This is a genomic window from Novosphingobium barchaimii LL02 (assembly GCF_001046635.1).
Classification (GTDB): domain Bacteria; phylum Pseudomonadota; class Alphaproteobacteria; order Sphingomonadales; family Sphingomonadaceae; genus Novosphingobium; species Novosphingobium barchaimii.
Genome location: NZ_KQ130455.1, coordinates 165,698 through 250,551 on the forward strand (window position 1 = coordinate 165,698; position 84,854 = coordinate 250,551).

Annotated in this window: 88 protein-coding genes, 2 tRNA genes and 2 pseudogenes (1 of these 92 cut by a window edge); 53 read left to right on the forward strand and 39 right to left on the reverse strand. The window is 65.3% G+C overall.

The features are described 5' to 3' along the window. Positions 1-154 carry the 3' end of a hypothetical protein gene (locus V474_RS15170; protein WP_059152314.1) on the forward strand. The gene continues 236 nt to the left of window position 1, outside the view, so 154 of the gene's 390 nt are visible here — the last part of the coding sequence; its start codon lies beyond the left edge, outside the window; its stop codon occupies positions 152-154. A gap of 138 nt (positions 155-292) precedes the next feature. Here V474_RS15170 and V474_RS24980 read toward each other — a convergent pair. Beyond that, positions 293-406 (reverse strand): annotated as a pseudogene (locus V474_RS24980) (Sir2 family NAD-dependent protein deacetylase); the annotation flags it as partial. A 174-nt stretch (positions 407-580) separates the two neighbouring features. On the opposite strand from V474_RS24980, the gene dapB reads away from it, so the two are divergent. The 3 genes from dapB (at position 581) to V474_RS15185 (ending at position 2,424) form a co-directional block, all read left to right on the forward strand. Then, positions 581-1,309: a 4-hydroxy-tetrahydrodipicolinate reductase gene (gene dapB / locus V474_RS15175; RefSeq protein WP_059152315.1), complete on the forward strand. Its 729-nt coding sequence runs from the start codon at positions 581-583 to the stop codon at positions 1,307-1,309. Continuing rightward, entirely contained in the window at positions 1,306-1,965 is a 660-nt protein-coding gene (nth, locus tag V474_RS15180) for an endonuclease III (RefSeq protein ID WP_043972349.1), read from the forward strand. Before dapB ends, nth begins: the two co-directional genes overlap by 4 nt. A 72-nt stretch (positions 1,966-2,037) precedes the next feature. After that, positions 2,038-2,424: a hypothetical protein gene (locus tag V474_RS15185; RefSeq protein ID WP_059152316.1), complete on the forward strand. Its 387-nt coding sequence runs from the start codon at positions 2,038-2,040 to the stop codon at positions 2,422-2,424. Between the two features lie 68 nt (positions 2,425-2,492). Here the strand turns inward: V474_RS15185 and V474_RS15190 are convergent, their stop codons facing one another. After that, positions 2,493-3,812, reverse strand: coding sequence for a dicarboxylate/amino acid:cation symporter (locus V474_RS15190; RefSeq protein WP_059152317.1), 1,320 nt, complete (start codon positions 3,810-3,812; stop codon positions 2,493-2,495). Between the two features lie 119 nt (positions 3,813-3,931). Then, on the reverse strand, positions 3,932-5,080 hold the full coding sequence (dapE, locus tag V474_RS15195) for a succinyl-diaminopimelate desuccinylase (RefSeq protein WP_059152318.1): 1,149 nt from the start codon (positions 5,078-5,080) through the stop codon (positions 3,932-3,934). Positions 5,081-5,137: 57 nt separating this feature from the next. Between dapE and V474_RS15200 the strand changes: the two genes are divergently transcribed. The 3 genes from V474_RS15200 to V474_RS15210 all read left to right on the forward strand — a co-directional run bounded on the left by V474_RS15200 (position 5,138) and on the right by V474_RS15210 (position 8,425). Further along, on the forward strand, positions 5,138-5,602 hold the full coding sequence (locus V474_RS15200; RefSeq protein WP_059152319.1) for a cupin domain-containing protein: 465 nt from the start codon (positions 5,138-5,140) through the stop codon (positions 5,600-5,602). 60 nt (positions 5,603-5,662) lie between these two features. Then, a complete protein-coding gene (msrB, locus tag V474_RS15205; protein ID WP_059152320.1) occupies positions 5,663-6,061 on the forward strand; it encodes a peptide-methionine (R)-S-oxide reductase MsrB in 399 nt (132 codons plus the stop codon). A gap of 129 nt (positions 6,062-6,190) precedes the next feature. Then, positions 6,191-8,425, forward strand: a complete 2,235-nt coding sequence (locus tag V474_RS15210) for a transglycosylase domain-containing protein (RefSeq protein ID WP_059152321.1) — start codon at positions 6,191-6,193, stop codon at positions 8,423-8,425. A gap of 497 nt (positions 8,426-8,922) precedes the next feature. Here the strand turns inward: V474_RS15210 and V474_RS15215 are convergent, their stop codons facing one another. The 3 genes from V474_RS15215 to hflK all read right to left on the reverse strand — a co-directional run bounded on the left by V474_RS15215 (position 8,923) and on the right by hflK (position 12,717). Further along, complete coding sequence (locus V474_RS15215) at positions 8,923-10,464, reverse strand: Do family serine endopeptidase (RefSeq protein WP_201786054.1); 1,542 nt, start codon at positions 10,462-10,464, stop codon at positions 8,923-8,925. Between the two features lie 166 nt (positions 10,465-10,630). Then, entirely contained in the window at positions 10,631-11,470 is an 840-nt protein-coding gene (gene hflC, locus V474_RS15220) for a protease modulator HflC (protein ID WP_059152322.1), read from the reverse strand. Further along, positions 11,470-12,717, reverse strand: a complete 1,248-nt coding sequence (hflK, locus tag V474_RS15225) for a protease modulator HflK (RefSeq protein ID WP_059152323.1) — start codon at positions 12,715-12,717, stop codon at positions 11,470-11,472. The genes hflC and hflK overlap by 1 nt, the downstream gene beginning before the upstream one ends. Positions 12,718-12,928: 211 nt before the next feature. Here hflK and V474_RS15230 point away from each other — a divergent pair, with 211 nt between their 5' ends. The 4 genes from V474_RS15230 (at position 12,929) to V474_RS15245 (ending at position 18,302) form a co-directional block, all read left to right on the forward strand. Then, a complete protein-coding gene (locus V474_RS15230; protein WP_059152324.1) occupies positions 12,929-13,942 on the forward strand; it encodes a P-loop NTPase in 1,014 nt (337 codons plus the stop codon). Next, entirely contained in the window at positions 13,942-16,212 is a 2,271-nt protein-coding gene (locus tag V474_RS15235) for a molybdopterin cofactor-binding domain-containing protein (RefSeq protein ID WP_059152325.1), read from the forward strand. The genes V474_RS15230 and V474_RS15235 overlap by 1 nt, the downstream gene beginning before the upstream one ends. After that, entirely contained in the window at positions 16,212-17,237 is a 1,026-nt protein-coding gene (hemH, locus tag V474_RS15240) for a ferrochelatase (RefSeq protein ID WP_059152326.1), read from the forward strand. Before V474_RS15235 ends, hemH begins: the two co-directional genes overlap by 1 nt. A gap of 87 nt (positions 17,238-17,324) precedes the next feature. Continuing rightward, a complete protein-coding gene (locus V474_RS15245) occupies positions 17,325-18,302 on the forward strand; it encodes a helix-turn-helix domain-containing protein (RefSeq protein ID WP_059152568.1) in 978 nt (325 codons plus the stop codon). A gap of 163 nt (positions 18,303-18,465) precedes the next feature. Here the strand turns inward: V474_RS15245 and V474_RS15250 are convergent. Then, positions 18,466-18,539: transfer RNA gene (locus V474_RS15250), tRNA-Cys, on the reverse strand. A 250-nt stretch (positions 18,540-18,789) separates the two neighbouring features. Between V474_RS15250 and mobA the strand changes: the two genes are divergently transcribed. Next, positions 18,790-19,320 carry a molybdenum cofactor guanylyltransferase gene (gene mobA / locus V474_RS15255; protein WP_059152327.1) on the forward strand — a complete coding sequence of 177 codons (531 nt, stop codon included), beginning with the start codon at positions 18,790-18,792 and terminating at the stop codon, positions 19,318-19,320. A gap of 68 nt (positions 19,321-19,388) precedes the next feature. Here mobA and V474_RS15260 read toward each other — a convergent pair whose 3' ends face one another. Together V474_RS15260 and V474_RS15265 are read right to left on the reverse strand one after the other, a co-directional pair. After that, complete coding sequence (locus V474_RS15260; RefSeq protein WP_236711283.1) at positions 19,389-19,985, reverse strand: winged helix-turn-helix domain-containing protein; 597 nt, start codon at positions 19,983-19,985, stop codon at positions 19,389-19,391. A gap of 290 nt (positions 19,986-20,275) precedes the next feature. Beyond that, entirely contained in the window at positions 20,276-21,475 is a 1,200-nt protein-coding gene (locus V474_RS15265; RefSeq protein ID WP_059152328.1) for an LL-diaminopimelate aminotransferase, read from the reverse strand. 281 nt (positions 21,476-21,756) lie between these two features. On the opposite strand from V474_RS15265, the gene V474_RS15270 reads away from it, so the two are divergent. Beyond that, a complete protein-coding gene (locus tag V474_RS15270; protein WP_059152569.1) occupies positions 21,757-23,595 on the forward strand; it encodes a PHA/PHB synthase family protein in 1,839 nt (612 codons plus the stop codon). Between the two features lie 34 nt (positions 23,596-23,629). Here the strand turns inward: V474_RS15270 and V474_RS25635 are convergent, their stop codons facing one another. Further along, a complete protein-coding gene (locus V474_RS25635; protein ID WP_148649414.1) occupies positions 23,630-23,902 on the reverse strand; it encodes a hypothetical protein in 273 nt (90 codons plus the stop codon). Here V474_RS25635 and V474_RS26835 point away from each other — a divergent pair. The 4 genes from V474_RS26835 to lptG all read left to right on the forward strand — a co-directional run bounded on the left by V474_RS26835 (position 23,891) and on the right by lptG (position 28,082). Continuing rightward, positions 23,891-24,943, forward strand: a complete 1,053-nt coding sequence (locus V474_RS26835; RefSeq protein ID WP_059152329.1) for a phasin family protein — start codon at positions 23,891-23,893, stop codon at positions 24,941-24,943. The genes V474_RS25635 and V474_RS26835 overlap by 12 nt on opposite strands. Positions 24,944-25,065: 122 nt before the next feature. After that, the gene (gene clpS / locus V474_RS15280; RefSeq protein WP_201786043.1) at positions 25,066-25,497 is read left to right on the forward strand and encodes an ATP-dependent Clp protease adapter ClpS; all 432 of its coding nucleotides are present in this window, start codon (positions 25,066-25,068) and stop codon (positions 25,495-25,497) included. Between the two features lie 259 nt (positions 25,498-25,756). After that, entirely contained in the window at positions 25,757-26,983 is a 1,227-nt protein-coding gene (lptF, locus tag V474_RS15285; RefSeq protein WP_059152330.1) for an LPS export ABC transporter permease LptF, read from the forward strand. Position 26,984: 1 nt separating this feature from the next. Then, the gene (gene lptG, locus V474_RS15290) at positions 26,985-28,082 is read left to right on the forward strand and encodes an LPS export ABC transporter permease LptG (protein WP_059152331.1); all 1,098 of its coding nucleotides are present in this window, start codon (positions 26,985-26,987) and stop codon (positions 28,080-28,082) included. A 94-nt stretch (positions 28,083-28,176) separates the two neighbouring features. Here the strand turns inward: lptG and V474_RS15295 are convergent, their stop codons facing one another. Then, complete coding sequence (locus tag V474_RS15295; protein WP_082699810.1) at positions 28,177-29,271, reverse strand: fatty acid desaturase family protein; 1,095 nt, start codon at positions 29,269-29,271, stop codon at positions 28,177-28,179. A gap of 165 nt (positions 29,272-29,436) precedes the next feature. Here V474_RS15295 and V474_RS15300 point away from each other — a divergent pair, with 165 nt between their 5' ends. Further along, complete coding sequence (locus tag V474_RS15300) at positions 29,437-30,597, forward strand: N-acetyltransferase (RefSeq protein WP_236711284.1); 1,161 nt, start codon at positions 29,437-29,439, stop codon at positions 30,595-30,597. A 208-nt stretch (positions 30,598-30,805) separates the two neighbouring features. Here V474_RS15300 and V474_RS15305 read toward each other — a convergent pair whose 3' ends face one another. The 5 genes from V474_RS15305 to V474_RS15325 all read right to left on the reverse strand — a co-directional run bounded on the left by V474_RS15305 (position 30,806) and on the right by V474_RS15325 (position 33,839). After that, positions 30,806-31,231, reverse strand: coding sequence for an NUDIX domain-containing protein (locus tag V474_RS15305; protein WP_236711285.1), 426 nt, complete (start codon positions 31,229-31,231; stop codon positions 30,806-30,808). A 38-nt stretch (positions 31,232-31,269) separates the two neighbouring features. After that, positions 31,270-31,887 (reverse strand): 6-phosphogluconolactonase, encoded by a 618-nt coding sequence (locus tag V474_RS15310; RefSeq protein WP_059152333.1) that lies wholly within the window; start codon positions 31,885-31,887, stop codon positions 31,270-31,272. Positions 31,888-31,941: 54 nt separating this feature from the next. Next, a complete protein-coding gene (locus V474_RS15315; protein WP_043972289.1) occupies positions 31,942-32,400 on the reverse strand; it encodes a Dps family protein in 459 nt (152 codons plus the stop codon). 86 nt (positions 32,401-32,486) lie between these two features. Next, entirely contained in the window at positions 32,487-33,044 is a 558-nt protein-coding gene (locus tag V474_RS15320) for a hypothetical protein (protein ID WP_059152334.1), read from the reverse strand. Positions 33,045-33,086: 42 nt separating this feature from the next. Further along, positions 33,087-33,839, reverse strand: a complete 753-nt coding sequence (locus V474_RS15325; RefSeq protein ID WP_059152335.1) for an HAD-IIB family hydrolase — start codon at positions 33,837-33,839, stop codon at positions 33,087-33,089. A gap of 408 nt (positions 33,840-34,247) precedes the next feature. On the opposite strand from V474_RS15325, the gene otsB reads away from it, so the two are divergent. The 4 genes from otsB to V474_RS15345 all read left to right on the forward strand — a co-directional run bounded on the left by otsB (position 34,248) and on the right by V474_RS15345 (position 38,880). Continuing rightward, positions 34,248-35,063, forward strand: a complete 816-nt coding sequence (gene otsB / locus V474_RS15330; protein ID WP_148649415.1) for a trehalose-phosphatase — start codon at positions 34,248-34,250, stop codon at positions 35,061-35,063. Then, on the forward strand, positions 35,060-36,901 hold the full coding sequence (locus V474_RS15335; protein WP_059152337.1) for a glycoside hydrolase family 15 protein: 1,842 nt from the start codon (positions 35,060-35,062) through the stop codon (positions 36,899-36,901). Before otsB ends, V474_RS15335 begins: the two co-directional genes overlap by 4 nt. 91 nt (positions 36,902-36,992) lie before the next feature. After that, the gene (gene otsA, locus V474_RS15340) at positions 36,993-38,414 is read left to right on the forward strand and encodes an alpha,alpha-trehalose-phosphate synthase (UDP-forming) (RefSeq protein ID WP_059152338.1); all 1,422 of its coding nucleotides are present in this window, start codon (positions 36,993-36,995) and stop codon (positions 38,412-38,414) included. Between the two features lie 211 nt (positions 38,415-38,625). Then, entirely contained in the window at positions 38,626-38,880 is a 255-nt protein-coding gene (locus V474_RS15345) for a hypothetical protein (RefSeq protein ID WP_059152339.1), read from the forward strand. A gap of 38 nt (positions 38,881-38,918) precedes the next feature. Here the strand turns inward: V474_RS15345 and V474_RS15350 are convergent, their stop codons facing one another. Continuing rightward, positions 38,919-39,245 (reverse strand): hypothetical protein, encoded by a 327-nt coding sequence (locus V474_RS15350; RefSeq protein ID WP_059152340.1) that lies wholly within the window; start codon positions 39,243-39,245, stop codon positions 38,919-38,921. Beyond that, positions 39,242-39,928 carry a lipoyl(octanoyl) transferase LipB gene (lipB, locus tag V474_RS15355; protein WP_059152341.1) on the reverse strand — a complete coding sequence of 229 codons (687 nt, stop codon included), beginning with the start codon at positions 39,926-39,928 and terminating at the stop codon, positions 39,242-39,244. The genes V474_RS15350 and lipB overlap by 4 nt, the downstream gene beginning before the upstream one ends. Before the next feature lie 93 nt (positions 39,929-40,021). On the opposite strand from lipB, the gene V474_RS15360 reads away from it, so the two are divergent. Next, positions 40,022-40,864, forward strand: coding sequence for a hypothetical protein (locus V474_RS15360; protein WP_059152342.1), 843 nt, complete (start codon positions 40,022-40,024; stop codon positions 40,862-40,864). A gap of 93 nt (positions 40,865-40,957) precedes the next feature. Here V474_RS15360 and V474_RS15365 read toward each other — a convergent pair whose 3' ends face one another. The 5 genes from V474_RS15365 to V474_RS15385 form a co-directional block, all read right to left on the reverse strand. After that, on the reverse strand, positions 40,958-41,596 hold the full coding sequence (locus V474_RS15365; protein WP_059152343.1) for a class I SAM-dependent methyltransferase: 639 nt from the start codon (positions 41,594-41,596) through the stop codon (positions 40,958-40,960). Between the two features lie 118 nt (positions 41,597-41,714). Next, complete coding sequence (locus V474_RS15370; protein WP_059152344.1) at positions 41,715-42,059, reverse strand: arsenate reductase family protein; 345 nt, start codon at positions 42,057-42,059, stop codon at positions 41,715-41,717. 11 nt (positions 42,060-42,070) lie between these two features. Further along, positions 42,071-42,604 (reverse strand): (2Fe-2S)-binding protein, encoded by a 534-nt coding sequence (locus tag V474_RS15375; protein ID WP_059152345.1) that lies wholly within the window; start codon positions 42,602-42,604, stop codon positions 42,071-42,073. Positions 42,605-42,650: 46 nt separating this feature from the next. Next, on the reverse strand, positions 42,651-44,684 hold the full coding sequence (locus tag V474_RS15380; protein WP_059152346.1) for a TonB-dependent receptor: 2,034 nt from the start codon (positions 44,682-44,684) through the stop codon (positions 42,651-42,653). 118 nt (positions 44,685-44,802) lie between these two features. Continuing rightward, the gene (locus V474_RS15385) at positions 44,803-45,498 is read right to left on the reverse strand and encodes a fumarylacetoacetate hydrolase family protein (RefSeq protein WP_059152347.1); all 696 of its coding nucleotides are present in this window, start codon (positions 45,496-45,498) and stop codon (positions 44,803-44,805) included. Positions 45,499-45,597: 99 nt separating this feature from the next. Here V474_RS15385 and V474_RS15390 point away from each other — a divergent pair, with 99 nt between their 5' ends. Further along, a complete protein-coding gene (locus tag V474_RS15390; protein ID WP_059152348.1) occupies positions 45,598-46,167 on the forward strand; it encodes a YqgE/AlgH family protein in 570 nt (189 codons plus the stop codon). 33 nt (positions 46,168-46,200) lie between these two features. On the opposite strand, the gene V474_RS15395 is transcribed toward V474_RS15390, so the two are convergent. From V474_RS15395 to hemC, 3 genes are read right to left on the reverse strand one after another with little or no spacing between them, the layout of a single operon-like run. After that, entirely contained in the window at positions 46,201-47,106 is a 906-nt protein-coding gene (locus tag V474_RS15395; protein WP_059152349.1) for an MICOS complex subunit MIC60, read from the reverse strand. A 7-nt stretch (positions 47,107-47,113) separates the two neighbouring features. Then, positions 47,114-47,851: a uroporphyrinogen-III synthase gene (locus tag V474_RS15400; RefSeq protein ID WP_059152350.1), complete on the reverse strand. Its 738-nt coding sequence runs from the start codon at positions 47,849-47,851 to the stop codon at positions 47,114-47,116. Next, positions 47,848-48,813 (reverse strand): hydroxymethylbilane synthase, encoded by a 966-nt coding sequence (hemC, locus tag V474_RS15405; protein WP_082699811.1) that lies wholly within the window; start codon positions 48,811-48,813, stop codon positions 47,848-47,850. The genes V474_RS15400 and hemC overlap by 4 nt, the downstream gene beginning before the upstream one ends. Positions 48,814-48,857: 44 nt before the next feature. Between hemC and tsaD the strand changes: the two genes are divergently transcribed. From tsaD to V474_RS15430, 5 genes are all read left to right on the forward strand, one after another. Further along, positions 48,858-49,892: a tRNA (adenosine(37)-N6)-threonylcarbamoyltransferase complex transferase subunit TsaD gene (gene tsaD, locus V474_RS15410; protein ID WP_059152352.1), complete on the forward strand. Its 1,035-nt coding sequence runs from the start codon at positions 48,858-48,860 to the stop codon at positions 49,890-49,892. Then, positions 49,889-50,890 (forward strand): NAD(P)H-dependent glycerol-3-phosphate dehydrogenase, encoded by a 1,002-nt coding sequence (locus tag V474_RS15415; RefSeq protein ID WP_059152353.1) that lies wholly within the window; start codon positions 49,889-49,891, stop codon positions 50,888-50,890. The genes tsaD and V474_RS15415 overlap by 4 nt, the downstream gene beginning before the upstream one ends. After that, a complete protein-coding gene (locus V474_RS15420) occupies positions 50,887-52,407 on the forward strand; it encodes a lipopolysaccharide biosynthesis protein (protein ID WP_201786044.1) in 1,521 nt (506 codons plus the stop codon). Before V474_RS15415 ends, V474_RS15420 begins: the two co-directional genes overlap by 4 nt. A 53-nt stretch (positions 52,408-52,460) precedes the next feature. Continuing rightward, the gene (locus V474_RS15425) at positions 52,461-53,183 is read left to right on the forward strand and encodes an OmpA family protein (RefSeq protein WP_059152354.1); all 723 of its coding nucleotides are present in this window, start codon (positions 52,461-52,463) and stop codon (positions 53,181-53,183) included. Positions 53,184-53,335: 152 nt separating this feature from the next. Next, complete coding sequence (locus V474_RS15430; RefSeq protein ID WP_059152355.1) at positions 53,336-53,947, forward strand: hypothetical protein; 612 nt, start codon at positions 53,336-53,338, stop codon at positions 53,945-53,947. A 10-nt stretch (positions 53,948-53,957) separates the two neighbouring features. On the opposite strand, the gene V474_RS15435 is transcribed toward V474_RS15430, so the two are convergent. Both V474_RS15435 and uvrB read right to left on the reverse strand, forming a co-directional pair. Next, positions 53,958-55,022, reverse strand: a complete 1,065-nt coding sequence (locus V474_RS15435) for a helix-turn-helix transcriptional regulator (RefSeq protein WP_082699813.1) — start codon at positions 55,020-55,022, stop codon at positions 53,958-53,960. A gap of 504 nt (positions 55,023-55,526) precedes the next feature. After that, complete coding sequence (gene uvrB, locus V474_RS15440) at positions 55,527-57,713, reverse strand: excinuclease ABC subunit UvrB (protein WP_059152356.1); 2,187 nt, start codon at positions 57,711-57,713, stop codon at positions 55,527-55,529. Positions 57,714-57,847: 134 nt separating this feature from the next. Between uvrB and V474_RS15445 the strand changes: the two genes are divergently transcribed. Continuing rightward, positions 57,848-58,405: a DUF3617 domain-containing protein gene (locus V474_RS15445; RefSeq protein WP_059152357.1), complete on the forward strand. Its 558-nt coding sequence runs from the start codon at positions 57,848-57,850 to the stop codon at positions 58,403-58,405. Between the two features lie 23 nt (positions 58,406-58,428). Continuing rightward, on the forward strand, positions 58,429-59,193 hold the full coding sequence (locus V474_RS15450; protein ID WP_148649416.1) for an esterase/lipase family protein: 765 nt from the start codon (positions 58,429-58,431) through the stop codon (positions 59,191-59,193). Positions 59,194-59,794: 601 nt separating this feature from the next. On the opposite strand, the gene V474_RS15455 is transcribed toward V474_RS15450, so the two are convergent. The 6 genes from V474_RS15455 to V474_RS15475 form a co-directional block, all read right to left on the reverse strand. Beyond that, complete coding sequence (locus V474_RS15455) at positions 59,795-60,130, reverse strand: immunity 53 family protein (protein WP_059152358.1); 336 nt, start codon at positions 60,128-60,130, stop codon at positions 59,795-59,797. A 207-nt stretch (positions 60,131-60,337) separates the two neighbouring features. Then, positions 60,338-60,694: a DUF6970 domain-containing protein gene (locus tag V474_RS25640; protein ID WP_148649417.1), complete on the reverse strand. Its 357-nt coding sequence runs from the start codon at positions 60,692-60,694 to the stop codon at positions 60,338-60,340. Between the two features lie 183 nt (positions 60,695-60,877). Then, positions 60,878-61,342: a hypothetical protein gene (locus V474_RS25645; protein WP_148649418.1), complete on the reverse strand. Its 465-nt coding sequence runs from the start codon at positions 61,340-61,342 to the stop codon at positions 60,878-60,880. Positions 61,343-61,476: 134 nt separating this feature from the next. Further along, positions 61,477-61,800 carry a hypothetical protein gene (locus V474_RS15465; protein WP_059152360.1) on the reverse strand — a complete coding sequence of 108 codons (324 nt, stop codon included), beginning with the start codon at positions 61,798-61,800 and terminating at the stop codon, positions 61,477-61,479. Between the two features lie 78 nt (positions 61,801-61,878). Further along, positions 61,879-62,202 (reverse strand): hypothetical protein, encoded by a 324-nt coding sequence (locus V474_RS15470; RefSeq protein ID WP_059152361.1) that lies wholly within the window; start codon positions 62,200-62,202, stop codon positions 61,879-61,881. A 60-nt stretch (positions 62,203-62,262) separates the two neighbouring features. Further along, on the reverse strand, positions 62,263-63,771 hold the full coding sequence (locus tag V474_RS15475; RefSeq protein WP_059152362.1) for a YifB family Mg chelatase-like AAA ATPase: 1,509 nt from the start codon (positions 63,769-63,771) through the stop codon (positions 62,263-62,265). 151 nt (positions 63,772-63,922) lie between these two features. Between V474_RS15475 and V474_RS15480 the strand changes: the two genes are divergently transcribed. Beyond that, positions 63,923-64,630, forward strand: coding sequence for an alpha/beta hydrolase (locus tag V474_RS15480; protein WP_059152363.1), 708 nt, complete (start codon positions 63,923-63,925; stop codon positions 64,628-64,630). A 34-nt stretch (positions 64,631-64,664) separates the two neighbouring features. On the opposite strand, the gene V474_RS15485 is transcribed toward V474_RS15480, so the two are convergent. Then, entirely contained in the window at positions 64,665-64,922 is a 258-nt protein-coding gene (locus V474_RS15485) for a hypothetical protein (RefSeq protein WP_059152364.1), read from the reverse strand. Between the two features lie 276 nt (positions 64,923-65,198). Here V474_RS15485 and rpmH point away from each other — a divergent pair, with 276 nt between their 5' ends. The 10 genes from rpmH to V474_RS15530 all read left to right on the forward strand — a co-directional run bounded on the left by rpmH (position 65,199) and on the right by V474_RS15530 (position 73,789). After that, the gene (gene rpmH / locus V474_RS15490) at positions 65,199-65,333 is read left to right on the forward strand and encodes a 50S ribosomal protein L34 (RefSeq protein ID WP_059152365.1); all 135 of its coding nucleotides are present in this window, start codon (positions 65,199-65,201) and stop codon (positions 65,331-65,333) included. A gap of 218 nt (positions 65,334-65,551) precedes the next feature. Further along, entirely contained in the window at positions 65,552-65,938 is a 387-nt protein-coding gene (rnpA, locus tag V474_RS15495) for a ribonuclease P protein component (protein ID WP_059152576.1), read from the forward strand. Positions 65,939-65,954: 16 nt separating this feature from the next. After that, on the forward strand, positions 65,955-66,200 hold the full coding sequence (gene yidD / locus V474_RS24985; protein ID WP_082699814.1) for a membrane protein insertion efficiency factor YidD: 246 nt from the start codon (positions 65,955-65,957) through the stop codon (positions 66,198-66,200). Positions 66,201-66,275: 75 nt separating this feature from the next. Then, positions 66,276-68,057, forward strand: coding sequence for a membrane protein insertase YidC (gene yidC / locus V474_RS15500; RefSeq protein WP_059152366.1), 1,782 nt, complete (start codon positions 66,276-66,278; stop codon positions 68,055-68,057). Then, positions 68,054-68,719 (forward strand): ribosome biogenesis GTP-binding protein YihA/YsxC, encoded by a 666-nt coding sequence (gene yihA / locus V474_RS15505; protein ID WP_236711286.1) that lies wholly within the window; start codon positions 68,054-68,056, stop codon positions 68,717-68,719. The genes yidC and yihA overlap by 4 nt, the downstream gene beginning before the upstream one ends. Positions 68,720-68,933: 214 nt before the next feature. Continuing rightward, positions 68,934-70,085, forward strand: a complete 1,152-nt coding sequence (locus V474_RS15510) for a DUF47 family protein (protein WP_082699837.1) — start codon at positions 68,934-68,936, stop codon at positions 70,083-70,085. 3 nt (positions 70,086-70,088) lie between these two features. Beyond that, positions 70,089-71,090: an inorganic phosphate transporter gene (locus V474_RS15515; protein ID WP_059152367.1), complete on the forward strand. Its 1,002-nt coding sequence runs from the start codon at positions 70,089-70,091 to the stop codon at positions 71,088-71,090. A gap of 260 nt (positions 71,091-71,350) precedes the next feature. Next, positions 71,351-72,016, forward strand: coding sequence for a glutathione S-transferase family protein (locus V474_RS15520; RefSeq protein ID WP_059152368.1), 666 nt, complete (start codon positions 71,351-71,353; stop codon positions 72,014-72,016). Between the two features lie 4 nt (positions 72,017-72,020). After that, a complete protein-coding gene (locus tag V474_RS15525) occupies positions 72,021-72,869 on the forward strand; it encodes a S1/P1 nuclease (RefSeq protein WP_059152369.1) in 849 nt (282 codons plus the stop codon). A gap of 11 nt (positions 72,870-72,880) precedes the next feature. Beyond that, the gene (locus tag V474_RS15530; protein WP_059152370.1) at positions 72,881-73,789 is read left to right on the forward strand and encodes a DMT family transporter; all 909 of its coding nucleotides are present in this window, start codon (positions 72,881-72,883) and stop codon (positions 73,787-73,789) included. Here V474_RS15530 and V474_RS15535 read toward each other — a convergent pair. Both V474_RS15535 and V474_RS15540 read right to left on the reverse strand, forming a co-directional pair. Further along, positions 73,786-74,562 carry an SDR family NAD(P)-dependent oxidoreductase gene (locus tag V474_RS15535; protein ID WP_059152371.1) on the reverse strand — a complete coding sequence of 259 codons (777 nt, stop codon included), beginning with the start codon at positions 74,560-74,562 and terminating at the stop codon, positions 73,786-73,788. The genes V474_RS15530 and V474_RS15535 overlap by 4 nt on opposite strands. 91 nt (positions 74,563-74,653) lie before the next feature. Next, the gene (locus V474_RS15540) at positions 74,654-75,982 is read right to left on the reverse strand and encodes a NupC/NupG family nucleoside CNT transporter (protein ID WP_059152372.1); all 1,329 of its coding nucleotides are present in this window, start codon (positions 75,980-75,982) and stop codon (positions 74,654-74,656) included. Positions 75,983-76,326: 344 nt separating this feature from the next. Between V474_RS15540 and V474_RS15545 the strand changes: the two genes are divergently transcribed. The 8 genes from V474_RS15545 (at position 76,327) to V474_RS15580 (ending at position 81,673) form a co-directional block, all read left to right on the forward strand. Then, positions 76,327-76,977: a queuosine precursor transporter gene (locus V474_RS15545; protein ID WP_201786055.1), complete on the forward strand. Its 651-nt coding sequence runs from the start codon at positions 76,327-76,329 to the stop codon at positions 76,975-76,977. A 79-nt stretch (positions 76,978-77,056) separates the two neighbouring features. After that, complete coding sequence (gene argB, locus V474_RS15550) at positions 77,057-77,956, forward strand: acetylglutamate kinase (protein WP_059152374.1); 900 nt, start codon at positions 77,057-77,059, stop codon at positions 77,954-77,956. A 65-nt stretch (positions 77,957-78,021) separates the two neighbouring features. Next, positions 78,022-78,579: a hypothetical protein gene (locus V474_RS15555; RefSeq protein WP_059152375.1), complete on the forward strand. Its 558-nt coding sequence runs from the start codon at positions 78,022-78,024 to the stop codon at positions 78,577-78,579. Between the two features lie 221 nt (positions 78,580-78,800). Beyond that, positions 78,801-79,094, forward strand: coding sequence for a YggT family protein (locus tag V474_RS15560; protein ID WP_043972205.1), 294 nt, complete (start codon positions 78,801-78,803; stop codon positions 79,092-79,094). Further along, entirely contained in the window at positions 79,094-79,990 is an 897-nt protein-coding gene (gene folD, locus V474_RS15565; RefSeq protein WP_059152376.1) for a bifunctional methylenetetrahydrofolate dehydrogenase/methenyltetrahydrofolate cyclohydrolase FolD, read from the forward strand. The genes V474_RS15560 and folD overlap by 1 nt, the downstream gene beginning before the upstream one ends. Beyond that, the gene (locus V474_RS15570; protein WP_059152377.1) at positions 79,987-80,706 is read left to right on the forward strand and encodes a Cif family virulence factor; all 720 of its coding nucleotides are present in this window, start codon (positions 79,987-79,989) and stop codon (positions 80,704-80,706) included. Before folD ends, V474_RS15570 begins: the two co-directional genes overlap by 4 nt. A 3-nt stretch (positions 80,707-80,709) precedes the next feature. Continuing rightward, positions 80,710-81,336, forward strand: coding sequence for a MarC family protein (locus tag V474_RS15575; RefSeq protein WP_043972201.1), 627 nt, complete (start codon positions 80,710-80,712; stop codon positions 81,334-81,336). 10 nt (positions 81,337-81,346) lie between these two features. Continuing rightward, the gene (locus tag V474_RS15580) at positions 81,347-81,673 is read left to right on the forward strand and encodes a YnfA family protein (RefSeq protein ID WP_059152378.1); all 327 of its coding nucleotides are present in this window, start codon (positions 81,347-81,349) and stop codon (positions 81,671-81,673) included. Positions 81,674-81,973: 300 nt separating this feature from the next. Here the strand turns inward: V474_RS15580 and V474_RS15585 are convergent, their stop codons facing one another. After that, positions 81,974-82,588, reverse strand: a complete 615-nt coding sequence (locus V474_RS15585; RefSeq protein WP_059152379.1) for an LON peptidase substrate-binding domain-containing protein — start codon at positions 82,586-82,588, stop codon at positions 81,974-81,976. A 7-nt stretch (positions 82,589-82,595) separates the two neighbouring features. Beyond that, a complete protein-coding gene (locus V474_RS15590) occupies positions 82,596-83,498 on the reverse strand; it encodes a tetratricopeptide repeat protein (RefSeq protein WP_059152380.1) in 903 nt (300 codons plus the stop codon). A 237-nt stretch (positions 83,499-83,735) separates the two neighbouring features. Between V474_RS15590 and V474_RS15595 the strand changes: the two genes are divergently transcribed. The 3 genes and pseudogenes from V474_RS15595 to V474_RS15600 form a co-directional block, all read left to right on the forward strand. Beyond that, positions 83,736-83,810 (forward strand) — tRNA-Gly (locus V474_RS15595). Positions 83,811-84,235: 425 nt separating this feature from the next. Then, positions 84,236-84,400 carry a hypothetical protein gene (locus V474_RS26230; protein WP_006964003.1) on the forward strand — a complete coding sequence of 55 codons (165 nt, stop codon included), beginning with the start codon at positions 84,236-84,238 and terminating at the stop codon, positions 84,398-84,400. 211 nt (positions 84,401-84,611) lie between these two features. Continuing rightward, a pseudogene (locus V474_RS15600) lies at positions 84,612-84,854 on the forward strand (IS21 family transposase); the annotation flags it as partial.

Here is an 84,854-nt window from a genome sequence, read left to right on the forward strand (position 1 = left end):
TCGCGCCGCCGTAACCGAGCTTCCATCAAAGGGCACGGTTCAACTGATGTTCGTAGTCGATTGTTTGGCATGTTGGGCCGTCATGGTCGCGGTTTGCTATGCAATTTACCGCAAGTTCCCTTGGCAAATGGCCAGTGAGATTGCGAAAAAGTGATGGAGAACACCCGACCTGATAGCCGTGGATAACGTGGTCACGTCCAAAAGCGACCGGCTCGGGAACGGCGGTTTTGCGAAGAATGCCCGCATCGCAGCGCCGTCACGACAATTCCCTTGTGAATACTACTCTTTACCTGTCCTCGACGCGGTGCTGCTCCCACAGTCCGCCTTCGGCGCGGAAGGTGTCGATCCCGCTCTCGGCGGAAATGCCCGCGCCGGTGAGGATAACGATCTTGCGGATATCGGGCATCGGATTTCCTGTTCGTCACCCTGGACCCTTCTTCCCCGGCAGGGACAAAGCTTGTTTCAGGGCCCATTGTGCGCCATTCGCTGCGCAGAGTTTGGGGCACGATGGATGCTGAAACAAGCTTTGTCCCGAGCGGGGACGAGGGGTTCAGCATGATGCCCGCGCGGAGATAGTTGCGTGACACGAATCGGAATCATCGGCAGCCACGGGCGCATGGGCCAGGCGATCGCGGCAGCCATTGCCGATGCGGGCGAAGATCTGGCGGGCGGCGTCGACAAGGGCGGTGACGTTTCAGCCATCACCGGCGACGCCGATATCCTGATCGACTTCTCCAGCCCCGGGGCGCTGGAAGGCAACCTCGATGCGGCGATCGCGGCGGGACTGCCGATCGTCATCGGCACCACGGGACTTGAAGAACGCCACCACTGGCTGATCGATTCCGCCGCCCAGAGCATTCCCGTCCTGCAGACCGGCAACACCTCGCTCGGCGTCACCCTGCTCGCCCACCTCGTGCGCGAGGCCGCATCGCGCCTTGGCGAGGACTGGGATATCGAGATCGTCGAAACACATCACCGGATGAAGGTGGACGCGCCGTCCGGCACCGCGATCCTGCTGGGCGAGGCGGCGGCGCAGGGGCGCGAAGTCACGCTCGCCGACACCGCGGTGCGCGGGCGCGACGGTATCACCGGCAAGCGCGAGGCGGGCACCATCGGCTTCGCGGCGCTGCGCGGCGGCACCGTGGCGGGCGACCACACCGTGCATTTCCTCGCCGATAACGAGCGCCTCTCGCTTTCGCACCTGGCCGAGAACCGGGGCATCTTCGCCAAGGGCGCTGTGCGCGCGGCCCAGTGGCTGATCGGGAAGGCCCCCGGCCGCTACACGATGCCCGAGGTTCTGGGTCTTTGAAGAAGGCCGACGTCTTCGAATTCTTCCGCCGTCTCGCCGAGGCTAATCCCTCGCCCGAGACGGAGCTGGAATATGGCAATACCTACCAGTTGCTGGTGGCGGTGACGCTGTCCGCGCAGTCCACCGACGTCGGCGTCAACAAGGCGACGCGGGCCCTGTTTCGCGAAGTGAAGACGCCCGCGCAGATGGTCGAACTGGGCGAGGAAGGCCTCAAGCAGCACATCAAGACCATCGGTCTGTTCAACACCAAGGCGAAGAACGTCATCGCCCTTTCGCAGATCCTGGTCGACCGGCACGGCGGCGAGGTTCCGGCGGACCGCGACGCCATGGTCGAACTGCCGGGCGTGGGACGCAAGACCGCCAACGTCGTGATGAACTGCGCGTTCGGGGCGGAGACTTTTGCTGTCGATACCCATATCTTCCGCGTCGGCAATCGCACCGGCCTTGCCAAGGGCAAGACGCCGCTGGCGGTCGAACTGCAGCTTGAGAAGAAGGTGCCGCAGCCTTTCCGTGTCGGCGCGCATCACTGGCTGATCCTGCACGGCCGCTACATCTGCAAGGCGCGCACGCCCGAGTGCTGGCGCTGCCCCGAAGTGGACCTCTGCGCCTTCAAGGACAAATCGGTAGAGCGGGGCACGAAAAAGGCTGCGGCCTGACGGCTCCGTCTTGCAGGTGAGGGCACAAGGGCAGACACTTCGCCTCGCCGCCTGCAATGAGAGGATAACGCCATGAACAAGGCACCCGCAGCCCTGCTGCTTCTGACCCTGGCCGCGTGTACCCAGGGTGAGATGGGCGAGACGCCCGCGCCCTCACCCGCCGCCGAAGCCATCGGCGAACCGCGAGACTGTCTGCCGCTGACCCAGTTCTCCAACACCCGCATCCGCGACGATCATACGATCGACTTCATCGGCGGGACGGGGAACAAGGTGTGGCGGGTGACGCTGCCGAACCGGTGCAACGGCCTGAAATCGGCGAATACCTTTACGTATGAGACGTCGCTGTCGCAGCTGTGCCGGCAGGACATCATCTATCCGCTGCAGCAACTTGGCGGCAGCTTTCAGCGCGGCCCCGGCTGCGGCCTGGCGCCGTTCGTGCCGGTGAAACTGGCCAGGTAAAGAGCGGCCTTTGCCACCACCATCCCAGCTGTCATCGGGATGGCGGTGGTGGCCGCCGTGTATCAAGGTCAGCTCTCGTATTGCTCCGGGTCGATGTTCAGGCCCCTGCGCCCCTCGGAAGCTGTGTGGCTGGGGGAGGGGAGCGCATCCGCGTCGGGGTCCAACGGTGGCTGCAGCATCCCCTCGCTGCGGGTGATGACGGCTGTGGCGACGGCGTTGCCGACCACGTTGGTCGCCGAGCGGCCCATGTCGAGGAAGGTGTCCACGCCCAGCAGCAGGGCTATGCCTTCGACCGGCAGGCCGAACTGGGTGAGCGTGGCCGCGATCACCACGAGGCTGGCGCGCGGCACCCCGGCGATGCCCTTGGAACTGACCATCAAGGTCAGCAGCATGAGGATCTGCGAGCCGATCGGCACATGGATACCGTAGGCCTGCGCGATGAACATCGACGCGAAGGTCATGTAGATCATCGAGCCGTCGAGGTTGAAGCTGTAGCCCAGCGGCAGGATGAAGCCGGAAATACGGCGCGGCACGCCAAAGCGGTCGAGCTGTTCGAACAGCTTGGGCAGGCTTGCTTCCGACGAAGCGGTCGAGAAGCTGAGCAGCAGCGGTTCGCGGATATAGCGGAACAGGGTGATGACGCGCCCGCGCAGGAACACCGCCCCCACCAGGAAGAGCAGCACCCACAGCAGCAGCATCGCGAAATAGAACTCGGTCACCAGCACCCCGTAGGTGACGATGATGCCCAGGCCCTGCGCCGCGATCACGCTGGCGAGTGCGCCGAACACCGCGAAGGGCGCGAAGCGCATCACGTAGCCGGTGATCTGCAGCATCAGGTCGGCCAGCGCTTCGGTGACGGTGACGATGATCGCGCCTTTTTCACCGATGGCGGTGAGGCCGACCCCGGTGAATACCGAGAAGACGAGGATCTGGAGGATATTGTTGTTGGCCATCGCATCGATGGCGCTGCTCGGGAAGATCTCGAGGATGAAGTGGTGCAGCGTCAGCTCGCTCGTCTCCAGCGTGCCGAGATCGCCGCTGGGCTCAAGCCCGGCGCCGACCCCCGGCTGGAACAGGTTGACCAGCACCAGTCCCAGCGCCAGCGAGGTCAGGCTGGCTGTGATGAACCAGGCCAGCGCCTTGCCGCCGATCCGGCCCAGCGCCGCGCTGTCGCCCATGCCGGCGATGCCGGTGACGATCGTGGCGAAGACCAGCGGGGCAATGATCATCTTGATCAGTTTGAGAAAGACGTCGGGCAGCAGTTTGAGATATTCGGTCCACTGCGCCAGCCGCGGATCGCCCGCCGGCAAGCCTGCATGGATTGCCCAGCCGACGATCAGGCCGAGCACCATGCCGATGATGATATAAAGCGTCAGGCGCTTGCCCATTAGAACCCTCGCAATGATATTGCGGGGGAGAGTAACAGCGTGACCTCTCCGGTCAACGACGCTCCGCCCGGTTTTTCCCGGTCCGGTAAGGCCCGGACTGCCTTATCGGCGGGCAGCGTTCAGATCCGGGCGAGCGCCGCCCGGGTCACACGGGTATAGATGCGCACCAGCGTTTCGAGATCGGCGATCGCCACGGCCTCGTCCCGCTTGTGCATCGTCGCGTTGCACAGGCCGAATTCGATGACCGGCGACAGGTCTTTCAGGAAACGTGCGTCGGACGTGCCGCCGCTGGTCGAAAGCTCTGGCGTGGTGCCGGTCTCGGCCTCGATCGCTTCTGAAAGCATGGCTGAAAAGGGGCCGGGCTGGGTCAGAAAGGCTTCGCCGGAAATCACCGCGCGGGCGGAGCCGCCGTGGGCCCGCGCGATTTCGGTGACCCGGCTGGCAAGGCCTTCACCAGTGTGCAGGTCGTTGAAGCGGATCGAGATGCGCGCGCTGGCCTTGGCGGGGATGACGTTGGTGGCGGGGTTGCCCACGGTCAGGTCGGTGACCTCAAGGTTGCTGGCCTGAAACCAGTCGGTGCCTTCATCGAGGACGATGGCGTCCAGTTCGGCGAGCATGGCGACCAGCCTGGTGATCGGGTTGTCGGCAAGGTGGGGGTAGGCGACGTGGCCCTGCACGCCTTCGACCTCAAGCCAGATGTTGACCGACCCACGCCGGCCCACCTTCATCATGTCGCCCAGCCGGTTCACCGAAGTAGGCTCACCCACGAGGCAGAGGTCGGGGATTTCCCCCTTTTCGCGCATCAGGTCGATGAGGGCGAGGGTGCCGAAGCGCGCCGGGCCTTCCTCGTCGCCGGTGATGATGAAGCTGATCGTGCCTGCGTCCGCCGGGATCTGCGCCACTGCGGCGACCATCGCCGCGATCGAGCCCTTCATGTCCACCGCGCCGCGCCCGTAAAGCAGTTCTCCGCGCCGTTCGGGCAGGAACGCGCCGCTGGTCCAGCCTTCGCCCGGCGGCACCACGTCGAGGTGGCCGGCGAAGGAGAAATGGCGCGAACCCGCCGGGCCGCGGCGCACCGCGAACAGGTTCTCCACCGGCCCGTCCGGCGCTTCGCCCGCAAGGAAGCGGGTGATCTCGAAGCCGAGCGGGGCAAGCTGGCCCTCAAGGCAGTCAAACACCATGCCGGTGGCGGGGGTGACGCTGGGGCAGGCGATCAGCGCTTCGGCCAGTTCGACGACGCTTGCGGAGAGGGATGCGGTCTGGGACATAGGCCAGCGCCATCGCACAACACCTTATCCATGACCATAGGGAGCACAGCGCGGGATATGCCCAAACTGGACATTGAAACCATCGCGCCGTCGAACCGCACGGGCTACCCCGCGCCTTTCGATGCTGCGGTGGAGGGCCGCTGGTGGCGGCGTCTCGCCCCTGCCGGAGGATTGACCGAGATGGGCGCCAGCCATGTCGTCCTCAAGCCGGGGGCATGGTCCAGCCAGCGCCACTGGCACGACGACGAGGACGAATTGCTGGTCATGCTGACCGGCGAGGCGGTGCTGGTGGAAGACGGCGGCCGCACGGTCCTGCGCGCCGGCGATGTGTGCGCCTGGGCGAAGGGCGTCACCGACGGGCACCACCTCGTCAACGAGAGCGACCAGGACTGCACATTCATCGCGGTGAGCGCGGGCAACCCGGACGGGTCGGGTGGTTATTCCGACATCGACATGCAGTTCGGCGAGGCAGGGTACTGCCACAAGGACGGCACGCCTTATGCCGCCGAGCGCCTGGAGTAGACGCCACCTCTGGAATCACGGCGCATTTCCACCCATATCTGCGGGCAAAGGAGCCCTTGCATGACCGACAAGATCGAACTCACCGAAGCCGAATGGCGTGACCGTCTGACGCCTGAGCAGTACCACGTCCTGCGCCAGGCCGGCACCGAACGGGCCTTCACCGGCAAGTATGACAAGAACAAGCAGGAAGGCCTCTATACCTGCGCAGGGTGCGGGGCGCCGCTGTTCGCCTCGGACGAAAAGTTCAACTCGGGCTGCGGCTGGCCAAGCTACACTGCGCCTGTTGAGGACAGCGCCGTGGAGGAACGCCGCGACCTGTCGCATGGCATGGTACGCACCGAGGTCAATTGCGCGAAGTGCGATGGCCATCTGGGCCACGTGTTTCCCGATGGCCCCGGGCCTACCGGCCTGCGCTACTGCATCAACAGCGCCTCGCTGGATTTCGAGCCCAAGGACTGAGGTGCTCGTTCCTCCACCGCCCGCGCCAAGGGTGGTGGAGGGCACGTGTTCACCTCGGGTTACAAATCCCCGTGCAAGGTGTAGGACCGACCATTACATCTGTCCTAAATCGGGGTTTGTACCTTACCCATGGCCAAGAATTCCGGCCGCAGCCGCGAAACCCGCGGCGCATCCACGCAGCCTGTGAACAAGCCGCTTTGGCGGCGCATCGTGCGCGCAGTCCTTGTCTGGGGCGCCGCGCTGGCGCTGCTCGGCGCGATCTTCCTGGGCACCGCGATCTTCTTCACGATGCGCGAACTGCCCGATTACGGCGCGCTCAAGAGCAGCCAGAACGGCCAGATGATCGTCGTGCGCGCACGCGACGGGCGCGAACTGGTATCGCTCGGGCCAAGCTATGGCCGGTGGCTGACCTACAACGACATTCCGCCGATCATGCGCGACGCGCTGGTTTCGGTGGAGGACCGCCGTTTCCGCCAGCATCCCGGCGTCGACCCGATCGGCCTGGCCCGCGCGGTGTATGTGTCGTTCACCACGGACCACCGCGCCAAGGCGACTTCGACGATCACCCAGCAGCTGGCGCGCAATATCTTCCTCAACAACACCCGTTCGTGGACCCGCAAGGCGCGCGAAATGGTGCTGGCGCTGGCATTGGAGCGCAAGTTCACCAAGGACCAGATCCTCGAGCTATACCTGAACAAGGTCTATTTCGGCGGCGGCGCTTACGGCGTCGACGCGGCCAGCCGCAAGTTCTTCGGCCACCCCGGCACCGAGCTGTCGACCGCCGAGGCCGCGATCATCGCCGGTCTCGTCAAGGCGCCGTCGAACTATTCGCCCACGGCCGATGTCGAGGCGGCGATCGGGCGCGGCAAGGTCGTGCTCAGCCTGATGGCGCGCGCCGGCGTGATTACGCAAAGCGAGGCCGAGAACGTCGATTTCACGAACGTCAGCGTCGCAAAGGAAAAGGGCCAGAATTCGGTCCGCTATTTCACAGACTGGGCGCTGCCCCAGCTCGACATGCTGCTCCCCGAGAACAACGAGCCGATCGAGGTCTGGACCACGCTGGACCCGGCGATGCAGAACGCGGCGACCAGGGCGGTCGATGCCAATGTGCCCAAGGGCGCGCAGGGCGCGCTTGTCAGTCTGGACCGCGACGGTGCGGTGCTGGCGATGGTGGGCGGCACCGACTACGTCAATTCGAACTACAACCGCGCCACCAGCGCGCTGCGCCAGCCCGGCTCGGCGTGGAAGCTGTTCGTCTATCTCGCCGCGCTGGAAGCAGGCTACACCCCTGACGACCACGTGGTCGACGAGCCGGTGACGATCGACGGCTGGAGCCCGCAGAACGCCGGGCGCACATTCGCCGGGCAGATCGATATTCGCACCGCCTTTGCCTATTCCAAGAACACCATTGCCGCGCAGCTGGGCAACGAGGTCGGCTTCGGCACCGTCGCCAGCATGGCCAAGCGCTTTGGCATCACCAGCCAGATCAACACCAAGCCGGCCATGGTGCTGGGCACTTCCGAAGTGCGTGTGATCGACATGACCCGCGCCTTCGCTGCCGTATCGGCCGGCGGCACCTCGGTCGAGCCTTATGGCATCGTCAAGGTGACGACGACTTCAGGCGAACTGCTTTACGAGCACAAGTCGGTACGCGGTTCGGTCCTGGTGCCGCATTACGTGGCCGCCGGCATCACCGATCTTCTGCAGACCACCGTCGCCACCGGCACCGCGCGCGCGGCGCAGATCGGACGGCCGGTGGCGGGCAAGACCGGGACGACCAGTTCGAACAAGGACGGCTGGTTCCTGGGCTTCTCCAGCGGCGTCACCACCGGCGTGTGGATGGGCCGAGACGACGCCAAGCCGGTGCCCGGTCTGTCGGGCGGCCATGCCCCGGCGCGGGCCTTTGCCGACTATATGAAGGTTGCCGTCGCCAAGCGCCCGGTCGAGCAGTTCGATACCCAGCTCAAGCTCCCCGAATGGCAGCTGGAGCCTGACGACGAGCAGATGCAGGGCAACCCGGAGGACTATTACTACACCGACGAGAACGGCAACATGGTGCGCCCCGATGTCGGCGCGGGCATCGACGACCAGCCGCGCTACGAGGACGGTTCGCAAGTTCCCGGGCCGGCCATGGTGCCGGATTACGGTCCGCAAGGCGGCGGCCAAGGCAGTGGACAGGGCGCGCCCCCGCCAGCCGTGGGCGAGGATTTCCTCGACCGTGCGACCGGGCGCGGACGCGACGATCCGGGTATGAGGCAGGGGCAGGGCGCCGGCTACCCGGGGGCGCGGCCCACGCAGGCGCCGCCGCGTGTCGTGCCGATGCCGAGGCCCACGGCCACTCGCACCCCGGGCACGCAGTTCTGAGGTAGCGCGCTTCGAGGTCACCCGTTCTGCGGGCAAGCCTGCGGGGCCGCTGGCGAGCGCGGCGTAAAGCCATAAGGGACGTTCAGCGGACGGGGATGGCCGGCGCTGGGGCCGCCAGCATCAGGCGACATGCTTGCGGGATTGCCTGTGAATCGCGAACGGCCGGAGAGGGGCAAACCTCAAGGTACTCACCGACTCGGCCCTGTGGTGCGTGGGGATGGCGGGTCGGGCTCGCTCCCCTGCCGCCGGTCCTGAGGGCACACCCTCATGTTCATCCACGCATCCGCTTGCAGCTTTTCCGGTCTGCCACCGGGCGCCGACCATGTACGGGAAGCGATCGGCGCCAGCTTCGCGCTTTCCGTCCCGCCGCACGTGCCGATCGTAATCGACGATGCGGCATATAACCTAAATGGTTATATTTGTCAAGTTCGGGCCTGTCACGAAAAAGGCCCGCCGGATCGCTCCGGCGGGCCTTTCTGATTGGCTGCTCGCAGCTGTCAGCGCAGGCGGACAGGCACGAAGGTGGCGGGCTGACCGCGCGGCTGGACGCGCAGCAGGATCGCCGAGCGGCCATCGGCCTTGACGGCGGCAACCGCTGCGTTGAGGTCGGCCTGGTTGGTAACGGGCTTGCCGTTGGCTTCCAGGATGATGAACCCGCGCGCGAAGCCCTTCTGGCCGGCGTCCGAACTGGGGTCGACGGCGACGACGACGACGCCCTTGGTCCCATCGGCCGCGCCAAGCTGGCGGGCGATCTGCGAAGTCAGCGGGGTCACCGACATGCCCAGCGACTTCTCCACCGCGCCCTGTTCCTGCTGGGTCGGCGCGTTGTTGAATGCATCGTCGCCCTGTTCGGAGTTCGCGTCGAAGGACTGCTGCAGTTCCTCCTCGGTCGGGCGCTTGGCGACGGTGGCGTTCAGGGTGACGCGCTTGCCGCTACGGATCACCTCGATCGGAATGCGAGTGCCCGGAGCGACGTTGGAAACCAGGAACGAGAGGTTCTGGTCGCGCGTCACTTCCTTGTTGTTGACCTTCACGACGACGTCGCCGGCCTGCATCCCGGACTTGGCGGCCGCGCCGTCAGGCTCGACCATCTGGATGAATTCGCCCTTGTTGTGCTCAAGGCCGAGCGAATCCGCGAGGTCCTCGTTGATCGGCTGGATGCGCACGCCCAGATAGCCGCGCTCGATCACCTCGCCCTTGATCAGCTTCTGGACCAGCGGGGCGGCGGTCTCTGCCGGAATGGCGAAGCCGATGCCGACGCTGCCGCCGGTGGGCGAGAAGATCGCGTTGTTGATGCCGATGACCTGGCCGGTCATGTCGAACATCGGGCCGCCCGAGTTGCCCCGGTTGATCGAGGCATCGGTCTGCAGGTAGCGATCGTATGCGCCGCCAGCGCCGGTGTTGCGGTAGACGGCCGAAACGATGCCCGCCGTCACCGTGCCGCCCAGGCCGAACGGGTTGCCGATGGCGATAACCCAGTCGCCCACGCGGGCATTGCGGCTATCGCCGAACTTCACGAAGGGGAGGGCCTTCTTGGCGTCGATCTTGAGCACGGCCAGATCCGATGCGGCATCCTTGCCGATCAGCTTGGCGGGGTATTCGGTGCCATCGGGCATGGTGACCGTGATCGATTCGACCTGGCCCTTGCCTTCGGCGGTGATGACGTGATTGTTGGTCACGAGATACCCATCGGCCGAGACGATAAACCCTGAGCCGAGAGACTGCGCTTCGCGCGTCTGCGGCGCGCCGCCGCCGCCCTGGCCGCCGAAGAGGCCCTCGAACGGGGTGCCGGCGAAGGGGTTCGCGCCGGCGCCGCTGGCGACCTGCACCTTCTGGCGGGTGGAGATGTTGACCACGGCCGGCGCAAGCTGGGCCGTCAGGTCTGCGAAGCTGGCCGGGGCGCCTGCGCGCGGGACCATCTTCGACATCTCGCTGGATTCGTTCTGGGCCACCTGCGCGCCTGCGGGGTAGCCGGTGACGAGCGTGGCGGCTGCGCCTCCAAGAAGGAGCGCGCTGGTCAATCCATAAGCGTATCGCACGGGCTTCACGTCCTTTGATTCCTCCGTATGGTCTTTGCTGTCGCACCGACCGGGAAACTCACCACCGATTGAGGCCTAGTGAGCTTAACCGGATTTGAATGATGCGATATCCGCTATTCTGCTGGCTTCGGGCGAGAGCGATCCCCCGTCAAACTGACGGGAGCGCTTACGGCTCCCGGAAATGATTCAGATAGGCGTTGTCAGGCGAAAGCAGGATGGTTTTGCCGCCCTGATCCTTGGCGAAGGACACCGAGTAGCTCTGCATCGCCCGGTAGAAATCGTAGAACGAAGCGTCCTTGCCGAAGGCTGCGGCATAGATCTTCGAGGCCTGGGCATCGGCGTCGGCGCGGATGATCTGGGCGTCGCGCTGGCCGCGCGCGGCGATCGTCTTGGCTTCTTCCTGGCGTCCGGCTTCCATGCGGGTGAAGGCAGCGGCCAGCGCGCCCTCGGGCAAATCGGCGCGCTTGATGCGCACATCGACGATCTGGGCGCCGTATTCGCGTGCTTCGTGGTCGAGGCTCTTGCGGATGTTCTCCATCGCGTCGCCGCGCTCGGCGGTGAGCAGCGACTGGAAGGTACGCCTGCCCAGTTCCTGACGGACGGCGGAGGACAGGATCGGCTCCAGCTGCTGGGTCACGCGCTCGGCAGTGCCGGCGCTTTCGACCATGCGGACAGGATCGACGATGCGGTAGCGGGCATAGGCATCGACGTTGAGCCGCTGCTGGTCGGTGGAAAGCACCTGCTGCTGCTGCATGTCGACCGAAAGCAGCCGCTTGTCGATGCGGATGACCTGTTCGATCAGCGGAATGCGGAAGTGGACGCCGGCATCGGTCTGCCCGAAATCGGCCTTTTCGGAGTAGGCGTTATAGACGTTCACCGGCTTGCCGGTGCGCACCACGACGGCCTGCTGGTCCTCGGGGACGATGATGACGCTGAGCATCAGGCCAACGGCCACGGCGCCGGCGGCGATCCATGCTGCCTTGTAGTCCTGCCAGGGATTGCTCATCACAGGCCTCCCTTGGTGTCGGCGGTCGGTGCGGCTGGCGCCGTTACGGTTCCCGCGGGCGCAGCGGAGGCGTTGTCGGCGGGCGCTGCACGGCGCTTGAATTCGGACAGCGGCAGGTAGGGGGTGACGCCCTTTTCGGCGACCACCGTGTCGTTGTCGCGGATCACGCGTTCCATCGTCTCGTAATACATGCGGCGCTTGGTGACCTCGGGTGCCAGCTTGTACTGTTCGTAGACCTTGTCGAAGGCGGTGGCGTCACCCTCGGCGCGGGCGATGACCTGCTGGGCCCAGGCGCGGGCTTCAGAACGGTCACGCTCGGCTTCCTGCTGAGCGACGTTGACCTGGTCGAAGGCGCCCTTGGTCTTGCTGGGCGGATCGGCCTTCTTGATCTCGACGCCCTGGATGGACACGCCCGAGCGATAGCCGTCGAGGATGCGCTGCATCCGTTCGCGCACGTCCTGCTCCACCTTGGCGCGGCCGGAGCCGGAAAGCGCGTCGGCCAGCGTGATCTGCGCGATCGAGGCGCGCATCGCGGCCTCTGCCACTTCGCGCACGGTTTCCTTGGGGTCGGCCAGGCGGAATGTGTAGTTCTTCAGGTCGTTGATATTCCAGCGAACCAGATAGCTGAGGTCGACCAGGCTCTTGTCGCTGGTCAGCATCAGCTTCTCGTTTTCGTCGTCGGGGATCATGTCCACCGAGAACGAGCGCACGTCTGCCACCGCTACCTGCTCGATCGGCCAGGGCAGGGTCAGGCTGGTGCCGGAATCGATGGTCCGCGAATACTGCCCGAGGCGCGTCACCACGCCCTGCTCCTTGGGGCCGAGGATATGCAGGCTGGAAATGCCGAGTACGACGACGACCGCCGCGCCGATGCCCAGCGGCAACCACGAAGACCCGTCTGGCCGGCGCGGGAAGTTGGGGAAGCCGCCGCCCATTCCGCCGCCGCCGGGGCCGCGCCCCGGTCCGCCGCCGCCGGAGCGGCGCGGATCGCGGTTGCGGAAGATGTCCTCGATCCCGGCCGAGCGCCGGGGCGGCGGCGTGTCGCCGCTGGGGAGCCAGGGATTGCGCGGACCGCGCTTGCCCTCGTCGCCCTTGCCGCCGGGCGCGTCGGCGGAAGGCGCTTCGCCTTCGTCGCCGGACTGTCCATCGTTGCCGAAGCCGCCATTGCCGGAGCCCCCGTTGCCGGAGCCAGCGTCATCGCCTCCATCGCCGCCGCCACCGCCCCATGGGCTGTTGCGGCCGGCCATGGCCGAGACCCCGTCTTGTGCTGCGTCGTCTCCGGGCGCGCTGCCGCGCGTTCCTGCTCCACCGAAAGCTTTCATGAGGCTATCTATAAGAACACCTCGGGCAAATAACAGTGCCTCTCTTGCCCTTTTTCCTCGGGTACGCCACCTGAGCGGCGTGATTTGGGGACAGGCTCCCAGCCGGACGCAAACCGGAAACATCCCGGAGACAAGAGTGAACAGCGGCGAAGGAACAGGCGAGGCAAGCGGCGACGGACTGAAGGCCCTGCTGCCGGGAGACGCCGGCGCACGCCTGCAGTCGCTGCGGCTCATCGGCGGCCGCGCGATCCTGGTGTTTGACGCCGCCGGGCTTGGCTCGCTGGCCCGCGAAAGGCTGGAGGCCGAGGTCAAGGGCGCGCTGTCCGGCGCTGCGGGTGTTTCCGAAGTGCATGTGGCGATGATGGCGGACAAGGCCGAGCCGGTGCCCGCGCCGCGTAAAGGCCCGCGTATCATTGCGGTAGGTTCGGGCAAGGGCGGGGTCGGCAAGTCGACGCTGGCCGCCAACCTTGCGGTTGCGCTGGCGCGTTCGGGCCGCAAGGTCGGCCTTGTCGACGCGGACATTTACGGACCCTCGCAGGCACGTCTGCTCGGCACCGAGGGCACCCGCGCGGTGGCGCATCAGGGCAAGCTGGTGCCGGTGCAGAGTCCGTGCGGCGTGCCGGTGCTGTCGATGGCGCATCTCACCCCGCCGGGGCAGGCCATCGCCTGGCGCGGGCCCAAGATCGCGGGCGCGCTGATCCAGCTGGTCGAGGCGCACTGGGACAATGCGGAACTGCTGGTGATCGACCTGCCGCCCGGCACCGGCGACGTGCAGCTGACCATGCTCCAGCGCTTCAAACCGGACGGCGCCGTGATCGTCTCCACCCCGCAGGACCTTGCGCTCATGGACGCGGCGCGCGCCGCCGAACTGTTCACCAAGGGCGGCGTGCCGGTGATCGGCGTGGTCGAGAACATGGCCGGATACGCCTGTCCCCACTGCGGCGAGGTGAGCGATCCGTTCGGCTCCGGCGGCGCGGAGGACGCAGCCAGGGAGATGAAAGTGCCGTTCCTGGGCCGCATCCCGCTGCACATCGCGATCCGCCGCGAGGCCGATGCGGGCACGCCCACGGCCGCAGGCGAAAGCCCGCAGGCCGAAGCCTTTGCCGCGCTCGCGCAGGCGGTGGGCGAGTGGCTGGACAAGGCCCCCTGATGGCCGTCACCCGGCGCGGCATTCTTGTCGGAGCGCTGGCCGGGGGCGGCCTTGCGCTCGGTTACATGCTGCGTCCGCGCCGCTATCCCCTGCCGCTGGCCCCGGGTGAGGGCGAGTACGCCTTCGACGCCTGGATCAAGATCGGCAGCGACGGCGTCGTTACCGTGGCGGTGCCGCAAGTGGAGATGGGGCAGGGCATCACCACGCTGATCCCGCAAGTGGTTGCTCACGAACTGGGCGCGGACTGGCGGCAGGTCGCCGTGGAGCCCGCGCCGGTCAGCGGGCTCTATGCCAATCTGGCGCTGGCGGCGAAGTGGGCGCCGCTGTGGATGCCGCTGGCCCCGTCTCTGGCCGACCAGCCGGAAGATCTGCTGACCCGCCGCTGGGCGCAGGATCGCCGCTTCAACGTGACCGCCGACGGCACCGAACTGGCCGCCTATGAAGGCCCGGCGCGCGCCGCCGCCGCTTCGGCGCGGGCGATGCTGATGCAGGCCGCCGCCGCCCGCTGGAAAGTTTCCTGGGAGGAATGCGAGGCCGGGGACGGTTTCGTGACCCATGAAGGCAAGCGCCTGCCCTTCGGTTCGCTTGCCGAGGAAGCCGCCGCGTTCTCGCCGCCGTCGCCCCCGCCGCTGCGCGCCGAAGCGATGGCGGAGCGGCCAGGCGAATTTCCCCCCGGCGCCCCGCTGCGCTACCCCCGGCTCGACCTGCCCGCGAAAGTCGACGGTTCCTGGACCTTCGCGGGCGACGTGCGGCTGCCCGGCATGGTCCATGCGGCGATCGCCCACGCACCGATCGGTTTGAATACCTCGATCTCCGGGCTCGATGAAGCAGCCGTCAAGGGCATGCGCGGGTATCGCGGCATCGTGCGCGGCATGACGAACGGCGGAGCCTGGGTCGCTGCCGTCGCCACCGATGGCTGGACCGCGCAGGCCGCCCTGACCCGCATGGCGCCGCGTTTCAAGGTTGCCGCCGGGGCCGATTCCGACTTGGTGGACGCCGCGATGGACGAGGCCCTGCACACCGTCGACGCGGCGACGATCCATACACAGGGCGACCGCGAAAGCCTGCGCGGGGGCCTGCCGCTCCAGCTACGCTACGAAGTCGCCCCGGCCATCCACGCCGCTATCGAGACCGCCGCCGCCGCCGCGCATTTCAGCGAAGGTCGCCTCGAACTGTGGGTAGGCACGCAGGCTCCCGAGGCCGCCCGCGAGGCTGCCGCCCGCGCCATCGGGCTCCAGACCCGCGACGTCGTGCTCTATCCCATGGCGATCGGGGGCAGTTTCGACCGCCGGCTGGAAAACGAACCCGCCGCGCAGGCTGCCGTGATCGCCAAGGCCATCGGCAAGCCGGTACAGCTCACCTGGAGCCGCCGCGAGGAATTCCGCGCCGGGCTCCCTCGCGCGCCGGTCGCCGCGGTCATGGGCGCGCGGGTGGACGCCGAAGGGGCCATCGCCGGCTGGCGTGCCCGCATCGCCGTTCCCGCCACCGCGCGCGAATTCGGCCGCCGCCTGCTGGATGGTGACGCGCCTTTCGACGCTCTCGCAGCGGTAGCGGGCAAGGCAGACGCCATGGCGGTTGAAGGCGCCGTGCCGCCTTACGACATCCCCAACCTCGTGGTGGATCACGTCCCTGCGAAGATCGGCCTGCCCACGGCCCGGATGCGCGGCAATGCCCATGCCTGGACGGCTTTCTTCAACGAGAGCTTCGTCGATGAACTGGCCCACAAGGCCAGCCGGGAACCGTTGTCGTACCGCATGGCCATGCTGGGCAAGGAGACCCGCCTTGCGGAATGTCTCCAGCGCGTCGCAGTGCTGGCACAGTGGGGCGGCGGCGGCGATGCAAGCGGTCAGGGCATTGCCTGCCATGTCATGGGAGAAGGCCGCATCGCCGTTGTCGCCAGCGCCCGGCGCGATGAAAACGGCGTGCGCGTGGACCGTCTGAGCGCGGTCGCCGACATCGGCCGCATCGTCAATTACGATATCGCCCGCCAGCAGATCGAGGGCGGGCTTGTCTTCGGCCTCGGCCTCGCGCTGGGCTGCGCTGTCCGCTATGAGGGCGGCCGCCCCGACAGTGACAGCCTTGGCGCGATGGGGCTGCCCAAGCTGGCGGATTGCCCTGCGATTGAAGTAGAATTCATCGACAGCAAGGCGCAGCCTGCCGATCCCGGCGAACTGGGCGTCGCCGCTGTCGCCCCGGCGGTTGCCAATGCGCTTTATTCGGCGACAGGCCTGCGCCTGCGCCGCCTGCCCTTTTTCGGTGAGGATCTGTGATGCCCCCTGTTTCCGCTCCCGCCGACCACCCGCAGATCGCAACCGGCAAAGTCGGCGTCCTGCTGGTGAATCTGGGTACGCCCGATGCGCCGACCCCGGCTGCCGTGCGCCGTTATCTCGCCGAATTTCTCTCCGACCGGCGCGTGGTGGAAATTCCGGCTATCGCCTGGAAGCCGATCCTGCACGGGATCATCCTGCGCACTCGCCCCGCCAAGTCCGCCCACGCCTATGGCCAGGTCTGGACCGAGCAGGGCTCCCCGCTGGCTGCGATCACCGCTGCGCAGGCGCGCGGGCTTCAGGTTCTGCTGGGAGACGGCGTGAAGGTCGACTGGGCGATGCGTTACGGCAATCCCTCAATCCCCTCGCGCCTGCAGGCGATGAAGGACGCGGGGTACGACCGTGTTCTGGTCGCCCCTCTCTATCCGCAATATTCAGGAGCGACGACGGCGTCGGTGATGGACCGGCTCGGAGAAGCGCTCGGCAAGATGCGGTGGCAGCCGGCGCTGCGCACCCTGCCGCCTTACTACGACGACCCGGCCTATATCGGCGCTCTGGAGGAGGACGTGGCGACGCAGGTTGCCGCTCTCGATTTCGTCCCTGAAGTGCTGCTGCTATCGTTTCACGGGATGCCGCAGCGTACGCTCGAACTGGGCGATCCCTATCACTGCCACTGCCGCAAGACCGCGCGCCTGCTGGCGCAGCGCCTGGCCGTCAGGTTGCCTGGCCTGCGGGTCGAGACCAGCTTCCAGTCGCGCTTCGGCCGCGCCAAATGGCTGGAACCCGCAACCGAGGCAACGCTGGAAAGTCTGGCCAGCTCCGGCACCCGCCGCATCGCCATCACCGCGCCGGGCTTCTCGGCCGATTGTGTGGAAACGCTGGAGGAACTCGCGATCCGCGGCCGCGAAGTGTTCGAGGCGGCGGGGGGAACACGTCTTGCCGTCCTGCCCTGCCTCAATGATGGCACCAACGGCATGGCGATGCTCGAAACGCTTGTACGCCGCGAACTTGCGGGCTGGTGGGCTTGAACTTGCAGGATTTTAACGGCTGCATGCCGTTGACCTGACTTCATTATGTTCCAACAATGTTCCGCTATGGAAACGGAGTTGGAAGCGATGCGCGACATGGATTTCGTCCAGCCGGACTTCGCCTATGGTGCAGCCCCGGACGCGGCGCGTAGCGGGGCGGGCGATGTTCCTGTTCGCCTGTCGATCTATGCCGACCGCGCTCATCTGCGCGCTACCTTGCGGGAGGATGCCAGTGCTGCGGGGCTGACCGTCGCGGCGGCGGGCGCGCTTGCCGACCTTGCCGAAGATGCGGACAGGCCGCTGGGCGATGTCGTATTGGTGGATTGTCCCCAGGTCGATGCCGCGTCGCTTGCGGCGCTCGCACGGCTGGACCTGCGGGCAAGGCAGGGCGGACCGCGCCTGATCGTCTCGACCAGCGTCGATGCGCTTGAAGACGTCTTTGCCTGCATGGACCAGTCGCATCCGGTGCTGCTCGTCGATCCCGACCGCGCCGAACGGGTGATCGCACTGGGGCAGGTGCTGGCAGGCTTTCCTTCCGGCCGGCTGCGCGAACTGTCCGAGGACGACCGGCTCATGCTGCTGCGCCTGACCGAGCAGGTCGGCCAGATCGCCGGCCGCATCGACCGGCTGGACCCTCGCGGAAGCGCTGCTGCGGCGGGCAATGCCATTGCCGGCAGAGCGTCCCCTCCGGGCGCGGCGCCGCACGCCAAAGCGCAGCTTCCCGATGCGAAACTGGTGCGCCGGATCATCCGCCAGCGTCAGCTTCGGGCCCGCTTCTTCGATGGAGACCTGTTCGCCGATCCCGCCTGGGACATGCTGCTCGATCTCACCGCCTCGCGGATCGAGGGTAAGCAGGTGTCGGTCACTTCGCTTTGCATCGCCGCTGCGGTTCCTCCCACGACCGCGCTGCGCTGGATTGGGCAGATGGTCGATGCCGGCCTCTTCGCGCGCGTCAGCGACACTGGCGACCGCCGCCGTGCCTTCATCGCACTCAGCGACAAGGCCGACGCGGCCATGGCCAGCTATTTTGCCGAAATCGTCATGACAGCGGCCGTTCCGGTATAGATGCGATCTGTGGGGGGGTATCGGCTGTTTGCGCGGCTCATGCAGCACTATGTGCAGAGCACCTTAGGCAATTCGATCTTGTCGAATGAATTCCCAGCGAATTAGGGCTGGTACATGTTCAATCCGCAAGATTGAATATGTTTGCAGGCAAGCTGCAAAAAGTTGGAGGCCCGAGCCGGAATCGAACCGGCGTGCGAGGATTTGCAGTCCTCTACGTCACCACTCCGCCATCGGGCCATCCGTGTGGAGGAATGCGCGCCTAGCAACCGATCGAAGGGAGTGCAATGGAATTCGCTCACTTTCGCTGCAAATTGCTGCGGGTTTCCGGTCAAGGGCGTGAACGGGACACGCGGTGCCCGCTGTGGTCGAGGACGCAAGGTGCTGCCGGGCAAGGAACAAGGGCGGTGCCTGATGCTTCCTATATTGAACGGGCGAGGGCTATGCTTGCGGTCCGTTCGTTTGATTTTCGTTACAGAAAGGCGCGCGCATGATCCTTGGAGCTGTTCTGGCCGGCGGGCTGTCCAGCCGTTTCGGCAGCGACAAGGCGCTTGCGGAGCTTAATGGGCATACGCTCATCGCACTGGCAGTCGATGCCTTGTCCGGTTGGTGCGAGCATGTTGTGGTGGTCGGACGCGAGACGGCGCCGGCGCCGACTTTACCGGATTGGCCGCGCGCCGGAATGGGGCCGCTTGGTGGTCTGGCGGCGGCGCTGCACCACGCGCTCGACGAAGGGTATGAGGCGGTGCTGAGCTGCGGTGTCGATGCGGGGCTGCTGCCCGATGATCTTCCGGCGCTGCTCGGGCCCGCGCCTGCTTTCCTCGCGGCGCAGCCGGTGATCGGACTATGGCCGGTATCGGCAGTCCCCACGTTGGAAGCGCTGCTGCAAAGCGACGAGCGCCATTCGATGTATGGTTTTGCGGATCGCATCGGTGCGCGCCGGGTGGAGACGGTGCTGCCGATCCCCAATATCAACACGCCGGGCGATCTTTCGGCCCTGACGAAGCGTGTGGGTCCCTGAGTTCCGGTTGCCGGATGCGTTTACCCGGCGGTGCGACCCGGAGGGCCCATGGGCAGCTTTGGCCCAGGTTAAGCGGTTAGCTGGACGATACTCGCCGCGGACGCACCGCGTGCGGAAAATGCGGTCGCTGAACCGCTGCGCCGTTCGACCGGCGGAACCAGGCAGTAGCCGCCCGCCGGGGCCGTGGTGATGATACCGGACATGCCGACGAAGCCGAGCTTGCGGCGCAGGCGTGACATATGGACGGCGATGCTGTTCGTCTCGGGTACGAACCCCATGCGCCACACGTCATGGATCAGTTCCTGCTTGCTGACCGGCTCGCCCGGGGTATCCGCCAATCGCCAGATCAGTGCGAACTCGCGGGGGTTGAGGTTCAGCGCCTTGCCATTGCCGAACGCCTCACGCGCGAGCAGATCGAGTTCGAGCGGGCCAAGCCGGCGATGGCGCGGCAGCCAGCGGGTCAGCTCCGCGAGACGGCTGGCCCTTGCCTCGAATTCACCAAGTTCGATCGTGTCGGTAACGGCTTCGCCAAAGCCAGCCTGAAACAGTCTGGCGCGTTCATGCGCCGTGGTTGCGCCGAGGACCAGAGTGAAGCGCCGTACTTCATCCGGAAAGGTGAGGACTTGCTGCCAGTCGGCGCTGTCGAGGCGGCCCGCGTGAGCCACCCCGATGCATTCACTGGACGGCCCCCCCGTCTCGTCCAGTGCCCATCCGCAATGCCTCAAATCGAAAAGGTGAGGAATCCGTCCGGAGCCTAGCCATCGAAAACTGTAAGGTGTGTCATCCCGTCTAAGTAGATTTGCCATGAACCCCCCATCTGCTTGCTTTCCAATGCGATAGGGGGGCAAGAATGACGTGAATCAGGGGCTAGGAACAACACGTAGAATCTTACAGGCTTACCTAAGTATTAACCCCAGTTAATGGCTGAAAAGTAGCACTATATTCTGGAGGCACCTTACGATGAAGGCGTGTTCACACCCATCGACGTGAGGTAGCGCTTCACGTTTCGGGCTGCCTGACGCAGGCGTTGCTCGTTTTCGACCATGGCGATTCTCACGAAGCCTTCGCCGTCCTCGCCGTAACCGACACCGGGCGCTACAGCGACTTCGGCATGGATCAGAAGCTGCTTGGAGAACTCCAGGCTGCCCATTTCCTTGAGGGCCGGCGGAAGGGGCGCCCAGGCGAACATCGAGGCCTTGGGCGGCGGAATGTCCCAGCCGGCGCGGCCGAACGCCTCGACCATCACGTCACGGCGCTTCTGGTAGAGCAGGCGGTTACGCTCGACGATGTCCTGCGGGCCGTTGAGGGCGGCGCAGGCGGCGGCCTGGATCGGGGTAAAGGCGCCGTAGTCGAGATAGGACTTCACGCGGGTCAGCGCCGCGATCAGCTTGGGGTTGCCCACCGCGAAGCCGATGCGCCAGCCGGCCATCGAATACGTCTTGCTGAGCGAGGTGAATTCGACCGCCACGTCCTTGGCGCCGGGCACTTCCAGAATCGAGCGGGTCGGATTGCCGTCGTAATAGAGTTCGGAATAGGCGAGGTCGGACAGAATCCAGACCTTGTTCTCCTTGGCCCAGGCGACGAGGCGCTCATAAAAGGCCAGGTCTACGGTTTCGGCCGTGGGGTTCGACGGGTAGTTGACGATCAGGATCGACGGACGCGGCACGGTGAAGGCCATCGCGCGGTCCAGCGAGCGCCAGTAGTTCTCGTCCGGCGTGGTCGGCACCGAGCGGATCGTGGCGCCGGCGATGATGAAGCCGAAGGTGTGGATCGGGTAACTGGGGTTGGGTGCCAGCACCACGTCGCCGGGCGCGGTGATCGCGGTGGCGAGGCTGGCGAGGCCCTCCTTCGAACCCATCGTGACGACGACTTCGCTTTCGGGGTCCAGTTCCACGTTGAAGCGGTTGGCATAGTAGTTCGCCTGGGCGCGGCGCAGGCCGGGGATGCCCTTGGACTGCGAATAGCCGTGCGCGTCGGGTTTTTGTGCCACTTCGCACAGCTTGTCGAGCACGTGCTGCGGCGGCGGCAGGTCGGGATTGCCCATGCCGAGGTCGATGATGTCCTTACCGGCCTGGCGGGCTGCGTGCCTCATCGCGTTCACTTCGGCGATGACGTAGGGCGGCAGTCGCTTGATGCGGTAGAACTCGTCTTCCATGACCTCGGATATCCATATGCGTCGCGGCAGAATGGCCGCGCGGTTCCTGTAGGGGATTTGTCCGTTCGCGCAAATGGGCGATCTTGAAAGATCATTACCCGTTTGTGCGAACGAGAGGGTGAGAACGGGACTCGACAGGAATCGCCCATGCGGCCAAACCATTGGTCAACCACAACTGCGTATCAACTGGAGAGAGAGCGGCCATGGCTACCACGACGGCTTCCGGCACGCCGGGTTCAGGCCCGGCGGCTTCCGGCACCGGAGAACTGCTGGGCGATGTCATGCGCAGCCAGGCACAGGGTCTTTCCACGATCCTGGGCCAGATGATCCCCGCAGAAGGCACGCCAGGCGCCGAGGCTACCGTGCATTGGGCCGAGATTGCCACGCGCATGCACTCGATCTGGACCGAGTTCCAGGTCGAACAGCTCAACAGGGCGTCCGACAAGGCGCCGCACTTTGCCGACCCGGCCCGTTGGATCGGTACGGCGGAGGCGGTGTTCCGCCAGCTTCCCTTCACCAACCCGGACGTTCAGCACAAGCTCTGGAACGAGGGGCTCAGCCTCGTCAATACGGTGTTCGGGCAGTACGGTCTGGGCGCAAATGCCAAGGGGCAGGCGGGCGACGCACCGGCTGCGGAACTCGACCTTCCGCGCAAGGACCGGCGCTTTGCGGATCCCGAATGGCGCCGCCAGCCATTCTTCGCGTTCCTCCACCAGGCCTACCTGATGATGAGCGAACAGATGCTGGGCATGGCCGATGCGGTCGAGGGGATGGAGCCGGGCCGCAAGGCGCAGCTGCAATTCGCCACGCGCACCATGGTCGATGCGCTCAGCCCGGCCAACTTCCCGCTGACCAACCCGGTGGCGCTGGGCAAGGCGGCGGAAACCCGCGGCGAAAGCCTGGTGCGCGGTTTCGAGAACCTGCTCGACGACATGCGCAAGGGCCAGCTCACCCACACCCGCCCCGGCGCCTTCGTGCTGGGCGAGAACATCGCTGTGACGCCGGGCAAGGTGGTGTTCGAAACGCCGCTGTATCAGCTGATCCAGTACACGCCGACCACGGACAAGGTGCTCAAGACCCCGCTGCTGGTATTCCCGCCGTGGATCAATCGCTTCTACATCCTCGATCTGAACGCCAAGAAGAGCTTCGTGCGCTGGGCGGTGGAGCAGGGGATCACCGTCTTCATGGTCTCGTGGAAGTCGGCCGACGCCTCGATGGCGGACATTTTGTGGGACGACTATATCGCCGCCCAGATCGAGGCGATCGATACGGTGCGAGAGCGTCTGAATGTCCCTTCCGTCCACACCATCGGCTACTGCGTGGCGGGCACCACGCTGGCCGCGACGCTGGCGGTTCTGGCCCGCAAAGGCGAGGCGGACAAGGTGGCGAGCAGCACCTTCTTCACCGCGCAGGTCGATTTCGAGGACGCCGGCGACCTCAAGAACTTCATCGACGACCAGCAGATCGACGCGGTTGGCAGGCTTTCGCCCGAGGGCTATCTGGACGGGCGCTATCTGGCCGCCAGCTTCAACATCCTGCGCGGCAACGACCTGATCTGGAGCTACGTCGAGAAGAACTACCTCAAGGGCGAGGAGTATCCCGCCTTCGACCTGCTCCACTGGAACGGCGACGTCACCAATCTCCCGGCGCGCTGGCACCGCGACTATCTGCGCGATCTCTACCGCGACAATCGCCTGGTGGTGGCCGATTCGCTCTCTGCCTGCGGAGCGCCGATCGACCTGCATCGCATCACCACCCCGGTCTACATCCAGGCCGGCCGCGACGATCACATTGCGCCGCCGGTCAGCGTCTGGAAGCTGACGCGCTATCTTGCCGGGGACTGGACGTTCCTGCTGGCCGGATCCGGCCACATCGCCGGGGTCGTCAATCCGCCGTCCTCGGGCAAGTACCAATACTGGACCAACGACGGCTCGCCAGAGAGCCTGGACGAGTTCGTCGCGGGGGCGAGCGAGCATCCCGGCAGCTGGTGGCCGCATTGGGCCAAGTGGCTTCGCGGGCGCGATGGTGAAGAAGTGCCGACGCGCGGCAAGCGCAAACCCGGTGGGCGAGGCGACCGTGTGATCGAAGATGCGCCCGGTCGGTATGTGGCGGGTCGCTGATCGCCTTACGAATTACCACCGATCCTGCTGCAATTTAATTGATCGGCGTCGTCGGGAATCCGCTGGCTGACACATTGTTGCAATCGGCCAGTGGCTTAAATCCTGAGGACTGTTCACAAGGTAAGAAATGCTGCGGTGCAACATTTTGTTGCGATGCAACATAACGCTGTTGACTTCGCGCCTGCAAAAACTTATTTTGCAACGCAGCAACGATGTAAACGACTCGTGCGTTGCTCCGGTGCTGGGCGCAGGCTCGGCTGATGTGCAAGTTTTCACCTAAGGCTGGATCATAAACATGGCCGACCATGAAGACCCCAAGGACAAGGCCCCGGCCGTAGAGGCTCCCAAGGCCGTGCCAGCGGGCGATGTTATCGCAGCAAATGTTGCCAAGGCGCCGGCAGTCGCCAAGCCTGCCGAGGTCAAGCCTGCCGAGGTCAAGCCGACCGAAAGCAAGGTGGCCGATATCAAGCCCGTCGAAGCCAAGCCGGTTCAGGCGAAGCCCGTTGAGGTTGTGTCGGCGCCCGCCGGCAAGGCTCCCGAGCCGGTCCCTGCCAAGCCGGCCGCGCCCGTCAAGGCGCCTGCTCCGGTTAAGGCTGTGGCCAAGCCCGTCGCCAAGGTTCCCGAGGTCAAGGCTCCCGCCGTCAAGGCGAAACCCGGCCCGAAACCCAAGATCAAGACCGCGCCCGTCGCCCAGGCCAAGCCTGCCGCGAAGTCGAAGCCGGTCGAAAAAGTTGTTCCGGCAAAGGTCGCTCCGACTCCGCCGATCAGCAAGGTTGCCAAGGACGTGAAGGCCCCGGTTGCGGTGGTCACGATCCCGAAGGCGGCCACTCCCAAGGCGGCACCAAAGACCGCACCTAAAACCAAGCCCGTCTTCGCAGGACTATTCACCAACTTCATGCTCGAGGAAACGAATATGGACATGAGCACTAACTTCGTCGGCCTTCAGGACGCGATGACCGAAGCCCAGGCCAAGGCCAAGGCAGCCTTCGAAAAGAGCACCAGCGTGCTTGGCGAAGTCACCGAATTCACCAAGGGCAATGTCGAGGCATGCGTCGCTTCCGGCAAGATCCTGGCTGAAGGCGTTCAGGGCATGGGCTCGGAACTGGTGGCCGAAGGCCGCACCGCTTTCGAAGCCATGACCGGCGACATCAAGGAACTGGCTGCCGCCAAGTCGCCGACCGACTTCTTCAAGCTCCAGGGCGACATGGTCCGCAAGAACTTCGACAGCGCCGTGGCGTACAGCTCGAAGAACAGCGAAGCCATGCTCAAGCTGTTCAGCGACTCGTTCGCGCCCCTCTCGGGCCGCATGAGCATCGCCATGGAAAAGGCGCGTTCGGTCTCGATCTGAGCCGAACGGGTCGCTCCGATCGGTCGGATGAAGCGATTCTTCCGACCGTCTGAGCGCCAATTCAGAGAATATGGGCCGGGGCATCTTGTTATCGGGTGCCCCGGTACGATATTCTGGCCATCATGATTCCCCCTATCGCCGAATCCGACCTCCTGCTTTCCCTTGGCGTGTCCGCGTTGACCGTGGCTGCGGGGGGTGACGACGATTCCGCTGGCGGCGGTGGCCCCGGTGACAACGATCCCGGCGGCGCTGGCGACGATCACCAGATCGGTATTGCCACCAAAACCCGCGCCAAGCCGAAGAAGCCCAGCCAGTTCAAGGTGCTGATGCTCAACGATGACTACACCCCGATGGAATTCGTGGTGATGTGTCTCAAGCGTTTCTTCAACATGGATCTCGAGCAGGCCACGCGCGTGATGCTTCATGTCCACCAGAAGGGCGTGGGTGTCTGCGGCATCTTCCCTTATGAAATCGCGGAAACAAAAGTGAACCAGGTGATGGACTTCGCCCGGCAGAACCAGCACCCGCTCCAGTGCACGCTGGAAAAAGCCTGAGCTTTTCGCCGCCTTGGGTCGAAGCTATGGCTTTTCGTGCCTTACGCGCTGAATCTGCGCGTTTTTCCGTTCCTCCTGCGGAAACAATCCCATGCCGTCCACGTTGTAGGCTTCGCCCGGCGGACTGCTGTCAGTACAGTAGGGCGGCGTGATCCCGCATGCCCGGATCGCAATGCGACAAATCGCTTTGCCCTCGGGGCCGCGAACCGTTAAGGGCCGAGGAGGGACGTTCAGTGACCCCGGTCGGGAAGTGCTCTAATTGAAGTTCATGACCGCCATTGACCGGTATATCCTGCGCCTCGTGCTGATGCCGATGCTGGGTATCTTCGTGCTCGCCGCATCGCTGCTCGTCATGGACAAGATGCTGCGGCTGTTCGATTTCGTTGCGACGGAGGGGGGGCCGATCGGCGTCGTCTTCAAGATGCTGGCGAACATGCTGCCCGAATATGCCAGCCTCGCGATCCCCCTGGGGCTGATGCTGGGCATCCTGCTGGCCTTCCGCAAGCTGGCGACCAGCAGCGAACTCGATGTCATGCGCGCGGTGGGGCTCAGCTACACCCGGATGCTGCGTGTGCCCTACATCATCACCGTGGTGCTGATCGGTGCCAACTTCGCCATCGTCGGGTACCTTCAGCCTCTGTCGCGCTACTACTACGAGGAACTCAACTACGAGCTGAAGTCGGGTGCGCTAGGCGCCTCGATCAAGGTGGGTGAGTTCACGGCGCTAAAGGACCGCATCGCCCTGCGTATCGACGAGAGCAAGGACAACGGGCAGCGCCTGATGGGCATCTTCGCGCGCGTGGCGAATCAGAAGGGCCAGGTCCTGTCGATCTCGGCGCGCGAGGGCCGCTTCCTCGCGCTCAAGGACCAGCCCGACACGATTATCCTGCGCCTGCAGCAGGGCCAGATCATTCAGGACATGCCGGGCAAGATGCCGCGTGTGCTATCCTTCACCCGCCATGACCTGCCGATCGAACTTCCTGCAATAGAGAAGTTCCGCCAGCGCGGCGGGCAGGAGCGCGAATATCTCCTTCCGGAACTGCTGAAGCTGGGCTGGAACAAGAGTGCCTCGCCGGAGGAGCGCGCCTCCAGCCAGGCGAATTTCAGTTACCGCATGGTCGAAGTCGTGATGATGCTGCTGTTGCCGCTCCTCGCGGTGGCGCTGGCGATCCCGCCCAAACGATCCACATCAGCGCTTGGCCTGTTCGTGTCGATCGTGATGGTTGTGGCCTATCACAAGGTCAACCAGTACGCGAACGACGTTGCCTCGCTCGGCAAGATCAACCCGATTCTCGGACTGTGGGGGCCGTTCCTGGTCTTCGCGCTGCTGATCCTGTGGATGTACTGGCGCATCGCCTATGTGCCCGGCGGCCAGCCGCTCGGCTGGCTCGAAACCGCGTCGGACAAGGTGCTGAAGCGCCTGAAGTCGCTGCTGCGCCGTTCGCGGCGCGGCCCGAATCTGCCCACTCCGGCGGACCAGACCTGACATGCAGCTTGAATTCTTTCCGTCGCGCTCGCTGACGTTCTATCTGGCGCGGCTGTTCGTCACCCGGATCTTCGCAGTCCTCATCATGCTGGTGCTGGTGCTCCAGGTGCTCGACCTTCTGGGGGAGAGCGGTGATATCCTGGCGCATCAGGGTAATGGGCAGATGCAATTGCTTTACTACGTGACCCTGCGCGCGCCGCAGCTGGTTGCGCGGTTCCTGCCTTATTCGGTGCTGCTGGCCACGATCATCACGCTGGCCACGCTGAACCAGAACAGCGAGGTCATCTCGATGAAGGCGGCGGGGCTGTCGGCGCATCAGGTGCTGGCACCGTTGATCCTGACCGCGCTGGTGATCTCCGGCTTCAGCTTCGCCTTCAACGAGCGCGTGGTGACGCGCGCCACCGCCACGCTCGATGCCTGGGCCGCGGTGGACTATGGCCCGATTCCCAAGGCGACCGGGCCGAAAGCGAACCTTTACCTTGCCGACGGGCGCGACCTGCTTCTGGCCCAGTCGCTGACCGGTGAGGGCAATGCGCTGACTCTAAACGGCGTCACCTTCTATCGCCGCGATGCCAACGACATGATCGTCGAGCAGCTGCGCGCCGATCGAGCCACTTTCATGAACCCCGGGTGGAAGCTGGATCGTCCCGTCAGGTTCGATGTTGTCAACACCACGACCAGCCGCCTTGCCTTCGCGACGGTGGCTCCGGGGATCACGCCGGCCAAGATCTATATTTCCAAGGTCGATGCGGATTCGCAGGATATCTTCACGCTGGCCGGCTCGATCAACGCCGTCCACGAAGCGGGGCGGCGTACTACCGCCCTCGATGCGGCGTGGTGGCACAAGCTGTCGGGGCCGTTGTCTTCGGCGCTGATGCCGCTGCTGGGCGCAGTGGCCGCGTTCGGCCTTGCGCGATCGGGGGCGCTGCTGATCCGCGCGGTGATCGGGATGTCACTGGGGTTTGCGTACTTCGTGTTCGACAACGCCGCGCTGGCGATGGGCAATTTCGGAGGCTATCCGCCGTTCATCGCTGCCTGGGCGCCTTTCCTGCTGTTCGCGCTGATCGGCGAGACGGTTCTGATCCGCACCGAGGAATAAGTGCGTTACCCCTCGCCAATCCGGGGAAGGGGTGTTCGCGCGGCGCTCAATCCCAGCATTTCCTTCGTTTGAGTATGGCGCTGGTAGGCGGCGATTACCGTGCCGTCATCGTACTGCGCGCCAGCCGTGCCAGCAGCGGGCTCAGGCCCGGATAGCTCGCTTTGCGATAGGTCGATGCTTCACCCAGATGCGCGCTGAGTCGGCGGTGGGCCTCGGCCAGCGAATGATAAGGCATCGAGGGAAGCAGGTGGTGCAGCGCATGATAGCGCAGGCCCACTGGAGCCCAGATCCAGGAAATCAGCGCCGGCGGCGGTACGTTCACCGAGTCGAGGTACTGGGCGGTGACCGTCATCGCCTCGCCGTCATTCTCCCACAGGTGCGCGACCAGCGTGCGAACCTGGTTGAGGAAAGCCGTCAGCGAAACCACGCAAAGCGCGATTCCCAGCGGGCGCCAGCCCCAGGCGATGCTGGCCGCCAGGACGGACAGCGCCCATGTCGAGCAGCCCAGTTCCTGCCAGAAAACCATGCGAGCGAACTCGCCTTCGGGTTTGCGGCGGCGGTACTGCGGGTTGATGGCGAGCGCTGAGGCGCGGCCCCACACCAGGGTGCGCAGCGGCGGAATCAAGGCGCCCAGCGGCACAAGCACGGCCGAACGAAGCAGAAGCGCGGGAGGCAGCAGGATCGCGGTAAGGGCGAACACCGGCAGGCTCCACGGCTTCATAAGCGCCAGCGGCAGGTATTCCGGGTCTTCAGGCGTACCGTAGCGGGTGCGGGCATGGTGCTGGGTGTGAACGCCCTCATACATGAACGAGGGGATCAGCATCGGCACGCCGACCAGCAGGTTCCAGGTGAAGCGGAAGCCGGGCAGGGCGTCCTTGTGGATGTGGGTCAGTTCGTGAATGAACAGCAGCGAGCGGTAAAGCGCCAGCGCTGAAAGAAGCCCGAGCAGCACCGCGATCAGGGGATTACCTACCAGGATTGCCCCTGCCAGCGCGCCGTAACCGACGGCTGTGCTGGCCAGCATGTCGGTCCAGTATATGCCGGGACGCGCGGCGGCGATGTCGCGCGTCAGCTCGACCGCGGCGCGCAGCATCTCCTTGTCGTCCGGCATCTGCGAGTGCCACGTGGAAGACGGCGCGGAATCGCGCGCGCTGGTCGTGGCCGGGTCGATCGCTTTCTGGGCATTCATCGTTAAAGAGTTCCAAAGGCATCCGGGCAAAAATGCGCCTCGGACGGGGTTCGCCGTGTATCGCCGCACAGCTCGGCCAGGTAGTGGGCTTGACAATGTGCCGCTTGGCGCAGCACGTCGCGCTCACACATTTCCCTAAGCCGAAACAAAGGCAGCATCGTGGCCATGGCCGAACTAGTGATCACTCCCGTCTCCAGCAAGGCCGATCGCGCCGCTTTCGTCGATGTCGCCTATCGGCTTAATGCCGCAGATCAAAACTGGGTGCCCAACTTGCGCTCGGAAGAGATTTCCAAGTTCACCCCCGGCAAGAACCCCTTTTTCGAACATGCCAAAGTCCAGCTGTTCCTGGCCCACCGCGATGGCAGGGTTATCGGCCGTATATCGGCACATATCGATGAACTGGCGCTGAAACAGCCGGTCGAACAGGGCATGGGTCCCGGCACCGGCAACTGGGGCGCGATCGAGGCGGAAGACGAGGATACCGCGCGCGCACTGATCGCCGCTGCCGAGGAGTGGCTGCGCGGGCAGGGCATGACGCGCGTCATCGCGCCGATGAACCTCTCCGTCTGGGAGGAGCCGGGCATCCAGGTCTCGGGCCACGATCACCCGCCGATGGTGATGATGGCGCACCACAATGCAGCTTATCAGGGCTGGATCGAGCGCGCCGGCTATGGTCTGGTGAAGATGCTGCGCACTTTCGATCTGGACGTTCGGAAGGAATTTCCGCCGCTGATCCAGCGCATCGTTGCTTCTGGCGAGAAGAACGCGCGTATCCGCATCCGCAAGGTGGAACTCAAGCAGTTCGACCGCGATGCCGCGATCATCTGCGAAATCCTCAACGATGCCTGGTCGGACAACTGGGGTTTTGTGCCCTTCACGCCCGAAGAGATCGCCTATACCGGCAAGGCGCTCAAGCCGCTGGTCCATCCCGCGCTGATCCATATCGCCGAATATGACGGCGAGCCGGTGGCGTTCATGATGACGCTGCCGGACCTCAACGGCATCCAGATGCGGGTGAACAAGCGTAATGGCAAACCGTCTGTCCTGGGTCTGATCAAGCTGCTGCTGTGGCTGCGCAAGCCCAAGCCCGCCGACATGCGCGTGCCGCTGATGGGGGTTCGCAAGAGCCTGCAGTCATCGCGCCTCGCCAGTCAGTTGGCCTTCATGATGATCGAGTACATCCGGCGTGCAGCAATCGCGAACTTCGAGACCAAGCGTGCCGAGATCGGTTGGGTGCTGGAGGACAATCAGGGCATGGTCGCCATCGCCGATGCCATCAACAGCAAGGTGAACCGGGAATATGCGGTTTACGACAAGGCACTGTAGGCCTGGTTTGGAACAGGCCAAATATCCCCCGAAATGGGAAAGGTGTCCGGCAATCGGCAAGTATCTGTAACGTAACCGCTTCGCGGACCTGTTCGGACGCTTCAATCTCGTCAGCATGGATGGGATCGAATGGGATCGGGCAAGCCCCGCGCTGCGCGATGACCTGCGTGAGGATGGCCTCAGGTCCTGATCGAGCGGTGTAGCGGTATCAAGTGATCTGGGCGGCCCATGCCTGTACGCGCCGTGCCAGCCCTGCGGGCATATGCGCCGGCAGGGCATCGAGTGCAAAGAAGCGGACTTCGATGATTTCGCGGCCGTCTGCGCGGGGTTCGTCGCCGGTCCGGCCCACCACGATACGCACTGCGTTGCTGCTGCCGTGCAGGTTCTCGTCGCTGATCTGCAGAACGCGCGGCTCGATGAGGCGGCAGCCGGTTTCCTCTCGCAGTTCGCGCGCGCCGGCAAGCAGGGGGTCTTCGCTGCGCCGCATCCCGCCGCCGGGCGGCGTCCATTTATCCGAGCCGTAGGAGTGGCGGACCAGCAGCACCCGGTCCTGCCCATCGAGCACGAGGATCCGCACGCCGTGCACATCGGGGCGCCATACTCGCCAGACCTGGACGCGCAGGGCATGGGCCATCCGGTAAAGCGCGCGGTGCAGCGGCGCCGGGATAAGGTTCAGCAGAAACAGGTGACCTTGTGCCGCGCAGCTTTGAGCAGGCGGGCGACGGGCAGGTCGTTTTCGCCCTTCGCGGCGGCGTCGAAAACAGCGCGCTTGTCGGTGCCGCGGATCACGAAAACGATCTCGTCGCTGTTCACCAGCGATGGGATCGTCAGACTGAGACGGTCGAATGGCGCTTCGGGGGGAAGCGGATCGGGCGTGAGGCGGCGTACCGCCTGCGGATCGTTCGCGCGCGGATCGGTGTTGGGGAACAGCGAGGCGACATGACCGTCGCCGCCCATGCCCAGCCAGGCGATGGCGAAGCGGGGCGGCTGTGCGTCCTGCGCCAGCGGCACGATACAGGCGCCTGCGGGCTCCAGCCGGGCGCGGATTTTTCCGACGTTGCTGGCGGGGTGGTCCTCCTCGACGATACGGTCGTCCCCCGGCCACACGGAAATGCGCGGCCAGGGCAGGGCTTCTTTTGCCAGCCGGTCGAAGATCGGGAACGGGGTGGAACCGCCCGGCACGGTCACGGCTATTTCGGGAGACATGGCGAGAGTGGCGCGCAGGCGCTGCGCGAACCAAGCGGCGATGGCGCCGTCGTCGGCGCCTTCGATCATTTCAATCCTGGGCATGGGGAAGTCTCTAGCACTCCCCCATGCGATGTGAAATCACCAGGACGAAATCTCTTACGCGATGATCTCGCGCAGGAACCAGGCGCGCTGCTCGGCCTGGTCGGTCCAGTCGTCGATCACGCCGTCAGTGGCGTTGTCGCCGGCTTCGCCGGCCAGTTCCTTGGTCGCCTTAAGCGTCGCGACATAGGCGGTGTTGTCGTCGAACAGGGCCTTGACCATGGCCATCGCATCCAGGCTTGTGTCGTCCTCGTCCTTGATCGTGGCCTTCGCACCGATGGCGCCGATCGAGGTCAGCGTGGTGCCGCCCAGCTTGCGCACGCGCTCGGCGATGAGGTCGGTCAGGCCGAACACTTCTGCCGCCTGCGCGTCGAACAGCAGGTGCAGGTCGTGAAACTGCGGACCGCGCACGTGCCAGTGGAAGTTCTTGGTCTTGACGTAAAGCGCGAAGGTATCGGCCAGCAGACCGTTGAGGCTGTCGATCAGGGCGGCCTTCGAGTTGTCCTTGGAAGTCATGACGGTTCCCTCTTCGTGGTTCGTTGTGAACGGTTCTATAAATTGGCAACGCGAATGAAAAGCGCAGGTTCGATCGCAAATCGCGATCAGAGAATCCCGAATTCCGAAAGGAACATCGTACTGGCGGCAAGCACAAGCAAGCCCCCGACCACCCGCCTTGTCCAGCGCGCGGGAGGGGTGCCGAGCAGGTCCGGCCGGACCCAGGCGAAAGTGACGAGAATCACGCCGCCCATCATGCCCGCCGCCCCGGCATGCCAGGGCGCGGCATAGCCCACCGCCATGCCGAAGATGACAAAGCGCGCCGCATCGGTAACCTGCTGGGCGACCAGCACGATCCCTAGTGCGCCCAGCGAATTTGTCGGCTCGCGCGGGTCGCGGCGCGGCGCGAGAATCATCGATTCCAGGCCGGCCAATCCCAGCGCGATGGCGGCGAAGATCGTGCGTGCGGGGGGCGGCAGCTGCTCCAGCATGAAGTGGGCGGCATAGGCTGCAAGCGACGCGGTCAGCAGCGCACCGAGGATTGCGGTGACCAGCACCGCTGGCCGCTGGCCCTGCCGCTGGCCGAGCCCTGCGATCGTCACCTGATCGCGCGCTCCGAAGCCGGCAAGCAGCACTGCTATCAGGGTAAGGTAGAATGCGGGCATCAGCTGGTCCTCATGCCCGCATTCCCGCCTTTGCGCTACGGTTTACCCGGCCTTCTGGCAGGCGATGATGGCGGTTATCACATTGGCGGTATCGGCCGCGTCGCGCACGCAGACGGTGTCGAGGCCCATTGTCTTGGCCGGGTAATCGTTGCCGCCGGGGAAGATGGCATCGCCGATGAACAGGATGTCCGCTTCGGCCACGCCGCTACGCTCGGACAGACGCTTGAGGCCCCACGCCTTGTCGATGCCGGGCTGGGTCACGTCCACCGAAGTCGCGCCGCCCAGGTTGATCGAGACGCCGGGCAGGCGCTTGATCAGATCGGCCTGAATGACCTTGCGCTTGGCGAAGTCCGGGTCCCAGTGCTCCTTGGCGTCAAGCGGGGCCTGCTGGCCCAGTGCAGAGAAGGTGATCTGGCTGCCGCGATCCTCGATCCGCTCACCCCAGACTTCTTCCGGGGTGAAGCCGGTCGCCGCCAGCGAAGCGTCGAAGGCGGCAAGGATCTCGGCCTTCTGCTCGTCGGTGAAGAGTTCGGCATAGATCGCTTCCCAGGCGCCTTCGCGGTGAAGGTAGAGCTTGGCGCCGCTGGTGGGCAGCATCCACAGACGCGAGACATCGGCATGGGCGGGCAGGCGGCTGGCGACCTGCTTTTCGAACTGGGGCCAGTCCCCGCCCGAGATCACGGCGACTTGTGCCACCGTCAGCAACTGGGAGAGCAGCTCGGCCATCTCGTCGGTCAACGGCTGCTTGCTCAGCGCCAGGGTCCCATCGAGATCGAACGCCACTATTTTCTTCATTCACACGCCTTTCGCGCCAGTTCCGCCATGTACCCGCGCCGGAAGCCCGGAACGTACCGGCGCATCCAAAGCGCGGCGCGGACGATCAGGCAAGGGCCAATACGTCGGGTGGACCTTCGGTTACCGCGATTTCATTCGCAGTTGCAAAAAAGTTTCGATCCGAAGCGGTCGATCCGTGGCGGTTTAACCCCATATCATGGCGAGCGTGTTGCACTGCGGCGAAAACTGGCGGAACAAGGGAACAACGCGGGCCCATGGCCGTTCGGCTAATGGCCCGGGTGGTGGAACGGGGCCGCCCGGCCTGTGCGTGGTTTTCGATGCCGCGCTGCTGATCCATGCCAACCGGGGGCGAAGCGAGCACCGATGACCAATTTTCAAGCGAGCCTGCCAACGGCCAGTACGCCGCGGATGGCCAGTCCATCGCACACAGGGCCCGCATTCGCCGCAGAAGACGACCTGCCGCTTCCCCCTGCGCTCGACCCCGGGGCGAACATCGCCCTGTTCCTCGATTTCGATGGCACGCTGGTGGAGATCGCCGATCATCCCGACGCAGTCGTGGTGGCGCCTCGCCTTGCCGGCATGATCACTGCGCTTTCGCGGCGTCTTGGCGGCAGGCTGGCGATTGTCACCGGGCGTTCGATCGCGGCGCTCGAAGCGCTTCTGGGGCCGGTGGAGGTGGCGGTTGCCGGTTCGCATGGGGGTGAATTCCGCTCTCGGGCCGGAGCCGAGGTCGAGCCGCTTGCCGATCCGCTGCCCGCAGCCGTGGTCGCCGCGCTGGAGCGTTTCGCGGCTGCCAACGGCGGCCTGCTGGTCGAGCCCAAGCCGTTCAGCGTCGCTGTTCACTACCGCCGCCATCCCGAGGCGCTCGAAGGTCTGCTGGCCTGCGCGCAGATACTCGCACAAGATGGCGGTCTTGCCATGAAGCACGGCAAGCAGGTGATTGAACTGGCGATGCCGGGGTCCGACAAGGGCACTGCCGTTACCCGTTTCATGGGGCTTCCCGCCTTTGCCGGGGCCGCCCCGCTGTTCCTGGGCGACGACGTTACCGACGAGGACGCCTTCCGGGCGGTTCGTCATCTGGGCGGGCAAGGTGTGCTGGTGGGGCCGATGCGCGCCACCGCCGCCGCACTGCGCCTGCCCGACGTCGCCGCCGTCCACACCTGGCTGGAAGATGGGCTCGCATCAGCGCCCGCTGCCCAGCCCGAAGGAGAGACCCGCCCATGACGACTGCCACCGTATCAGCCGTGTCTTCGCCAGATCCCGTCAGCACTCTGGAACTATGGCCGATCGGCAATTGCCAGGTCAGCGGACTGATCGACGAAGCCGGGGCGATCGTATGGGGCTGTGTGCCCCGGGTCGACGGCGACCCGACGTTCTGCGCCCTCCTGCGCGGCGACAAGGGGCAGGACGCCGGCACCTGGCGTTTCGAGCTGGAGGGCCAGGTCTCGGCCAGCCAGCATTACCTGCGCAACACGCCGATCCTCGTGACCCGGCTGGAAGATGCCAATGGCGGTGCGGTGGAAATCTACGATTTCGCCCCCCGGTTCGAGCGCGAGGGGCGGATGTACCGCCCGGTCGCCTATGCGCGCATCGTGCGCCCCGTTTCGGGCGCGCCGCGCATCCGCACGATCCTCACCCCGATGAGCGGTTACGGCGCCAAGCTGGCCCCGATCACGCAAGGCTCGAACCATGTGCGCTATCTGGTCGAACGCAACGCCATGCGACTGACGACCGACTGCCCGGTAGGCTACGTCCTCGACGAGCGCTGGTTCCGCCTCGAAAAGTCGCTGCATTTCTTCCTCGGCCCGGACGAGCCGTTCAATGGCAACGTCGAGCATGACGTGGATGCCATGCTGCAAAAGACGGGCCATTACTGGCGAATGTGGGTACGCGGCCTCGCCACGCCGCTCGACTGGCAGGATGCGGTGATCCGCGCCGCGATCACCCTCAAGCTGTGTCAGCACGAGGAGACCGGCGCGATCGTCGCCGCGCTCACCACCTCGATCCCCGAGGCGCCGGGCAGCCAGCGCAACTGGGACTACCGCTATTGCTGGATCCGTGACGCCTATTACACCGTACAGGCGCTGAACCACCTGGGCGCGCTGGACGTTCTCGAGAAATACCTCGCGTACTTGCGCAACATTGTGGCCGATGCCCCGGGCGGCGTGGTGCAGCCGCTCTATGCGGTGAGCGGCGCCAAGGAGATCATCGAGTGGGAGGCGCCCGACCTTCCCGGCTATCGCAATACCGGCCCGGTGCGCGTGGGCAATGCCGCCTACTATCAGGTGCAGAACGACTGCTACGGCCAGATCGTTCTGCCCTCTATCCAGGCGTTCTGGGACCAGCGCCTGCTGCGCATCGCCAACGAGGACGATTTCCGCGGTCTCGAACAGATCGGCGAGATGGCGTGGAAAACCCATGACCAGCCCGATGCAGGGCTGTGGGAACTGCGCACCCGCACCGCGATCCATACGTATTCCAGCGTCATGAGCTGGGCCGCCTGCGACCGCCTTGCCAATGCCGCCGAGCACCTGGGTATTCATGACCGCGCCGCGCTCTGGCGCGAGCGGGCCGATACCGTGCGCGCCCATATCGACGAGAGCGCCTGGCATCTCGTCGAGGGCCACGACGCGGGTGGCCACTATGCCGCCAGCTTCGGTGGTTCGCAGCTTGATGCCAGCTTGCTGCAGATGGTCGAGCTGCGATATCTGCCGGCCGACGATCCCCGGTTCAAGGCGACGCTCAAAGCGGTTCAGAAGGCCCTGCGCCGGGGCGAGCATATGCTGCGTTATGACAGCGAAGACGATTTCGGCCTGCCCGAAACCGCCTTCAACATCTGCACCTTCTGGCTGATCGAGGCGCTTCATCGCAGCGGCGAGGACGAGGAGGCGCGCCGCATCTTCGAGGCGATGCTGGCGCACCGCACGAAGTCGGGCCTGCTGTCCGAGGACATGGATTTCGAGACGGGCGAGCTGTGGGGTAATTTCCCGCAGACCTACTCGCTGGTGGGGATCATCAATTGCGCCGGGCAGCTGTCCCGGTCGTGGCGGGACTGGCGTTGACAATGCCTGCTATCCTGCCTTTCCATGCCTGCGCCAAGAAGCGCGGCCTTACCATGAGGTGCCCTTTGCCGGGTGCGACAGGGGACTACACATGAGCCGATTGATCGTCATTTCGAACCGGGTCAGCGTACCCAAGGCCGCTGGCGCAGCCGGGGCCCAGGGCGGATTGGCGGTGGCTCTCAATTCCGCGCTACGTGAGCACCGGGGCATCTGGTTCGGTTGGTCGGGGCAGGAAACCGCCGAATTCACCGGCCATCTCGATATGCAGCGCAACGACGATGTCACTACGGCCACCATCGATCTCGAGCCACAGGACATCGACGAGTATTACAACGGCTACGCCAACCGCACACTTTGGCCGCTATTTCACTACCGCATCGACCTGACAGAATACGACCGCAACTTTGGCGAGGGCTACGAGCGCGTGAACGAGCGTTTCGCCGCGTCGGTGCTGCCGCTGATCGAGCCGGACGACCTTGTCTGGGTTCACGATTACCACCTGCTGCCGCTGGGTTCGATCCTGCGCGGGAAGGGCGTGAAGAACCGCATGGGCCTGTTCCTGCACACGCCCTGGCCGCCCACGCGCCTGCTGGCTTCGCTGCCTTTCCATGAGCGTCTGGTCGCCTCGATGCTGGAATACGACGTGCTGGGTTTCCAGACCACCGAGTGGCTGGAGAGCTTCCTGCATTATGTGCAGAAGGAAATGGGCCTCAAGGTCAATCTCGACAATTCGATCGACTACAAGGGGCGCAAGGTCGTGGCCCGTGCGTTCCCGATCGGTATCGATTTTGCCGAATTCACCGAGGCGGCCAAAAGTGATGAGGCCAAGGAAGCCTACAATGTCCTCAAGTCGAGCGTGCGCGGCCGCAAGATCCTGATCGGGGTCGACCGGCTCGACTATTCCAAGGGCTTGGGGGAGCGTTTCGAGAGCTTCGCCCGCTTCCTTTCCGATCATCCTGAACAGGCCGGCGATGCGGTGCTGCTCCAGATCGCCCCGCCGAGCCGGGGTGATGTTGCCAGCTACCAGCAGATACGCGAAGACCTGGAGCGCAAGACCGGCCATATCAACGGCGCCCATGCCGATGTGGGTTTCGTGCCGATCCGCTACGTCAACCGGGGCTATCCCCGCGCGCAGCTTGCCGGGTATTACCGTGCCGCCGAGATCGGCCTGGTCACCCCTTTGCGCGACGGCATGAACCTGGTGGCCAAGGAATATGTCGCGGCGCAGGACCCCGAGGACCCCGGTGTACTGATTCTCTCGCAGTTCGCGGGCGCGGCGCTGCAGCTCAAGGATGCGCTTCTGGTGAACCCGCACTCCGTGGAACACGTGGCGGAAACGATCAAGCGTGCGCTCGATATGCCATTGGCCGAGCGCAAGCGTCGCCATGCCAGGTTGCTTGCCTCGGTCAGGCAGGAGGATGTGATCCATTGGCGCGAACAGTTCGTGAAGGCGCTTGTCGGGAACGAAAAGGAACCCGCCGGTAGCGACCTGTCGCAAAACGAAGCCGCCTGAACAGATTTGGACGAACGGGTCTCCCGGTAATTCGGAGGGTCCTTTCGTCCATCATAAATTTGACACTCGCCTGAAACCGTTCTGACCTTTAGGTCGGGTATCAGGAGTGGGTGCGGGGCAGAACCTCGCCGGCTGGGCGAGGTGATGTCCTTAATTCAGCCGACCAAAAAAACAAAAAGAGGACGCCGGGCAACCGGACGGCTGAAAGACAATGACAATGATCCTGTACGGCGAGTGCGTCAGCGCCCGCGACAAGGCCCACGTGCGTATATGCGAACTGGCGGACGGGGGCTGCGACCTCGAAACCGATGCTCCGCGCGGCCTGTTCGATGCCGACTTTTCCTTGTGGATCGGGGCGATGGGGCCGTTCGCCGCTACCGCCACGCAAAGGGGGGCCAGCCGGATCGCGGTGCGCTTCAAGGAGCCGCTGGACGGCAAGATCCTGCGACATTTCAACGCCGGCTAAACAGACTTGCCGGGCCCGGTTGATCCGGCGGGTGGCGGTTACTGCGTGCGCGTCTCCGGGGCCGGTGCCGGGGCCGGATCGACCGGAGTAACTGGCTGGCTGACGACATCGTCCTCGGGTGCGGTTGATTCGGCAGCTGCAGGCCTTGCGGCAGGAGGAGCACCATCGACCAGTTCGGCATCCGGAGCCGATAGCGAGGCCTGCGAGCGAACGGTGTCGTAAGGCAACATATCGTCGCTGGCCGAACGCGGCAGCAGGTCGCCGCCGGCAGCCGCCTTGGGCTGGTCGTCGGCGCTCTTGTTGCAGCCGCCCAGCAGCAGGGCCGTGCCGACGGCTGCCAGGATCATCAGGCGCGAAGCAGTCATTCTGCGGTCTCCGAACGGGGGCATGGGCTTTCGAGGGTGGCAAGGAATGCCGGCGCGCGGGCGATCATCGCCTCGTCCCAGGCGGCAAAATCAACCTCGCGGCCAAGGCGTGCCAGGCTGGTCACCCCGAATTCCTCGATGCCGCATGGAACGATCCCGGTGAAGTGCGACAGGTCGGGGCGGATATTCACTGAAAAGCCGTGCATCGTCACCCATTTGCGGATGCGCACGCCGATGGCGCCGATCTTCGCCTCGCGGCTGTCGACGTCGGTGGTCCAGATGCCGATGCGGCCGTCGGCGCGAAAGCTCTCGACTCCGAAATCGCGCAGGGTCTCGATCACCCAGCCTTCGAGGCCGTGGACGAAGCCGCGCGCGTCGCGGGCACGTTTCTTGAGGTCCAGCAGGACGTAGCCGATACGCTGGCCCGGGCCGTGATAGGTATAGCGTCCGCCGCGCCCGGCCTCGACCACCTCGAAACGCGGGTCGAGGAGTTCGTCCAGGGCGGCGCTGGTCCCGGCGGTGTAGACCGGCGGATGTTCCAGGAGCCAGATCAGTTCGCGTGCTTCGCCGGCGGCGATGGCGGCATTGCGCGCGGTCATCTCCTCCAGCGCTTCGCGATAGGGGACCGGCTCGCGCGAGATGCGCAGCTCGATATCACCCGGAAGAATTGCGGGAATCGTCATGGCGCGTTGCGTGGCGTCATTCCCTGCGGTTATCAAGTGCCTTTAGGCGAACCCGGCTCTACACTAGGGCAAAGCCTTGGTGTGGAGTAAGTGATGAAGTTCGACAGCAACCGGGCCTGGGGCGACGCCATGGCCGCCGTTCGCGCCAATCGCGAGGTGCTGCTGGCGCTGGGCGGCGTGTTCTTCCTGCTGCCCACGCTGCTATCCACGGTGTTCCTGACGGACCTTCAGACGCAGATCATGGAAGCCATGAACAAGCCGCAGGTGATGAACCGCCTGATGGGCGACAACATGGGCCTGCTTCTGGGCTTCGGCCTGGGCGGTATGCTGGCGCAGATGATCGGCTATCTTTCCGTCACGGCGCTCATCAGCGACCGGGGAAGACCGACGGTGGGCGAATCGATCGGGGCCGGTCTGCGCGCGCTGCCGTCACTGTTTGCAGTGGGCGTCGTCGGCTTCGTTGGCACGATGCTGGCGACAGTGGCGTTCTCGATGGTGCTGGTGGGACTGTTCACGCTGGCCGGCGCGGCCAGCGCGGGTTCGATCCTGGCGGTTGTCCTGGTCCTGCTGGCGCTGACATATGCGTCTGTGAAATTCTCGCTGGTGGTCCCGGTGATCGTCAACGAGGGAGCCGGCAATCCAATCGCGGCGATGGCGCGTTCATGGCGCCTGACCCGCGGCAACAGTCTGCGTCTCTTCGGGTTCTATACGCTGCTCATGGTGGGCTATCTCGCGCTTGCGCTGATCTCGACGTTCGTTCTGGTCGGGCCGGTGATGCTGGTGCTGGGCCAGGGAAATATCGCCGTGCTGGTGATGGGAGTGGTTTCCGGCGCAATCGGTGCGGCGGCAAGCATCGTTCTTGCTGCGGTGCTCAGCCAGACACACCGCCAACTGGCGGGCCCTTCGGCCGACATGGTCGCGAGTACTTTCGAATAGCCGGCGGATAAGGCGAACGAAAAAGGCCGCCCGCTCGAATTGACGAGCGGGCGGCCTTTTTCGTTTCAGGTGGCAAAAGCCGAGGGCGAGGCCTCAGCCTTCGTCTTCGTCCTTCCAGCCCCACCACATGAAGCAGGGCGGCACGTTGATCGGCTCGATCGCGTCGTCGATGCGCTTGAAGTGCTTGGCCATGTAGCTTCTGGCCTTGGGGCGGAACTGGTAGACCAGGAACGCGCCGCCCTTGCGGATGACGCGGTAGGTGGCGGCGGCGATGGCGGGGGCCACGCCGTCGGGCAGGGTCGAAAAGGGCAGGCCTGACAATACGTAGTCCGCCTTTTCATGCCCATGCGCCCGCACGATTTCCTCGACGTCCGCTGCCGAGCCGAGCACCGCGACGAAGCGGCTGTCGCGGATCGTGCTGCGCAGGTAGTCGATGAAAAGCGGGTTGGTGTCGATCACCAGCATCATGCCGTCGCGCGGCAGCTTGTCGAGCACCGGCTGGCAGAAGGTGCCAACGCCCGGTCCATACTCGACGAACAGCTTGCAGCTTGGCCAGTCGACCTTCGACAACATGCGGTTGATCGTGAATCGCGAGGACGGGATGATCGAGCCGACCATCACCGGATTGCGCAGGAAACCTTCGAGGAACACGCCCCATGGCCCCATGCCTTGCTTGATCTTGCGTTTGATTCGCTGGGGCAGCGCCTCTCGGGCAAGCTCTGTACTGGTCATGCTGAGGTAAGCTCTCGCAAGGTTATGATGTCATGAATGTGCCATGCGGTGGCAGATTGTCCGCGTCATTGCAAGGCGATGGGGCCTGTGGATGAGACGGGACGATGGGAAAAATGCCTCAGAGAATCTCTTGGACAAGGTCCTGGGGGCGGCACAGGCGCACTCCCTTGCCGGTTTCCACCAGGGGGCGTTCGATCAGGGCGGGCTGGGCAGCCATGGCTTCCAGCACGGTCTCGTCGTCGGCATCGGGCAGGCCGCGCTCGGCGGCATCGGTGCCGCGCAGGCGCAGGCCCTGCTGCGGTGTGATGCCGGCATCGCGGTAGAGCTGGCCCAGCTTTTCGGCGCTCGGCGGGGTCTTGAGATATTCGACCACGGTGACGTCGACGCCCGGCGTTTCGCTGAGAATCGCCAGCGTCTTGCGCGAGGTGCCGCAGGCGGGGTTGTGCCAGATGGTGGCGTTCATGAGGGTACTCCTTAGGGTTTCAGGGCGGGAACCGCGCGGGCCGCATCCTCGGGCGCGATGCCGGGGGCGGGCGCGGCGCTGATCGTGTCCTCGCGGCGGGTTACGGCGGCGGCGCGCTGCACCGCGCCCAGCAGCCGGGGATAGACGCCGCAGCGGCACAGGTTGGGGATCGCGGCCTTGATCTCGGCTTCGCTGGGGCTGGCGTTGTGGGCAAGCAGCGCCGCCGCGCTCATGACGATGCCCGGCGTGCAGAACCCGCACTGGATGGCCTGCTCCGCCACCATCGCCTGCTGCACAGGGTGCGAGCGATCGTGCGAAAGGCCCTCGATCGTGACCACGAAACGGCCCTCGCATTCGGCCAGGGTGATGAGGCAGGCGCGCAGGGCCGCGCCGTCGACCATGACGGTGCAGGCGCCGCAATCGCCCACGCCGCAGCCGTACTTGGTGCCGGTAAGATTGGCGCCGTCACGCAGCGCCCAGAGCAGCGGCGTGCGCGGGTCCATCGCGAATTCGACCGGGCGGTCGTTCACGGTAAGCCGGGTCATGGTGCGGTGGCCTTGCGCATGTCTGGCGGGTGCCCCAGCCGAGGCTTCAGCGCAAGCCTACCTTGATCCCCGCCCACAGCGTGCGCGGCGCGCCAAGGTCGATCGAGCCGCCCTGATTGCGGGTCACGATCGTCTCATTGGTCAGGTTTTCACCGCGCAGCACCAGCAAGACGAACCGGGTGACGGGCACCTGCGCGAACAGGTCGAGCGTGGTCGCGGCGGGCAGCACGTCGGTTTCGAGGTCATCCTCGAACTGGGCGCCGGTGCGGCGCACGGTGGCGGCAAGGCGCCAGCCATCGCGCGGCGCCCATGACGCGGTGCCGCTGGCGGCCAGCTTGGGCACCTGCGCCGGGCGCAGGCCGTTCAGCGCGACTTGTGTTCCGCTCGCCTCGACCTTGGCGTCGGTCCACGAAAGCGAGCCGGAAAGGTCGACGCTTCCCAGCTTGAGGTCGGCGCTGGCCTCCACCCCGCGCGCGCGGATGGCGTCGACGTTCTGGCGCTCGCGAATCGTGGAACTGAGGGTGACGTTGGCGACGGCATCCTTCAGGCGGTTGTCGAAGGCAGTGACCGAGACGGACAGGGCTTCGGACGGGTGGAAGTCCACGCCCGCCTCATAGCCGCGCAGGCGCTCGGGCTTGAGGTCGGCATTGGCCTGCGTGGTCACCGGGAACACCACGAAGGGCCGGTACAGCTCGTTTAGGGTCGGCAGGCGCAGGCCCGAATAGGCGGCGGCGCGCAGGGACAGGGCGGGCGCGATGTTCCACACGATCCCGCCGCGCGCATTGCCGCTCCACCCGTCGCGGTCGGCGAAGCGGGTGTCGCTGTTGACCGCGCCGCTGGCGCTGAGTTCGCGGTAGAAACCGTCGCGGATGGTCCAGCGGTCGGCCCGCGCGCCGGCGGTGACCACGAACTGGCCCAGCGTCCAGTCATCCTCGACGTAGAGGCCAAGGTCCGACTGCTTGCCGCCCGCGCGGCGAAACGCGGTGGCAAGGCCGGTGACGGCGCTATAAGGCAGCTCGACGAGGTGCCCGCTCGACACCTTGAGGTCGGCGCCCAGCCGCAGGACGTGGGCCTCGCCCACCGGCGGGCGCAGTTCGGCCTTGCCGCCCACCGCCAGCGTCGGTGTCTTCTTCTGGTCGAGCGTCTTTTTATAGCTGGTCGAGCTGATGACGATGTTGGAGAAATCCTGCGCCTGAACGAAGCCCAGCACGTCGAACTGCCAATCTCCCCGGCCCACGAAGCGCAGCGATCCCTGTTGGCCCGACGAGGTCGAATCGGCGCCCTTGAAGCGCAGCGTGCGTTGGTCATCGTAGACGAGGCCCGATGCCTGCACTTCGACCGTGTCGCTCAGCGGCGCGACCGCGCGCAGCGAGCCGGACAGGCTTTCATACGCGGCGCGGGCGGATGCGGCGACGCGCTGGTCCTTGGGCGTGGTCCAGAAGCCCTGGCCCCGGTCCCACTGCACAGAGGCGACGACGAAGCCTTCGCCAAGGCGGGGGGCGAGGGTGAGCGCGCCTTGCGTTTCGCCCCGGTCGTCGACCAGAGCGGAGCCCTGGATCGGGCCGATCTGGTCCGGGCCGGCGCTTTCCATCTCGATCGTGCCGGAAACCGCGCCGGCGCCGAAAGCGCCCATGCCGCCGCCGCGCGTCACCCGGACCGAGCCGAGCCGGTCAGGGGCCAGCGCGCTGAGCGGAATATAGCCGAAGAAAGGATTGGCCACCGGCACGCCGTCGAGCAGCACTTGCGCCCGGCTGGAGGCATTGCCGCCCAGCGCGCGTAGGGTGACGCCCTGGTTGGACGGGTTCGACGCTCGGCTGTCGGCGCGGCGGAATTGCTGGAACCCCGCGACCGAGGCCAGCACATCCTCGATCCGGCCAGAGGCGCTGGAAGCGAGCTTGTCGCGCGCGATGGTCTGCACGTCGTAGGCCGGGGTAGCCGGCCCTTCGCGCAGGCCCCGGCCGGTCACCACGATGGGGCCTTTCGGATCGCCCGCATCGTCCTCGGCGCGGGCCGGGGCGGCGGCAAGGAGAGAGACCAGGGTGAGGAGGGGCATGGCCGCCAGGCGCCGGTTTGAAATCATGGCGCCCGTCTTTAGGCCAACCCCTGCCGCTGGCAAGGCGCGGCGGGCGCTGGTGGTGAGCTGCCCTTGCCCGCCCCCACCGCTCATGCCGAGCGGTTTGGGCGGGCCGATTTTGGTGTTACTCCGCCGCGCCGATCTCCAGCGCCACGGGCGCGAGGCCGTCGATGGTGCCTTTCAGCACGTCGCCCGGGGAAACCGGGCCCACGCCTGCCGGGGTGCCGGTGTAGATCAGGTCGCCGGGTTCCAGGTGGTAGAGGCGCGAAAGGTCGGCGATTAGTTCGGGGACCGACCAGATCATGTCGGACAGGGTGCCGTCCTGCTTGATGACACCGTTCTGGGCGAGGGTAATGCGTTGGTCGGCAACCGCGCCGAACTGGCCTGCGGGGGTGATCGGCGCGATAACCGCGCCGTTCTCGAAGTCCTTGCCCGTGTCCCAGGGGTAGCCCTTGGCCTTGGCGGCGTTCTGCAGGTCGCGCCGGGTCATGTCGAGGCCGCAGGCGTAGCCGTAGACCGCCGCCATCGCATCTTCGGCAGCGACGCGGAAGGCCGGTGCGCCGATGGCGATCACCAGTTCCATCTCGTAATGGCAGTTCGCGGTGCCGGGCGGATAGGGAATGGTCTCGCCCGAAAGGCACAGCGCGGCGGGGGCCTTGTTGAACCAGATCGGCGCCTCGCGGTCGACCGCATTGCCCAGTTCCAGCGCGTGGGCGGCGTAATTGCGCCCCACGCAGAAGATCCGGCGCACGGGATAGCGGCCCTCGGTGCCAAGCACGGGAACAGTGGGAACGGCGGGCAGGTCGAACAGCAGTGTCACGGCGGAAGGTCTCCTTTGGCGCAGGACATAAGGCTGCCCCGTCGCATCGTCAAAGCGGACTCTCTCGTTGGGCTTGCGGTGCTGTGCGCCTTGCCTAGAATGCGGGGCGTGACAGTGGAACAGTACCTATCGGGGCGCATCCTGCTTGCCATGCCCGGCATGTTCGATCCGCGATTCGAACGCTCGGTCAATGTGATGTGCGTCCACGACGAGAACGGCGCGCTGGGCATCGGCATTGGCCATGTCCGTCAGGGCGTGCGTTTCCACGACGTCCTGGAGGAACTGGACATCGACCCCGGCGTCTCGCCCAACCGCGAGGTCATGAACGGCGGGCCGGTGGAGCCGGGACGCGGGTTCATCCTCCATTCCACCGACTGGGGCGGGGCTGATACCATTGCGGTGGAGGGATTGTGCGCGCTGTCCGCCTCGATGGACGTGCTGCGCGCGATCGCCGAGGGGCAGGGACCATCGCAGTGGATCATGGCCCTGGGCTATGCGGGCTGGGGCGCCGGGCAGCTGGAAGCCGAAATGCGCCACCACGGTTGGTACGCCGCCGACGGCCACCGTGAAGTCCTGTTCCAGACCCCGCCCGAAGGCCGCTGGATGGCGACATGGCGGGCGGAAGGGATCGACCCGGCGCTGCTTTCGAACGAGACCGGCCGGGCTTGAGTCTGCCGGCCCCGGGGGAGGGCCGGGCGCCTGTTACTCTGCCGCCGCTTCCGTGGGATCGCCCATCGGCGCGGTCGGCGCCAGCGGGCTAGGCTGGTCGACCGCCTGGCCTTCGCCGTCCTGAAGCCGGGCAGGCTCCAGCATCGCAGTCGTCTCCAGCAGGTCGAGCGCCTTTTGCACCGCTTCGAAACGGCGCGCGTCGGCGATCCAGGTGTCGGCGGCGTCGGCGCCGGGGAGGCGTTCCACTTCACCGATCGCGTTGTCGATCCGCCGCGCGGTGAGCATCACGCGGGCGCGGTCGATCCGCGCGGCCGGGGACGCCAGTGCGCCCGAATCGCGGCGCACCACGAACAGCGAGGTCACCTCGTGACGGGCGCGGTCCCACAGGCTTTCGTCGCTCTGCGTCACCGTAAGCTCTGGCGATAGCGCTTCGAGGCGCGCGGCAAGGCCGTCGATGGTGACGGGATTGGCGGCGAAGTCGATCACCGTCTGCACCGCGCGCGGCTGGGCGTTCATGAAGCGAAGGCGAAGCTGGTCCGAGACGTGGCCCAGCGGCTCGCCGCGATCGATCATGCGCCGCGCCGCGAAGGCTATCAGCAGCCCCTCGGCGCGCCCGGCGTTGCCGGCGGCGGCATGGGTCTGGAAATCGACGCGCGAGATGCGGTCCTCCAGCATGGCGAGGCGCCCTTCGACGGTGCCGATCGCGGCGAGGCGGGCGGCGTCGGGCGGCGGCGGGGCGGCGGGGGTGGTGTCGGCGGCGGTCGTCGCGGCGGGCTGCGGACCCAGCATCGCCAGGTAGCCGCGCGCCGAAAGCCAGGCGACCAGCGCGGCGCCAAGCAGAAATGCGATCAGCAGGGCGAACAGGGTCAGTCCGGCCGATCGGCTGCGCGGCGGCGGCGCCGAAGCCGGAGAAGCGAGGGGTGCGGAAATGTCCTGCATCAAGCCCTTAATGTGGCAACATGTGTTCTGAGCCGGCTTCTTGGCACATTCGTGCGGCCAAGGCCAGCAGCGCGGCATCGTCCGGGCTTTGCGCGCACCGGATGTCCGCCCAGCCCGTCCCGGCGCGGGCCGCGACGCGCGGGCCAATGGCGGCGAGGCGGATTTGTGCCCGCGCGATTCCCGCCTCGTCGCAAAGCTGTGCAAAGTGCGCGGCGGCCTCTCCTGAATGAAGCAGGGCAAGGGCCGGGCGGGCCAGCAGCGCGGCCAGGTCGGGCGTCATGGGCAGCGGTTCGCTCGCATAGACTTCGCGGGTGATGACCGCGGCGCCTTCGGGGATCGCAAGTTCAATGCGCTCGCGCCCGGCGAGACGCAGCAGACGGCGGTGGGCGGGATCGAGCGCGTTCAGCATGGGCTGGAGACCGCCCTTGCCGGTGGCGACCACGTTCAGCCCGAAGTCCCGCGCAGCCTGCGCGGTCGTCTCTCCCACGGCGTATGCGGGCAGGCCGCGATAGGCCGTCAGCGCCGCGCCGCCGTGGCGCAGGGCATTGGCGCTGCCCAGTAGCAGAGCGTCCACGCCGGCCCGATGGACCGGCTCCCACGGCAGGGCGCGCACTTCGAACAGGGAGAATACGTGGGCCATCAGGCCGCTCGCCCGCGCCGCTGCAAGGGTGGCCGAAGCGCCGGGTTCGGGGCGCAGGATCAGGACGGGCAGGGGTACCTGTTGCTCTGCCTGCGCGTGGCTCATTCTTCCAAGGCCCGGGCGCCCGCAAAGTGTACGGCGATGGCCGGCACCGCGCGGGCGAGCAGGTCTGCGGCGAGGTCCAGCGGGCCTTGCGCATCGTCTGCGGCGAAGCGGGCCTCGCCGGTGACATGCTCGGCGCCGTCGGGGCTGTAGAGCGCGGCGCGCATGAGAAGGTCTGCGCCTTCGTGACGGGTCAGCACCGCGATCGGGCTGTGGCAATTGCCGCCAAGCCCGGCCAGCAGCGCGCGCTCGGCCAGAACCTGCGTGCGGCTGGGTGCGTGGTCCACGGCGCAAAGGAAGGCGCGGGCGGTCTGATCGTCGGCGCGGCACTCGATCATGATCGCGGCCTGCGCCGGGGCGGGCAGCCAGTCCTCGGCGTCGAGGGGGTGGCCGGTGCCGGTTTCGCCCAGCCGGTTCAGCCCGGCGGCGGCGAGGAAGGTGGCGTCCGCCTCTCCCGCCGCCAGCTTGGCGAGGCGGGTGGCGACATTGCCCCGGAACGTGATGACGCGGCAGTCGGGCCGGGCGTGGAGAAGCTGCGCGGCGCGGCGCGGGGCGCTGGTGCCGACCACCGCGCCCGGCGGCAGCGCGGCGATGGAGGCCGCGCCCACCAGCACGTCGCGCACGTCTTCGCGTGGCAGGATGGCGCCGATGGTGAACGCTTCGGGGCGGATCGTCTCGACATCCTTGGCGGAGTGCACGGCGAAGTCGATTTCGCCCGCCGCCAGCCAGGCGTCCAGTTCCTTTGTCCACAGGGCCTTGCCGCCGATCTCGGCCAGAGCGCGGTCCTGAATGCGATCGCCGCTGGCGGTGACGGCTACGATCTCTATATGCGCAGGGTCGATACCGTGCGCACGGGCAAGCAGGGCTTGGGCTTCGTGCGCCTGCGCCATGGCAAGGGGCGATCGGCGCGTACCGAGGCGAAAACGCCTCTCAGGGATGGAATCTTGGTGTTTATCGTGGGTCATCGGCCGCTTGTGCTACCCGGCAATGTCGTTCAGGGGAAGCTCGGATGAGCATAGTTCTCGGCATCGAATCTTCCTGCGACGAGACCGCCGCGGCACTGGTCACCAGTGATCGGGTCATCCTTGCCCAGCATATCGCCTCGCAGGACGAGGTTCACCGCCCGTTCGGCGGCGTCGTGCCGGAGATCGCCGCGCGCGCCCATGTAGAGCGCCTGGCGCCGCTGATCGCCGCCACTCTGGCCGATGCCGGGATGTCTCTGGACGACGTGGACGCCATCGCCGCCACTGCCGGACCGGGCCTGATCGGGGGCGTGATGGTTGGCCTCGTCACTGCCAAGGCGCTGGCGATGGCGGCGGACAAGCCGCTGATCGCGGTGAACCATCTGGAAGGCCACGCCCTGTCGCCGCGCCTTGCCGAGGCGAGCCTGGAATATCCGTACCTGCTGCTGCTCGTCTCGGGCGGGCACTGCCAGATCCTGCTGGTGGAGGACGTGGGCAAGTTCCGCCGCCTCGCCACCACCATCGACGATGCGCTGGGCGAGGCTTTCGACAAGTCCGCCAAAGTGCTGGGACTGGGCTATCCCGGCGGCCCGGCGCTGGAACGGCTGGCGCTTCAGGGCGATGCGAAGAAAGTGCCGCTGCCCCGGCCGCTCAAGGGTTCGCAGGAACCGCACTTCTCGTTCGCCGGGCTGAAAAGCGCGGTGCTGAGGGCCAAGCAGTCGGGCGAGCATGAGGATGCCGATATCGCTGCCTCGTTCCAGCAGGCCGCGATCGATTGCCTGTTGGACCGTTCGAAGCGCGCGCTGGCGAAAGTCGGCCCGGTCAACGCGCTGGTCGTCGCGGGCGGGGTTGCTGCCAACAAGGCGATCCGCGCCGCGCTGGAGGGCCTTGCCGCGCAGCACGGCCTGCCGTTCATCGCCCCGCCATTGACGCTGTGTACCGACAATGCGGCGATGATCGCCTGGGCCGGGCTTGAGCGATTGGCCCGCGGGCAGTCCGACCCGCTCGACGTCGCGGCGCGCCCACGCTGGCCGCTGGACCCTGAGGCCGAAACCGTTCGCGGTGCGGGAGTGAAGGCATGAGTGCAGCACGAATTGGCGTCATCGGCGCAGGCGCATGGGGCACCGCACTGGCGCAGGCGCTGGCCAGTGATGGCAGCGAAGTCCTGCTATGGGCGCGCGAACCGGACCTCGTAGCCGCGATCAACGCCGAGCACCGCAACGCGCTCTACCTGCCGAGCGCCGTGCTGGCGCCCACGGTGCGCGCCACCAATGACCTTGCCGACCTCGCCGCGCTGCCCGCGCTGCTGGTGGTCGTGCCTGCGCAGTTCCTCAGCCGCGTCATCGCCGGCCTGCCGGAAGGTGACCGGGATCTGGTCCTGTGCGCCAAGGGCATCGAGGCGGGCACCGGACGCCTCATGAACGATGTTGCCGCGCAGGCCTGCGCGCCGGAACGCCTCGCCGTCCTCTCCGGGCCCACGTTCGCGCATGAAGTCGCAGACGGCCTGCCCACCGCCGTCACGCTCGCCTGTGCGGGCGGGCGGGAGCAGTGGGAGCGCTTGTCCCCGCTGATCGCCCGGCCCATGCTGCGCCCCTATTATTCCGACGACGTGACCGGCGCCGAGATCGGCGGGGCGGTGAAGAACGTCCTCGCCATCGCCTGCGGTGTGGTCGAGGGACTCAACCTTGGCCAGAACGCCCGCGCGGCGCTGATCGCGCGCGGTTATGCCGAGATGCTGCGCTTCGGTCTTGCGCGCGGGGCGCGGGCGGAAACGCTTTCGGGTCTGTGCGGGCTAGGCGATCTTGTCCTCACCTGCTCGTCCACCTCCAGCCGCAATTTCTCGCTTGGCCTCGCGCTGGGGCGGGGCCTGACCGCCGCCGAGGCTTTGTCCGGCAAGAACAGCGTTGCCGAGGGTGCGGCCACCGCGCCGGTGCTGGCGGACCTGGCCCGGCGTGACGGCATCCAGATGCCCATCGTCGATGCGGTGGCGCGCCTGCTCAGCGGCGAGGCCCCGGCCAGCGCCGTCGTCAGCGACCTGCTCGCCCGCCCGCTGCGCGCCGAACAGGAGCCGGCCGTTTGAGCGAAACGCCGATTCCCCGGGAAGACGCCACCCGCGAGGAACGCCAGCAACAGGACATCGCCGCGCTCGCCAAGGGCGGCCGCACCAACCTGTTCGGGTTCTTCCTGCGGCTGGCCGCGCGCATCCCGTTCCTGTTCATCGCCGGGCGCGCGGCTGCCTATGGCCCCGCCGCACTGGGCCGTTTCGCATCCGCACTGGTCCTGATCGAACTCACCTCGATGCTCTGCACGATGGGCGAAAAGCGCGGTCTGGCGCAGCGCCTGTCGCAGAATGAAGGCCAGCACCCCGCCAACGTCATCGCCGATGGCTCGATCATCGCGGTGATCGCCAGCGTTTCGGCCGCGGCGTTCTTCTGGTTCGTGCCGGGGCTGCTGTTCCCGGGCGGGCACTACACCTGGATCGATCGGCTGATGGTGATCGCCCTGCCGGCGATGACGATGACCGAGATCTGGCTGGCGGCGCTGGCATACCGCCTGCGGGTGACGCCCACCGTCTGGTCCCGCGCCATCGTCGAGCCGTGGACGATCTCGATCATGGCCGGCGCGATGATCTGGATCGCGCCGCAAAGCGGTCTGTCGATCGCCTATATCGCCTCGATCTACGCCGCCGCGCTGACTGCCTTCATCCCCTTCTTCCGCGAATACGGCGTACCGCGCGGCTGGCGCCCGAAACTGCGCGGAATGCGCAAGCTGGCGCTTTATTCGCTGCCCATCGCACTGGCGGACGCCATCGAATGGGGCACCCGGCGCGTCGACATCTTCCTGCTGGGCTTCCTGGCACCTCCGGCGGCGGTGGGCATCTATTACGCCGCGCAGCAGGTCGCCAGCCTGCCGCAGAAGCTGAAAACCAGCTTCGAGCCGGTGCTCGGCCCGGTCATCACCCGCAACCTGAAGGAGCGCGACTATGCCGCGATCGCCCGGCAGGTGTGCCAGGTGGGCTTCTGGATCACCGCCTCGCAGGCCGGCATCGCGCTGGCGCTGGGCATCCCCGGAGCGGGGGTCATGGGCCTCGTCGGGCGCGAATTCGTCGGGGGCACCGGGGCGCTGGCCTTCCTGCTGGCCGCCGAAGTGGTGGCCGCTACCGCCGTCGTCAGCGAGGCGGCGCTGGTCTACGTGGCGCGGGTGCGCAACTTGTGGGTTTCGCTCGCCACGATCGCCTTGCAGGCGGCGTTGACGCTGGGCGGTATCCTGCTGATGCAGCGGCTGGGCTACAACTCGCTGTTCCAGGCCGCCGCCGCCGCCATTGCCCTGATGGTGTCGCTGGGGATCGCCTCGATCGTCAAGTCGGTGATGCTTTCGCGCATTCTGGGCGAGCCGATCAACAACTGGCGCTGGGCGCTGGTCTGGGCGGCTGCTCCCGCCGTGGTGATCGGCTATCTCACCCATCGCTTCCTGCCCGAATGGGCGGCGCTGGCGCTGGGCATCCCGGCGATCCTGGCTTCGTACTTCCTGGTCATCTGGAAGAAGGCGTTCGGGCCGGAAGACCGCAAGCTGTTCCAGAAGAGCAAGCCCGCGTAAAACCTTGATCGCGCGGGCTGACAGGGGGGCTGCGAAGCTCTAGGCTGGCGCCCATGAACCCACGCAGCGCTTCCATGATCGTCGCCGGAGCAGCCCTTTGCGTCGTCCTGTCCTTTGCGGCGACGCGCGCGCGGGGCGGCATTTTCATCGGCGATCTTCGGCAGAAGGCGTTCGCCGCGCGTGATGTCGCGGGAGGCACGGGCGTGACGCTGGCGTTTCGCGATCGCTACGGCTGGCTGACGCGCCACCCGATCCTTTCGGGCGGCAAGGGGCTGGACGCGGCAACGCGCACCCGTGTCGCCGCCGCCGTCGCCGCGGTAGCGGGTATCGGCGGGGTAAGCTGGGCGAACGAGGGCGATGCGCGCGCATCCTCGCTGCACTGTCAGGACGATGTCGAGCGTATCCTCGAAACCCGCACCATCCGTTTCGGCGAGGCCAGTACGCGGCTCGACCCCAGCAGCGACAAGCTGCTCGGCGAAGTCGCCCGCGCGCTGCATCCCTGCGTTGGCAGTATCATCGCGGTCACCGGCCACACCGATGCGGGCGGCAACGCCAAGGTCAATGTCGCACTTTCGCAGGCACGGGCGGAAGCGGTGCGCTCGGCATTGATATCGCGCGGTATTCCGGGTGACGGTCTGCGCGCAACGGGGGTGGGAGCGGCCAAGCCGGTCGATGGCCTCGATCCGGGCGATCCTGCCAACCGCCGTATCGAATTCTCCGTGCTTTTCACCGCGCCGGTCAAGCCGACCCCGATCGACACGCCGGGACCGGAATGAGGGCGCCCGAATGAGCGCCGGAGAGACTAGGAAAGGACCGTGCATTGCCGCTATGGCTTGAGATGGCCGTTTCGGTGCTGCTGACCTACGGGATCGGCTTTGGCATCGGCTGGCTGGTGTGGAATCGGAAGGGATAAATCGTCGTGTTGCAAATGATCGAAGCGAACTGGCTGATCTTCATCGCCGCGCTGCTGGTCGGCATCGCCGTTGCGTATTGGGTCTTCGTACACGGTTCGAAACCTGCGCGGCGCGAGCATCGGCCCGATGTGCTGGACGAAGGCGCTGCGCCTGCACAGCGCAACCAGGCGCTGATCGATGCGCCGGCCGCCGCCCGGTTCCATCTCGACCCGCCCCCGATGGCGGGGGCAATGGCGGGTATCGGCGAAGTGATCGCCGTTGCCGCGCAGGAAGAGGCCGACGACGCGCGTAGCAACCGCGAGCCGCCCCAGACGACGGCCGCCGAGCCGGACCCGACGCCCGCTCCCCCGGCGCCCCCGATCGCGGAAACGGCCGAGGGCGAAGTAGCGGCGGATGACCTGCGCAAGATCAAGGGACTTGGCCCCAAGATGCTGACGGTGCTGCATGCGCTGGGCGTCACCAGCTTTGCCCAGATCGCGGCCTGGACCGACGCCGACCTCGACGAGCTGGATACGAAGCTGGGCGCTTTCGCCGGCCGCCCGCGCCGCGACAGCTGGGTGGAGCAGGCAACGCTGCTGTCGAGCGGGGATACCGGGGCTTATGAGGCGAAGTTCGGCAAGGTCTGAACCGCGCTCGTCACCGGCCTGCCATTTCGATTACCGCGCGGGCGATCGAGACGAGTTCCGCCTCGCGGTTGACGCCGGCCTTCTGAAAGATCGTGCGCAACTGGCTGGAGACGGTCTGGGCGCTGACGCCGCGAATCCGGGCGATTTCCTGCCGCGAATGGCCCTGCGCCAGAAGCGCCACGATCTCGCCCTCGGCGCGGGTCAGTTCGAGCGCGGCGCAGAGGCGGGGCCCCTGGTCCCCTGCAAAGCCGCGTGGTGCCTTGAGAGTGACGATCGCGCTGGGGGCGAAGCCGAAGTTCCATTCCTGCCGGGGCAGGGCGCAGATTTCCACCAGCAGCGGCCCGCGCGGCGATTGCAGCCACATTTCCGACGGCATCGCCTGCCGACTGGCAAGGGCCAGGCCGATGCGCATCTGCAGTCCGCGATCGATGTCCGGCCGCGCCGCGCGCAGCATTCCGGCGCGCACCTGCAGGGTGTCCGGGGCGAATAGTTCGTCCGCAGCATCGGTTACCGAGCAGACCCGGCCCATCCCGTCGATCAGCACGGCTGCCGTACGCAGCGCATCCAGCGAGCCGCGCAGCAGATCAGCCCCCTGGTGTTCGATCGCCCGCTGCAGCCGGATCGCCGCCATTACCCGCGGGGCGATATCGCTGAGGACCTGGCGATGTGTTTCGGTGGTGCGTCCGTCGCTTTTTGCATTGATGGTCGCCAGTCCGAAGAACGCGCCGGGATCGTTCGCCAGCACCATCTGGGCGCCGTGCTCTCCGTCCCAGCGGCGCACGTGTTCGATGTAGGCCTCGTTGCTGGCGGCGGCGCGAACCTCGTCGTAGTGCTTTTCCCAGACCACCTCGTAGGGCGCGCTGGATGCGGCGACGCGGTAGTTCACGTCCGCACGGTGAGCCTCGATCGCCAGAAAATCCTCGACATAGCCGTCGTCGGCGTCGGTCACCCAGTTGAACAGGGTATGGTGCTCACCGATGGCAATAAGCTGCGCGCGTGAAGCGCCCGTTGCATTCGCCAACCCTTTGAGCGCGGTGTCCCACCCCGCCTGTTCGAAAGGGGCCTGTGAAAACATCGCCCCCAGTTCATCGATTCGAATGGTCTTGCCCCCCGACTTGCGACCGAGAACTTATTTTGAACTGCCCATTAATTTTAAGCAAGCCCATGGAAAGTGGAGGGGATTGCCGGGCATTACCATGATCGTGGTATGTAAGGGGGCGCGGTCTGGCGCATGGATGACATGCGACCCGAAGGATCGGCCATTAAGCCTATCCTGATACCTGCCCGGGACCTGCACCGCAGGATCCCGGGTATTTTTCGACCGGAAACGCGTGAAAGCGGTAGCCGGTAAGGCCCGATCTGCGGGCGTGGGCACCGTCATTTCTCAGGCCTGACGAACCCGCAATGGCCCTCTGTGTGTCCAGTGCGGGATTCCCATTTTCGGACAGTGCCCCGGAAACTCCCTCTCCGGTCCAAGGGACCGTTTGAAATGCGCAGGCAAGCGCATTTTGAATGCGGCACCAGGCCACTCTCAAACGGTCTCTAAAGCGCAAAAGGCTGCGTTCGCACCTTGCCGATTCTACTTCCCCCACTTCTTCTGTTGTTTCCCGTAGCGAGTCTTGCGTGTGCCGGGCTTGCCCTCGTTGCTGCGGCCGACCTTCGGCGCCTTGTGCTCTGCGTCGGGCAAGCCCAGTTCGTTCGCTTCAAGCCGCCGGATCTCGTCGCGCAGGCGGCCGGCTTCCTCGAATTCGAGGTCTGCCGCTGCATTGCGCATCCGCTTTTCGAGGTCTTCGATATAGGCGCGCAGGTTGTGGCCGACGAGGTTGTTGCGGGTGTCGTCCTCAAGGTCGATCACCACGCCGTCGCGGCTGGCGGTATCGGCTACGATGTCGGCGATGCGGCGCTTGATCGACTGCGGGGTGATGCCGTGTTCGAGGTTGAACGCTTCCTGCCGCGCGCGGCGGCGGTCGGTTTCGGCGATGGCGCGTTCCATCGATCCGGTCATGCGGTCGGCATAGAGGATCACCCGTCCGTCGACGTTGCGCGCGGCGCGGCCGATGGTCTGGATCAGCGAGGTTTCGCTGCGCAGGAAGCCTTCCTTGTCGGCGTCGAGGATGCAGACCAGCCCGCATTCGGGAATGTCGAGGCCCTCGCGCAGCAGGTTGATGCCGATCAGCACGTCGTAGACGCCCATGCGCAGGTCGCGAATCAGTTCGATGCGCTCCAGCGTTTCCACGTCGGAGTGCATGTAGCGCACCCGCACGCCCTGCTCGTGCATGAACTCGGTGAGGTCCTCGGCCATGCGCTTGGTCAGGGTGGTGACGAGGGTGCGATAGCCCTTGGCGGCGACTTCCTTGCACTGGGCGATGCAGTCCTGCACCTGATCCTCGACCGGGCGGATTTCCACCGGCGGGTCGATCAGCCCGGTCGGGCGGATGACCTGTTCGGCGAACACGCCGCCGGTCTGGTCCATTTCCCAATGGCCCGGCGTGGCCGAGACAGCGAACGTCTGCGGGCGCATCGCGTCCCATTCGTTGAAGCGCAGCGGGCGGTTGTCGATGCAGCTGGGCAGGCGGAAGCCGTATTCGGCCAGCGTGATCTTGCGGCGGTGATCGCCTTTCGACATCGCGCCGATCTGCGGCACCGTCTGGTGGCTTTCGTCGACGAACAGCAGGGCATTGTCCGGCAGGTATTCGAACAGGGTCGGCGGCGGCTCGCCGGGGATACGGCCCGTCAGGAAGCGGCTGTAGTTCTCGATGCCGTTGCAGGCGCCGGTGGCGGCGATCATTTCAAGGTCGAAGTTGGTGCGCTGTTCCAGCCGCTGGGCTTCGAGCAGCTTGCCTTCGGCCTCCAGTTCCTTGAGCCGTTCGGTCAGCTCGAAACGGATCGCCTCGGCCGCCTGCCGCATCGTCGGGCCGGGGGTGACGTAGTGCGAATTGGCATAGACGCGGATCTTTTCGAGGACCGCGCCCTTCTTGCCGGTGAGCGGGTCGAACTCGGCGATTTCCTCGATATCGTCGCCGAAGAAGCTGATGCGCCATGCCACGTCTTCGAGGTGCGAGGGGAACAGTTCGAGATTGTCGCCGCGCACGCGAAAGTTGCCGCGCGCGAAAGCGACGTCGTTGCGCTTGTACTGGAGGGCGACCAGCTTGCGGATGATCTCGGTCTGGTCCTGCGGCTTGCCCACTTCGAGGTCGAAGATCATCGCCGAGTACGTCTCGACCGAGCCGATGCCGTAGAGGCACGAGACGGAGGCGACGATGATGACGTCGTCGCGCTCCAGCAAGGCCCGGGTGGCCGAGTGGCGCATCCGGTCGATCGCCTCGTTCACCGAGCTTTCCTTCTCGATGTAGGTGTCCGACCGGGGGACGTAGGCCTCGGGCTGGTAATAATCGTAGTAGGATACGAAATATTCCACCGCGTTGTCGGGGAAGAAATCGCGGAATTCAGCATAGAGCTGGGCGGCAAGGATCTTGTTCGGCGCCAGAACCAGGGCCGGGCGCTGCAGCTCCTCGATCACCTTGGCCATGGTGAAGGTCTTGCCCGAGCCGGTGACGCCCAGCAGGACCTGCGTCTTTTCGCCCTCCTGCGCGGAGCCCACCAGTTCGGCGATGGCGGTGGGCTGGTCGCCCGCGGGGGCGTAATCCGATACGATGCGGAACGGTTTGCCCGGCATCGACTTTTCGGGTCGCTGCGGCTTGTGAGGGGTGAAGTTGTCCGAAGTGTCGGGTTCTTCGAGGCCGCGACGGATGATGATCTCTGCCATGGAAGAACATATGGGGTATACACACCGTTCCGGCAACCGGTGGCGGTAACAGCCGGCGGCATCAGGCGTTGACCTGCGGCCGGGGCGGTGCCAGCCCTGCGAACCCCATTGGAAGATATAAGAGAGTGGACGCGATGAACGGCAAGTTCGGGATCATGGCTGCGGCGGGTCTGGCCGCGCTGGCGCTGGCGGGCTGCGGATCGAAGGACGATGCCAAGGATGGGGCCCCCAAGTCGATCGAGCAGGTCAGGAAGGAAGCCGAAAAGCTGGTGAAGCCCGAGCCCGGTGAATACCGCCAGGTCATGGAGATCAAGAGCCTGGACGTGCCTGGCATGCCCAAGGAAGCGGCCGAGCAGATGAAGAACGCCATGAAGGCTTCGCAGGAAGGCAGCTTCTGCCTGACCAAAACGGACGCCGATCGCGGTTTCAAGGACATGTTCAACGATGTCGGCAAGGGCAACCAGTGCACCTATTCGAAGTTCGACGTTGATGGCGGCGTGCTGGATGCCCAGATGGAGTGCCAGTCGCAGCAAGCTGGCAAAGCAGTCATGAAAATGAAAGGCACCGTCACCGAAAAGGGTTCCGACGTGACGGTCGCGATGGATACCAACGGTGGTCCGCCGCCGATGGGCACGATGAAGATGACGATGCACATGACCACAACGCGCCTTGGCGATTGCAAGGCTAAATAGGCGAAACTGATGCACGAAGGCCGATGGATCCGCTGAACGATATCCAGGATGAGGCCCCCGGGTCCCTGCGTGACGCCATTGCGCGCCGCGCGGCCTTCGCGCGTGAGCCGCATCCGGAGGGCGTGAGGAAGCCGCCTCTGCAATTGATGCTGGCGGAACTTCGTTCGCTTTATCGCGGCGCCCATCGTGGTCAGGTGGTGCGGGCGGCGGCAAGGCCGATGCCGGTGATGCTGCTGCCGGGCTTTGCCGCGCACCCCAAGCGCATGCAACCGATGGCCGACGCGCTGGCGGCGTCAGGGCACCATGTCTACGGATGGGGGCTGGGCTTCAATTTCGGACCCAGCGAGCGCAATTTCTCCTTTCTGATGCGCCGCGTCGCGGTGATCGCGCGGGAAAGCTGGTCGCCGGTCGCACTTGTCGGCTGGAGCCTGGGGGGCCTGTTCGCGCGGGAGATCGCGCGGCGCGAGCCGGCGCTGGTGGCCAAGGTCATCACCATGGGTACGCCTTTTTCCGGCGATCCGCGCGCGAACAATGCTTGGAAAGCCTATCAGATGGTGACAGGCCATTCGGTGGACCGGCCGCCGATCGACTGCGATTTTTCGGAGAAACCAGCGGTGCCCACCGTGGCACTATGGAGCCCGCGCGACGGCATCATCCAGCCCCGCGCCGCTGCGGGCTGGCCGCACGAGCGGGACCGTGCCGTGGCGATTCGGTGCAGTCACCTCGATTTTTCGAGTTCGCCCAAAGTCGTGACCGAAGTGCTGCGCCAGCTGGATATCAAGGAATAGCCATCGCCCGGCAGGGGGGCTGCGCTTTCAAACCCTTGATGTGGTGGATGCGACCTACCGTCTCTGCGCTGCCAAAGCCTACGGTCGCAGCGGCGACCCACCGAGAGGTATGCAAGCGTCAGGTTATGGTGGTGAGCGGACATTTCGCAGAGCCGACGCTTCGGCATTGATCTTCGGATTCGATGGTTCTCAATGATGGAGCGAAGCCGTCCGGCGCTTGACCAACAGTACGACCAGTCCTGAAAGGACAACAGTTGCAATCCAAACGCTTGAGGTAATGAGAAGAGCCAGCGCCCCCATTCCTTCCCAATCATTGTCCCGTCCAACAGCCAGGTACCTTGCAAGCAAAGCGACGACGGGGATGAAAGCTGTCGCAAGCAGTGAAAAGGTGGGGCGTGATCTCGATAGGAGAGCAGCTATTCCCCCAGCGATTGCCGCTGTGACGCATATCGTGATGATGACACCCATTGCGCCTTCTCCGTCCTGCGAAGCGTGTAGACTGCCGCTAACTCGCATCGACCGCAAGGGGGCGCTTGCTGCCGTTCTCGCAAAATCGTCCCAGAAGGGCGCGAAGTGGTGGTTAGCTGCCGTTTGTCTATCGCTAATTCACCGCCTCTACCCAAACACGAAACGTCGAGATCAGCCGCCCAAGATCGCGAGGGCCGCACCAACCTTTGAACTTCGGCCCTTCAACACGGCAGACTAGCCAAGGCACGTCGCCATCCAGCCCTTGAACAGACTGCTCCGGCTCCGACACACCTTCGTAAACGGGTAGAAAAGCCAGCCCCTCCAATATCGTACCATCGAGATCGACTGACAGGCTCCATCCCGGATTATCGAGCGTGTCGATTGTTACGCCGAACTGGTGCTCCCAGTCCTCATCGCATTGGGATAGGTACCATTGCATCAGCCAGTCTAAATCATCAGGTTTGCTCATTTTGCGATCTTAGCCATCTGCTTCAGATGTCCGCAACTAGGCGTGAACAGCCAGTCCGGTTTTGCCGTTTCGCGGCGGTAAGCCGCCTTTCCGCTGACAGGCATCCAAGGCGGCGCGGGGAAAGGCTGAAAGTGGTGGGGAGCGGACATCCGATGCCACTAAGAACCCCGATGTGGCTTCGGTCGAACGCAAGCCATGGCTCTACGTTCAGCTTGGCTTCTTGGGGAAAACGGTTTTCAGATAATTGATTTTCGAAATTTCACACGACCCTTTTGTAACTCTTCCTACAATACCACCAAACTCGCATATTACATTGCCGCGCTGGTCATAGAGTATATGCTCGTTGCCGCCATCAGCGGGACGGTCCTCGGGCAAAACATGGACAGCCGTTTGGCCTTTGTATTCCACCGCTTCAATGACCGTGTGACTTCCCCAGCGCTGACTTGCTACGAGCCTATCAATCCAAGACTGATCTTGTCGGCCAGATGTTTTAGTGCATGACACAATCGTCATGATGAACGCAGCGCATCCGATGGTGGAAAAGATTTGAATGCGGGCCTTCATGGATCAAGCCTACCGAGCGTTGCCGATGTCCGCAATGTTGTCGTGTCCGGTCAGGCCGGTCTTCGCTCGGGGCAGCGGATGGCAGACGGTCAGCTATGAAGCGCAGGCACCGCCCTGTTTAATGGCCGAAAGGGGTGGAAACCGGACTGGCGGCTTTCGGGACAGAGTAGGGCAAAGCGGACGCTATCCGCCCAGCATTTCTACCCGTTCGTCCTCTGTGCAAAGCGCAATTGTCGCCAGCGTATGCTGCCCTTTTGCGTGCGCGACGACCGCCAAGGCACTCCTCACGACGAGGTCGTTCGTCGCTTCACCGAGATCGCGTAACGCCAGTGGGAGAACGGCAGCCCAAGCCTGTTTGTAGTCCTGTTCGAGTTCGGGAGGAATCGACGGGCTGGCTTCGGCCAAGCGACCTTCTTCAATAGACGCTACCAACGAGTAGGCGTTCCAGTCAGGCTCCGCCTGTTCCTCCATCATCCGGACAATCTCTCCGACCGCCGCATATGAGGCCGAATTGACAGTTCCTTGATGGTAGAGCTTTTCCCATAATTCCTGCGGGGCAGCTTCGACATGACCGCCTCGCCAAGCCTGTATTGCGGGCAGTGGATCATAGGGTTCGCCATACGCGCTTAGCCAAGGGTCTTCGGACATATTTCGCTCCAACTGCGAGCGTCTGCTTATAGCGTCGGTGCGCAAGCTGCGGAACGGCCAAGATTGGGGCGGATGCTGCCATTCTCGCAAAATCGTCCCGGAAGGGCGCGAAGTGGTGGATGACGGACGTTTGGTCAGGCGTTCGGGGCCTGCTCACCGAGTAAACTGACTTCGCTGCTGTCAGTAACGACCCCATGCCCATCGAGCGTCCGTAATCCGAATACCGCGTCACCGTCTCGGTCAGTGATGTGGTGTTCGGCCTGAATTAAGATCGCAGGCACATCCGCCCCATCAGCCTCATGCCAAATGGCATATTGAGGCACCTTAACCTCGAACGGCTCGCTTGGCTCAGCATCGTCGGCTTGCTGGCAGAACACCGCATCTCCTCGGTCGACGTCATCTACAGTGGCCGAGCGGCCCGCGATAAAGCCCGTGGTGGGAAGTGTAGGCCATGTCATCTCGTAAGCATCGCCTCTGCTTTTAATGTCTGCAAGGGGGCGCTTGCGATCCGGCAGAATTTTGGCGCGAGAGGGTGGTTAACTGCCGACCGTGGCATGTTCGGAGCCGAAGATTTCCGCGAACCACGACATGTTGAGATCAAAAAACCAGCCCCGATTTTCCTCGGTGAGGAACGACGCCAACTGGGTCATTTCAAGTCCGTAACGACGACAGAAGCCTATTAATTCCCATATGTCATCGTCGGTAGGGAAACGATTGAACCGCAAGTACATGCTCGCACCCTCGCCGTAGCTATCCTCAACAAATGACATGCGATCAATCCACTCGATGAACGCACGCTCATCGTTGTCATGAAAAAATAGGATATCGGTGGCGACGAGTTGAAGGGGCTTGTTGACCATACGCTATGGTGTCATCGACGCTCCCTTTGCGCAACGTCTGCAACGGGGCGCTTACCGCCGTTAACGCACAGGTGCGCGCCGTCGATAGCTGAGCGCTTCGGCGATATGGATCCGGCCGACCGTTTCCGCGCCGCCAAGGTCCGCGATCGTGCGCGCGACCCGCAGAATGCGGGTGTAGCCACGGGCGGACAGGCGCATCGTTTCGGCGGCCTGAAGCAGCAGGCGGCGTCCGGCGTCGTCCGGGGTGGCGTGCAGGTCCAGCATCTCGCCGTCGAGTTCGGCATTGGTCCGCGCCGCGACGCCTTCGAGCCTGGCCGTCTGAACCTGCCGGGCCCGGGCTACGCGTGCGGCGACCTCGGTGCTGCCTTCCTTCGGCGGGGGCAGGGCCAAGTCCACCGCCCGCACCGGATCGACTTCTACATGCAGGTCGATCCGGTCGAGCAGGGGGCCGGAAACCTTGCTCTGGTAATCTGCGGCGCAGCGCGGCGCGCGCGAACAGGCCAGCGCCGCATCGCCAAGATGCCCGCATCGGCACGGGTTCATCGCCGCGATCAACTGGACCCGCGCCGGGTAGGTGAGGTGGGCATTGGCCCGTGCGACGGTAACTTCGCCGGTCTCCAGCGGCTGGCGCAGCGAATCGAGGGCCTGGCGCTGGAATTCGGGCAGTTCGTCAAGGAACAGCACCCCCAGATGCGCCATCGAAACCTCACCGGGGCGCACTTTCATGCCGCCGCCGGTCAGCGCCGCGATCGAGGCCGAGTGGTGCGGCGAGCGGTAGGGCCGGGCGCGGCTGATCCGCCCGCCCTCCAGCGTGCCCGAAACCGAGGCCACCATCGACACTTCCAGCGCTTCTGCCGGGGTCAGTTCGGGCAGGATGCCCGGCAGGCACGATGCCAGCAGCGATTTTCCCGCGCCGGGCGGGCCGATCATCAACAGGTTGTGCGATCCGGCCGCGGCGATCTCCAGCGCGCGGCGAGCGGTTTCCTGCCCCTTCACCTGCCGCATGTCGGCCCCGCGCGGCGGCGCCTCGACCACGCCGAGGGCGGGAACCGGCAGCACCTGCGTGCCCTTGAGGTGGTTGAGCAGGCTGATGAGGTTCGGCGTAGCGATCACCGGCACGCCGCTGGCCCAGCGCGCTTCGGACCCTTGCGCGGCAGGGCAGATCAGGCCCTTGCCGGTCTCGCTGGCGTGAAGGGCGGCGAGCAATACCCCGGGTGAGGGGATCACCCGCCCGTCCAGCGCCAGTTCGCCCACCGCCACGAAATCGGCGATCTGCTCGGCATCGACAACGCCCATCGCCGCCAGCAGCGCCAGCGCCACCGGCAGGTCGTAATGCGAGCCTTCCTTGGGCAGGTCGGCGGGGGAAAGGTTGATGGTGATCCGTTTGGGCGGCAGCGCCAGGCCCATGGCGGTGAGCGCGGCGCCGACGCGCTGCGTGCTTTCACGCACTGCCTTGTCGGGCAGGCCGACCAGCAGGAAGCCTGGCAGTCCCGGCGCGATCTGGCACTGCACCTCGACGGCGCGCGCCTCCAGCCCGAGGTACGCGACGGTCGAGACGAGTGCGACCACGAAGTATCCCTTATTCCGCAAGTAAAACAACGAAGAGGGATCAGTGTAGTAAGCATTCGCTGCCCGGCGGCCACTGCGTAGTTTATGCCTTACGACGTTTTAACCGCGCTCGTGAGGTGCCGGGTAAGGGTATCAGCCGCATCGTTAGGCCATGCGCTCGTTCACTGCATGTCTCGGTCTGGTCTGCCTGTTCGCCGTTGCCCCCCTGTCGGCGCAGGTGATCGAATACGAAACAGTCGACGTGGTTGCCGACCACTTCGATAGCGGCGGCGAGCGCAGCCTCTTCCTGACCTTCCGGGATCCGCCGCAGGCACTGGCCGCCGCGATCCCCGAGGGGCCGGCCTACGGCCCCTTCCGCGTGCTTGACGATGGCCGCGCCGCGCTGGTCGACGTCACCGATTCGCGCAGTCCGGCCCAGTTCGCGGCGATGCTTCGCGATCATCCGCGCATCACGTCGATCGAGATGGTCGACTGCCCCGGCACCGAGGACGACCTTGCCAACCTGCGTCTGGGCCGGATGATTCGCGAACACGGCATCGCCACGCACGTCCCTGCGGGCGGCTCGGTGCGTTCGGGCGGGGTCGAGCTGTTTCTTGCCGGTGCGCATCGTTATGCCGATGTGGGCGCCGAGTTCGCCGTCCACTCCTGGATGGACGATACCGGCCTGGAACCTGACGACTATGCCGCCAGCGCGCCCGAGAATCGCCGCTACATAGACTATTACCGGCAGATGGGCATGAGTCCGATCGAAGCCGAGGCCTTCTACGCCATGACCAATTCGGTTCCGTTCTCCTCCGCCCGCTGGTTCGGTGCGGGCGAGATGGGCCAGTGGGTCAGGCTGGAGGGCGCCGGGACCTGAGGGTCGGCCAGGCCTCGGTTCGAGACGAGTGGCTTTACTCGAAGAATGAGGCAAGCCAGCCGCGTCGGCGCGGCGGGGGTGTCTGCCCGGAAACCTTGAGCAGGTGATTGGCCAATACGGCGGCCTGGCTCTTGGTCATCATCACGGTGGTCTGAAGCGGCCTGTCGCCGTGTTCCCATGTGCTGCGTTCATGCGTCTGGATCGACAGGATCATGCGGCGACCCAGGTCCTGCGAGGTCCATCCCACAAGCACGCCGAGCCGGTTGCCTGCCGCCGCTGTCTTGTCCCCCATCGCTGATTCCCCACTTCCCCGGGCCGTGCCATGTTTCCCGGGCCGAACAATTGCGCGGCGCATGATCCGCCATCGCGCGGCGGTGCGCCATACTGGTAAATCGGCACCGGATTGTCTAAGGGGCCTCGGGTTCAGAGCGGCGTCTGCGGGTCTACTCGGCCTTGACTCTGATGCAGCCCTTCACTATCGGCCCGATCAGAGTTTAGCGGTCGTCCGGTCCGGGCGGCCCTTTTTGTTCAGGTCCTTCGGGACCAAGTTGGTATTTCGAGGACTGACATGAAGCGCACTTTCCAGCCGAGCAACCTTGTTCGCGCCCGTCGTCACGGTTTCCGTTCGCGCATGGCGACTGTTGGTGGCCGCAAGGTCATCCGCGCACGCCGCGCCCGCGGCCGCGCAAAGCTTTCGGCCTGATTCGCCGGTAGCGGCAGGGACCTGGTCCCTGCCTGACGGCGCCAGACCACGCTTTCGCCGCTTGGCGAGGGCTTGGTCTGGCGCCGTTTTGCTTTGGCGCGAATCGGCGCTGTCCGTTTGGCGGGTATCGCCGGCGGCATAAGCTCCATGGTCCGTTCGGCAACGAATGGAGAGTGGCGTTCTTCCATTTTCGCGGGACGATCACCAGTTACTCACCCATGGCCGATGCCTACACGATCCTGACCCGCCGCTCCGACTTTCTGGCCGCCAATCGCGGCCTGCGAGTCGCGCGTCCCGGCTTCGTGCTGCTGGCCAATCGCAACGATGGGCTGGGCCGGCGCGCCGGGATCACGGTGACCAAGAAGATCGGCAATGCCGTCGTGCGCAACCGCATGAAGCGGCGCTTTCGGGCGCTGCTGCGCGAACTGCTGCACGAACACGGCCTGCCGGACACCGACCACGTCCTGATCGGCCGCGAGAACGGCATCGAGCGCGACTTCGCGGCCTTGCGCAGCGAACTGCTGGTCGCCTTCGGCCGCGTACGTGACGGCAAGGGCGATTCGCCAAGGCCCGGCGGACGGCGCCGCCCGCCGCCCCGGAAATGAAGCGGGCGATCCTGAAATGAAAAGGGCGTTCCGCTTCCTCGCGTCGGTTCCCGGTCTTTTGCTGATCGGGATCGCACGGGCGTGGCAGCTTGGCCCTTCGGCGATAATGCCCCCGACCTGCCGTTACTCGCCGTCCTGCTCGCAATATGCGATCGAGGCAGTGCGAAAGCATGGTGCGATTAAGGGTGGATGGCTGGCGTTCTGGCGTCTATTGCGCTGCCAACCGTGGGGCGGGCACGGTCATGATCCCGTCCCTGACTGAACAGAACGACTGACAAGAAGCGGGCGGCCATTCGCGCCGCCGCCGACCGGCAATACGAGCAGGAAACAAGCCTTCGTGGAAAAGCAGCGCAACATCATCCTCGCGGTCCTGCTGACCGCGCTCGTCCTGTTCGGATGGGAAGCCGGGGTCGGTTACTTCTACCCGCAGGCCAAGACGCCGGTCCAGAACGTCGCCGCCGGCGGCCCGGATCAGGCCTCCAACACGCAGGCAACACCGGGCAAGCCGACCCGCGAAGGCGGCCTGCGCGATGCCGCCGACGTGGCGCTCGAACAGCAGGACCTCAAGACCGCGCTGGCCGGCGGCGGCCGCGTTGCCATCGCCGCGCCCGGCCTGTCCGGCTCGATCAACCTGACCGGCGCGATCGTCGACGACCTGGTGCTCAACCGCCACCGCGAGACGGTGGAGAAGAACTCCGGCCCGGTGCGTATCTTCTCTCCCGCCGGCACTCCGGCGCAGCAGTTCGCGCAAGTGGGCTGGGTTGGTGAGGGCGGCGTGGCCGCTCCCGGCGCGCAGACCGTATGGACCGCGCCTGCCAATGCCAGGCTGACCCCCGCGACGCCGCTGACGCTGACCTGGACCAACCCCACCGGCCAGCGCTTTGCGATCACTTATTCGATCGACAAGGACTACATGATCACGGCCGTGCAGACGGTCGAGAACGGCGGCGGCGCGCCGGTTACGGTCAAGCCCTTCGCCCTGGTCAACCGTACCGACCGCACCGCCAGCCTCGATACCTGGAACGTCCATTCCGGCCCGATCGGCGCCTTCGACGGTTCGGTCACCTTCTCGAACAACTACAAGGACGTGGTTGAGGCCAAGACCGTTGCCGGCGCCGGCCGCACGGACTGGATCGGCTTCACCGACATCTACTGGATGTCGACGCTGATCCCCGTGAACGCCAAGGCGGAAGGCACCTTCCGCGCGCTCGGCAACGATATCTTCCGCGCCGACCTCGTCTACGACCAGCAGGTTCTCCAGCCGCGCCAGCGCCTTTCGGTGACCACCAAGCTGTTCGCCGGCGCCAAGGAGCACAACGTGCTCGACGCCTACGAAAAGCAGGGCATCGCCAACTTCGGTCTTTCGATCGACTGGGGCTGGTTCCGCTGGTTCGAAAAGCCGATCTTCTGGCTGCTCACTTCGCTGTTCAAGCTGGTCGGCAACTTCGGCGTCGCCATCATCCTGCTGACCGCCATCGTGCGCGGCATCATGTTCCCGGTCGCCCAGCGCGGCTTCGCCTCGATGGCCGCGATGCGCGCCATCCAGCCCAAGATGAAGGCGATCCAGGAACGCTACAAGGACGACAAGCAGAAGCAGCAGCAGGAGATCATGGCCCTCTACAAGAAGGAGGGGGTCAACCCGATGGCCGGGTGTCTGCCGATGTTCCTGCAGATCCCGGTGTTCTTCGCGCTGTACAAGACGCTGATGCTGGCGATCGAAATGCGCCACCAGCCCTTCGTGGCGTGGATCAAGGATCTGTCCGCGCCCGATCCGCTGCACATCCTCAACCTGTTCGGCCTGCTGCCCTTCAACCCGCCCGCATTCCTTGCGATCGGCGTGCTGGCGCTGCTGCTGGGCTTCACCATGTTCCTGCAGTTCAAGCTGAACCCGGCCCAGATGGACCCGGCGCAGCAGCAGGTGTTCATGATCATGCCCTGGTTCATGATGTTCGTCATGGCGCCGTTCGCCTCGGGCCTGCTGGTCTACTGGATCACGTCCAACCTGCTCACCATCGCGCAGCAGAAGTACCTGTACAGCCGCCATCCGCAGCTGAAGGCGCAGCAGGAAAAAGACGCAGCCGACAAGGCCCGCGCGAATGAGCGGGATGCAAAGGCGTGAGCATAAATGAAGACCAGTTCGAAGCGGCCCAGCTCGCCGAGCTGACCGAGCGTGCGCGCAAGCTGTTTTCAGGACCGGTGACGTTCCTGAAGAGCGCGCCGGAGCTGAAGTTCCTGCCCGATCCGATCGTCAACGAAGTGGCCTTCGCCGGCCGCTCCAACGTCGGCAAGTCCTCGCTGCTGAACGCGCTGGTCGGGCGCAAGGCGATCGCGCGTACCTCGGTCACGCCGGGGCGCACGCAGGAGCTGAACTTCTTCGACGTGGGCGAGCCGCTCAAGTTCCGCCTCGTCGACATGCCCGGCTACGGCTTCGCCAAGGCCCCGCCCAAGGTGGTGGAGACGTGGCGCCGCCTGGTGCGCGATTTCCTGCGCGGCCGCGTGGAACTGAAGCGCACCCTGGTGCTGATCGATTCGCGCCACGGCGTGAAGACGGTCGACCTTGAAATGATGAAGATGCTGGACGAGGCCGCCGTGGGCTACCGCATCGTCCTGACCAAGGCTGACAAGATCAAGGCCAGCGAACTGGAGGCGGTTCACGCGGCCACGCTGGTGGAGGCGCGCAAGCACCCGGCGGCGTTTCCGGTGGTGCACATCACCAGCTCGGAAAAAGGCCTGGGCATCGAGGAACTGCGCGCCGCCGTTCTGGGCGACGCCGAACTCTGAGCCTGCGATCCGTGCATTCCGGTCGTTGCCGCCACAATGGCGACGACGGGAATGTGACGGCGCCGCGCAGCCGTGGACGGCGCGCAACCATGCCTTCACCTTGCGGCTTCCACACTTCCGGCGCCCTTCCGGCTTTGTGACGATTGCGTGACGGATGCGGGTCGCCTATGGGCCGCGCTCCATCAACGGCAGGGATGAAAAGGAAGTCTCGCCAATGCGCCAGATTGCCGTTCTACCCTACCGCACGATCGGCAACGGCGTTGATGCGCCGATCCAGATCATGCTCATCACATCGCGCAGCACACGCCGCTGGGTAATCCCCAAGGGCGGGCTGATGAAGGGCATGGCGCCGCATACCGCCGCCTCGGTCGAGGCCGAGGAGGAAGCCGGCGTGCTGGGCGCCACCTGCCCGGTGCCATTGGGCTCCTATCGTTACCGCAAGCGCCGCAATTCCGGCGCCTGGGTCTGGGCCGACGTCGACGTGTTTCCCTTTGCCGTCACCGAGGAACTCGACACCTGGGACGAGCAGCACCAGCGCGAGCGCCGGTGGTTCCCGCTGGCCGAGGCCGCGCGCTCGGTCGAGGAAGAAGACCTTCGCGCGCTTATCCGTTCCTTCGGCGCGCGCGAATTTCGCGCCGCCGCCAGTCCCGCCCGCATGTTCGGGGCAATGGCCGATACCGTGGCCGACAAGACAGGGGTTACCGCCATGTTCGCCTGGTTCCAGAAGCTCCTTCCCGAGCAGGGCAATTTCTTCGACCTGTTCGAGCAGCAGGCCGCCACGCTGGTCGCGGGCGCCGACGCGCTTGCCCGTCTTGCCCAGGGCGGCGCCGGCCGCGCCCAGCATATCCGCGAGATCACCGAGCGCGAGCACGACGCGGATGACATCACCCGCGAAGTGCTCCAGACGGTGCGCCGCAGCTTCCTGACCCCGTTCGACCGTTCGGCGATCACCAGTCTGATCAACACGATGGACGATGCCATCGACGAGATGCAGCAGACCGCCAACGCCTCGGACCTCTACGAGGTCATCGAGTTCGAGCCGGAAATGCGCGACATGGCGGCGATCATCGTCGACGCCGCGCGGTTGACGGCAGAGGCCATGCCGCTGCTGCGCAAGATCGGCGACAACGGCCACCGGCTGCACGAGCTGACCGAGCGTCTGGTGCGTATGGAAGGCCATGCCGACGAAATCCACGCCGCCGGTCTGAAACGCCTGTTCAAGGCCGATTCTGGTCCCAGCGGAGAGCGGGGCGATCCGATGCACTTCTTCGTGCGGCAGGAGATGTTCAAGCGTCTCGAACGCGTCGTCGACCGTTTCGAGGATCTCGCCAACGAGATCGACGGCCTGGTCATCGACCACTCCTGATCCATGGACCACAGTCTTGCCTTGCCGCTGCTGTTCGGCCTCGTCGCGCTGGCGCTGGCCTTCGACTTCCTGAACGGGCTGCATGACGCCGCCAATGCCATCGCGACCGTGGTGGCGACGCGGCTGCTGTCGCCGGTGGTGGCGGTGCTGTTCGCGGCGGCGGGCAACTTCGCGGCCTATTTCTTCATGGGGCTGCATGTCGCCGAAACGGTCGGCAAGGGCATCATCAACGTCGATGCGGTGACGCCTTCGGTGGTGTTCGGGGCGCTGGTGGGCGCGATGTTCTGGAACGTGCTGACCTGGATCAAGGGCATTCCCTCAAGCTCCAGCCACGCGCTGATCGGCGGTCTGCTGGGCGCCGGTATCGCCCACGGCGGCTTCGCGGTGGTCGAAAGTTCCGGCACGATCAAGACGATCGCGGCGATCTTCGTCTCGCCGGTGCTGGGCTTTGCCATCGCCATGCTGATGATGCTGGTGACCAGCTGGCTGTTCAAGGGCGTGTCGCCGCGCCAGTCGAACGGGGCGTTCAAAAGCCTGCACCTGCTGTCCAGCGCCGCCTATTCGATCAGCCACGGCGGCAATGATGCGCAAAAGACGATGGGCATCATCGCCGTGCTGCTCTATTCCACCGGGCACATGACCGGCGAGTTCCATGTGCCCGAATGGGTGGTGCTGTCGTGCTACCTGGCGATTTCGCTGGGCACGCTGTCGGGCGGCTGGAAGATCATCAAGACGATGGGGTCCAAGCTGACCAAGCTCAATCATCACTCGGGGTTCTGTGCCTCCACTGCCGGGTCGATCGTGGTGTTCGGCGCCAGCGCCCTGGGCATCCCGGTTTCGACCACCCATGCGATCACCGGCTCGATCGTCGGCACCGGCGCCGCCCGCCGGGCCAGCGCCGTGCGCTGGTCGGTGGCGAGCCGGGTGATCGTGGCGTGGTTCATCACCATCCCGGCCAGCGCTGCCGTGGGCGCGCTGTTCTACACGATCACGCGGGCGTTCTGACGGGCCGGTTTGGCCTTCGTCTTCCTGCATCCCTGCATTTTCCTACATAGCCGCGGCCTGCTATGTTCGCGGCGGGTCTCTCACGGTCCCGAAATCACTCCGGCTTTCGTTCACGGTGAAGGGCCCCTCGCGCATGTGTTTCATCAACTACCGCCATCCCCACCGATCCAACCGTATGGCTATCGGCCGATTTTCAGTCATCGACACGCTGCCGTCCAGCCTCTAGGCCCCGCTTTCAGCCACCCGAGGAACGCCGCCCCGTGAAGCTCATCATCGGCAACAAGAACTATTCCAGCTGGTCCCTGCGCGGCTGGCTCGCCTGCAGGCAATCGGGCCTGCATTTCGACGAACTGACCGTCCCGCTGTTCGGCGAGGAATGGGAAGCGCTCAAGCGCAATTCCGACGATCTGGCCCCCAGCCACGGCAAGGTCCCGATCCTGTGGGACGGCGACGCGGTGGTGTGGGACAGCCTTGCCATCGTCGACTACCTTGCCGACAAGGTGGGCCGCGACCGCTTCTGGCCCAAGGCCGACGATGCCCGCGCGATGGCGCGCTCGATGGTGGCGGAAATGCATTCCAGCTACCTTGCGCTGCGCCGCTCCTGCCCGATGAACATCCGCGCGCGCGTGGAACTGCCCGGCCTGGACGAGGATACCCGCGCCGACATCGTGCGTATCCTGACGCTCTGGGCAGAGGCGCGGGCGCGCTTCGGCAAGGGCGGGCCGTTCCTGTTCGGCACTTTCGGCGCGGCGGACGTGTTCTATGCCCCGGTTGTCAGCCGCTTCCTTACTTACGGCATCGGCGTGCCCGGCTTCGCGCAGGCCTATATGCAGGCGGTGTGGGAGCATGAATGGATGCAGGCCTGGATTTCCGCCGCCGAGGCGGAGAACTGGGTTATTGAACAATACGAGACGCCGGTAACCTGAGACGATGATACGCACTTTCCTGACGATACTGGCTGCGCTGTCAGCCGTTCTTTCGACGCCGGCGATGGCCTGGTGGGATTTGGGCCACCGCACCGTCGGCGCCATCGCCATGGCCAACGTGAAGCCCGGCACGCGCGCCGCGATCCGCGATCTGCTGCGCCATCAGGGCGAACTCGATACGCCCAAGTGCCGGATGGGCACGATCGAGGATGCCGCTGCCTGGCCCGACTGCATCAAGAGTGACCGGGGCCGCTGGGCCTATGCCAATTCCTGGCATTACCACGACCAGCCGATCTGCGCCGCCTTCGACCTCAAGGCAAACTGCCGTGACGGGAACTGCGCCGCCGCCCAGATAGAGCGCGATGCGCGCCTGCTGGCCGACCGCAAGCTGGCGCCCGTGCTGCGCCTTGAGGCGCTGGCGTTCCTCACCCACTTCGTGGGCGACGTTCACCAGCCGCTCCACGTAGGCGAGAATGAGGACATGGGCGGCAACAAGGTAAAGGCCGACTACGGCATCGCGCCTGGCCGCAATCTTCACTCGATCTGGGACGGCCTGTTGGCAGAGCGCGCCATTTCCTCGGCCCACCCACCGCTGGTGCGTGTCTACAGCGCCGAGGAAAAAGCCCGCCTCGCCACGGGCGGCATCGAGGACTGGGAGCGCGAGAGCTGGCAGATCAGCCGCGATTTCCTCTACCCGCTGGCGTTTGGCGGCAAGCTGCCTTGCGACGTCAAGGAACCGCAGAAGATCGTCTTGAGCGACGAGGCGATCGAACAGGCCATCCCCGTCATCGACGAACGCATCGAGCGCGCCGGCCTGCGGCTGGCCAAGATGCTCGACGCCGCGCTGGGCTGATCCACGCGGCCATGCCCGGATCCCGCTCCACCACGCGCGCCTTCCTGCTGCTGGGCCTGGTCATGCTGTTCTGGGCGGGCAATTCGATCACCGGGCGGGCGGTACGGAGCGATATTCCGCCCTTCACGCTGGCCTTCGGGCGCTGGCTGATCGCGGTGGCTGTGCTGGCGCCGTTCGCAGCGCGCCGGCTATGGGCCGAAAGGGCCGAAGCTCTGGCCGGCTGGCGCTGGATACTGGCGCTCGGGTTCCTGGGCATCGTATGCTTCAATGCGTTCATCTACTCAGGCCTGCGCCATACCAGCGCGGCGAATGCATTGCTGCTCCAGGCCTCTATCCCGGCACTGGTGCTTGTGCTGGACCGGGTGATGTTCGGCGGCAGAGCCGGGGCACTTCACATCGCGGGCGTTGTCGCCTCTACGCTGGGTGTTGTCGGGATCGTCTTCAAGGGTGACGTTTCGGCGCTGGCCACGCTGAGATTGGGCGCGGGCGATGCGCTGATCCTGTGCGGGGTCGTTGTCTGGGGGCTTTATACCGTGTTGCTGCGCAAGAAGCCGCCGATCTCCTCGGCCAGCTTCCTTCTGCTGGTTTTCATGCTGGGCGCGCTGGCCATGGCCCCCCTTGCCTTGTGGGAGTGGGGGCAGGGGATGCAGGTTGCGTGGAGTCCGAGGGTGCTGGCCGCGTTCGGTTATGTCGGCGTGTTTCCCTCGGTGCTTGCCTACTTTATTTACAACGCCGCGACGGCGCAGCTTGGCGCGGCGCGGGCGGGACAGGCGATCACGCTGATGCCGCTGTTCGGAGCGCTGCTTTCCGCGTTGTTGCTGGGCGAAACGCTGGAGGGCTATCACCTCGTCGGGATGGCGCTGATCCTTGCGGGGATTGTGCTGTCGGCTCTGGCGCTGGTCAGGCGGCGCGCGGCCTAGGTCCGCTTTCTCATACCCTCGGCCATGGCGGCGAGGGCTGCGCTGCGAGGCTGTTCGCGCAAGGCCTCGAACATCTGGCGATAGTGGGTATGAGGGACGAAAGTCGGTCCCTCGCCCATATTGCCTAAAGCCAGCTTCGCCACTTCGGCGGCGCTTTGCAGCTGGGTCATGGCTGCCATCCCGGCGGTCGCTTCCGATTCGGTGGCGCCGGGGCACAGGGTCAGCACGTCTATCCCGGTGCCCAGCATCTCGCCCCAAAGCGCTTCGCCCAGCGCCACCACCAGCGCCTTGGAGGCGGAGTAGGCGGCCGAATAAGGACACCCGATCAGGCCTTCGACCGAAGCGGTGAATACGATCCCGCCTCGGGTGCGCGCCTTGAGGCGTGGGATCATCCCATGGGCAAGCTGCAGCGGGGCGTGGCAGTTGACCGTCAGCATCCGCGCCATGGCGGCGGCATCGGTGTCCTCGAAGGCGCCCTTGACGTTGAACCCGGCGTTGCTGACGACAAGGCCGATATCGGCGCCGCGCGTTGCTTCGAGGATGCGCGCCGGGGCATTCGGGTCGGCAAGGTCGCAGCCGATGACCGTGGTGCGAACCGCGTGGGAGGAGAGCAGCCGTTCGGCCAGCGCATCGAGACGGTCGGTGCGGCGCGCGGTCAGCACAAGGTCGAAGCCGCGCTGCGCCAGTTCCTCGGCAAAGGCGAGGCCGATGCCCGACGAGGCGCCCGTCACCAGTGCGATCGGGCCGTAGGTTTCGCGGAATTGGTCGGGCATCGTCATCTCCTGCGCTCACAAGCCGGAGATGAGCGATGCCCGATGCGATTGTCCAGACGTGCCGGGGCAAGATCGCCTGGACGCGAGGCGATCAGAAGGCGGTGAGGAACAGTCCTGCGAGCGCTGCGCTCATGAGGTTGGACAGGCTGCCGGCCGCCAGCGCGCGGATGCCCAGACGGGCGATGATCGGGCGCTGGTTGGGAGCCAGCCCGCCGGTCACGGCCATCTGGATCGCGATCGACGAGAAGTTCGCGAATCCGCAGAGCGCGAAGGTCACCACGGCCACGGTGCGCGGGCTGAGGACGCCGTCCTTGCCCAGTTCGATGAACGAGACGAATTCGTTGAGTACGATCTTAGTGCCGAACAGGCCGCCCGCGTGGAGCGCTTCGGTCCAGTCCGGCGTGGCCAGCAGGTAGAAGATCGGCGCGAAGATATAGCCCAGCAGTCCCTGGAAGGTGACGCCGTCGAACCCGAACAGCCCTGCGAACCAGCCTACAAAGCCGTTCGCCAGCGCGATCAGGGCCACGAAGGCCAGAACCATCGCGCCAACCGCGACCGCCAGCTTCACGCCGGTCTGCGCGCCCTGCGAGGCGGCCATGATGATGTTGGCGGGCTTTTCTTCCTCGTGGTCGGCGGTTTCCAACTCGTCGACGTGGACGCCTGGCTGGTGGGTCACGTCGGCGCGGTTGAGCGCGGCAGCGGCCATGCCGGCGGGCGGGTTGATGCCTTCGTGGATTTCCATGCTGTCGCTAGCCGCGCCGGGCCGTGGATCGGGCATGATCATCTTGGCCATGAAGATGCCGCCCGGCGCCGACATGAAGGCGGCGGCGACGAGATAGTCGATGCGGATGCCCATCGAGGCATAGGCGGCCAGGATCGTTCCGGCCACACCGGCAAGGCCTACGGTCATCACGCAGAACAGCTGCGAGGGGTTGAGAGCGGCTAGGTAGGGGCGAATCACCAAGGGCGCTTCGCTTTGTCCGACGAAGATGTTCGAGGCCGCGCAGAGGCTTTCCACTTTGCTGATCCCCGTCACCTTTTCTAGCGCGCCGCCGAGCCAGCGGACGACCAGCGGCATGATCTTGAGGTAATAGAGGATCGAAATCAGCGAGGCGAAGAAGATGATCACCGGCAGCGCCGAAATGGCGAAGCTATGACCGCCTATCTCTGGTGATGCTAGCGGGCCGAACAGGAAGTCGATGCCTGCATGGGCATAACCGAGCAGGCTTTCCACGCCCCCGGCGGCGCCCTGAAGCATCCGGTTGCCGAACGGCACATAAAGCACCAGTGCTGCCAGACCGGCCTGAAGCGCGAACGCCGCGCCAACCACGCGCAGGCGGATAGCCTTGCGGTCGGTCGAAAGCAGGAAGGCTGCCGCCATGATGAGAACAATGCCAATCAGGCTGTAGGCGACATGCATCGAGGCGGGTGGCTCCGGGGAAACGGTTGGGAACAAGCGGCTGACCCTACTGGCGCAGGTGCGGCGCGGCTAGAGCCTTTTCGACGGCAGGCAAAACGGGTGCAAGAGCGGCTGGTCTATATGCCTTGACCGGGAGGGTAGGGAGCGGGGGCTTTTGCACGAAACAGTGTCGCCTGGCGCGCGAATTTGATCGAGATTTGCGGCGCAAATAGTCCGCCGTGCAGCTAAGGGATTGCCCTTGTAACTCTCCTCTCCATCGCTGCGCGGCAAGGAAGAGTCCGCGCGTTCCGAATTTGTCCCGCACCACCTAGTGCAATCGTCCGTCAGGCATTAAGAGCATGGCGATGAATCGTCCCGCGCCCGTCATCACCCGCTCGCTCTTTGTTTTCTCGCTGCTTTATGGTGGCCTCGTCGTATTGGCGGGCGTGCTGGGTACCAAGCTGGCATCGCTTGGCCATTGGCCGGTGCTGGGTGATCTGGCAGTGGAATCGGGCATCTTCGCGTTCCTGCTGCTGGTGGTGCTGTCGAGCGCGGTGGCGGAATTGCACGGCAAGGACACCGCCAATCGGTTGGTGCGCTATGGGTTCATCCCGCTGATCGTCTCGATGCTGCTGCTGACCTTCGTGATTCACGTGGTTCCGCCTGCGGCGTTCTGGGATGACCAGGAGGCCTACGCTCGACTTTTGGGGCAGGGCGCGCGGATGCAGTTCGCGGGATTGATCTCCTACGGTGTGTCGCAGACGCTCAATGTCTACCTGTTCGCGCGGATGTCCGAGGGCAAGGGCCGCTTGCTGCTGGTGCGAGCATGGGTCGCCTCGATGCTGTCGCAGGTGATCGACACGGTGCTGTTCATCACCATTTCCTTTGTCGGCACGGGACTGCCGCTGCTGTCGATCATGGAGGGCCAGATCATCTCGAAGCTGGTGCTTTCGACGATCATGGTGCCGCCGTTCATCTGGTTCTTTGTGAAGCTCGGCCGTAAGCTGGACGCCTGACGCGTCCGGCAGCACAATTGCGCAGAAAAATCGCGCGAAACGGGTTCAAAAACGCGCGTATCCGGCTAAAGCCCATCGCATGTCGAATCCGCACGATCCCGCCTTCCTTGTAAAGGCCGAAACCCTCGTCGACGCGCTGCCCTACATGCAGCGTTACGCCGGGCGCACTTTCGTGGTGAAGTATGGCGGCCACGCCATGGGCGACCCCGAGAAGGCGGTCGACTTCGCCGAGGACGTGGTGCTGCTCAAAGCCGTGGGCATCAATGTGGTAGTGGTTCACGGCGGCGGGCCGCAGATCGGCGCCATGCTGAAGACCATGGGCGTGGAAAGCCGCTTCATCGACGGGCTGCGCGTCACCGACAAGCAGACCGCACAAGTGGCCGAAATGGTCCTGTCGGGTGCGATCAACAAGGAAATCGTCGGCTGGATCGCCAAGGCTGGGGGCAAGGCCATGGGCGTGTCCGGCAAGGACGGCGGCATGGTTACCGCGCGAAAGGTGCAGCGCACCCGCAAAGACCCCGACAGCCTGATCGAACAGGTCGTCGACCTGGGTTTCGTGGGCGAACCCGAAACGATCGACACCACTGTGATCGACACGATCTCGGCGGCGGGCATGATCCCGGTGATCGCGCCGATCGCGCCGGGCCCGGACGGACAGACCTATAATGTCAACGCCGATACCATGGCCGGTGCGATCGCCGCCGCGCTGGGTGCTTCGCGCCTGTTTCTGCTGACCGACGTGGCGGGCGTTCTGGACAAGCAGGGAGAACTGCTGACCGACCTCACCCCTGCCGCGATCGAGGGGTTGAAGGCCGATGGCACGATCTCGGGCGGCATGATTCCCAAGCTTGAAACCTGCATCCACGCGGTCGAGGCCGGGTGCGAGGCTGCCGTCGTCCTTGACGGACGGGTATCGCATGCCATGCTGCTGGAAATATTCACGCAGGAAGGCGCGGGTACGCTCATTCGGGCGGGCTGAATTCTTCCGCACACATTCGTTCCTCGGGGAGGGGAACCTGAGAACCGAAAGGCTTTTCTAAGCACATGCGTATCAAAGCCGCCCTCGCCATCGCTCTCTGCGGAACTGCGCTGATGCTCGCCGCCTGCGACAATACCGGCGACGCACCGACCGGTACTGCCAGCGTGGCTGCCGGTTCAGGCACCCCCGGCGCTGTCGTTGAGGATGGCCCTGTCGCTGATGCCTCCGGCGGGGCCGGTGTTGCTGCCGCCAGTACGCTCGACATGGGGGCCTTGGCGGAGCGCCGCGATCCCGAACGCCTCCTGCGTTACTATGTAAGCGCCATCCGGGTGGGCGACTGGGCCAATGGCGCCAAGGCTTGGAGCCTTGATGCCGAGATGACGCCGGCCAAGCTGGAAGCGGAATTCGGCGGCAAAGCGGGCCCCAAGCTGGCTGTCGGCAAGGGCGACATGGAAGGTGCGGCTGGCTCGCTCTATTACGAAGCGCCGCTGGTGGTCGATTTCGGCGATGGGCGGCCGTCCAAGCGTGGAACAATCGTTCTGCGACGCGTGAACGATGTTCCCGGCGCCAGCGGCGAACAGCTTAACTGGCGGATCGAGCGTACTTCTACCTTGACGCAGTAAAAAGTGTCGGCCCGCGTCCGCGCGGGGTCAGTCGTTTCCTGACGCCTCTACGCCTGCAATAACGGATATTGCCATGGGTGCAGGAAGAGCCAGAAGGCCCCCTCGCACAGTGCCGTTCATCGATCCTGATCTATCTGCGGTGGACGCGCCCTTGCCCCGGTGCCGTCTGCTCGGCTATCAGCGCGGCCTGAAAGCGCATCCGCGCAGCAAAGGAGCCGGCGTTGCTGTTCTTCACCCTCTACCAGATCGTCGATTACCTCATCAACATCATCGTCTTCGTGGTGATCGTGCAGTTCGTGCTCGGCCTGCTGATCGCGTTCAACGTGGTCAACATGCACAACCAGTTCGTCTCGGCGATCTACACGGCGCTGAACGCGATCCTTGAACCGATGCTCAAGCCCATCCGCAAGATCATGCCCAACACCGGCGCAATCGACTTCTCGCCGATGGTTCTGATCATCGGCCTGACGATCCTGCAGATCATTCTGGGCAACCTCGCAAGGGCCTACGGCTGATGAGCACGGCGACTATCATCGACGGCAAGGCCTTTGCCGAATCGCTGCGTACGCGCGTCGGCCATGTCGCGGCGGACTTCACGGCGAAAGCCGGGCGCAAGGCCGGTCTTGCGGTCGTCCTCGTCGGCGAGGACCCGGCAAGCCAGGTCTATGTGCGCAACAAGGGCAAGCAGACCCTGGCGTGCGGAATGGAAAGCTTCGAACACAAACTTCCGGCCGACACCGCCGAGGCCGATCTTCTCGCCGTCGTCGCCCAGCTCAACGCCGACCCGGCGGTGGACGGTATCCTCGTTCAGCTACCGCTTCCGGCGCACATGGATGAGGCGAAGGTCATCGCCACGATAAACCCGGACAAGGACGTCGACGGTTTCCACGTCGTCAATGTCGGGCGTCTCGCCACGGGCCTGCCGGGCTTTGTGCCCTGCACGCCGCTGGGCTGCGTGATGCTGCTCAAGGACAAGCTGGGCTCGCTCTCCGGCCTGAATGCGGTCGTGATCGGGCGCTCCAATATCGTCGGCAAGCCGATGGCCCAGCTTCTGATCGCGGAAAGCTGCACCGTCACTGTGGCGCATAGCCGGACGAAGGACCTTCCGGAAGTGGTGCGCCATGCTGACATCGTCGTTGCTGCCGTTGGCCGCCCGGAAATGGTCAAGGGCGACTGGCTGAAGCCCGGTGCGACCGTGATCGACGTGGGTATCAACCGCGTTCCGGGTGTTGAAGAAGGCAAGACAAAGCTGGTTGGCGACGTCGACTTCGGTTCGGCCAGCGAGGTCGCAGGCGCGATCACGCCGGTGCCGGGCGGGGTGGGACCGATGACCATCGCCGTACTCCTGCGCAATACGATCGTCGCCGCGCATCGCAACATGGGCCTTGCCCTTGACGAGGGCGTGCTTTGAAGCGCCTTGCGCCCGCCCTGGCGCTGCTTGCGCTGGCGGGCGCACTGGCTTCTCCGACGGATGCCCAGGCACGGCGAAAGGGCTATGGCGGCCCGCCGGGCGTTGGCACCGCCAATCCCAGCGCACTGGTCGCCGCAGAGATCGCTTTTGCTCGCATGGCGCGTGAGAAGGGCCAGTGGACCGCCTTTAGCGAATATGCCGCCGATGATGCGGTGATGTTCGTGCCGCAGGCGGTGCTGGCGAAAGACTGGCTGCGCGGCCGGGCCGACCCTTCCGCGCCGGTGCAGTGGCAGACCCACCAGGTCTGGATGAGCTGCGACGGTACGGTCGGCGTCACCAAGGGCGGCTGGCAGCAGCCAGACGGGAAAACGGGCTATTTCACCACCATCTGGAAGCGCCAGAAGAAGGGTAATTTCCGTTGGATTCTCGATCAGGGCGATACCCTGGCGCAGCCGCTGGTGGAACCGGACATGCTCTCCGCTTCGGTTGCGGATTGCGATAGTCGCCATCAGGGCCCGCATCCCGAGGGGACCATCGTGGTCGAGGAAAAGTCGGGCATGGTCCGTCCGAAGGGGTCGGGCGAATCCGATGACGGCACTCTGAAATGGACTTACACCGTCGCGCCGGACAATTCGCGTACCGTGGCGGTGTCTATGCTCAAGGGCGGAGAACAGCGGCAGGTGTTCTCGCTCGATATAGCGGCCGGGGAACGGTAAAGAATGTACGAACTCTTTGTCAGCGCCTTCATCACTTTGTTCGTGGTTATTGATCCGCCGGGCTGCGCGCCGATCTATGCCGGGCTGTCGGCCGGGGCGAGCCGCCGTCAGGCCATCGTCATGGCGGCGCGCGCCTGCCTCATTGCCAGCGGCATTCTGATCGTCTTCGGCCTGTTCGGCGAACGTCTGCTGGGCGCGCTGCATATCGAACTCGACGCCTTCCGCATCGCGGGCGGTATCATGCTGTTCATGATCGCGGTGGACATGGTCTTCGAAAAGCGCACCCAGCGGCGCGAGGAGCGCGCCGAGAAGATCATGGCCAATACCGAGGTAGAGGACGTCTCGGTTTTCCCGATGGCAATGCCGATGCTGGCCGGGCCTGGCTCGATCGCAACGATGATGCTCCTCACCTCGCGCGCCAAGGGCGACGGGCAGACGCTGGTGATCCTGGGTGCGATGCTTGCGGTGATGCTGTTGAGCTTCGCCGCGCTTGCCTCGGCAGGACCGCTGATGCGGGTGCTTGGCGACAAGGTGGAGGCGGTGATTACACGCCTGCTTGGCGTCCTGCTGGCAGCACTGGCGGCGCAATATGTTATCGACGGTGTCAAGTCGTCGCTGCTGCCGGGATGATGCGGCGTTGATGCCAGGTTTCGCAATATACGCCGGCGCGGCGCTGGCGGAGATTGGCGGTTGCTTTGCGTTTTGGGCATGGGTGCGCCTGTCGAAAAGCGTTTGGTGGCTGCTCCCCGGCTGCGCCTCGCTGGTACTTTTCGCCTACCTGCTGACGCTAGTGGACACCGCTCAGGCCGGTCGCGCCTATGCGGCCTACGGCGGCATCTACATCACTTCGGCGCTGATCTGGCTATGGTTGGCCGAGGGTGTGCGGCCTGATCGCTGGGACATACTGGGCGCGGGTCTTTGTATCGTGGGCGCCGCGGTAATCTTGCTGGCCCCGCACAGGGCATAACTGCCTGCTTCCCCGGCGTTGGCAGAACGGATACTCGATCCGTCGATCTGCGCTATCCGTCGACCGGGACGCGCTTTTTCATGACGCAGTCGCGCGGCACCGCGCCTTCACCAATTGCAGGCTATGTTGAGCCGGCTTCGTCAACCAGCGACTTTTCTGCGGGGCGGGATAGGGGCGGGATGAAGCGCGTAACATCCAAAGCGGCGCACGTCATTGCCCGCTCATGATTTGGGTAGAGACTGGCGCCGTCCCGTTCGAAGGTATGTGATGGACCTGCGCACCCGTCCGGTTACCACCGGGTTACTGTAAAGTAGCGCCGTCCTCGTCGTCATCGCCGCTGGTGCGGCCGAAGAACTGCATGAGCTGGACCAGCAGTTCGCACCTTGCCCCAAGGCCGGACGCTTCCAGCAGGGCCTGCTTGGCGGCCGGGTCGAACGGCGCGATCTGCGAGACGCCGTTGATCAGCGAGAGATCGTCAAGGCGTCCCACTTGATCCCAGTCGACCACGTAGCCCTGTGCATCAGCGAAGCGGCGCGCCTCGCGTTCGAAGCTGGCGCGTTCGATGGGGGCGAGGACTTCGTCGTTGTTGTCCGACAGCAGCTGGGCCTCGACCTGACGGAAGGGCGTCGTCACGGTCAGTTCGCGCAGCACCCGAAAGCGGGTCTCGCCCTCCAGCACGATGTTGAAGCGCCCGTCTTCCAGCGCCTCAACGTCGCCGATTCGACCCAGGCAGCCCACGGTGTAGAGGGCAGCGCCTTCTGCGGGGCGCTGCGGTTGGATCATGCCGATAAGCCGGTCACGGGCCAGCGCATCGCTCACCATCGCGCGGTAGCGCGGTTCGAAGATGTGGAGCGGCAGCTGCAGTCCCGGATAGAGGACCGCGCCAGCGAGGGGGAAGATCGTGACCCGTGCCAACTCTGGCTCAGCCGAACAGTACGGTGGAAAGCTTGCGGCGGGTCGCCGAGACCCACGGATCTTCCAGCCCTACGGCTTCGAAGATTTCCAGCAGCTTGGTGCGCGCGGCGCTTTCGTTCCACTCGCGGTCGGCAGCGACCATGCGCAGCAGCGCATCGGCAGCGGCGTCACGCTCTCCAGCTGCAAAGGCGGCGGCGGCGAAGGCGAACTGCGCATCCATGTCTGCAGGGCGCTCGACCGCGGCGGCGCGCAAGGCTGCCAGTTCGTTGTCCTCAGGCTTGTCCTGGACCAGCGCCAGCGCTTTGCGGGCGCGTTCGACGTGGGGATCGGCGGTCAGCGGCTCACCCAGCGAATCGAGAACCTGCGCAGCCTCTTCCAGTCCCCCGGCGGCCACGAAGGAGCGGATCAACCCGGCGATCACTTCGCCGTTGTCGGGCGCGACCTCAAGGATCTGCATGTAGATGCTGGCGGCGCGCTCACCATCGCCGGCCGCCAGAGCTTCCTCGGCCACGGCGATCATCGGGACGAGGTCCACTTGCGGCTCGGCACCAGCTGGCTGCACGGGCAGCTTTTCCAGCAGCTGGTCGATCATCGTCTTGAGCTGCGATTCGCTGCGGGCGTTCGTTAAATCCGCCACCGGCTGGCCCTGGAAGATCGCGTAGACCGTAGGGATCGAGCGGACCTGGAACTGCGAGGCGATGAACTGTTCCTCGTCGACGTTCACCTTGGCGAGGATCACGCCTTTGTGGGCATATTCCGCCGCGACCTTTTCGAGGAGCGGGGTCAGTGCCTTGCATGGCCCGCACCACTCGGCCCAGAAGTCGAGAATCACGAGCTGGGTCATCGAAGGCTCGGCCACCGCCTGGCGAAACCGGTCAACTGCCTTCTGCTCGTCGAGATTGAGACCCATGCTGGCCAAGATTCGTGCTCCCGTAGTGATTGAGGGCTAGATGTCGGCACTCTAGATCGGGTTTCCGGCGCCGTTTGTGAAGGGATAATGCGCGACCGACTGAGGTAATTCGAGGTGCCTCGCGATGTCTTGCAGTTTTCTTGCAGTTCCCTCTTGCGGGGTCTGGAAACCGCTGCTAGTGGCGCCCCTCCACACCGGACCCGGCCATCGCCGGCGCGGATCGTGGATAACGCCAGAGCGGGCGTAGCTCAGTGGTAGAGCACAACCTTGCCAAGGTTGGGGTCGAGGGTTCGAATCCCTTCGCCCGCTCCAGTTTTCTCCAAGAAAACTAACTAATTGCACCTCGCGTAGCTCGCGAGGCCTTGGTGACAAAGCTCCAATCGCTCGCCGTTGTCACCACATTGTCACCAATTCAAATCCAACTCAGGGCTAGTCAGGTGTTCTCCCAAGTTCAGCTTAGACTGATTGTATCGATCGCCGATCTCAAGCCTGTCGGCCCGAGTGAGCGACTTTGGCATAGGCACTGGTAGGCGGATCGCTCGCTCTGCCGCAGAACCAACCACTCGCATTAGCCGCTGATCCCTGGGCTCGAAGCCTGTCCTCCTTCAATCAACCCGTGAAGGGTCCGCTACGCGTGCGCGTGCGGCCGCAGCTTTGCTGCGGTGATTGCGGCCGGCCTCCGGCCTGTGGGGCGACTGTCGAGCGGGGTGGTCCCGCTCCAAGGCAGGAGCCGCAACATGCCACTGGCAACCGCACAATCGCTTGGCTGGAACCTCTCCCGGACACTGATGACGGTCATCGTCCTCATCGAAACCAATCAGGGCTACTTCGTCATCCCCGCTGACGAATTTGACGGTGACCCCGAACAGGTGGTTCGCGAATATGACCCCTTCAGCCGCTGACCTCAGGCACATTTCGCCTTTTCGGCCTGCGGCCTGCCGTGCTATTCTTGCACCGCAGATTGCGCTGAGGAGGTGGTGGCGAGCGCGTCCAGACAAGGGACTGTTGATTGCCACTGAGATGTGACCCGGGGCGCCTATAAATTACCATTGAGAATTGACCCATGTTTTCCTCCCCTCCGGCTGCCAGTCGGAGGGTCTCGGAGTGATCGACATGGACTTACTCAGTGTGATCCGCCGGTGGCATTTCCGGCAGGAGATCTCCATTCGGGAGATCAAGCGGCGGACCGGCCTATCCCGCAACACCATCCGCAAATATCTGCGTTCCGATGCTGTTGAGCCCAGCTTCAAAGTCCCGGTTCGGCCGAGCAAACTCGACCCTTTCGCCGAGAAGCTGACCGCCTGGCTGCGGGTGGAATCCAAGAAACCCCGCAAACAGAAGCGGACCGCCAAGCAG

Bases quoted from the DNA above. Each gene is read 5' to 3' on its own strand.
- V474_RS15185 (WP_059152316.1), top strand. From the start codon at position 2,038: ATGAACAAGGCACCCGCAGCCCTGCTGCTTCTGACCCTGGCCGCGTGT.
- V474_RS15190 (WP_059152317.1), bottom strand. From the start codon at position 3,812: ATGGGCAAGCGCCTGACGCTTTATATCATCATCGGCATGGTGCTCGGC.
- dapE (WP_059152318.1), bottom strand. From the start codon at position 5,080: ATGTCCCAGACCGCATCCCTCTCCGCAAGCGTCGTCGAACTGGCCGAA.
- V474_RS15200 (WP_059152319.1), top strand. From the start codon at position 5,138: ATGCCCAAACTGGACATTGAAACCATCGCGCCGTCGAACCGCACGGGC.
- msrB (WP_059152320.1), top strand. From the start codon at position 5,663: ATGACCGACAAGATCGAACTCACCGAAGCCGAATGGCGTGACCGTCTG.
- V474_RS15210 (WP_059152321.1), top strand. From the start codon at position 6,191: ATGGCCAAGAATTCCGGCCGCAGCCGCGAAACCCGCGGCGCATCCACG.
- hflC (WP_059152322.1), bottom strand. From the start codon at position 11,470: ATGAGCAATCCCTGGCAGGACTACAAGGCAGCATGGATCGCCGCCGGC.
- hflK (WP_059152323.1), bottom strand. From the start codon at position 12,717: ATGGCCGGCCGCAACAGCCCATGGGGCGGTGGCGGCGGCGATGGAGGC.
- V474_RS15235 (WP_059152325.1), top strand. From the start codon at position 13,942: ATGGCCGTCACCCGGCGCGGCATTCTTGTCGGAGCGCTGGCCGGGGGC.
- hemH (WP_059152326.1), top strand. From the start codon at position 16,212: ATGCCCCCTGTTTCCGCTCCCGCCGACCACCCGCAGATCGCAACCGGC.
- V474_RS15245 (WP_059152568.1), top strand. From the start codon at position 17,325: ATGCGCGACATGGATTTCGTCCAGCCGGACTTCGCCTATGGTGCAGCC.
- mobA (WP_059152327.1), top strand. From the start codon at position 18,790: ATGATCCTTGGAGCTGTTCTGGCCGGCGGGCTGTCCAGCCGTTTCGGC.
- V474_RS15265 (WP_059152328.1), bottom strand. From the start codon at position 21,475: ATGGAAGACGAGTTCTACCGCATCAAGCGACTGCCGCCCTACGTCATC.
- V474_RS15270 (WP_059152569.1), top strand. From the start codon at position 21,757: ATGCGCAGCCAGGCACAGGGTCTTTCCACGATCCTGGGCCAGATGATC.
- V474_RS26835 (WP_059152329.1), top strand. From the start codon at position 23,891: ATGGCCGACCATGAAGACCCCAAGGACAAGGCCCCGGCCGTAGAGGCT.
- V474_RS25635 (WP_148649414.1), bottom strand. From the start codon at position 23,902: ATGGTCGGCCATGTTTATGATCCAGCCTTAGGTGAAAACTTGCACATC.
- clpS (WP_201786043.1), top strand. From the start codon at position 25,066: ATGATTCCCCCTATCGCCGAATCCGACCTCCTGCTTTCCCTTGGCGTG.
- lptG (WP_059152331.1), top strand. From the start codon at position 26,985: ATGCAGCTTGAATTCTTTCCGTCGCGCTCGCTGACGTTCTATCTGGCG.
- V474_RS15295 (WP_082699810.1), bottom strand. From the start codon at position 29,271: ATGAATGCCCAGAAAGCGATCGACCCGGCCACGACCAGCGCGCGCGAT.
- V474_RS15300 (WP_236711284.1), top strand. From the start codon at position 29,437: ATGGCCGAACTAGTGATCACTCCCGTCTCCAGCAAGGCCGATCGCGCC.
- V474_RS15305 (WP_236711285.1), bottom strand. From the start codon at position 31,231: ATGGCCCATGCCCTGCGCGTCCAGGTCTGGCGAGTATGGCGCCCCGAT.
- V474_RS15310 (WP_059152333.1), bottom strand. From the start codon at position 31,887: ATGCCCAGGATTGAAATGATCGAAGGCGCCGACGACGGCGCCATCGCC.
- V474_RS15315 (WP_043972289.1), bottom strand. From the start codon at position 32,400: ATGACTTCCAAGGACAACTCGAAGGCCGCCCTGATCGACAGCCTCAAC.
- V474_RS15320 (WP_059152334.1), bottom strand. From the start codon at position 33,044: ATGCCCGCATTCTACCTTACCCTGATAGCAGTGCTGCTTGCCGGCTTC.
- V474_RS15325 (WP_059152335.1), bottom strand. From the start codon at position 33,839: ATGAAGAAAATAGTGGCGTTCGATCTCGATGGGACCCTGGCGCTGAGC.
- otsB (WP_148649415.1), top strand. From the start codon at position 34,248: ATGGCCAGTCCATCGCACACAGGGCCCGCATTCGCCGCAGAAGACGAC.
- V474_RS15335 (WP_059152337.1), top strand. From the start codon at position 35,060: ATGACGACTGCCACCGTATCAGCCGTGTCTTCGCCAGATCCCGTCAGC.
- otsA (WP_059152338.1), top strand. From the start codon at position 36,993: ATGAGCCGATTGATCGTCATTTCGAACCGGGTCAGCGTACCCAAGGCC.
- V474_RS15345 (WP_059152339.1), top strand. From the start codon at position 38,626: ATGACAATGATCCTGTACGGCGAGTGCGTCAGCGCCCGCGACAAGGCC.
- V474_RS15350 (WP_059152340.1), bottom strand. From the start codon at position 39,245: ATGACTGCTTCGCGCCTGATGATCCTGGCAGCCGTCGGCACGGCCCTG.
- lipB (WP_059152341.1), bottom strand. From the start codon at position 39,928: ATGACGATTCCCGCAATTCTTCCGGGTGATATCGAGCTGCGCATCTCG.
- V474_RS15360 (WP_059152342.1), top strand. From the start codon at position 40,022: ATGAAGTTCGACAGCAACCGGGCCTGGGGCGACGCCATGGCCGCCGTT.
- V474_RS15365 (WP_059152343.1), bottom strand. From the start codon at position 41,596: ATGACCAGTACAGAGCTTGCCCGAGAGGCGCTGCCCCAGCGAATCAAA.
- V474_RS15370 (WP_059152344.1), bottom strand. From the start codon at position 42,059: ATGAACGCCACCATCTGGCACAACCCCGCCTGCGGCACCTCGCGCAAG.
- V474_RS15375 (WP_059152345.1), bottom strand. From the start codon at position 42,604: ATGACCCGGCTTACCGTGAACGACCGCCCGGTCGAATTCGCGATGGAC.
- V474_RS15380 (WP_059152346.1), bottom strand. From the start codon at position 44,684: ATGATTTCAAACCGGCGCCTGGCGGCCATGCCCCTCCTCACCCTGGTC.
- V474_RS15390 (WP_059152348.1), top strand. From the start codon at position 45,598: ATGCGGGGCGTGACAGTGGAACAGTACCTATCGGGGCGCATCCTGCTT.
- V474_RS15395 (WP_059152349.1), bottom strand. From the start codon at position 47,106: ATGCAGGACATTTCCGCACCCCTCGCTTCTCCGGCTTCGGCGCCGCCG.
- V474_RS15400 (WP_059152350.1), bottom strand. From the start codon at position 47,851: ATGAGCCACGCGCAGGCAGAGCAACAGGTACCCCTGCCCGTCCTGATC.
- hemC (WP_082699811.1), bottom strand. From the start codon at position 48,813: ATGACCCACGATAAACACCAAGATTCCATCCCTGAGAGGCGTTTTCGC.
- tsaD (WP_059152352.1), top strand. From the start codon at position 48,858: ATGAGCATAGTTCTCGGCATCGAATCTTCCTGCGACGAGACCGCCGCG.
- V474_RS15415 (WP_059152353.1), top strand. From the start codon at position 49,889: ATGAGTGCAGCACGAATTGGCGTCATCGGCGCAGGCGCATGGGGCACC.
- V474_RS15425 (WP_059152354.1), top strand. From the start codon at position 52,461: ATGAACCCACGCAGCGCTTCCATGATCGTCGCCGGAGCAGCCCTTTGC.
- V474_RS15430 (WP_059152355.1), top strand. From the start codon at position 53,336: ATGATCGAAGCGAACTGGCTGATCTTCATCGCCGCGCTGCTGGTCGGC.
- V474_RS15435 (WP_082699813.1), bottom strand. From the start codon at position 55,022: ATGTTTTCACAGGCCCCTTTCGAACAGGCGGGGTGGGACACCGCGCTC.
- uvrB (WP_059152356.1), bottom strand. From the start codon at position 57,713: ATGGCAGAGATCATCATCCGTCGCGGCCTCGAAGAACCCGACACTTCG.
- V474_RS15445 (WP_059152357.1), top strand. From the start codon at position 57,848: ATGAACGGCAAGTTCGGGATCATGGCTGCGGCGGGTCTGGCCGCGCTG.
- V474_RS15450 (WP_148649416.1), top strand. From the start codon at position 58,429: ATGGATCCGCTGAACGATATCCAGGATGAGGCCCCCGGGTCCCTGCGT.
- V474_RS15455 (WP_059152358.1), bottom strand. From the start codon at position 60,130: ATGAGCAAACCTGATGATTTAGACTGGCTGATGCAATGGTACCTATCC.
- V474_RS25640 (WP_148649417.1), bottom strand. From the start codon at position 60,694: ATGAAGGCCCGCATTCAAATCTTTTCCACCATCGGATGCGCTGCGTTC.
- V474_RS25645 (WP_148649418.1), bottom strand. From the start codon at position 61,342: ATGTCCGAAGACCCTTGGCTAAGCGCGTATGGCGAACCCTATGATCCA.
- V474_RS15465 (WP_059152360.1), bottom strand. From the start codon at position 61,800: ATGACATGGCCTACACTTCCCACCACGGGCTTTATCGCGGGCCGCTCG.
- V474_RS15470 (WP_059152361.1), bottom strand. From the start codon at position 62,202: ATGGTCAACAAGCCCCTTCAACTCGTCGCCACCGATATCCTATTTTTT.
- V474_RS15480 (WP_059152363.1), top strand. From the start codon at position 63,923: ATGCGCTCGTTCACTGCATGTCTCGGTCTGGTCTGCCTGTTCGCCGTT.
- V474_RS15485 (WP_059152364.1), bottom strand. From the start codon at position 64,922: ATGGGGGACAAGACAGCGGCGGCAGGCAACCGGCTCGGCGTGCTTGTG.
- rpmH (WP_059152365.1), top strand. From the start codon at position 65,199: ATGAAGCGCACTTTCCAGCCGAGCAACCTTGTTCGCGCCCGTCGTCAC.
- rnpA (WP_059152576.1), top strand. From the start codon at position 65,552: ATGGCCGATGCCTACACGATCCTGACCCGCCGCTCCGACTTTCTGGCC.
- yidD (WP_082699814.1), top strand. From the start codon at position 65,955: ATGAAAAGGGCGTTCCGCTTCCTCGCGTCGGTTCCCGGTCTTTTGCTG.
- V474_RS15510 (WP_082699837.1), top strand. From the start codon at position 68,934: ATGCGCCAGATTGCCGTTCTACCCTACCGCACGATCGGCAACGGCGTT.
- V474_RS15515 (WP_059152367.1), top strand. From the start codon at position 70,089: ATGGACCACAGTCTTGCCTTGCCGCTGCTGTTCGGCCTCGTCGCGCTG.
- V474_RS15525 (WP_059152369.1), top strand. From the start codon at position 72,021: ATGATACGCACTTTCCTGACGATACTGGCTGCGCTGTCAGCCGTTCTT.
- V474_RS15530 (WP_059152370.1), top strand. From the start codon at position 72,881: ATGCCCGGATCCCGCTCCACCACGCGCGCCTTCCTGCTGCTGGGCCTG.
- V474_RS15535 (WP_059152371.1), bottom strand. From the start codon at position 74,562: ATGCCCGACCAATTCCGCGAAACCTACGGCCCGATCGCACTGGTGACG.
- V474_RS15540 (WP_059152372.1), bottom strand. From the start codon at position 75,982: ATGCATGTCGCCTACAGCCTGATTGGCATTGTTCTCATCATGGCGGCA.
- V474_RS15545 (WP_201786055.1), top strand. From the start codon at position 76,327: ATGAATCGTCCCGCGCCCGTCATCACCCGCTCGCTCTTTGTTTTCTCG.
- argB (WP_059152374.1), top strand. From the start codon at position 77,057: ATGTCGAATCCGCACGATCCCGCCTTCCTTGTAAAGGCCGAAACCCTC.
- V474_RS15555 (WP_059152375.1), top strand. From the start codon at position 78,022: ATGCGTATCAAAGCCGCCCTCGCCATCGCTCTCTGCGGAACTGCGCTG.
- folD (WP_059152376.1), top strand. From the start codon at position 79,094: ATGAGCACGGCGACTATCATCGACGGCAAGGCCTTTGCCGAATCGCTG.
- V474_RS15575 (WP_043972201.1), top strand. From the start codon at position 80,710: ATGTACGAACTCTTTGTCAGCGCCTTCATCACTTTGTTCGTGGTTATT.
- V474_RS15580 (WP_059152378.1), top strand. From the start codon at position 81,347: ATGCCAGGTTTCGCAATATACGCCGGCGCGGCGCTGGCGGAGATTGGC.
- V474_RS15590 (WP_059152380.1), bottom strand. From the start codon at position 83,498: ATGGGTCTCAATCTCGACGAGCAGAAGGCAGTTGACCGGTTTCGCCAG.
- V474_RS26230 (WP_006964003.1), top strand. From the start codon at position 84,236: ATGCCACTGGCAACCGCACAATCGCTTGGCTGGAACCTCTCCCGGACA.